Below are 115,343 nucleotides of genomic sequence, written 5' to 3'. Positions count from 1 at the left end.
TGATGCTCTTATCTTTTTTGTTCTAGCTTGTAAGTGATTAATCGCTCTAAGCTTCGACTCTATTCAGCCAATTCATCAAATCAGCTTCACTGGCGAAATCTAGTAATACTTCACCCAAATCCTCTAACTCAGCCAGGGACAACTCTTGCAACCGAGATTGTAACTGAGAATTAATTGAGCCAAGCCGACGAGTTAATAGACGCATCATTAGCCTCAGTTCTGATTGCCTTCCTTGTTCAATGCCTTGTTCAATGCCTTGTTCAATGCCTTGTTCTCTCCCTTCTTGAAGTCCTTCTTGGAGAATTTCTTGATAAATGGCAGATTCTCTCATATCTTCTCTCCTCAAAAACTGACGAATGAGTTCTGGCTCAAATACCAACCCTGCTAGTAGTTGGGTACATACCGAAATACTCTGCTTGGTGGCTGCTTCTTCAATCATACTCACCTGAACTGCTACCTGTTGAAGTAAGCTTTGAGGAGAATCTGTTCGCGCCAAAGTTGCTAGAGGTAATAAACCAGGAGATAACATTAACGGTTCTGGATCTTGTTCCCAGATTCGGATGACGCGGTAACGGTGGGTAGTATTGCGGGCAGTAAATTCATTTACAAATACACCTTCTGAAGTTGTCGGTTTAAGGAAAATCACTACCTGCTCGATATCGCAATTGTATTGTCGATATAGCCGCACCCAATAGTCCAACATCCGCAGTGGCAAGGGTGGAGTCGATGCTGGTAAGGTTTGAAACTCTAAATGCAGTATTTGATTGGCAGTTTGCAAAAAGGTTACTGAATCGGCACGAATTGGTTCTTGATTTAATTCTGTTTTGAGAATCTGGATATCTGTTGCATCAGATGCGAGTAAGTAGCGGATAAAATCTTCTGGATACTGCTCAACCAGATATTTCAGGGTATTGTCGTATGTCACTTTGATATCAGTTTGGACATAAGAAATTTAAGTTTATACGAATTTGAAAAAAGAATGTAACAGATACAAAAGAAGGAAACCCAGATTAAATCAGGCTTTCTTAATTTTGAATTGGTATTAGTTATTGTTTGTTGTTAGCGCTACTCTACGAAAAACTGCTGCTCGCTCATAGCGCTAACATTTAAATTTGGTGTCTTTTCAAAATTACATTGTCAAAGATTGAGGATTTGTCTCAATCAATTTCGCTAAATCTTGCAAGAACGCCGCAGCATTAGCACCATAAATAATCCGGTGGTCAGAAGTAATATTCACCTGCATTTGTTGCCGCACGCCAAATAAACCGTCGGGTGTTGCTACCACTTGCGGACGGGATGCCCCGATCGCTAAAATTGAACCTTGTCCAGGCGGCAAAATCGCATCAAATTTGTCTACACCAAACATCCCCAAATTGGACAGGGTAAAAGTACCACTGTTATATTCTTGGGGCTGTAATTGTTTTGCCCTCGCACGTTCTACCAAAGACTTCCAAGTACGCGATAGAGAATATATATCCACTGCGTCGGCATTTTGCAGTACAGGCGTAATCAATCCGCCATCATCCATCGCTACTGCTACGGAAATGTTGATATCAGAATGATAGACAATTCCCTGATCTGAGTAGCTAGCATTTAACAATGGGTGTTTTTGCAACGTCACCGCTACAGCTTTCGCCAGTAGCGCTGTCATTGTCACGCCTTTGGATTTAATTTGTTTATAAAGTTTGTCTAATCCATCGGTGGTAATTGTATAACCGACACGGAAGACGGGCACGGATATGGTAGCTACCATGTTCCGCACTACAGCATTTTGGAAGGTAGTTAAAGCCACGACTTGACCAGGAACAGCCGCTACTACGGTTGTGGGTGCTGGTGTTCGAGGTGCTGGGGGTGCAGGGGCGCTGGTTGATACGGGTGCTGCTGGGGCAACTGGGGCAGTTGTGGGTTGTTTGCCCTGATTCGATAATGCTTCTACATCTTCGGCGACAATGCGACCGTGGGGGCCACTACCTTCGAGTGTAGTTAAATCAACTTTGAGTTCTTTGGCTAATTTACGGGCGCGGGGTGAAGCTACAAGCCTTCCTTCTTTGTGGTTAGACCCGTTTTGAGACGCTAAGGCAGGTGTTGCAGATGAGGCTGTGCCGGCGGCGATTGGTTCAGGGGAAGAGGTAGCACTAGCAGCCACGCTGCCGGAATTGGCAAGAGATTTCGCCTGTTCAATTTCAGCTTCCGTTTCGGCAATAAAGGCGATCGCAGATCCTACCGGGGCAGTTTCACCAGCTTGCACTATGATATAGGCAAGAAATCCCTCATAAAAGGTTTCTACATCCATATCTGCCTTATCTGACTCTACAACCACCACTGTTTCGCCTTTTTCCACCTTGTCACCTGGCGATTTTACCCAGGAAACGATTTTGCCTTCCGTCATGGTAGAACTCAGCGCCGGCATAAATACTTCGTGAATGCTCATAGGGTGGTTTGGGAATCAATGGTTTATGGACTTTAACAGCTTTTATCAGATCGAATTGTATCTTGGTGGGAGAGTTTTGGACTGGAGATTTTATATTTTGGTTGGGGAGTAGGCAGTGGGGGAGATGTAGCTTTAGCTTTCCTACGGAACGCTACGCGAACCCGCAGGGTGGGAGATGGGGGAAAGTTCCTAACTCCTAACTCTACCGATTTTAGATTTCTCCTTCAATCCAAAATCCAAAATTCAAAATCTAAAATTGAATAACTCCTAACTTTAGGAACCTAAATATAACTTAGAGGTCTATAATACACAGCTATCCTCAATGATTACTCAATATCTCGTTTTAGTCGTTAACTTGCAAAAACCACCACGAGTTGCTCACAGATTAAATGAGATTGCTATTTATATTTTTCATAACCATTGCTTAATATACAGGAGCTTCTCACAGGTAGAGGATATGGGATACAGTTCAATCTAGAATTCAAAATTGGTAATAAACCTATTTGAAATTCCTGTTTACTTTTATGTCGGCCAACTTGAAATTCTTTTTGATTGTGATACTGAGTATCTTTGCCACTGCTGGCGCTGGAGTTTATATTATCCAGCGCCAGCCATCTGCACCGATTATTGAGACTAGTGATCGGCAAACCCAGCAGGTGGCAGCAATCCATCAGTCTCAACAGGTTGTGGGATACTTAGAGCATTCAGATTATAAAACTATACCTCTAGAAAAAATCAACTCATCTCTCCAAGGTAGTGATCCTGCTACCCTTGCCCTGAATGCCTTTGACGACATCGCATCAGTGGGAGGAACGCGAAAGGTAGAGGTAGCTTATCCGCAACGAAATCAGTCCTTTGTGACGATTACGGAAATCAAGCGGGGTGATGATTCAGTTGGTACAGTTAAATATCGAGTTGAGATGACCACCTTTGGGCGATCGCTTTTTATTAGCTCTCCTCCAGTATGGCAAATTGTTTGGGCTGGAGTGAGGAGTTAGGAGAGACGCGATTAATCGCGTCTGTACAAGAGTTAGGAGTAGAGACGTGATTAATCGCGTCTGTACAAGAGTTAGGAGTAGAGACGCGATTAATTGCGTCTACAGGAGTTAGGAATTTAAACTCATAACTCATAACTCCTAACTCCTAAATTTTTAAATGTCGCCGCGAATTTCTTCTACAACGCCATCGCGTAGAACGATTTCGACCTGCATTTTGCTAATTAGGTTATCACCGATTTCTACCCGGAAAAAGCCTTCCATTTGGAATTGGTTAACTTCCTGATCCTGTTGAAGAAACTGCACTTGCTGGAGGTTTTGCAACAACTGATTTTTCTGCTCTAGCAGTTCACTTTTCTTTTGATTGACTTGGAGTTGGATATTGTCAATTTGTTGGAGAGTTTGGGGTCCAGGTGGTTGCAGACTCTGCTTTTGAATTGCCGCGACTGCTCTTTGTCCTTCGACTTCTAGCTGTTGCAGTTGCTGGTCGATTTGATTGATTTGCGTTTGCAGCTGCTGTTGTACTTCCTCTTTCCACAGGGGAGTAACAATGACTTTGACGTTAACGACGCGTTTCAGAAGCAAATTAGATTTGGAGACATCCATAAATATTTCACGTTCACTCTTGTAGTTGGCAGGTGGAATCATCAGGCAAACATGCCGTCAATAATATCGCGATAGCGTTCGGTGACGACGTGTCGGCGAACTTTTAGTGTTTGTGTCATCAAGCCGTTTTCGATGGAAAACTGTTCCAGAATGAGTTTGAACGTCCCGATGCGGTCATCCGGTCGAAAGCCTGGACGATTTTGCACTTCCCGATTCAATTCTTGCCGAAATAAATCCTGGATCATTTTACTCTGTAAGTCAATTTTTTGACTAGGTGAGGGAGTAACCTGATCATTCTGCGTATCCACTATCAGATTCTGGCTTGCTGCCCATTTTTCTAGGGCTTCGAGATTGGGGACAATTAAGGCTCCCAGGCTACGCTGATCTTGGCCGACGAGCATAATTTGATCGATGTATGGCGATCGCAAACACGCATCTTCAATTGGCTGCGGCTCGATGTTCTCCCCGTTAGTCAATACAATCGTATCCTTCGCCCTGCCAGTCAGCACCAAGTCGTTTTGTGGTGTCAGCCAACCCAAATCGCCGCTATCAAACCAACCTTCAGCATCAATTGCTTTCGCTGTCGCTTCAGGATTTTGGTAATAGCCTTGCATTATTTGCGGTCCCTTCAACAATACTAAGCCTCGTTTCTCTATTGGTAAAGGCGCTTTTGTCTCAGGATCTACGATTTTAGCTTCTGTAGCCGGAAGTGGTTGTCCTGATGCACCAATCAAATTCCGCCAAGGACGCCGCACATGAGTAACAGGAGAAGTTTCTGTCAAGCCATAGCCTTGCAAAATCTGCACACCAATAATTTCAAAGAAGTTATCTATGTGTCTAGGAAGCGCACCCCCGCCGCTAATCATCTGCTTAACTTCTCCTCCTGTGGCTTCCCGCACCTTGGCATAAACCAGTCGTTCTCCCAAGGCATGGAGGGGTAATAAAGCTGATGCTTGTATCCTAGCTGCTAATCGTTCGACGGTTGAAGCATGAAGATTATTTAAACTCAACCCTTGAGCAACTCGCCGCGCTTTGATATATTTTTCGCTAATGCCCAATAAAAAGTTAATTAGGCGTTGCTTATTTGCTGGTTGTTCGCGGAACTGCTTTTGTACTCCTTCATAAATCGATTCCCACAGGCGGGGTACACCCACCATGTAGTTCGGTTTAAATTGTCTCAAATCTCCTTTGACGGAGCGCAAGTTGGTATAAACTTGCGTACAACCTTGAGATAGTAGGTAATATTCAACAGCTCGTTCGTAGCTGTGCCAGGAAGGTAAGATACTGAGAACCATATCGCCCACGTTTGGTTGCAATACTGTCCCCATAGTTATTATTTGATGCATCAAATTGTTATAAGACAGCATTACACCCTTGGGTTTGCCCGTGGTGCCAGAGGTGTAAATTAGGGTTGCTAGAGCGTCACGATTTTGCAAGACTTGCACAAAATTATGATTTACCCCAATTTCGATCAACTGTACAAAGTTCAGCACCTTGAGAGTTTCGTCTGTTGGTGCTGCTTCGTCCGAAAGTAAGATTATCAGTTGAATTGGTAAATCATTGAGGCGATCTTGCAGTTTTTTAAGTGTCTTCAAATCCTCAACTACTATTGCCGTACTGCCACTATTAGCGATGATAAACAGCAGTTCTTCTTTTTCCGCTTGGGAGCTACGCACGGCATCAACTCCCCCAGCCGTCATTATCCCTTGATCGGCAATAAACCAGCGAGGACTGTTGTCAGCAATTAGGGAAATGCGATCGCCTACCTTTATTCCCAACGCCTGCAACCCAGAAGCAAATAGTTGCATTTGCTCTGCTAGCTGGGTATAAGTAATCACTACCTCTGGTTTAGCGTGAGGGCTACGGAGGGCGATAACATCACCAAATTGTTGAGCTGCCAAAGGCCAAATTTCTGGCAGCGATTCTACATTTGTGTAATCTACCAACCGCTTTAAGTCCTGGCGTTCTCGCTCACTGATGTTAGATAAAAAAGAAGACGCGGTTTGGGTTTTTGACATAACACCTTACCTAAATATCGTAAACTGATCGTTTTCCAGTTTATTTTGTTATTACGCTACAATGACCATCCTTATTATCCACATTCCCTTCTGTATATGATAATTCCAGGAATTCCACGTTTATATTTACAAAAATTTATGTTAAAGTTAATTTACATAGAGTGCAAGCAATGATTGTGTTTGCATCTAAGAACAGCGATGTCTACGACGGTCTACGCCTACGTTTCACAGGAGATGATTACCTATGAATTTGATAGACACTATACTGCTAACGCTGCTCAATATTGCTGCTTGCGTGGCGTTCCCTAAACTTGTAGCTATCCTTCTGGCTGATAAAACCAAACTTACTGAAGCGTTGCCGAATGGTTCCAAATTACAAACTGCCAGAGTCAAACTTACCAGTTTTCCTTATTGTACAGCTTATGGATTGACAGGTAGCCAATTTTGTAAATTTAGTCCTGATTTCTGTGCAAAGTGTTCTCCAAATTGATGGATTGTTTGCAAGTAAATATTACTTGGTATTTGAAGAAGACTTCAGAGATAACTCTGAAGATAAAGCCCTGGCGATTAGAAATAGCGGCACTTTCACGAAGTCCGCCTAGTGTCCAAGCTAGTAATTACTATTACTAAGAATTCCTACAAGTACCCTGACTAATTCTTCTAAGCCTTCTGGAACGCGATAAAGTTTAGTATCTTCTATGATATGTTTTTCCCGTCTTTGCAATAGTCCAAATTTCCAATCATATCCATTTGTAACAGCTCCATATAATATAGGGCTAGGGAAATCTACCCACTGGTCTAGTGCTAGTAATTCTATCGCCAGTTGACTAAATCCTCTTTTTAAATCTGATTGTTTTGCCTCAAGAACTAAAAGTGAATTCTGCGAAACTAGATAATAATTAAATGTACCTTTAAGCTGTTCATTAACATTAACAGCGTACTCAATATAAAGAATAGATTGTGTTTGGTCACAAACTTCTACAAGAATCGGAGAAATTAGCATTTCTCTAATAGCTATTTCTGCAACTGAATCAAAAATGGATATATTACGTTTTAGATAGCGATTTAGAAAGTCTAAATATGTTATTTCCCTTAGATAAGTAGGTAGTTCTAGTTGCTTGTTTTCATAGCTACAATTAAAATCTACGAGAATATCTTTGGTTATATAAGGTAGCTCAAAATATTTGCTAAATGTATAGCTTTGCCCAGGTTGGATAATCCGCTTACTAGTCATGTTCTACTCCCTGGTTTCAGTTCTGATTTAAGTCTAGCCAAGATCCAGCAGATTCAAAATTAAAAAATAAATTTTATACAGGGAAAAACTGGTCTACAGTACAGCTAAAACCAGCTAATAAAGGAGAACTTATATTATCACTACTAAATAGGGTTTCTACCAACTTAAGTTGATTTTGTTCGCGTCGATAGACTTCTAGTTTACGCGATCGCCAATCAGCAATCCAATATTCTTTTACTCCTCTGGAAGAATAAAGTTTAAGTTTAGCTTCCTTATCCCGTCTTTCGTCTGATTTGCTTTCAGACAAAACTTCGACTACTAAATCTGGTGCGCCAGTTAAATGTCCCGCTTCATCCAATGTTAGGGTCAAGGTTTCTTTAGTAGCCCAAACTACATCAGGAATCACGTTATCTGATTCGGAAAACAAAACGCCGGGGTTGATTACAGCTTCCCCTAAACCAGTAGACTCTGACCAAACATCAAGTTGTCGGAAAATTTTCCCACAAGTTTGCTGATGTTTAAAATGAGGTGCCCTGGTCATAAATAATTCTCCATCAACTATCTCGTAGCGCGTCCCTTCATTTTCTGCGAGGAGTTCCACATCGTGAATTGTCCAATGTACTCCTGTATTAAGCATTTGACTCATCGGCTAACTCCTTTAATCTGGCTTTTGTGTATAGCGTTTCTCGTTTGTATGAAATACACTCTGACCTCACTTCCATTCCTCTCTCCTAAAAGGAGAGAGGCTTTGATGAATCTTACTCCCCTTCCCTACAAGGGAAGGGGTTGGGGGTTCGGTCTGTATTAGACTCAACCCAGAAGCGCTATATTTTAATCATAAGATTTAAGTTTAACTTCCTTATCTAGTTTTTCAAAAAATAAATATATGAGCAAATAGTAAGACTTAAACAAAATGCACCAAATAAAACACAAAACCAGCCGCCCAGCATCAGAAGATTAAAGTTGTCTTGAGTGAGTGTCAGAAATTTCTGTTGAGAATCGTTTAGAAAGGGATTAATTTTGTCAGCAACTTTTTGTGCTGATGGTTGCCAGTATGAGGGTTGAGAAATGCGATAGTCTTCCCCATTCTTAATAACAGGGTTGACATAATATCGGTTCTCTCCACCATCATGAATTGCCTTAACTTTTACGCCCATCCACAAATCTAATTCAGAATAGATTTTTACAGAGGACTCCCACCAATCTCGATTAGTCAACTGACAATTGATCTGTTTTGGTGTTCGCTCACACGAGAAAGTTGTAATCTTCTCTGGTGCAGATATTAACTTGACTCCAAATGCAATAAGCGAAACACAAAAAAGCAAATATATAAAGTTAAAGCAATGCATTGATTTTGGCATATTTGAGAGTTTTGATTTCTCTCTCACGTTCATTTTATTGTCATTCATAACGAACCAATGATTGTTTTGGTTTGTATTACTCGTCCTAAGCAAATCATCACTTGCGATTTTCGCGCCGCCACTTACACCGTACTAAGCGAATTTCATCAAAACTGTAGCTTTCACCTAGTTGTTCTTTGATCGGAGTCAGGGAAATGTCCCCGAGTACTTCTAAAATTTGCCAAATTTTTTGTTGATGTTCTAGAGGTATTAATTGATTTAAATCAACTGGCTGATTTTTCTCAATTAGTTTTTCTAGATGACTGCTAACTGTTGCCGGACTAAGGTTGCGTTTTTGGGCAATTTGAGCAATATTTAAACCTTGTTGATGCAATTGTAATGTCTGTAATTCGGTGTAAGAAGATGAGTTGGGAGAGGATACATAATTATTATTAACAGATTTATCTTGCAAACCTTTTTCTTGGCGGTAGGCGCAAATTTCTGTAATAAACCTTTCGCCATATTGAGCGAGTTTGTGACTACCTACACCAGAAAGTTTGGCAAATTCAACTAAGGTTTGGGGTTGTACCTGTACCATCACTTTTAAAGTGGAATCGTGGAAGATGACGTAAGGCGGTACAGATTGTTCATCAGCTAATTGTTTACGTAGCGATCGCAACTTCTGTAATAATACTTCTGCAACTTCTGCTTTTTCACTCCCCTGTTCCCAGGTAATCTTTTCTACTGTGGTTACAGCTAGTGAAACTGGGCGTTGTTTTCGCATTACTTGCCAACTTAAGGCATTTAGTTTTAAAACTGAGTAACCATCGCTAGTTTGTTCTATTAACCCTTGATGTAAAAGCGATCGCCCCAACATTCGCCATTCATCTAGAGTTCTATCTTTACCAATACCATAAGTAGAAAGTTTATCGTGTTCGTACTGGATAATTTTGTCTTTTTTTGCCCCCCGCAACACATCAATTATGTGTAGCATTCCAAACCTTTCTTTGCAACGCGCCACACAAGATAAAAACTTCATGGCTTCAATTGTCCAATCTTGCATGGGTTTGGGATGACGACAATTGTCACAGTTACCGCAATTCCCAGCAAACCTTTCTCCAAAATAACCCAGTTGAATCGTTCGCCGACAATCAGTGCCTTCAGCATAATCGATCATCTGCCGCAGTTGTTGTTTGGCAATCAACTGTTCTTGAGGGTTAGTTTTTTGATCAATGCTCCATTCAATTGTTTTAACATCACCAAAGCTGAAAAATATTGTACACCGAGATGGTTCTCCGTCTCTACCTGCCCGACCCGATTCTTGATAATAACTTTCTATATTTCTGGGCATATCAAAGTGAACTACCAACCGCACATCTGGTTTATTAATTCCCATCCCAAAGGCGACTGTTGCCACCATAACTCGGACATCATCTCGAATAAATCGCGTTTGATTACTACTACGTTCCTCATCACTTAATCCGGCATGATAAGGCAAAACAACAACCTGATCATTTTGCAGTTTAAAAGTGAGTTCATCAACTTTTTTCCGAGTTAAAGAATAAATAATTGTCGAACCTTCAGTTTCTCGAATTAGTTCTAACAATTCGGCGTAAGCATATTTAGTTTTAGGACGAACATCGTAATAAAGATTTTCACGGTTAAAACTGGCGAGATGGATGCTAGGTTGCTTCAGCCCCAATTGTTGAATGATATCACTACGAACGCGATCGGTTGCTGTGGCGGTGAGGGCGACGGTAGGAACATCAGGATAGCGTTTTCTCAGAGATTTTAACTGGCGATATTCTGGACGAAAATCGTGTCCCCATTCAGAAACGCAGTGCGCTTCATCAATAGCAAAGCTAGAAATACCGATTTTTTCTTTAACTAAATCCAGAAACGGTAGAAACCTTTCACTGAGGAGACGTTCCGGGGCGACGTATAGTAATTTTACTTTCCCGTTGAGGATGGCTTCTTCCCGCGATCGCACATTGTAAGCATTCAAACTGCTATTCAGAAATGTCGCATTAATATTATTATTTCGCAGTGCTTCTACTTGGTCTTGCATCAAAGCAATTAACGGCGACACCACTACCGTTAAACCATTTTTTAACAACGCTGGTAGCTGAAAACACAGAGATTTCCCCCCACCAGTCGGCATCACAACCATTAAATCTCGATTTTGCAGCGCCTCTTCGATAATTTGCCGTTGTCCAGGGCGGAATTGGTCGTAACCGAAGTGATATTTTAGCGCTTGTTCGAGATGGGGATACTGAAGCATAGCGATCGCTTTTTCGGGGGCTGTCTGCGTGAGTAGTTATGAAGATATCAGTATTTTAACTCACATCTTCGGCAGCTTTGGTCAGGCTTGCATTTCTTTAGGGCGATGTCTACGACGGGCTACGCCTACGCACGCTGATTAACCTTCATGCTAGGAGCGATCGCTTTTTCGGGGGCGTTCTGCGTGAGTACTTATGAAGATATCAGGATTTTAACTCACATCTTCGGCAGCTTTGGTTAGGACTACGTTTCTGTTGGCGATCGCAATTGTCTTAACAGAAGTTCTCTTACCCAAGTTTTCTAAGCGATGCTTTCACTTAGCTGGTACTGGCGGTAATCGTGAGAGAATGGAATAATAATCTTGGGCAGCTAATCATGAAGCGAGAATTTAATGTGATTATCGAGCGGGATACAGATGGCTACTTTGTCGCTTCGGTTCCTAATCTTGCTGGGTGTCATACGCAAGCTAAATCTTTAGATGAGTTAATGGAACGTATCCGAGAAGCTATCGAACTCTGTTTGGAATTTGAGGAAGAACAGGATTCATTGGATTTTGTGGGTGTCCAACGAGTTGCAGTTGAAGTATGAGCCAACTGCCAAGTTTGACAGGACGTGAAGTCATTGCAGCCCTTGGCAAAATAGGTTTTGAAGTTGCTAGGGTGCGCGGAAGTCATCATATTTTGATACATAATGATGGGCGTCGAACGGTGGTTCCAATACATTCTGGTGAAACAATTGGTCGGGGTTTGCTAGCACAAATACTGCGCGATTGCCAGATAAGCCGTGACGAGTTTAAGTCCCTGTTATGATATATAAGGTTGCCTATGCGGTAATTGGGCATAGAGAGCGAGAAGTAGTTGGTAGGATATTAGAATATCTATGGGATGCGTATCGCGCAGCTAACGTACCGAACAAGATTAGGCGATCGCACGCTGATCAACCATCATACATGAGCGATCGCTTTTATTGTTTGACTCTCGCTATCAGATAAGCGATCGCACTTGGAATATGAGGCGATCGCACGCTGATCAACCTTAACCTTATTGTGGATATTTTTTTTCTTGTTTTTCAATAAACTCGTCCATTTCTTGATGTTGTATACCTTCTTTATCTAATACGCCCTCTAAGCGTGTTCTATGAAGGTTGCCTAATCCGTAAAGTAAATAACCTTTAGCTTTGGCTTGTTTAATATGTTGGTACATAGAAAAATCTCTTGCATTCTCAGCTTGCATTTCTGGATCATTTTTATCTTGACTAAAGTCCGGCTTATTGACTTCCCAATTCTCATCAAAATTATTTCTATCTTCTTCCTTCGCCTTTTCTTTTTTCTGTTTTATTTTTTCTTCTGCATGCTTTTCAAAAGCAGTACGAAAACCAGTAAAAATCTTCCAATTAGTTACGTTTTCTTTGTTTTCTAACTGTTCTCTATTATTATTCATGAGAGAATCAAGGATTAGACGATTATTTTGGTAAATCTGGTACAAACCTGAGTTACGATCACAATTAATGGCAACTATTCTCGCTGATTTCATTAGATATAGTTCAGAATCTCCTGCGCGTAAAAGAGCGTCAATAGATTTGAACCCATATAAAATTCTTAATGCTTTTGGATAAAAATCCTCGGCTTTATGACTATTTCTATTATCATCTACCAAATTCATTTTCTTATTAAATGTTTTCTCCCGTTCAGTAATTATCTTTTCAATTTCGGAATTCTTTTCCGGTGGAAATTCAACATATGCTTCATACATAAATTTCTTTGTATGTACTGCGTTTACTATATCAGTTAATGTAGTTCTCCTATGATTTTCTCCTAGTACAATTAGTTGATTCTCAAGACGGATCCAGGCTTTTTCCTTTTCCACAAATCCTATCTTTTCTGTCTTATCTTTGGCAAATTTATATAGTTCATCTTTACTATCAAAGTATCTGACTGGATCATCGGTTAACATCTTCTCTATTTCCCGTCCTTTTACACCTTTAGCTAAAAAATTATATTTATTATATTTAGTCTTTTCTCTATATTCATTGCCTTCATTTGTTTCAGACAAATCATTTTTTATCATAACTTTTCTTTGTATTAGCTCACCCTTATCTTCCTTAGACTCAAGTTTTTCTACACTAGATGACAGAGGCTTCATCTTTGAATTAATGGTACTTGATTGCTGCTGAGATTGAATTGCGTTCATCCTTTGCTGCACAACGTGTGTAAGCTCATGGGCAATTAACTCTTGCCCCCCTCGGCTCCCCGGCTGATACGCCCCGTGTCGAAAGAAGACATCCTGCCCCGTCGTAAACGCCTTCGCCTGTATCGACCGATTCAACTGGTCAGCCCGAGTATCAGTGTGAACCTTCACCCTACTGAAATCAGCCCCAAATCCTAGCTCCATCGGTTTACGGATATTCTTTGCCAATGGCTGTCCCCCACCCTGTACCTGATTGATGGATGCTTCCAAATCTTGTGTTGCTGCCATACCACCGTTTGACACACGACGCTGCACCATCGGTTTCATTTGCAATTCTTCATCAGGCAAAGACTCACCCTGAAGTTTATCGCTCTGTGGCTGATGAATCCTTTGCACAACCTGACGCGCTGTTTCGTCAGCTTCTTGCTCATACTTATCTCCAGGCTCACCAATTGTCAGCTTTGCCTGAATTGGTGTTGCTGTATCTCGGCTTCTGATTGGAATATTGGCAAAGTTATGACTAAATCGAGTTGCTCTTTCCAGTGGAGAATTCAATAATCCATCCATCTTGGCTTGCAGCACAGTCAGCCGTTCTTGCCCCTCTGGCGTAATCTTGCCATATTTTGCTTGTAATTCCAGTCCAGTTGCCTCAAACTTCTGTTCTGCAAAGGCTTCATCCTCTATGTCAGTTTGTGTCACAGGTGCAACTGATGCTTTTTGTATTTGGCTACCAAACGGTCTATACGCCAATTTAGGGTTTTGTTCTGCTGCTTGGGAATTCGTATTGATGGATGAGGGAGTCTTTGACAATCTGTTATACATTGTTTTTACAAGTACTGTACTTGGCAGTCAAGCTGACATTAAGTTTTCGGTCTACTGACTTTGAGTAATATCTTTATCGAAATGAATACATATGTAGTAGTCTATAGAATTATTTGTTTACTGAAAAACCTATTCATCTCTCTTCAGATAGAGATTACTATTGCTATAATGTAAAATTTAATTAATTATGCACAAAGTAAAATCTAAAATTCGCCTCAGCATCCACCTAACTAAACCACTGAATGGAAGCAAGAGGCTTGTCTTGCAGAATTTTTTCTACTGTTTGCAGAATATCTTCCACGAATATTAAAGGTTAAACAGTTACTAGATGCATTTATTCACTTTGGACTAGTAATCATATACAACTGAATAAATACTTAAAAAAATAAAATTAAATTTATATGGGTACAATTTTTACATAGAAATTAATCTTCAAATAAATAAAATTCGGTTATTCCGCCACTTTTATGGTAAGTAAGTGGGTCAAATTAAATATAAAACCTCACCCTGCCTCCGGTTTCCCTCTCCGATACTTTGGAGAGGGATTGAGGGTGAGGTTTGATCTTATATTTAATTACGCCTACCTACTTAGAGCCACTAAGCTTATTATCAAATAATGTACATGGAAATCATGAAAGCCGTTGTGTGTCAGGTTTTAAACCTGTCAAGCAACAAGTTTCTAGTATTACGTTCCATAAAAGAGCCGATAGAGCCTAAAATTCTTAGTGTGAAACTTCCGAGTAGCATTACTTCTTTAGTGCCAGAGTCAAACCATCTGCGATCGCAATTAAACTCAGACTAACTCGCTGGTCTTGATGCAGCTTCTGATTAAAGGCACGAATCCTTTTAGTTCTATTATCTTGCACTTCGGGGTCGGCAACCTTCCCTGACCAGAGAACATTATCGATCGCAATCAGTCCCCCCGATCGCACTAATTGCAGCGATCGCTCATAATAAGCATCATAGTTGCTCTTATCTGCATCAATGAAGGCAAAATCAAAAGTTTCCGCTTCTCCCGTTGCCAGTAACCGATCCAAAGTCTCCAAAGCTGGGGCAATGTGCAGTTGAATTTTATCCGCCACTCCTGCTTGTTGCCAATAGCGCCGAGCGATCGTGGTAAATTCCTCACTAATATCACAGGCTACTAGCTTACCGTCCCTCGGTAACGCCAACGCCACCACCAGGGAACTATAACCTGTAAATACCCCAATTTCCAAAGTTTTCTTAGCTCCTAGCAACTCTACCAGTAACGCCAAAAATTGCCCCTGTTCGGGAGCAATCTGCATTCTCCCGATTGGATGCTGGGCTGTTTCCTGTCTCAGTTGGGTTAAAATTTCCGGTTCTCGGAGAGAGACTGATAATAAATAGTCATAGAGGTTTTGTTCGAGTCCTAGTGTTTGAGTTGTCATAATATGCGTTTTTCTTTTGCCTAAATCCTCTACACTAATTCTCTGGTTTTATCATAAATATGCAGAAAACCTCGAAATGCAATCTTCAAAATCCAAAAAGTTAGGACTTACGTAAAACTAGACGCGCTCAGGGGCAATTCATGAATTCTCCCTACCTGACAACTTCCCTCTCCTTGATAATGAGAGGGGCTGGGGGTGAGGTTTAAAAATGTACTTCATGTAAACGAGAACCGCTATATTGACAGTTTAAATAAATTCAACCTATCGTCTGGAATAACACTCGACTGTTGTGTAATAACTTCATAATTGAACTTTGATCACCCAGAGGTTTTTGTCATGCTTATCGATCTATTGAGCCGCAAAAAAACTCATTTTGTTTTGTGGCGTCCGAGTGTTTCAGAACTAGCTCCCACTCTCTACATTGGCAATACTGCTCCCGAAAGCCCAGACAGATTAGCTCAATTCAAAGAAATTCCGCTTCGTCAATCAACAGAATTTCCAGAATTGTGGGAAGTTTCGGCTCAAGAATCTGGTCTAACTGAAGGACAGGTGTACTTTTACTGGTTTAAAGTCCGCAACGCAGATCCTTACGACTCTGCTAATGCTAACCAAATTCTCTACTGCACAGATCCAACAGCAACGACTGTGGATCGACGCTTACTTGCACCAACGCCGTCAGAATCGGGAGGCGTTACTAGCTCCGATCCGGCAAGTGTCGTGCTTTATCAAAATGGGACGCTGATTCCCTGTGATCCCGAAGGGCAAACTGTAAACTGGGAAGGCGATGCTCCTTTAGAGACGCTGCCAACCAATAATCAACTGGTGATTTACGAATTACCAACCCGATGGACAAAGATTAACTCAAATGGATTGATTGAAGAAGGAACCGGCACATTTCGTGACATACTGGCACTGTTGATCCCAGAAGCGATCGCTCCGACTTTTCCCATAGTCAGCGCCTTGAATGACCGCGCTCATCTTGTGGAACTGGGAATCAACGCCCTAGAACTTCTGCCACCAGAAGATAGTGATGATAATCTCAATTGGGGCTATGGTACAGGAAATTATTTTGCAGCAGATTTTGATTTAGGACGCCCAGATAGCCAGTCAGCACCGACTGCTTCGACTGATTTAGCTAATCTGATCAAAGTTTGCCATCAGCAAGGGTTGCGCTTTTTTGTGGATCTGGTGATGGCATTCTCGCGGAATAATCCTTACCATAACGTTAATTTTTTGGAATTTTACATCAAATGGGCTAGTGGTGATCCAGAACAAGGGTCAAGAGATGGCTTTGGTGGCGATTTATTTAAGTACAACTATTGGGTAGAGGGCTATAACCCGATTACTGGGCAAAAGTCCTGGCTTGTCCCAGCCCGTGAATATTTAAAAGCCCATATTGCCCACTGGTTGGAATACTATCGGGTTGATGGTCTGCGGTTGGATAGCGTCAACAATATTGCCAACTATGACTTTTTGCAGGAATTCAAGGATTTTGCCCGCAGCCTTTGGGACAAAAGAGGCGGAAGTAGCGTTAGCGTTCGCGCAGCGTCTCGTAGAGAAGCGGTAGCGACGTTAGGAGCGTCTCGCTTCCTCGTAGTTGGCGAAGAGTTGAGTGTACCCCTATCTCTCATCCAACAAAATCGTCTGGATGGACTTTGGAATGAAAAGTTTAAGCAAATCATCCGACAGGTGATTTTAGGTAAGAATGCCTGGGATGAACCTAGTTTTGAATGGAGTATCCGCAAACTAATTGATTGCCGAAATTTAGGCTTTACAGATGGTTCTCAGGCGGTAAACTATATAACTTCCCATGATGTTGGCGGTTATGGTAACGAGCGTTTTTTCAGCTACCTTGTTAGTAATGGAATTGATCATACTGAACCGCGCATTAAGTTGGCATTTGTCTGCCTGCTTACTTCTGTGGGAATTCCCATGATCCTTGCCGGAGAAGAATTTGCCGATCAGCAGGATTTGCCACCAACGGATGAGCATAAGCAGATTGACCCAGTTAACTACAGCCGTGTGAATGATGATTGGCGGCAACGAATTTTCCAATACGTTGTTAGGTTGATTCGCTTGCGTAAAGCTTCAGATGCTTTAGCTGTAAATGATACTCAATTTATTCATGTTGACTTTAATGATGGTAAACGAGTTGTAGTCTGGCAGCGTGGTAGTAAAGCTGATGAATTAGTAGTCGTTGTGGCGAATTTCTCTGACTATGGCACTTCTGTTGGTTCTGAGTACAGAGTCCCGAATTGGCCTGCAACCCCAGTTGGCAAGCAGTGGAAGGAAATTACTCAAGAGCGGATAGTTCCATCTGAATGGGTAGGTAGAGAAGGTATTTTCCCGTGGGAAGCTAAAGTGTACGCTCTAGTTTAATTTCAATGCCGCTCAGTGAAAGAAATGTTAGGTCAGGTTTGGTACTTCAACCTGACTTAAAGCGATCGCAAGACTAATGATTGTGTCAAAAGCGATCGCCCAGGATATTTGTCCATAAAGTTACTAACTGTGTAGAGATATTGCATAGCAAGTCTTTGTTTGAGTTACTCGCCTAAACCCTTCTAGAATTAAAACTATCGTCGGAAATTTTATTAATAAACTTGCTTTGATTCTGGGAGGTATGATGAGTCGTCCAATAATTCTTGGTATTGTCGGCGACAGCGCTGCTGGGAAAACAACACTAACACGAGGAATTGCTCAGGTACTCGGCCCAGAAAATGTCACGATCATTTGTACAGATGATTATCACCGTTACGATCGCCAACAACGTGCAGAAATTGGGATCACTGCTCTCCACCCGGACTGCAACCACTTAGATATTATGCAGCAACACCTATCGCTGCTACGCACAGGACAGCCAATTCTGAAGCCAGTTTACAGCCATAAAACCGGCACATTCGAGGCACCACAGTACATCAAGCCGAATAAATTCGTGATTATTGAGGGATTACTCGGTTATTCTACTCGTGCTGCGCGTGACTCTTACGACGTGAAAGTTTACCTTGCACCCCCGGAAACACTACGCGCTAAGTGGAAAGTTAATCGGGATACCCAAAAGCGTGGCTACAGTGCTGAACAAGTGTTAGCGGAACTAGAAAAGCGCGAACCAGACTCAGCACAATTTATTCGTCCGCAACGGCAATGGTCTGATATCGTCATTAGTTTCTACCCGCCCACTGAGGACGATGGTGAAACTAATGGGCACCTAAATGTGCGTCTGGTACTACGTCCGACAATTCCCCACCCAGATTTTACCCAGATTATCAACTCTGGTTATGGTAATTCCTCTTCAGCGATCCGCTTGGGGCTAGACAGAGATATGAGTAAGCCCGTAGATGTCTTAGAAGTTGATGGTCATGCCACCTTAGAACAGGTGAATCAGCTAGAGCATATTATTTGTTCCGATATGCCTCATTTACGAAATATTTGCAATCGTGAAAGTAATCCAGAACTGGGTAAAATTGCTGGTACAACTGGGGAAACAATCCAAAGTTACCCTCTTGCTCTCACCCAGCTAATCATTACCTACCACATGCTCAAAGCGACGCAAATGTATCAATAATTGGGATAGAGAGTGGGGAGTAGGGTAAGTTTTTCAAAGCTGCAGCACTGCGAATTTCATAGTTTAGTGGGATGCTTGACCCTTCTGATTGATTCTGTAACCAGGGAATTACTAAAGTATTTGGTAGCCTATGCCCCATAGACGTAAAATATCACGACAACCATCATCAAAAGCGTCTTGAAAATTGATCATTTGAAAGCTCGATAACACCCAAGAAAGCTGCTCATAATCACAATGCTGATAGATAATTGGAACAATCTTATTTTCAAACCGATTCTGTTGGAGGGCGAATATTAACTCCCGCTTAACCCACATTGAATCTACAGAGTTTGGAGACAGTACGACAAGGAACCAATCACATCTTTTTAGTGCATTTCCAATCTCATCATGCCATTGCTGTGCGCCTAAAATGTTCGTTTTGCTATACCAAACTGGAATGCCATGATAACGCAGAACCTCTACCAATTTAGAAACAAATTCTTGATCTCGGCTTGAATGGGAAAGAAAAGCTTCACTTGGGATCATTTTTGGAAACTCCACTCCTGTTAAGCAGCAGCTTTTTTGAGAGCTTGGGTAATATTTCTCAAAGCTTCCTCATCGTTCTCAATATTTGATATGTAAATCACCCCAAATTTCTTCAGAATCCAGGGAATTTTCAGTTCTAATTCAGAAAGTTGTTCAGAAGGAGCAGCAAGGACAGGAATTACTCGGCCTTTATAGCCCTGTTCGCCTAGAGCATAGCCTACTTCGGCATTTATGTAGGGAGAATCAACCGAGTTAGGCGTCAGTAAAACAACCATTGCATCAGACTCTCGAAGCTCATTAGCAATAAGTTCTGCCCAGTTATCGCCCGGAAAGATTTGAGTATCGTTCCAAACTTGGAAATCTGCATTTCGCAGAGCATCAGCAATTTGCCTAACTAAATTTGTATCTTTAGAACTGTGGCTGATAAATACATTCATCTCATCTTCTATCTCAAATGTGTTCAACTAATAGACTAAATCCAATTTTATCTAAATTTTGTGGCAAGTATTTGGAAAGATGGTGTTATTAAAGGTGTCTCTACAGAGGAACTAGAGATAAAATTCCCCATAATTAAAGATTTTCTCAAATAAAGATGATTTTTAGAGCAAACAAGGGATAAATAAGGATAGTTACATCTTTAGTGACGATTTTCTTAGTTTTCTATGACCTATTGCCTCAGAATTGCCGACTTACCTACAAATGAGCGTCCGCGTGAGCGATTAATGACGCATGGTGCCAAAATTTTAGCCACAGCAGAGTTAATCGCAATTCTTCTAGGCACTGGACAAGGGCCAGGGAAACTCTCGGCTGTAGGTTTGGGACAATATATTTTGAGCGAATTAGCCAAACACCAACGTGATCCTTTGGCAGTTATGCGAGAAGTTACCCCTGCTGAATTGATGCAAATTTCTGGTGTTGGCCCGGCGAAGGCGACAAGTATCTTAGCAGCAATTGAATTGGGCAAACGCGCCTTTCAGTCTCGTCCCAATGATGGCACATTAATTGATAGCCCACTTGCTGCTGCTGCTACCCTCAGTCAAGATTTGATGTGGCAGATACAAGAACGTTTTGCAGTGGTGCTATTGGATGTTAAAAATCGCTTATTGGGTACGCAAGTAATTACCATTGGTACTGCAACCGAAACCTTAGCCTCTCCCCGTGATATCTTTCGAGAAGTTATTCGTCAAGGTGCAACGCGGGTAATAGTTGCCCACAACCATCCTTCTGGGAATCTTGAACCCAGCCAGGAAGATATAGAATTGACGCGTCAGTTATTAGCAGGGGCGCAGCTTTTGGGCATTCCGGTACTAGATCATCTGATTTTGGGAAATGGCAATCATCAAAGTTTACGGGAACTGACAACCTTGTGGGATGAGCATCCACAGGGGGATTAAATAATTCGTAATTCGTAATTAAGTTTTGCAACAAAGATTTAGATCCCGCCACAAAACTTGCTGCTTGTTAGAAGCTCAAGCAACTTAAACCCCCAGAATTTGTGAAAAGGGAGCATCTCAGTTTTGCTCCCTCTCCTTACTAAGGAGAGGGCTGGGGTGAGGTTTAGGCATTCTACGAAAGTGAGATGCCCCCGATTAAATTAACAGGACGCAAAGATCCAAAGAGCTATTTCATGAATTTTGAATTGTTAAGCTTCATCTACCCAATAAAGATAATATCGTTCACTATCCACCCAGGCTCTCTGAAAATCTTTGATCGGAACAATCTTTAAGTCATTGCGGTTGATATTCAGTTTTTTATTTAAAATTAGCAAAATTTTCTTTTGCTCATCTTGATTTTTGAGTAGAGAATTAATTTGGCTTAATATCTCCGTTTGTTCGACTTCTTGACGACCTTTTTTAAATAGGGTAAAGCTTCCCATTTTCTGAAGCTCAGGATAGTAAAACTTTCGATTGAGATAACCCGCTAAAGGAGCCATATTTGCATCTCGACTGGCAACAATAAACTCATTCTCTAACCTAGCTTTTTGAATATATTGGGCTGTTTCTCGACTTGCAGAAAATGGTACAACTAAATCTCTTGAAAAACTATAAATACCTCCTCCAAACTGGACATAAAGAATTAACATCAAAGCGATATGATGCCATTTGTTCACAAATTCAATTGAATTGGGACGAATAGAAAACTTGTTGAGTAAAACTGTAGACTCTTGATAATAACTTCCCAGCCATAAAGCCGCTATCAGAACTAAATAGAAATGCCCAAAATGCCGAGGCATACCGAGAAATCTGAAGTAGGTAAAGGCAAATATTACACAATTTCCTATAATGTAGAAAAATAGAGGAACTGGTTTTTTAGATAATTTAATCAAGTTTAAAATTACAATGAATAGAGCAATTGCCGCACAAACAATTAAATCTAGCCATCTTTTGTGTGCAGGAATAATTAATAAATAACTACCAAAGACTCTACCTATGCTTCTCAATAAATGACGGATATCTAGTTGCATTATCCAACCATTATTTAACCCACCATAAAGATAACTATCTATCGGAGGAGTAAGAATATAAATGGATAAAATAAAAGACAATGTGATAAGTACAATACTTAAAAATAAGTCATACTTTTGGCTTTGACTAAAATAATGCTGGCGATGTTCGCTATCAAAACAAAATTCAGCTAGTAAAGTCAATGATAAAGAAAATGATACCAATAAACCATAAGCACTACTATTTGCTAGTAAACCCAATAAAATTGCTAAATAAACATAAGTTATTTTTCTGGATGAAAAAACCGTACAGAATGCAAAAATGAACAACATACTAAAGGCATAATTTCGAGAAATTAAAAGATATTCATAAAAAGGAAAAAACCCAAAGGAAAATAGAAATTTTTGTTGAGAATTAAAAGGGCTATATAGGCAAAAAAGAGCAACTGAAACAACTGTAATTGCCCAATGAAAAATTTGCATAATCATCGGATTATCCACTATTTTTCTGAGAATTGCCAGAGAAAAATACCAGAGAACAGGATGACCTTCATAATGAATATTTGCAATTAAATCGCTTAAAGATTCACTATCTCTGACAATCAGCCAGGGATTTAGTTCATCTCGCCACATCGAATGGTTGAGAATACCTATTAAACCAAGAACAGAAAAAATAATGATAATAAACCAAGGAGAATGAAAAGGCAATCTCGAAGTATATTTGATAATTTTTGTGTTTAGCATTATTAGTTCAGAATGAAATTTATCAGGTCAACCTTCTGTTTGATTATTCGGCAAAATATTCTCAAGCATAGACGCTAATTCTTTATTTAAGCGACCAGATTTGACAAATTCTGCATAAGTATCTGCCTCAATTGCTAACAGTTCTCGTCGTAATTGTTCCGTTATAAAAGTCTGAAGATTAGGGTACTGATCTTGTAATTTGTCAATTTTCGTCCGTAAATCTGCAAGTTCACCTTTAATTAGTGTCTCATGATAACGGCGAAACTCTGGGTCGATACCGGGGCGTTGGTCTGCCTGGAGGTGTTGCAAAACACGTTCTAGAGCGACATGACGGGCAACTAATTCTAAATATTGCTCACGTAAGGGTGCATCACCTAGTAAATTGAGTTTTTCCAGCAAAGGTTTGATGGTCAATCCTTGAACAAGTAGAGTAAATAAAACTACTCCAAACACCGTAGCGATGATTTTTTCTCGCTCTGGCATTGTCGTTGGTACACTCAATGCCAGGGCAATGGAAACGGAACCGCGTAACCCACCCCACCATAGAATAGTTTGTTCTGGTAATAGAAATTTCGGATTTGGTGATGCTAACGCTTAATTTCCTGAGAATGTAAATAGCAATTGCTCGCATCACAATCATTGCTGCCACTGTCACCATAATGATTTGCAGGTTTTCGCCTAAACTAGCAAAGCGTATTTGGTCGCCAATCAGCAAGAAGACAATTGAGTTAACAAAGAATGCCAAAAATTCCCAAAATTCGGAGATAATAATCCGGGTGCGGGGATTCATGCCGATACGAGAGCCAAAGTTGCCCAGAATTAAACCTGTGGTGACAACTCCAATTACTCCAGAACCGCCTAAGTCTTCGGTAATCAGGTAAGTGCTGTAGGCGGAAACTAGGGTTAAGGATTGTTCCACCAAGGGCAAATCAAAGCGCTGGGTAAAGTAGGAAATGCTAAATCCGATAAAAGCTCCCACCGCTACACCGATACCAACAACTGAAAATAACTTCACTAAAATTGGCTGGAATTCCAATTCCACAGTTCCCAAAGATAACGCCACCAAAAAACCAAAGGCAACTACAGCCATGCCATCATTGAACAAGCTTTCGCCTTCCATTAAGGTGACAAGACGACTATCTATGCCCAGTTCACGAAACAAAGCGGTGACAGAAACAGGGTCAGTTGCAGCAAGGCTGGCTGCGATCAGTAAAGCTGTACTTAGGGAAATGCCAGCGAGTTGATTGAGAACGATCGCTACCCCGGCGATCGCAATTACCACCCCAAACACCGCATATAGGCAAATAGGTACTAAATCCCGCTTCAGTTCTGACCATTTTAAATTCCATGCGGCTTCAAACAATAGCGGTGGTAAAAAAATGAACAAAATTAATTCCGGGGAAAGGGTTACTAAACGGACATCCGCAAACGCTAACCCTAAGCCGACAATTACCAATAGTAAGGTGTAAGGTATATGGCGAAACCAGCTAAATATCTGCGGTAGTGTCGCCACACTTAGAGACACCGAAAGCACCAACAGAAACTGCTTAAGATTGTTTGTAATAATTTCCTGGGCGATCGCTGATTCAAGCACCATAGCGAAATTCCTGGTATGATTTTACATTTATTACCTCCTGTGCGTTAGCGAAGCTTCTCCAAATGAGGTTCGCTAGCTTTGGTTTATTGTCCAACACTGCGGCCTTAATTATTGATGCCATGATTATTGCACCTCTGATGTTGCCAAAGCGAAAAACTGAAAAATTGATTGCCGATTTAAAAGCAAATGGAGAAAATGAATGAAATTGGTTGAACGCCTGTTAGCAATATTAGAGAGGTGCTAGAACACCGATTCAGTATTCAGAGTCATGACGAAAAATTTGGGTTTATTTTAGAGGATGTTTGAAAAGTTCTTTGTGATGTATCAAAGACTTGTAGATCCTCCTAAATCCACGCCACATGCTATCCTGCGGGTTCTCCGAAGGAGTACAATTCGGGAAACCGCAAGGGCGCAGTGGCTTCCCGATAAATTGGGAGACTTTGATTCCGGTTCCCCCTTTTTTAAGGGGGGTTAGGGGGGATCTTTATACAACTTGATACTTTTCAAACAACCTCTTAGGTGCAAGCAGAAAGCTCTAAATAATAACAGTTATGAGAGATAAATAATATGAACATACTTCAAAAACTACTTATTCCAATTCTGGTTGTTATTCCTGGCATTTTTTTTATAGCCTACTGTTGGGTTGGCAATATTTTCCCCTTACTACTTGGCGAGAAAATCTGGTTTCATAAAAACCCTGATGTAATGGAAAAAGAAGTTCTACACACATTACCTGTCGGCAGCTCCGTTGATAAAGCTAAAGTAATAATGAAGCGAAATGGCTTTAAATGTGAAGATGTCCAAAACGGAGTCTATTACAGATATAGAGATATTAGAATAGATTACAGCGAAGGTACTGAACATAGCCACGTAAATTTTCTAGACTGTAGAATTAATAGACTTTCCCTAATTAACACGCAATACTGGTGGACACAAATTGAGTATAGAGATAAAAGTGTTACACATATTTCTGTGTCATATCGTAATGTAGGACTTGAATTTGTCTAATTAGTCGTGTCTGAAAAATAGAAAAATACTAGTGTACGTACATGACTGTTCCTGATATTTTTGGATTTAAACGCAAAGGAACGCATTCGCAAAGCGTCTCGCAGAGAAGGAAACACAAAGGAAAGGTACGCAGGGTCTAATACGCTTGGGTTAAGGCTTAACTCTTTGTCAAATTCAATTTTTTTTAACGTAGACGCGGAGCGGCTTGCCGCAGGCTACCACCTTCTCTGCGAGAGGCTTCCGCCAACGCGTAGCGTCTCGCAGAGAAGGACGCATTCGCGTAGCGTCTCGTAGAGAAGAACGCATTCGCGCAGCGTCTCGCAGAGAAGGAAGAAATGCTTAACTGAACTGTATTGACGCAGAGTCTTGCTAAGTTAACTCGCTACAAATTAATGAAATGCTGTACTTAGCACTAATGGAAATAACAAAATTATTCCAGCAGAGATTTTTTCAATTGTAATTTTTAACCTGGTATTTTTCGAGCAATTCTTTAACTTGAGCAGCCACCAAAGGATGTGGATCTTTTTCTAACTGGGGAAGGATTTGCAGGAGAACGCGATGTGAAACCATATTTAAGTATGCGATCGCAGCTTCTCTAACAAAGCCGGTTGGATGACGCAAACTCACTAAAATCTCAGAACTTGTCAGTGGGATGCGAGTCACTTTAGCCAAATGAAAACAGCAAGCTAGACACCAATCAGAAAGGAAGTTACTTAACATCAGCAATCTGTGGAGGCGATCGCTAATTACCATATTCTCATATTCTCCGATCTTCGCTTCTATAAGATGTTGCAATTTTTCTGACTGCGGTCGGTTATCTAAAATATTCAGCAATAAAGACTTTGAAGACAAAGTTATGGTATGCTCTAAGATTTCTAACCCCCGCGCTAAGTTTACCACTGAGAGCGATCGCAGATTGAACGCTGCTGCCTGCATCTTTTCTGGCGAGTAAAGCAGTTTTAGTAGCAGTAGTAGCCGCTCTTTGACATCCAATTCCAATTCTAAAAGGGCGCGTTCGAGTAATTCACAAACAATCACAATCCTCTGACTGGATTGATGATTTTCTTTTTGGTCTAATGTTTTAAAGTCAATGTATGCGGCGTAAATCTCACCTAAAAACTTTAATTCCTGCTTGATTAAATTTTCTACCCGACTTTCATAAAATCGATCAACTAAACCTGTAATTCCTGGTTGTTTATGTATTTTTACTAAGCTGCGAAGAATATGATCCCTAGTAATACCACAAGATGTTTCCAAATTTTCCCATAAAGTCTCCAATGCTTCTTGGGTGCCAATTTGAGCAATGGTGCGCCAAGCGTACATCCGCACTACTTCCGGTTTATAAATATTAGTAGCCAACCGCAACAGCATTTCTAAAGCTTCATTTTCCAGTCGCACTAGGGCTGACATTGCTGTACTGCGGGTTGATTTGTAATAAAGTGCTGCAATCAGTGCCGAATAGTACTCTTCTAAATGAGTCGCTGCAATCATTTCCAATACGGCACAGCGCACCCGTAAAGACTCATCTTGTAATAAATTCGGGATGTGAATCCGCAACGCCTGCAAATAAACTGCTTCTCTGAGCGCCCTGACTCCATTCACGCGTTCGCGTTCTAGCTTATGAGTCAACATCCGGCGCATGGTTTGGGTAGCTGCTACCTTTTGCATCGGCGTTCCCTGACGTAAGACTAAAGCGGCGGCGGTGGCGCGGATGAGTGAGTTTTGGCGGGGGTTCAGGTATTCTTCTAGGAGGCTTAAATTCGGATTTGGTTCAGCCAGCCAAATGTATCGCAGTGCTAAAGCAAAAACTTCGGGGTTAGTTTCTTGAGATTGTTCTAACAAAGGACGGATGGCGGCTAGATAAGTGGGATTTGCACCTGCCATCAGCATCACTTCCAAACTTTGGCGCTGCAAATCTGGGGTTAACTTAACTAGTAGAGGTGCTAAAACCTCCGCAGCTCCTGGGGAGTCTATTTGGGCTAAAAGTTCAATGCAAGAGCGTTTATCAGCCTCGCTGCCTTTTTCTGCTAAAGCTTTGACTACCCCCTGCTTGAAGAATCGTAAGCCCACATTGGTTGCACTCAATTGACCCCGGGCCACACTCAAGACTAACAGTTCAACATAGCGCGATCGCAATTCCCAAACTACTGTTAAACAGGTGCCAGCGATCAGCATTGTTTCTGCTACCAACACCCATTTTTGCATTGGTACAGGTACAAACCGCCCACAAAACAATAGAGTTACAAAAATTAGCGCTCCTGTCAAACCTGTAGCGATTGCTTCGGCAGTTCCACCAGATAAAGTCTGCATCCGGCTGCGAATTGCCTCTGGAATCGGTTGGTACAAGATGGGTCCGCTACTCATGACAAAGGTGTAGCGCAGAAGTTCATCGCAGAATTTGACAATTATCAGACCCCAGAAAAAGCTTTGCGATTGCATGGCTGGAATTAAATGCAGCAATACCAGCACTCCTGGTAGGGAAAAGCCGACGGTGATTGGTAAAAGCGTGGCTGTGAAAAATACTCCCATCCGTTCGATGATTCGGCTGGAAACAAACCACTGCAACGACAACTCACACAGTCCTAACATCCCCCCAAAAAGACCCAAGAAACTAGCGAGTTCTCGGTCACTCAAATTGGCTTGGAGTTCACGCAGATATTGAAAATCTACTAACAACCCAATGACTTGCAATAAACCCACAAAGGCAAACAACGAAAAGACATAGCGCTTCAGTGGACTTTTAATAAAACGCTGTCGTGAGCCTTGTTCTTCAGGAATTAGTCTTTGTGGGGTTTCAGGAAAAGCTGCTCGATAGTGATTAGTTAAATAAAATAGAATCCCCGATCCGAATAAAATCACTATACAGGCGATGAGGATAATCTTATTCAGCGAGGTGTATTGCACTAGCCAAGGTAAACTAAAACCACTGATTACATCTGCTACCAAAAGACCACTACTCACCAGTGGGTAAGTGCGCTTAATCTCCCGAATGTTAAATAGTTGGTTGGCGACGATGGAGGTGTTAAGGTCATTGACTACATAAAGTGCATCTACCCATAGCCGCAGCAGAAATACCGAAATCACTGCCAAGTAGGAAAAATGCGATCCCCAACGGACTAAAATTAATAAAACTAATGGTATCAACATGCAAGGTGCGATCGCTACAATCACCCGGCGTAACGGAAAAATCCTTTGCAGCCAAGAGTATAAAAAAACCAGTCCTGCACTCATTGCAGCACTGAAAATATACATCCACGGCAGTAGGTTAGTCCCATATTCATCTAAAAACAGCGCCACTGTACTGTCCTCTGCCCACCGCAATCCTACAGATACAGTTGTGTAAAAAAGAAACATCAACTGAGTTCGTTCGCTCTCCTCTGGTCGGAGATTCACCCACTGTAGTAGTCGTGGTAAAGCAACTTTATTTGCCGCCAACCAGTGATTTTTCAGTTCCATGCAATTTTATTTTCTGGTAGGATCACCGTGTAAGGGGAGCGTGGGAGCAGGGGAAGTAAATTCTCTCTCATCTCCCACCCTGTGAAAAGCTAAAGCTACATCTCCTGGAAATAGCAAAAGTCCTGAGCAACTGAGTATTATGTTTCCCATTCCGGCTTCAGGACTATCGATTTTAGATAAATTTAAATGGACTTAGAGGTAGAAGGACGCAGATGTGCATTGGTGTAAACTTAATTAGGGCGGGCAAGATGCCCACCCCACAAGAGTTCTGTTTAATTCGGTTATGCAAATTAGATGTTTTTCAGCTTATCTCATTACACAAGGAGTTAAAGGAATTATTAACTTGACCAAGGTTAATAGCTTTGAAAACGCATTTCACTAGGTCGGGAACAGCTATATATTTCAGTTCTAATAATTGAAGAAAATTGAACTTGCACTAACCGTCAATCCGTCAATCAAGTTTTTGGATGATAATAACTCGGCTAGAATCAGAAAAAGCTCCGGCGTAGCCCGTCGTAGACATCGCCTAATTCTCAAACAAACTAATATCAACGTGAAAAAAGTTGCCTAAGTCCTTAGCCATCTCCTGGGTAATTTCTTGTTTTCCACTCATAACTTGAGAAACAACCTCTCTTGAACCAAGAATTGCTACCAACTCAGCTTCATTAACACTCTGAGCATCAATCAGATGGAGAAACATTGAGTGTGCCGTTGATTCTCCCAACAGCTTTGTACCAGTTGTTAAACGCATCACAGGAATCAGCATAATTTTGGCAAAATTCGCGCAGCTTTTTACGACTAATGATGTGCATTATAGAAAATCTCGGTAAGCGTAAAACTCAGCGTCTTTAGACCTGAGATATAAGCGACATTTCGGCACTTCGACAAGCTCAGTGACCACAAGCTCAATGACCACTCGTGTGACTTCAGTCACCTAAGTTTTTCTTGATTCTCCCCTACTTTGTGATATATTAAAATAATAAACAGTTTCACCTAACAAGAAATATAAAACTTCAAAAAACAAGTTTTCTAAGCGGTTACACCCTCCTTAAATGTAGACAGCGTGAAGAAAAAGTAAGTTTGCGAAGTTTTCTAGAAAGGTGAGAAAGTTTCAAAAGTAAGGGGAAAGCTTAAGAAACTTAAGCTGACTCACTAGACGGTGTTTGACCACCTTAGCGAGAATTAGATTAAACTAATTCTGTCTGTAGAATCTCAGTGGCTAAAGCTACAGAGAGTGTCAAATCTAGCTCAACTGTGCCACAAGTTGATTTTCCAACAGCGTATCATTCGTTAACAAGTCCTCAACGGTGATTCGCAAAAAGCGTTGCTCATCAACTTGAAAAAGGATTTTTATCCGATCGCTTCCAGGATATCCGGCTGGTGTCAGTTGGGCAATTGTCCTCGCGCCTTCTTGATCGTTGAGGGGTTTAACGCTGGTTTCACTACCATCCAGACGGCGAGTAATCAAGCGATCGCCATCAAAATAAACTTCAGTGTTACCTGTATCTGCTCCCAATTCTCCCATAATTAACTCAATACTAGGCTGATTTTCCAAAGAAGCGCCTAAGACTAATTCCACTGGCTGACTCATTGGATATGCCTGTCCAGCTTTAATTAAAGAATGCCATTTGTGACGCTGATTGCGACGATCCCAGTAGCGGATACCATAACTATGATACAGAAAGTCTTTGATTTGCACACCTTGAGCTAGCTGTAATGCACCTTCAGCGATCGCTTCAAAGGGACGTTCGCAACGGATTTTTTCTGGCTCAAAATACTGTTTTATCCATGTCTGCACTGCTGGTAATTGCACTGTTCCACCAACTAACAAAACTGCATTAATATCTGGAAGTTCAATTCCTTGGCGTTTTGCTTGCTGCAACAGTGTCGTCATCGACTCATCCAGTAACTCAAAAAATGCGTGTTCTTTGAGGATATTTTCAAAAGTGTCGCGGTTTAGTTCCAGTTCATAGCTTTCAAATGTCTGATCGTCAAAATAAACTTCACTAGCTTGGTTTTGGGTTGATAGCTGAATTTTTACCCGTTCTGCCAATCGTGTTGTCAACGGACTTACCGCCAACTCTTGAGTTTTGGCAAAGTAATCTACTAACCAATTATCAATATCAGTACCGCCCAAATTTTGCCCAGCTTTCGCCAGGACACGGGCAGTTTTGACTTTTTGTTTTGAATCTTCAGCCAAGGACTTATTACCCCACTTGAGGATAAATCCTAGCGGCTTTGTGGTTGCTTGCACGCCTTGATCTAAGCGGACAAGAGACAAATCCAAAGTACCGCCACCAAAGTCAATCACCAAGAGAATTTCTTGATCTGCCAAGCCATAACCCAAGGCGGCGGCTGTGGGTTCATCCAGCATCCGCACCTGTTCGACGGGAAGGGCTTGACAAACTTTCCCCAACCAGTGACGATAAGCTTCAAAACTGTCTACGGGTACGGTTAAGATTAGAGAATCTAACCCACCTTGCAAGGGTGCTAGTTGCTCAATCACCTGAGTAAGAAACCATTGCCCTACTTGTTCAAAGGTGACAATTTGCCCATCTAGTTCGGGTAAGAAACCTTGGATATCTGCACCGATGCCTCGCTTAAAGCTGCGGAAAAATCGCGTTTCGCCTTTGAGGTCAAGACCGCGATCGCGCACTTGTTGCCCGACTAAGACTTTATTTTGGGTTGCGTCTTCAACATAAACCAAGCTGGGAATCAGTGGCGGATTGAGACTTTGTTTAATTGATAAACCTGGTAGATTCAGGGTTTCTGGCTGCTGGGTTACAGGGTTCCAACGAGCAATGACTGTGTTGCTAGTACCAAAATCGATTGCGATCGCCATATTTTATATTTATTATCTCGCACGAAGAGGCCAAAGCTGCTTTATTTTTGATTATTCTCTATAAGTCACCAAGAATGCAAATACGCCCAGACGCTTGCTTCTTTGTATCCTAACCTAGATATCAATTCAGTCCGTTCTGGTGCAGCTAGTCTTTATCTGTCCTCTGATGTCAAAACTAGTTCAGTCTGGCTTGTTTTGAAATCCGTCTAGTTATTTCAATTTCTTGCTTTGTTTTATCTGCTTCATCTTGATATTCCTCTGCTAGTTTTTCAAGATTATTTGCTATGGACAATACCTCTTGCGCTAACTGTTTCGTCTGTGCTGATTTTTGATGATATTTTTGAGAGGCTTCTGTAATTTCCGAAAAAATATCTTTATATTCTTCCGGTGGATTTTCTAACCAATCTTCAAACTCGCTTTGTGGTTTTTGAAGAATAGCAAAAGTTTTTTCCCAGGAGATTTTAAGACGCATATCCAACGTCTTAATCTCCTTGTTTTTCGCCTTGAGTTCTTTGGTATTGTTTACTCCAGCTAACTCGTAGACTTTAGCTTTTAGCTCTTGAAGTTTCATGATTACTATCGAGCATCCAAAATTTAGAGCATTTTATCGATTCACTTATTTTAATTTCTGATAAAGTCTTTCATTCTCTTCACGAAGACGCTGACTCTCTTGAACTAATGTAGCAATTTGCTGTTTATGCTGTTCAATTAAATCTCTTGCTTCATCTCTTTGCTGCTTATACCGTTTGGCATGGGCAACTCTTCCACCTAAACTCTTATTATTTTGAGCTAATTCCTGTCTTCGCTTCTCAACCTCATTGTATTTCTTTTTTAGCTGCTCCAGTTCTTTAACCAATTCCACTTGAGCTTTACTATTCTCAGCTTCAGATCGGAAGGCTTCATTTTCAGCTTTTAACGAGGCAATTCGTGCTTCTAATCTCTTAATTTCTTTGTCTTTGCCAAACAGTTTCTCTTGTAATGCTTTGATCAGACCCAGGAGCTTAGATTTTTGTTGATCTTGTTCATTACAAGCTGCTTCAAGCTCATTAGCGCGATCGCGGAGACGACCAGCCCGATTCTGTAGAACTTTAGCTGTACATTCGTATTTAATAATAGCAATAACCCTGCTACGGTCTGGTTCATCCAACTGTTGAACTTCAGGGCTACGCCAAAGATCATCGTAGTTGGTACAATCATGGCGTAGATCCTGGGTTTGGACGTGTCCAGGAGCCGCAATTAACTCAGAGTTTTTCAGCCGAACTCGGTCATGCCAGTAGTCAAACAATGCCTTGCTGTCGTCCATTAGTGTGCGATCGCTTGTAAAGTATCTATTTATCCTTAAAGATAGAGTAACTGAAAGCTGACACGGAGCCTTATTTACTCAGAACTACTTTAAGAAATCTTCACTTTATTGCATCATCTGCGATCTTTGCCATGATTTAGACGGTATTTGATAAATGCGTATCCTGCAATTGAACTAGGAATTCTATTTTTGGGGAACGAGCTTAGGCAATACCTGCTCAAGGATTCGTTTTTGACCATTTGGAGTGAGAGCAACTTCATTCTCACCAACAGGTCGAATATCCTTACTTTTGATTAGCCTAGATATAGCAACATTAACGTTTTGAGGGTTATGGCTGGTAGCATGTTCACGTAGTTCAGCCCGACTCAAGCGATTATTGGCGGCATGATACAGCAGCAACAGAACTTCATCCGTTGCATAAATATCCCTTGCCAGAATTAGAGGTTTTCCATCCAATTCATGAATTACTGAATGTTCTAGTTGAACAATTTGGGCAATGGTTTCTGCAACAACCTTTCGATCCCGATTCCAAACTAGGCGGAGAAATTCTGCAAAAATCCATTTGCTTGCATGAAGCACTAGCATTGAATCCATATAGTTTGCGGTGTACTCGGTTGATATGTGAACAGCACCGCGATCAGAGCGAAATCCATATACAACCTCAATCACTTTAGCCAAATGATAACGATCCTTCGAGCCAAGTTGATGAGGAATGTTTTTGTTCAATAAATCCTCACGAACCTTACCAGGCAATTTTCGATGATCAATCTTTCCGGTATCCATTTGAAGCAAGCAACGCGAAATCGCTTCACAAAACCGCCCACCGTCTAGTTCTGTTGGTTGCCAGTCGCCAGCTAGAAATCGTTGCTGCATTTCGACATAGCATTGTACCACTGCATGGGCAAAGTGAGAGTCAACAATTGTCGAAAGTTCCTGAATTAGTTGCTCAGATGTCCTTCTCATGGTTACACCTCACCAGAATTTTCAGAAGATTCATCGGTGGATGCGTTATTTTGTGTGGAGCCTATCAATCTCTCAACCTCAGCCAAGCCTGGAGGTAGTAGTTGGAAACCACCCTGCACTTTAATCAAGCTTCCTTGTCCTGAAGTTGCTTGTAAGCGCCGTCCTAAATGACGCTCATCTACCTCGATGCCAAGTCCGAAATATAGGAACTGCTTTAGCTTGTAGCTCGAAACCACTATCTCAGGGTTGCTTGTTGCCTTACCAATTGCCCACAGGCTAAACAAGCCCTTCTGAATGACTGTGCAATCTTTAATGGCTGCATGAAAATCAATATTCGAGGCAAATAATTTCCAACTAGCTACCCAAGGCTCCACTTCTTTGGAAAATCTATTATTCTTGTGCTTGCCATTCTTTGTAGAATTCTCTGAATCCTCCTCGCTTTTGGCATTTGACTTAGAGCTTCGTGAGGATGCACCTGAAGTTAAATTCCACTTGCTCTCTATCTTGTCATCAAGCAGTTCTGTAAGAACTTTTCGCGCTTGCTCTTGTCCCGACAGGCGTAGCCCAACCATCTCTTTTTCAACAATCAAGTCAGCACTCTTGCCAATCCATGTGGCAGTGTTGTTGTCATACAATTTAACTCTTTTGAGAATATCATTCAACTCAGTACGATGAATTTCCTCTCGTTCCTCTACATCTAATGAATACAGGAGTGCTAAGTAGGTTAACCGACGTGCAGCATCTAGCCTGTTTGCAGCTTTGAGCCGCGTTTCCATTAGCTGTAGTTGTTCACCGTTGTGCCGGAAAATCTGTTTTAACTTCTCAGCATCAATTCCATAAGCAGCAGGAAGTTGAACAACTGTATCAATCGTAGATTTGTTGTTCTCGTCGCTGGATTCGTTGTTGAATAAGGAAAATTGTTCAGGTTCGGCATTATTTAAATCACGAATCACAGGACGACCATTAGGTGGTTTTCCTGGTGTCATTTGTCCACCAACGATCGCGGCGATCGCAGCACCACCCCAGCTAATACCTACTTCGTTAGTCAAAGCAGCCTCAATCTCGCGTGAGTAACCCTTGCTGGTTTCAACGAATTTTAAAGTGTTGATTACCGGAGGTAGACTACCGCCATTACTTGATGCTGACCCGTTATGCCCTTCACCTATTGGGGTTTCCACACATTACACATCCTTTTGCGCCAGGAAGAAGCATTTCACGGCAGTTTTTACATCGAATCTGCTGAGGACAGTTTGAGCAGTAGAACCCAATGGTGGGTAAGGGATGTTGGCAACAGGGACAGGTCTGCATATTATTTAGTCTCCAAAACTCTATTTGAACTGCATCTTACAAGGAGGTTTAGATAGAGCGCGACTATTTGGCAGTATTGGAGGCTATAGAGTGAAATCTTTAGGAGCTATACTTAGCAAAAGTTTTAAACTTTTTATAAATTACAGGCTAATACTTTCTTATTATTGACATTTCTGAGTGAAATATAGTTTATGAAGCATTCTTATGCAGGTCTTCCTGCCTTCGAGCGACTTTTACTTTTAATTGCTACGTTTCTCAGATACCCAGGGGTTGGTTATATTGATTCCATGCAATCTGACTCTGAGAAATCTCATCATAAATTGCAATTAGTACAATTGTACCTCCAGAAAGTAGCAAGTGAATTGAATATAGAGCTACCCCTTTATTCGCGTCATACCATCCAAAGTGATTTGAAGACTCTTCGCCGCTATGGGCTTTTAGATCGGCGACCTTACCGATGGGGTTACTATGTTGGCACAGCAGCAATGAATTGGGAGGAATTACAAGTTGCCCTCAATGCCCTACACTCTCAGGCAAGGTATCAGGAAGACCCTCAAATTAACCAGATTTATAAAAAACTAACGCAACGATTACGGGGGTTAAACCTGAAAGATGAGATGTTTTATCCGGTGAGAACCCAATTAGACCGAGTTATTGTCTACACCGATCCACAAGAAATGATGGCCAAGGGCAAATATCAAAGCCGAGGCACACTATTTGAAAAACTAGATGCACTTGAAGCGGCAATTGTTAAAGGACAAGCAGTTGAGCTTTATCGCTGGCGTAATCCGTATAACCCTGGAAAAATCGGATATGAGCAAGTTTATCCCTTGCAACTGATTTATGCAGACATTGCCTGGTATTTGTTGCAGGAAGATTACAAAGACGGTCATCTTGTAGTATCACGTATTGCTCGCTTTAGCGAGCGCTTCAAGGGGGCAATGCTCAGTTCATCTATCCTCAACATCTAGCTGAACAACACCATAAATTTGCTCGTGCATTAATAGATCGGTATTCTTCCAAAGCCCATAAATCAGGATGATTGACCGCCCAACTTCAACAGAAATTCTTTCGTGCCCAGTTTTTGTAATACAACCCTGTTGCGAATTCGCCATAACCAAGATAGAAATACAGCGATAAATATTAGAGCAGAAGGTATCAGATGGCTATTGGGGGAAGGTGACGCTTGTTCGCCCTTCGCATCTCCCCTTGCGAGAAGACTCGCTCTAAGCGAAGCTATGCCGTTGGCGCGGCCTCTCGTAGAGAAGGCTTTACGCTGCGCTATCAGCCGTCTCTGCTGTAAGAGGGGAGGTAAGACTTCATGCTGGGCGAAAGTCTAAGTGGAGGCACTGCTCAATTAGTAAATAAATCTACCACTAACCCGGAGTATCGGGTTAGTAGTAGGTAGTTTAGGCTCAATCTTCATGCCGTAACTGCCATACTGCACCGAAAGCAGCACCAGCCCCAGCTAACAATCCGGTACTCATCCCTTCGATAGTTTTTTGGATTGGATTTTGAGTTAGACACTCACTTGTAACCTTACTGTCTTCCAAGCAAAGACTACTTTCTGCCCAACCGGCAGTACCTCCTAAAATTACACCAGTTATACTACAGCAAACAACTAGCAGTAAAAGACGTTTATTTTTTCTAACCATAGATAGATGTTTCAAAGATTGAATATAGTAAATGACTCTCACCTACTATACACATTCTTGCTAGCAAATGTCATCTGGTTTCAACAAAACTGGCTCCCCTGAAAAGCCCTCGATTTTTACAGACAAAAGTTTTATTACATAAAGATCGGAGCATTAGACTGTGATATCTTTCCTAGAATCCAACTAAATTCATAGCTAAAATAGACATAGGAGTGAAAAAGAATTGTTTTGACGTAGCAATGCTACGTCAAAACAGGAGTTCTGGGTAACGCATATTTAATTTCTAGAGATGTCTAATTTATATCAAACTTTGATTTGAGTAAGTTAAAAAATCTTTTTGGCACTATTTTTCACCTATCTCTGCTTAATCTCCCCTTCGGGTAAAGCCTTTTTTAACCGAGAGTTAACTAAAATTTATCAATAATATTTCTTGTTTATAAGTATGTTTCTAGTAGAGTTTCATAAATTATCTATAGTTGTACCATGAAAATTCGTAGAACTTTGATTGGATTGACAATTGGTGTGCTTTCTGCAATCAGCATTTCTGATATCTGGAACATTGACAAAGTAAACGCTGCATCTGTGAATGATACGAATTCACAACAGCCAGTTTGCACAAAGTTTGCTACTGGTACATATCTCACGACAATATCTGATTCAACAGGTAAGTTCGCATCTCGCTCACTTATCACGCTGACCACTGACGGTAATATCTTGGTTACAGACTCTAACCAAGGTGGCGTTTACCAAGGTAAAAATCAGTTCAATCCTTTCACTACCTCTCAGGGTTCTTGGAAGTGTAATAACAATGGGGACATTACCGCCACGATATTAAACTTCAATTTATCAGGTTCTCTACCTCTAGCAAGCAATCCTCTCAGCATTGGTGGGCAAAATTATAGAATGAGGCTCAATCAAAGTACTCAGACGCTGCAAGGAACAATCCAGCTTCGTTTCTTTGATTTAAAAGCAACTGTGCAAGAAGCTACTGGTTCCAAAGGGGTGCCGCTTACGTTTACATTTACCGGACAGCGCGTTACCACTAAGTAAACCAAAAACATTTTCCCAAATTGGGAATATTTCACCAAAAATTCCTCTTCCAGATGGTTGAGGGATTTTTCTTTTGGTGTCGCTTTTGCATCTCCCTGTTTTTGGGGTGTTTTTTGTCTAAGTCCCATTAACACACCCGACGTTAATTTATATAAAACTTACGCACAAGTCATGGAATAACGTAGACGCATTGGCGTTCGCGTTAGCGTCTCTGAAAGAGAAGCCTCTCGTTGGCGCAGCCTCTCGAAGAGAAGAGAAGAGAAGAGAAGCGGCTTGCCGCAGGCTACCGCAGAGGCGCAGAGAAGCCAGTGCGTTGCGTATTTTCCAAGAGTTGTAGCAACTGGCGCTACACAGAGAAATCAGAGTTTGAGAGATATTTTGCGTAAGTCCTGATTTGTTTACATACATTTAAATTTTTTTGCCGACTTACTTGAATCGCATAGATCATATTTTTACCTCTTTTGAGGTACTAATACAGGCAGTTGACGGGCGCCGGCTACGAATTTGGCGTGTTGTCCAACAGTCAAAACATTGAACTGACTCGATATAAGTTCTAAACTTTTGTTCACTATTGCCAGCTTTTTGTAGGTGGGGACACTCATACCAGGAAAGAATGATAGTTCTGGCACATCCTCTTGACTTAAAAAATCTGTAGGATGGAGTAGCAAAGAAGGCTGGACGTGTGTAAGTTTACACAGCCATAGGGCAATTCGCAGGTAGAGTAACGCCACTTCCGAAGAAAATGTACTCAGATACATTATGTAACTGAAGTGAATTGGCACCTTAAAAATTGGCATGGTGGTAACGGGAATCTCAATCAGTTTATCCTTACCCATGTGCCACTCGTAAGCTTTTAGAGGCTGCAAACCGTCTTTGAAACCCCCAAATAGGGCTTCCCGTTTCTTGCGTTCTTCCTTACTCAGTTTACAGGTCATTAAATAATAAGCTCGTGCTAAAGGCCCCAAAAATGTAGGGAAAGTCGAAGCATCATATTCATATCCCCGTCTTGCTAAGACTTTCAATACCGCAGGAGAAAAACTGTATCCAGGCCCTCGAAAACCGATAGGATGTTGACGAGTAACGCGCTTGATATGTTCTTCAGCCAAGGCCACCTCTTGTTCAATCTCATCCTCTGAATACAGATGTAGCCAAGGATCATGATAGAATGAATGATTGCCAATTTCGTGACCAGCGCTAGCGATCGCTTGTAATGCCTTAGTATTCTTTTGCAACGCTGCATCCTGACCCACAATAAACACTGTGATTGTCAAATCCCATTGCTGAAGAATATTTAAGAAACGAGGTACTGCGATATCCAGGTAAGATGGGAAAGTCTCCCAACCCGGAGCGCCCTGATTTTTTAGATAAGACCAAATATTATCCAAATCTAAAGAAAGACTGGCTATTGGTTTGTTGGCTGGTCGTTTGGTTGCCATATAAGTTTAAGTATTCGGACAATTTTAAGCGTAAATTATACTGTTATTTTTGGGCTTTATCGGTCAACTTTTGCACTTCAACTCAGGGCTTTTAAGCCCTCAAAACTAACTTGAGAAAGTACTCGTATACTGTAGCAGAAGTTTGCCTACCTTTAACAAGGAGTTTGAGTACGGGCAATTCATGTAGCTTTAGCTGACCGCAGGGTATTGCCCCTACTTGTCTGGTTAATTGAGATAATAGCTGGATTTTTGCCAAGCTGGATTAGATATTGATTTGCTGTCTCTGAGTCAAACACATTGCAATTCCCTTTTCGTAGTAAGCTGCCTCATTAATAAAAATCGGCCAAACGGTAGATGTTCCCTGATAAACAATTGTTTGATCATCAAAAGTTATAAAAATTGGATCTCCTGGATTCAAAGCTTGATAATCCTTGTCCTGAAGCTCTGGATGAATCATTCCAAAGATTGTCCCATCCTGTTTTTTTGGATAGTCCACATTAGATAAATGGTGATAGACAATCAACGTTTCTTTAGTTGATGGAATTTCACCCTGGTTAAATTGTTCCAGATAGTCCAGAACTGTGTGAACAAGTTCTTCTGTTTGTTGGAACAGCGTCGCTTTTAAGAGGCTTTGGGCAATGGGGCCAACCTCGAGCCCAAAGCCTAATTCGCACAGAGAATTTACAAATGGGTTTTCTTCAACTGATTTAAAAGAGCAGCGATAAACCCTCACCAAAGGATTAATTTGGCTTAGATAAGCAGCTAATTTCAAGTTTAAGGGATGACTGTTTACCAAAATAATTGTCAGACCCATATTAGCTGTAGTGCTGTGCAAGTCTAAGATGAAATCTGCTTGTTTATCCCCATTTGATATTAAGGTGTTCTGAATTGATTTAGCTTGCAATTCTTCGTAACTGTTCCGAGTCGCATCTTCTAAATCTTGTTTGAGAAAACAGCGATTTAAATCCTTCTCTACATATCGCCGACTTGCGGCAAAAGCGTTAGGATTTGCTAATAGACTGACTGTCTCAAAACTTGGTCTCCTAATTAGATGGGGAAACTGGGCAAATTTTTGGATCAGGTAAGCCCCTGTAAACTCATTGCCATGAGTTCCGCCGACAATTGCAACTCGATTAATCTGGTTCACGATTACACCAACTTCTCAATGTACCTTATAAAGGATTCACTTTACCGATGCGATCGCGCCCATGTGGTTGATCAAGATAAGACATATCAGGCCCATCGGGAATGATTCCGCCTGGATTGAGTGGGAATAGGTTCCCGTAGTAGTCCCGCTTCACACTCTCGACATCGCAGGTGTCAGCAACACCTGGAAGCTGATATAGATCACGCAGATAACCTCCGAGATTCTGATAGTCTTGAATTCGCCGCCGATTACACTTAAACAACCCGTAGTAGGCACTATCAAACCGAAATAACGTTGTGAATAAACGCACATCTGCGAGTGTGAGATTGTCTCCGCACAGATAGCGATTAGTCTGCAATGCAATCTCAATCTCATCAAGAGTTGCGAACAGTTCATTACAGGCTTGATTGTATGCTTCTTGAGTCTGAGCAAAGCCGCAGCGATACACACCGTTATTTACCGCCTGATAAATCTTCTCATTCCACCAGTCAATTTTCTCTTTGAGTGCTTCTGGGTAGAGATCGAGTCTGGGATTGTTGGCGAACTCGTTAAACTGAGAGTTCAGCATCACAATAATCTCTGAACTCTCATTATTGACGATAGTTTTTGTTTGGCTATCCCATAGTACTGGCACTGTAGAGCGTCCACTGTAACCAGGTTCTGCCAGTTGATAAAATTCAGCTAGTGTGCTGCAACCCTGTTCTTCCTGGTTAAATATCCAACCGCCTTCAATGGGAGAAGGAGAGACGATACATACTGATATTACCGCTTCGAGTTTTTTGAGCGATCGCACAACCAGGGTTCGGTGCGCCCAAGGACAGCCCAGCCCAACATAGAGTTTGTAGCGCCCCTCTGCTGGTGAGTACGGATTCCCTAACTCTGTGCCAATGAACTTCCGAAACTGGCTATTCGGACGAATATACGCTCCCGACTGATTGCTAGGAGCAAGCTTTGACATCATGATCTGCCAGATAGTCGTCCAGACATACTTTCCCAGCCAGATGATCAGCTTAGGAGGGAGTGTCCTGCCCTTTTTCTTTGGGAGATTTTTCTCCTCATCCATCCGAGTTGAGTTGCTCATGACGACAATCTGGCTTTGGGAGGGATTGATATTACCACTGTTTTAATTAAGTAGGTTTCCATGCTTACAACCCACTCCGAGTTTTACTACTTTACTACGCTTTGCCTGTATTTTGTATCATTATCTTCACAAAAAATGTCTTAGCTTTAAGCTAATCGTCATCCAAGTTGCATCTTTGGGTGTATGTAGTCTATGTAACATCACAGAATTGGTGAAAAGTTAAAGTGATCAACAATTTATTTGTCAATAAGTAGTAGTCTTTAAAACCTAGTCAAAAATCGACATCGTAAACACAATTTTTCAGCTAATGATAGCCAATGGCACAACTGCTACCATACTCCTACAACGAAGGAGGCTACGCGCAGCGTCTCCATTTGTGCAGCGTCACTAAGGGAAGGAGAAGTTCTGAGCAAAGAAAACCGACTCTCTGACTTCTCAGTGCGTTTATATGTCGTATTTAAAAGCATCGTTCATCCTTACCCTGAAAAACCAAATACAAGGCTTAATTGGCTACTGCATTATATAGTTTTTTCAGTGTAATTACTTATTTGTTAAACAGACTTTACATGATCTTGATAGAAATCACATGACATCTTAACACTAAGTAAACCGAAAAAATATAAATTTAGAAAGAAATTACTGAAAGAACAAAAACATAAAATTTACGTAGGAATAATTGTAGATAAAGTGACTGAACTTAATAACAAGACTAACCTTCTAGAGGAAACGGATTTAGGAACTTTAATAGCTCAGGGTGCTACTACAGACAAATGGCAAGTATTGCCGTACAGTGTTCCAATCCTACCCGTACATGCCGCCCTACTTCATACTGGTAAGGTATTCTTTTTCTGTGGCTCAGGTAATGATCCCAGTCGGGTAAATACTCCTTATGACAGTGTAGTTTGGGATGTAAACAAGGGAACCTTTTCCCGTCAAGCGCCTCCATTGGATAGTAATAATCAACCTATTGACCTTTTTTGCTGTGGTCACTCCTTCACTGCTGATGGGATGTTAATGGTTGTGGGTGGAACTCTGCGCTATGACCCATTTTATGGTTCACCCTCTGTTGTGATGTTTAATCCCATTACCGAGAAATGGGTCAAGAACGCATCAATGAATAATGGCCGCTGGTATGGTACTGCGTTAACACTAGGCAGCGGTCGTATCCTTGCAGTGGCTGGATTGGATAAAGATGGCAAACTCAACAGACAACCAGAAATTTATTCTTCTACATTTGCAAATGGTTGGAACGCTTTTCCAACAGGTAATTCCTACCCGCAATACGCACATCTATTTCTACTAAGTAACGGAAACATCTTTTATTCAGGTGCTTGCATGGGCGGCAATGCAATGACGCCAAGGATACTAACCCTGCCGGGGACATTTACACAATCCATCACAGAAAAACTGGTGCCAGGACTGCAAGACCCAAATTTCGGTAATCAAGCTGCCAGTGTGCTTTTACCACCTGCACAAGACCAAAGGGTGATGATTATGGGTGGGGGTAATGGTAATACGGCAACAGCCAGGGTGAATATTGTAAGTTTAAACCGGACTAATCCAACTTACGTAGGATCAAGGTTTTTAAAATATGCTCGGATGCATCTGAGCGCAGTTTTGTTGCCCGATCGCACAGTGTTTGTTTGCAATGGTAGCAAAATGAATGAGGACACAACAAAATCAATGCTGCCAGCAGAAATCTACAATCCAGCCACAAATAGCTGGACAGCAGTAGCTAAACAAAATGTCCCCCGCGTATATCACTCAATTGCCTTGCTCTTGCCAGATGGTAGGGTAATCACAGCTGGGGGCAACCCTCGACGGACAGTCAATGAACTGCGATTAGAAATCTATAGTCCTGCGTATATGTCGCGGTCACGACCAATTATTCAGAGAGCTCCTCAAAGATTGAGCTACGGGCTGCAATTTACGATTCAGACACCCCAGGCTAGAAATATTAGATGGGTTAGTCTGATTAGACCAATGGCGACCACCCATTCCTGCGATGCAGAACAAAGGTTAGTGGATGTACCAATTAATTCTCGGAACGCGACTTCTCTGAATGTCACACTAACAGACAATCGAAATATAGCACCACCAGGTTGGTACATGCTTTTTATTAGTGACAACAATGGGACACCCTCAGTAGCAACCTGGACACAATTATTTTAGCCTTACGCGTTTACGTTCAATAGACTGCACTTTACCTAATAAAAGTCATCAATTCTAGGAGTGGAAATATGAGTTACAAGCTATCACGTCGAAAATTTGGCCAGTTGGCACTTGCTGGAACTCTAGTATCTGGACTTAGTTATCAAACCAACAAAGCCTTCGCGCAAACCTCAAGTTTAAAAATTATCGGTATAGGTTCTAGCCCGATCATCAGCACTGACCAAACGGATAGTCCAGAGGTAAACACCACTGAATTAAACAGCATTACCCCAAACAATGTAGCCACAGATATTAAGCCTGTAGGACTTGTTTTGCAATCCTTAATCACAGGAAAGGCTGAGTTACTTACGAATAAAAGTACACCTTTAGTAGAGTCTAACGAGACATTGAGCGGCTTCACTTCTTTAAGCGATGGTACACTGGTTGTAGCCATTACTCCTGTTAGCACTAGTAGGAAACAGGCCACACCTACTCGGATTACATTTTTGAGTACACCTGTAAAAACTTTGATAGTTTCAGGGCTTGAACAGAATCAACAGCTTGGGAGCTTGCTAGGTACTAATGATGGGCGACTCATCGGTCTAGTAGGTAAGAATAACGGTACACCGCCGATCAGATTGGTAGATATTAACCTTCAAACAGGAGAGATCAGTTTCATTAATAAGGTTAAATTCCCGGACGATGAGCGGGTTAGCAATCTAGCTGAATGCCCAGATGGAAAACTCTATACCTCTTTAGTTGAATCCGATGGTGATACATTTCTGGTGCAGCTAGATTCAAATCAAAAAAAACCGATCAGACTGGGACAATTGCAAGTTAATGGTAAAGCATGGAATAATGGCTTACAAAGCTTAGTTTGCTCTGGAACAGGTCAACTCCTTGCCTTTGGAGCGATGAGGTATCAAACACCTAATACTGTGTATAGCGTAGATAAGAACAGTGGAAACATGACTCCGCTAGAAGAATTTGACGCTACTCACATTGCGCTGACTCGTGCTTAGAATAAATTGAGCCGATATCTAACAAAAAAGTGCCAAGCCCTCATCTTGTTTTGAGGGCTTTTTATTGGCATTGATTGGTACACCTTATTATTAAGAATATTTTAATTGATTCACAAAAGGCGCTTTATTCTAAAGTCTCAGAGATGCTAAGAAACCCATCAAATGTAAACCTATCTGGTAGCGAAGTTTGTGCGCCTGGTTTTGTTGTTGCCAAAGCACCTGCTGCTGCACCCCAAACAACTGCCTGATGTAAAGAAAGTCCTTCAAAAAGTGCCGCCGTTAAGCCGCCATTAAAAGCATCGCCAGCAGCTACTGTGTCAACTGCATGAACTGGAAACGCGGGTACAAAAAACTTTTCCTCAGCAGTGGCACAAAAAACACCTTTAGCACCCAGTTTAACGATCGCACATTTCACACCCCGTTGTAATAAAACTTCAGTTGCTTTGGCTGCTTGTTCCTCTCCATCCACCGGAAAACCCACTAACTGCGCTGCTTCAACTTCATTCGGGGTGATAATATCCACTAATGGGTAAAGTTCATTTGGGAAATCAGATTGTGCGGGTGCAGGGTCAAGAATTACCGTTATTTTAGTTTTCCTGGCGGCTTTAGCGGCTGCAACCACGGCAGTAATCGGAATTTCTAATTGTAAAAGTAGTGCTGTAGCTGATGGTAATAAATGGGACAATCGTTCGACATCTTCTTGATTGACACACCCATTTGCACCAGGAATTACAATAATTTGATTTTCACCAGCATGATTGACGGCGATGATGGCGACTCCAGAACTAACAGTTTCATCGACGAAAATATTGTCAATCTGCACACCAGATGCTTGCAAATTGTTGAGAAGTTCTCCACCAAAAGCGTCTGCACCAACACGCCCCACCATTTGCGTAGGAATTCCCAATCTTGCTAATGCTACAGCTTGATTAGCTCCTTTACCTCCCGAAACTTGAAAAAAGTCTTCTCCTAGCAACGTTTCTCCTGGGACTGGTAATCGGGGTGCTGTTGCTACCAAGTCTATATTGATGCTGCCGAAGACGATAATGCTCATGATGCTTATTGTTCTTGATCTTAAAGTTATTCAGTCTGATATTACAGGATGCGATCGCAACTGTTATTCCGCCAACTGAGGACATGATGAAAACAGCAAATCAAAGCATTAAACAAAGACTAGACAGGCTAATTGATTCTTATCCACACTGGCTAAGATGCCCGCAATCCCACCGTGCAATCTCCTAATCCTATAGATGATGCCGCTAAGATATGAATGATTTTTCTCTCTTGTCAGGTTGTGGGGGCGGGGTTGTAAGGTTATGAAAAACTTTTTATAAAGACAGACTTAGATATCTTAAGATTAGTAAACAGAGATCGTTATTTTTCGTCTTAAATTTGTAGCTGACTAAAAACGTGATGTTATGCCGGACTTGGGTAATTTATGACACGCCGTCAGTATTGTAATCCACCAATAGAAGAGGCGGTCTGTGAGTTTCGCTTTGCTCCTGGACAAGCATGGAATTTTACAGTGCCAGGCTTGTTCTATGAAAAAGTAAGAGATTTATACACAGGTGAGCCACAGCAGCAAAACTTAATAGCAACGGAATTTAAATTTGGGCAGATGTCGCCTGCAAAGCCTGAGATTAGAGTAACACAAGGGCTGCCCAAGCTTTTGTTCCCTTCTGCCGATGCCACAAAATTAGTAGGTGTGGGGCCTGATACACTGAGCATCCATAGCCTTCGCCCTTATCAAGGGTGGGATGAATTTAGTCACAGAATTGATCGGGCATTTCAATTTTATTTAGAAGTTGCTAAACCTGTTGGCATAACCCGTATTTCTCTTCGCTACATAAATCGAATAGTTATTTCAGATGATGAGGCAGTTGATCTTAGTGAGTATTTCAATATATATCCTCAGTTTCCGGATACCCTTCCAAGCGGTCTATCAGGATTTATGATGCGAACTGAATCAATTTATGAAGATATTCCAATTAGGCTAGTGATAACCTTATCGGATGCCGAACCACTATCTGAACAAGTTGTATTTATACTTGATTTGGACATTTCTCAAACCTGGATAGAAAAGCCTCTATCTCTTAAAGAAATGCTTCCTAATTTACATGAATTAAAGAGTAGAGAAGGACAAGTCTTTGAGAGTTTGATTACTGATCGTACAAGGGAGTTATTCGATGTCAAGTAAAGCCGCCTATTACATAAAGGACGAACGTCGTAATTCAGAGATAACAGCGCTATCTCAGATACACGGCAAATTAACCCAACTTCCGCTTTCTCAATCAGCAGAAAGCTTACAAAGTGCATCGGTTAGTCAAAATGCCGATCTTGTTATTCTTACGACAGACAGAACATCAACCGTGGGGAGTTGGAAATATCAGTCTAAGATAGTTGCTTCTTCAGTTCAAAGGGTCAAAGCTATCTTTGAGCAATCTGATAATTATGCAGTTTTAGAACTTTCAAGCTGGAGCTATTCACCAGTTCACAAAACTCACAGAAGAATTGCTGAACTAGGAGGCGACAATGAAACTTATAAATACGCCATAGAATGGTTGAAGCAACTACGCACGGTTGTTGCTGCTAACCAAATGTGGTGGGGTGAACCATTGGTAAATCTGAGCTTTGACTCAGAAATAGTTTTTGAGTGGTGGCACGAAACCAAAAAGTTAACTGTTTATATTCTGGGAAATACCGCAGAATACATCAAAGTTTGGGGGACTGACATTGACAATGAAATGGAAGACGGCACGTCTTCATCACCTGCTGAACTTACGACTCTCTGGAAATGGCTAGTTTCATAGAGGTTTGCAGTGAGCGATGTGGTTACAGATGATGAGCTATTGTATCGGTGCATTTTCCGTGGATTAGACAAATATTACCGCATTGGAGAGTTTGGATTAGAACTTACCTCGCAAGCATTTACAGATAGAAATCAAGCACCTTCTGTTGACAGAGCAAAGCTTTGTGATTATGACCCCCAATGCACACAGAAAAACCAAGGTGATGGTGTCGTGAGTCTAATTACTGGCGAAGTTCGGATGATAAATGTTTCTCAGAATGATCAAAAAGGAAAACCGCTTTTTGATTACAAGATTGATGTTTGCCCAAGGCCAACTGATGACAATCCATCTCACGCACAAATTGAGCCATCTCCTGATTACACGAACAGAAATGTTTTTAGGAAAGTTGCAGAAAAACTGGCGCGGCTTGCAACTGAGAGAATCAAGAAACAGGATTGGGAGATTAAGCCACAGGAATTATGAAGTTAGGCGCTGACATATAACCTCGGCTACCTAAATACGGTAATTAAAAACCGTATCACTTTCGGAAAAGCATAAAGGTATCTATTTTGCTCTTTTGATGGCAAAATATTGTCATTCATTTAACTCCATCAATTCTTTCGTTTTCAAATCAGCCGCTATCGGTAGAGAACATCCTTCAATCTCAGGAGAGATAGAGCAAATCGCATCTGTCGTTGTTTCAAAACAATTTGATAACCCAATTGTTTTTAACAATCCTGAACGTTCTAATAGTTGTTTGACTTCGGGTTGTAAACCTGTGAGAATTAAGCGGCAATTGTGCCGTTCCATGTCGTGATAAATATCCTCTAAGGCTACTAACCCAGTTGTGTCCATATTTGGCACAAACCGCAACCGCAGAATTAAATATTTTACTTCCGGTTCATGGCGGAGGAAAGTAGCAAACCGTTCCGCAGCACCAAAAAATACGGGGCCATCTACCCGATAAACGGCAATTTCCTTACCTAATTCCAGAGGAGTACCAGGAGGAAATACTTCGGTTTCAGGTATTTTAACTAGGCTTAAATCGCTCATCCGTTTGATGAACAAAGCTCCAGCTGCAATCAATCCCACTTCTACAGCCAGAACTAAGTCAAACAAGATTGTCACTAGCCAGGTGAGAATCATCACCGCAAAGTCGGAATAGGTAGCACGCATTAACAAACCAATACCTTTCCACTCAATCATTCGCCCGCTAACTACCATCAAAATCCCAGCAAGTGCCGCTAAAGGAATCTGGGCTGCTAGGGGTGCTAAAGTTAAAACAATAATCGCTAAAGCAACGCCGTGAATTACCCCAGATAGTCGAGTTTTGCCGCCAGAACGGACATTCACAACAGTCCGAGCGATCGCACCTGTTGCGGGAATGCCACCAAAAAATGGGACAATGATATTTGCTAATCCTTGACCAATTAATTCGCGATCGCTATTGTGTTTTTCGCTTACCGTCATCCCATCAGCCACCACCGCCGATAGCAACGATTCAATACTTCCCAGTGCTGCTAAAGCCAAAGCGGGATTAATCAGTTCCCGAATCAAGCCAAAATTATTCCAGTGGGGAATACCTTGGGGCATCGGTAAGGATTGCGGAATGCTGCCAATTGTCGGTACATCCAGATGGAAATAACTAGCGATCGCTGTTGCCAACACCAACCCCATTAAAGAACCCGGTATTGTAGAATTAATCTTGGGCCACAAAACCGTGGTTGCAATCACCACTATTGCCAACCCAACAGCAGCCCAGTTTAAAGCTTCTACATGACTTACACTTTGCCAAAGTCCCGGCAAAAAATGTTCACTACGCGGTAGTTGTAAACCAAAGAAATTATTTAATTGACCACAAAATATAATCACGGCAATACCATTGGTAAAGCCTGCTGTCACTGGATAGGGAATAAACTTTACTAGCTGTCCAAGTTTGGCAACCCCCAAGGCAATCTGGATAATCCCAGCCATCACCCCAGCAATCCAAACTTTCTCAATGCCGTACTTGGCGACAATTCCTACCAAAACCACAGCCATTGCACCTGTTGGCCCTGTAATCTGTACCGAGGAACCGCCAAAGATTGCCGCGACAATTCCCGCCACAATCGCCGTGTAAAGTCCAGCTTTTGGTTCTACTCCACTTGCCACCGCAAAGGCTAAAGCCAAAGGCAAGGCTACCACTGCTGCTGTCAATCCTCCCGTCAAATCGCCACGCAGTCCACTAAATAAGCGTCCCAGACGCTGTGGTTTTTTGAGGATATTTGAGATTGCCATATTCAGTTTCAACTCTCATACACAATTTGCTGATACATACATAGATGTGATATGATATCCGGGCAATTAAGCATAATACCCGGAACCCCAAACAGCCTGCGGGGAAAAGCCCCTTTATTATAGACATCGGGGAAAAAAGTCAAGATTATATTGTCATTAGATTGTTTTGGCGATCGCTCGAAGGGATTACAGTCGATAAAACTACAATTGCATTCGCGTAGCCTACCGTAGGTAATCGCTCATCTTCAAACTCAGGACTTTGTTCTGTGTTAATATCAACTGCACGAAACCGCAAAAAGCCGTGGCTACTGTATTAAAATCTCATCGGGCATCAAGAAGGCGTAAACATTCAACGCATCCTCTCCAGCGCTTGCTTGAGTATGGACACCAATATCGTAAACAAATTTGGCTGGCAACTACTTATTCTATCCTGAATAAATTTTTTGACTTGGCACCACCCGGCTTAATTGGCGTCGCGGTGGATGTGGTAGTCAAGCAGCAGAATTCCATAATTGCACAGTTAGGGGTACGCGATGTCTTTCAACAACTTTTGATTATTTCCTTCCTGACTGTGATCATTTGGATACTAGAATCTGTTTTTGAGTACGCCTACGCTCGACTTTGGCGGAATTTGGCTCAGAATATTCAGCATGACTTGCGTTTGGATGCATACAAACATTTGCAAGAGTTGGAATTGGCTTATTTTGAAGAACGCAGCACTGGCGGTTTAATGTCTATCCTCAGTGATGATATTAACCAATTAGAGCGATTTTTGGATGGAGGAGCGAATGATATTATCCAAGTTTCCGCAACTGTTGTAATTATTGGCGCTGCTTTCTTTATTTTGGCTCCTAGTGTAGCGTGGATGGCTTTATCACCGATGCCATTTATCCTCTGGGGTTCCTTTGCTTATCAACGATTACTTGCGCCTCGCTACGCCGAAGTACGAGAAAAGGTAGGTTTCCTAAATTCGCGTTTGTCAAACAATATCAGTGGAATCACTACTATTAAAAGTTTCACCGCCGAAACTTATGAAGCCTCTCGTTTGGAATTAGATAGTGATGCTTATCGCCGCAGTAACTCTAAAGCAATTACTCTTTCTGCTGCTTTTGTCCCGTTAATTCGGATGCTGATTTTAGTGGGTTTCACGGCATTACTGTTGTATGGCGGGATGGCAGTAGTTTCTAAACAAATGTCTGTAGGTACTTACAGCGTATTAGTGTTTTTAATCCAGCGCTTGCTGTGGCCTCTAACTAGATTAGGCGAAACATTTGACCAATATCAAAGGGCAATGGCTTCTACTAATCGAGTCATGAATTTGTTAGATACTCCTATCGCTATTCATACAGGTGATGTGGCATTACCTGTGAATGAAGTGCGCGGTGAAGTGCAATTTAAAAATGTTTATTTTGCCTATAAAGATAGATTTCCAGTTATTAAAAATCTGTCTTTGGATATTCCGGCGGGGAAAACGATCGCAATTGTCGGTTCTACTGGTTCTGGTAAAAGCACTTTAGTCAAACTTTTATTGCGGTTATACGAAGTGCAAACGGGAAGCATTACTCTCGATGGCATTGATTTACAAAGTTTGAATTTACAAGATTTACGCCGTTGCATTGGTTTGGTGAGTCAAGATGTCTTTCTATTTCATGGCACTGTAGCGGAGAATATTGCTTATGGTAGCTTTGAAAATACAGAGCAAGAAATTATCACGGCGGCGAAGGTAGCAGAGGCGCACGAATTTATTATTGAATTGCCCGAAGGTTATGAGACAATTGTGGGGGAAAGAGGACAAAAGTTATCTGGTGGACAAAGACAACGGATTGCGATCGCCCGTGCAGTTCTCAAAAATCCCCCCATTCTGATTTTAGATGAAGCGACCTCGGCAGTGGATAATGAGACAGAAGCGGCAATCCAGCGATCGCTCGAACGGATTACAGTCGATAGAACTACAATTGCGATCGCTCATCGTCTTTCTACCATCCGCAACGCCGATTGCATTTATGTCATGGAACATGGGAAATTAGTAGAGTCGGGAACCCATGAGCAATTGCTGGAGAAAGATGAGATTTATTCCAGCCTCTGGCGTGTACAGTCAGGTTTGAGATAACTTTCGCGTAAAGTTTTGTGTCTTAATTACGAATTATTTATGTTTTTTGGTAATAGTCAACCAGAATCAGGTGATCACAAGTGGCGTCGCCAGTTGGATAGGTTTGTCAAAGCAAATCAGCAAGAGTTGGCGGCACTATTTTGGGGATTGTGGTTAGCAAATGGCGACAGTCAAGGTACTGTTGGTATTGATTTGCAACCAATGCCGCATTTTGTTTATTGTCCGAAAGAGCAGATAGACAAGTTAAATGATCAAGTTGATAATCGGCTTCAGGAAATTTTGGGAATTGTTGAGAATCACAAGCCGGATGTGGAAGTTGTGATGATTGGGATTGGTAAGGGGGAAATTAAGTTAATTCAGTTTGTACCGGAACCAGCGCCACCAACTTGTTTTGAGGAAGTTGGGAAGGATGTGGATGGGTTGTTGGATGTGTTGGAAGAGAGGATGAGGGAGGAGATTGTTTTTTAACGCAAAGGGACGCGGAGGGAAGCGCAGAGGAACACGGAGGAAGAGGAAGAACTCTGCGCTTATTGTTTAGTTGATTGCTTTGGAGAAATCTGGGTAAGTTAGATTTTCGGCACAATGCCAGATAATGTTAAATGCGGCCTCGTAGCGATAAGAACTGTTTTTGTAACATGGTTCACTCAAATAGTCTTTTAAGGCTATGACAACTTCCAATAAATGTTCGCTTTGCAGGATTTTTGTCAAGGTTTCTGCGATATTTAAAAGATATTCATCCTCAGAGGCTTGATGCTGAGTAGTTTCAAGTATCTGGGATAACATTGTGATAGCAAGTTTATTACCTATAGCGATTCCAGTTTTATTTTCTGGATCCATTTTCAGTAAATACGTTACAACGCGATTTATAAGAGATGCACTTGCAGAAGTTTCGAGGATATAAGTTAGACTCTTGAGTGCAACTGCATTACCTGGATCAATTTGCCATAAAGCCTGAACTGCATCAAAGCAGATTGTATCACCCTGTTTAATCTGCAAAAATTTTATCAAAGAGGCGATCGCAGTTGGATTGCCTACAGCAATTTTTCCCAAATCTACGATTGCGAAGAAACAAATTTCTTCGCTTAGTATTGTCTCTATAGTTTGAACTAACGAGGCGATCGCACTTTCATCACCAACGGCTATTTCCCCAGGATTTTGACTTATTTGGCAGAATGTTTGTTTATTTTCAACAACTGGTGTTAGCAGCAATAAAGCTGCGATCGCACTTTTATTACCTGGATCAAGTTTTCCTAATTTCTCGGCTGCAAGTCTAAGAACTGTGCGACTTTCAGTAGTATGAACCAAATGGACAAAAGCCGCAATAACCCGTTTTCTATCAGTTAATTCCAGGATTTTTCTGGCTGTTTTCACTAGAGGCTGAGGAAGTATCTGCCAATCGCTTTGATCTTGCCGAAAATAAGCATAACTCCATTTCAGCAGTTGTTCTACAATTACATCACCCAAACTACATTCTGGAAACTGGGATAAAGCCTCAGCCGCCAAAAAATAGGCGCGATACCGATAAAAACCGCCGCATCCGTCATCAAAATCTATTAAAGCTTGGATAAAATCTTCTTTCTGCTGCTTATCCACATCCTTTTGGCTGAACCAGTGGAGAATCTCTGCCTTCCACTCCGGCTCAAAGATGCGGTAAGTGCCTAGATTTAAATTGCTGCGATCGTGATTAAAGAAATACTGCCAATCATGCATTGCCTCCTATCCACTTCGAGATGTGGGACGAAAGGGACTTAAACAAATCTTGCTACATCAGTTGGCTTCCTGTCAAGTCTACACGTAATAAGCATCTCTAAAGTTTTCCCTCTTATGACTCAAAAAAAGCAGCTGGCGAAATGTGAAAAAACTCCGCGAGTTTACGAATGTGATTAACTGTCAGCTTGCGCTGTCCACTCAAGACTTCAGACACAATAGACTCGGTTTTAAAGATAGGAATTAAGTCTTCGCCTCAGTTCTTCAAAAAGCTGTCCTTCACTCAAACCAAATACAACCCGTAGGATAACACGCAAGGTAATTTCTTGCATCGACTCACGGATATTAAAAGGCTGGCCAATTTGCCATTCATTACTCACCTGTCGGGTTATTTGACGGATATCCTGACCATAAGTCCGCATCCTTTCGCCATGAAAGGGAGGAGCTAATAGTTGCCGTTGGTGCTGGTGGCGATCGCCATCTGATAACATGAAGGAGCGATCGCCAAGCAAAAATCTTAGTCCTATTGCCCTGCCAACCTCAAAATGGCTGGAATCAGCAGTAAAAATCTGTTCCAGCGCTTGGGGTTGACTAAAGTACACAAGATGGTTATCAGACCGACTACTCCTGATCGTGAAGGTGTCACCATAAATTTTGGCAAAATCATCCACATATTTCACCGGCTGACTCATAAACTTGATTATCCTTAGCCAGCGCGGCATTTGAGGGCTATCAGGCAAATGGTAAGTTGGTGTCATAGAATTTTCTGGAATTGATCGCTTCTGAATTTTATTGTTACGAGTTTTCATGTTATTTAGGGTTACAAAAAGCGGTATATTCATAATTGGGGACTAGGGACTAGGAACACAACGACTTGCTCAGTGCATCGCTGGGGACTGGGGAGACAAGCTGGACAAGAAGGAGAATAATAACTCCTAACTCCTAACTCCTAACTTCTAACTCAGCACTCAAGAGGCAGGATCAAAAGCAAGCAGTGCCAAAAATCATCGCTATTCTCAACGGTAAAGGAGGAGTCGGTAAAACGACTACCGCAGTCAATCTGGCTGCAAACTTTGCGAAGAAAAACAAGGTGCTTTTGATTGACGCAGATATTCAAGGTTCTGCCACTTGGTGGTTTGGGCGGAGTCAGCAGGGAATGGGGTTTGATTTATCTCAAGAAACCGATCCCATACTTTTAGGTAATTTAGGAAAGATAACAGGTTACGATTTAGTAGTGGTGGATACGCCTCCCGCGCTGCGCTCTGAAGCATTAGTAGCGGTAGTTGCGATCGCAAATTATCTAGTTTTGCCTACACCCCCAGCCGCAATGGATTTAGCTATCCTCGTGGAAACAGTCAAGGAAGCCGTCATCCCCTTGGGAACCCCCCATCGGGTATTGCTCACCAAAGTCGATACGCGCAGTCTGGGGGAAGCACAAGAAGCAAAAAACACTCTGACTCGGTTAGGTATTCCTACTTGTAATACCTTTATTCGTGCCTATAAAGCTCATGAACGAGCAGCACTTGAGGGTGTAGCGATCACTCAATGGCGAGGAAGTAACGCGCGGGAGGCGGAATCAGATTATCGCCGCGCAGCTGATGAATTACAGCGTGATTGGAGAAAATAATAATGGCTAGGAAACAAAGTCTCTCTGACTTATTACAAGAAGAAGCGCAAAAATTTACACCCTCAGAAGGTGAATCTGCGATCGAAGTTACAGCAGAAAAAATTGTCGAAAAACAGGCTTCATCTGATGAGCAATCTTTGGCACAGACAGCTGAGTCAACTTCTATTAAGCGCACAAGTCCAACTAAGGCTGATTTAGAAGAAACTGTCATAGAGTTGACAAGTAATCTAGAAACAAGCCACAAAAAAGAAGCATCTCTTGGACAGGAAATTGCTGATTTGCAATCAAAATTATCTAAACAAAAAACATTAGTAACCGAACAACGATTAATAGCAGAAGAGCTAACAAAAGAACTTGACGAAACCAAAAAAACAGCACTGCAACTTGCAGAAGCAAATTCCCAGCTTATAGAAGAAATTAATGCTTTAAAACAAACAGCAGAAGATAAATCTAAACTAGTTGTCAAAGAAAGTAGTGCTATAAAACCAGTAAAGGAACAGTACAATCCACTTAACTACAAAAAATCACATCGCTCATCAGAAACACTAGCTCAAAATCAACCTCAAAATCAACCAAATGAGTATCCTGATAGTTCTAATGAGATGTGGTTACTTGACTAGAGTCAGTTAATCAGTCAAATTTGGAACCCCGACTTCTCTAAGAAGTCGGGGTTCTCGTTGTTCACCAATGATTTTAGGACTTACGCAAAACTACACGCGGTAGGGGCAATACCCTGCGGTCAGCTAAAGCTACATGAATTGCCCCTAAAAATCAGGATTTCAGCTATTGTTTGCCTAAGTCCTGGATTTAGGATTACTCCCCACTCCCTGAGAATTCCTAGCATCAAAGAAAGTTTTCCAAAATGTCAAAATTTGAACCAAAGCCACGTACAATTAAAGTCGCCTATCCCTTAATCCAGGAGCTAATGCCATGCCAATGGCCGTTGGCGTAATTGAAACTTTAGGTTTTCCTAGTGTCTTAGCAGCAGCAGATGCAATGGTCAAAGCTGCCGGAGTCACAATTGTCTATTATGGTCAAGCCGAAAGCGCTCGCTTGCTAGTCGCTGTCCGGGGACACGTTGCTGAGGTAAAAAGAGCAGTTGAAGCCGGAATCGCAGCTGGAGAGGAAGTCAAGGTTGGTACAGTAATTACCTACTACATCGTTCCTAATCCCCCGGAAAATGTAGAAACCATATTACCAATCCATTTCACTGAAGAATCAGAACCTTTCCGCATTTTCTAAGCAATTTTGCTATCAAAATCTGTAGCGAAGCTTCGGACAATTAACTTGTAGTCCCCATATCGTTTATTCATACAGGAGATTAATAATGTCATTACAGGCAGTTGGAGCACTTGAAACCAAAGGTTTTCCTGCGGTGCTAGCAGCAGCAGATGCGATGCTAAAAGCTGGTCGAGTCACCCTTGTTGGTTATATCAGAGTAGGTAGCGCCCGTTTTACAGTTAATATTCGTGGCGATGTTTCTGAAGTAAAAGCTGCTATGGCTGCTGGTATTGAAGCCGCAGAAAATGTTTATGGCGGTACCCTAGAATCTTGGGTGATTATTGCTCGTCCCCATGAAAACGTTGAAGCTGTTCTGCCAATTGGTTACACAGAACAAGTCCAAGAGTATCGAGAATCTGTAGAAAATCCCATTGTTAGATCATTGAACAGTAGATAGAGTCAACCCCCTGCGGGGGAATTGAACGCACCCCAACTAAATCAGAGATTATAGTTGGGGATTCTTACGCTTTGAAGTTTTAAGACTTCTCTGCGTTACCAGGGATACTGGCGTTCTCAGTGTGTCGTTGGAACTTTTGACGTGCGTTCACCCTAGTAAAAAGTATTATTAATATAATGACTTTTTACTTGTTATAAATAATTAGTGAAATTGGTCTATGTCTCCAGTTATAAAACTTTTACAGTACCGCAAAAACTAATTACTAAAATAATAACAAAGTTCGACTGCGCTCACTGTAAATGGAATAAGAAAATATTGTTGCTTCTCTTCTTAGGCTTCTCTTTCAGAGACGAAGAGAGCGAACGCCAACGCGTTTTTATATCGGTTTCGCTAACCCCACCTAAAATGTAGATGTTTTTATAGTATTTTTAGGTGGGGACTGCGCGAAACATTTTTTGTTCATAGGACTTACGCAAAATTCTCTCAAAAACCTGATTTGTCGTAGCGGTAATTCATGTAGCTTTAGCTTTCCTACGGAACGCTACGCGAACCCGCAGGGTATTACCGCTACTTCGGAACTTTTTTGCGTAAGTCCTGATTCAGACTTGATGTTAGGTTTCACTTCCCTACGGGACGCTGTTCGCGTTCGTTGTACCTAACCTACGAATGATTAAATTCCATACCCTTTTTGTGGTGTTCTGTACTAAGTATTTTACTACGTAAGGGGTTGTAAAAGGTTGAAACTTATACAGGTGAAATAACGTCTGAATATTAAGTTAAATTATATTCATTCCTCGGCTCGGTTACAATATGTCAGATTTCCCTGATCCATCTCGTGCAAAAGTGTATCCTCACCACTCTAGGCAAATTTCTGAGCTGAGTTAAATAACATAACTTTACAAAAAGTTTAAATTAACAGAATTGACCCAAAGGAGTCATAGGCAGGGGTTTGAGGCATTTGGAAATTGCAAGTAAAACATCAATCTAGCAATTTCTGCATAATTTTAGTGAATTAAGACGTAATAAAAGTGGAATCACTTAGATGTTTTCATGATTTTCATGAAATCCGGGGAAGTTGCCAGTTAAACAATTAGGTGGGACGAACGGGGGTTGTGATGCAAACTTCAAAATTGAGTTTCGAGGAACGCAATCTCACTATGACTAAGGATGTAGAACAACTGGCTCTAGATTGGCGAAAACGCTTGGCTGCGGAATGTCCAGACCAAAATGAAGCTGCGAGGCAAAGTATTATTTTCTGGCTATTTGGATCTGACTCAAAACGGTTTGATCTGTTTAACCCTAAGGAATTCGATATTGCCAAGCAAGCGATGGAATATCGCTGGAGAATTTTACGTCAACGCTACTTGGGGCTAGGGCGAGAACGTGCTTATCGCAACTTGATAACGCGATTGGGGAGTTTAGTAACATTACGGAATAAGATTCAGACTTGGGTTTCCCTTAGCCGCGATCGCCAGCGCAGTGTAATCGATGTGCTACAAGAAGTACTCCAAGAATTATTGCAAAGCGATAGCCACATGCAACAGCAAATGGCTGATATTGCCAAATATACAAGCGATCGAAGATTGGGGGATGCTCTGCTATTTGCCAGTGTAGAAGAATATTCTCTGCGGCCAGTACGCAATCAACCCCTATTAGCTTACCGATTTGTGAATTACTTGCGTCGCACTCAGCGCGGTGGCTTAACCCAAGTGCCGGGACATGACTTGATTAGACTGGTGTCGGAAGAAGTTCTTACAGACGACAGTGATAATCGAGTTAACTTAATGGATAGTCAGGCGATCGCAGCATATCAGCAAGCACAACAATTAGAGGAACAACAAGCGCTGCGTCAGTCAGTACAAGAAGAATTTGAAAATTATTTACAAGAAAATCTGGGAACAGACGCAGTGGAATGGCTACGACTATATCTGCAAGGTAAATCTCAGGAAGATATTGCCCAGAGATTAAATAAGCAGACCAAAGAAGTATACCGTTTGCGAGAAAAAATTAGTTACCACGCCGTGCGCGTCTTTGCGCTCAAAGGTAAACCAGAACTCATAGACAATTGGCTCTCAATTTCCTTACAAGAACATAATTTGGGATTAACACAACACCAATGGCAGCAACTTGATCAAAAATTGACTCCTCTGGGGCGGCAGATCCTAGATTTGCGGAGAGCGGGTAACTCAATAGAAGCAATAGCTCAACATTTAAAACTCAAAACTCATCAAGTGCTAGGCGAATGGACAAAAGTCTATCTTGTTGCTCAAGCTTTAAGAACCCAGGAGTAGGATGTGAGGCTTCTAGTTGATTTACTGAGGTCGTGGGGAAGAGTAGAAGATGGAGAAGATCGGGAGAAGAGTTTTCGCCAATGCCCTATGCCCCTCATCTATAACTCAGTATTATCACTAAGCTACAATCCAAAATTCATCATATATTTACGTCTACTTATGTTATGTGTAGATAATTTAATTATTAATAATTTAACAAAGGATCTTGATTAAATATTTACTAAATTAGAGGAAAGACGGTATACAAGCAAACGCCAAGCAAATCAAATCTATGTTGTCTTCAGAGGGCAAACAAACAGATACCGCAGTAAATAGAAAGCAAGTGCTAACTGGTACACCAAGTAAGTGGGAGCAGGTAGACATTCGTAAGCAAATATTCCAGCTGATTGATAGTTTTTTGTCTTTTGAAGCTTGCCTCTACCACCAAATTTTGCCTTTGGAATTAGAAGACAACAAGCTCTTGCTAGGTATGGTTCATCCACAAGAGGGCGAGGCACTAGATTACGTTAGTCGCATCTTGTCTTATATCAATTGCACAAGGGTGATTGAGGCGATCGCAGCCGACGCTCACCGCAGAATACTGTCTGCCTACCTCAATCATAAAAATACATCTCAGCTAGATGCAAAACTTCTGCATCAGCCAATAACAGAATTTCCCCCAACAAATAGCGCCGCTACCATTGCTGAGAAACCTACTCCCGCCGTAGATGCCAACTCGGAATCAAATCAGGAACCAATATTGATCGTGTTTCAGACACAAAAACCTCAACACTCTTGGCAGCACGTAGACTTGCCTCCGATCCCAGAGCTAGATAAATTATCTCAAATTACGACGTTCTTGACCCCGATTTCCAGAGGTCAAGAGAGAGAGACATCTGTTGCAGCAGCACCAAACAATTTACCTATTTTGTCTACACAACTTCCCGAACTATTTAGTCCGATTGAGCTGCTACCAACACTACCACCCAAAAAATTACTAGAAGAATTGCTAGGGCGAATTCTGGCTGGGGGAATTGGTCGGCTGTACTTAGAAAGACAACCTTATGAAAGCAGGATACTGTGGAGTGATAATGGAGTCTTGCAGTCTGTATTAGACAAACTCCCACTCTCGGTTTTCCAAGGAGTACTGAATGAATTAAAGCGCTTTGCTTCCCTACCTCTGGCCACGGTTACAGAACCAAAACAGGTAGAGAAAGAATACGTATATCAAAAAAACGGCTTGTTATTACGCTTGCGAGTCATGCCGGGAATCTACGGCGAAGAGGCAACACTCCAAGTCTTGCGGGGAGCAGCATTAAAATTCTATCAACAACAACAGTTAGCGCGTTTGAGCCGTGATGCCTTAGGAATTTCTCAGCAACTAAGCTTCAAGTTGCATGAACTACAAGAACGATTTTTACTGAATCCCAGCCTTGACTCTCAGCAATCAGAGGCAATCGTAGCCCTGAATCAATTAGTAAAAAATTTAGACCAACAGATCAAAATACTAGCACTGGAAAGCAATCCATAACAAACAGCAAATCATCGATCTGTCAGTGAAACCCCTGATTTCGATCGCATACATAATTGTTATGTTGTAATGGAACCTTAGACCGATCAACCTGATTAGGTTAATCTCAAAATAAATACAAATTTTGGGATCGCATTCTGAGTAAGATTACGGTTTAAACAAACTTATAGTAGCAAAATTAGTTTCCCGCTCTTAAATCCATTTCTTGCAAATATTTCATGCTAACTGAGGTTTTTAGTGAACTTTTCCCCTTAATGAGTACAGCCACTCCCCAGACTTTGGAATGGCTACTCAACGTTGCAATTGAACATGAATACCCATCTGGGCGAGCTGTTGTGATGGAAGATGCCTGGGGTAACGCCGTTTACTTCGTGGTTTCTGGTTGGGTCAAAGTCCGGCGAACCGTCGCGGAAGATTCAGTAGCTCTGGCAATTTTTGGTCGGGGCGATTTTTTTGGAGAAATGGCAATTTTGGATGAATCTCCACGTTCAACCGATGTCATTGCCCTTTCGCCTGTGAAGTTGATTAGTATCTCCAGAGAGCGTTTTATTCAAATCTTGTTTAAAGACCCGCAATTACATCACCGGATGTTGCAACTGATGGTGCGGCGATTGCGGCAAATTAACGTGCGCTTACAAATGCGGTCTTCACCACCAGCAGTCAAACTCGCCCATACCCTAGTGAGTTTAGGCGAAAGTTATGGTCAGGAATCCAATTTGGGCAAGGAAATTTATAACATTCCCTTCAAAGATTTAGCAGAAGTTACAGAAATCGGTGTTGAAGAAACCACCAAAATTATGGAAAAGCTGCATGAGAAAGGGTGGATCAAAATTGACAGCGCCAACAATATTATTTCTCTTGTGAACTTTAAACAGTTGCTGAACTTGGCTGGCAAAGTGTGATTGCTTTATTCATTCAGCGATCCAAATTTTAGTATTAAGTAAGTAAACCGACAATACGCCTCGATTAACTTGTTTATTAGAGGTGTAGGTAAGGTGTTGCGCCTTTAATTTGCACTTATATTTTTTCAATATGATTGTAAATACCCTGAATTCGATTTTTGATAAACGCTTAGTACCTATAACCCCGACTTCTGGTGAGAAGTCGGGGTTATAGGTACTATATTTGAGCATTCCAGGTTCTATCTGGAAGCTAGATTTTCAAAGTGTTTTAGCTTAAATTGACACCAATGTTGTTACAGTACTTGCAACAGTTGTTTAATTTTGCTGTCTTGGCGTTCCTTGAATTTTTCTGGAAAAATTAACTCGATCGCAATCTTGCCATTTGCCTGTTCTTCTATTGCATAAATTTCGGCAACAAATCGGTTAGATGAGAGATTCTCGGCATCCTGATTTAACAGTAAACCAACCAGTGGTTTAGCAGTTCGCATTGTATGCAAATCCTGTTGTCCGAGCATTTTGTGAGAAGACACGGCTTTTTTATCTTCTATTTCCAAGCGCAAACCCGTTGTCCCTAGTTCTGTGGCTACTCCAAAGAAGAAGTTACCATCCCAGTAGAGTTGACTATTGGTATTTACCTGCTTGCGTACCTTTGTAGGGTTAGTTTGGTTGAGCTCACGCAAAGCCCGAGTCAGACTCGTGGCTAGAAATCCCAGTGAAGCTAGGGGCTGGTCTACGTACTGGGCTTTCTGAGAATACCACTCCCGAACATCAGAATATAAAACTATAGTTAAAGCATCACTTTGGGTACTGTTGAGTTTCACAAAATCAACACCCAAAAGCGTTTGTGTGTCATTTATCGGAGAGACTCGGACAATTTGCGCCGTTAAAGAGGCGCTAGCAGTATAATCTCCCATCACCTCAATTTCCACTTCATCCAGTAAATTGGGCCAGGTTTCCAAAGAAATTAAGGCGCCAGTTTCGGAAATATTCACCGTTTTGCCCATGATTGTTTGACCGTCACTGGTAATTAAAATGGGGAGACGACGCTGTAAACGGTGGGCAGTACGTACTTGCGGTTGTTCAAAGCCAACCAGCAAAGCAGCTGAGAGCAAAACCAGATTAAAAATAGACCACATGGTGTTGACTAAGACCGCCTGCCAATCTTCAGGACGTAGCAGCAGCCAATAGGGAACAGCCAGTAAGGAAGAGATTACAAATGCTGTCACCACCAAAAGACCACGCATTGATTCCCAATCAAAGATGCGTTTGCTAATAGACGTCCCCTTGTCGGTAACGTTAAATGAACCCAGCTTAGGGTTAAACAACGCCAACATCGTCACCCACCCAGCCTGGAAAGCCATCGCAAATTCAAAAATTTCGTTCCAGAAGGAGAAGCGGACGTTTTTGTAAATGATGTAGTTAGTAAAAAGGGAGAGGAGAATATGGGGTAAGGCATAGGCTAGAGTTTCTAAACCCAAACCTTGAACAGAGTTAACGCCAAATAATAAAAATAGCGGTGGTGCGATCGCATATGTTAGTCGAGGATAACCATACAAAAAGTGCGAAGTCGCGCTAAAATAACAAATCCTCTGGGCAAATGTCAGGTTCAGCTTCCGATTAAAAACGGGATTTTCCAATCGCAGAATTTGCGCCATCCCCCTTGCCCAACGCACTTGTTGCCCCACATACGAAGAAAACGTTTCTGGTGCTAAACCAGCCACCATAATTTTGTCGTAGTAGACAGACTTGTAACCCAGCGAATGCAATCGCAAGGCAGTATGACAATCTTCTGTCACTGTTTCCACCGCAATTCCCCCAACTTCTAAAGCGTGGGATTTACGGATTAATGCTGCCGAACCGCAGAAAAAGGCGGCATTCCAAAAATCGTTACCTTTTTGCAACACCTTATAAAACAGTTCATTGCCTGCGGGGATTCTACCTTTTGTGACTAAATTACGCTCGAAGGGATCGGGGTTATAGAACCAGTGGGGAGTTTGGACAAAGGATACTTTGGGATCGAAGAAAAAACCCATTGTATGCAGGAGAATTTGCCGCGATGGGATGTGGTCACAGTCCAAAATCAACACTAAATCGCCGTCGGTTTTCTCAAAGGCGGTATTGATATTACCAGCTTTAGCGTGATCATTACTGTCCCGCGTCATGTGTATACAGCCGAGTTCTTCGCACATTTGCCGTAGCTTTTCCCGTCTGGCGCTAAACTGTTCTCGGCGGGGGTCGTTTTCTTTATACTTTTCTGGACGACCATCATCAAGAACATAAACGGTTTTTTTATCGGCAGCATAATCACAAGCTAAGGCTGCGACGGCAGTCTTACGCACAATCTCCACATCTTCGTTGTAAGTGGGGATGTAGATATCGACTTTGAACCATTCCTGTTCAGGAATGTTTGTGAGATTAACTGGTTGGCGTTCTTGAATTTTCAGAGTTTGAAAGTATGCCAATACTAAGGTGAGGATGGCATAGAGTTCGGCGAGGAACAACAACGTACAAGCGATGCTGTTGAGCCAACCATCAAAGTTGAGAGTATAACTGGTGCGGTAGAATAAATAACGCAGCGTTGTGATCATACTCAGCCAGACCAAAAACAAGTGGTAATACTGGCTGATTTCTGGAGAGTCCTCTTGAAACTCTGCGTGGATCACCAGTTGACCGAGTAGCACCAGAAATACTGCGACCAATCCTTGCTGCCAAACTTCTATGGGAGTAATAATCAGTGGCACTGATAGCACCAATAGCAGCAGGATTAACCACTTAAACTGTTTCACACCTACCTTTTGGAGAGTGCGGTCAAAAAATCGAGGAGTAATATCAATCAGCCAATTGCTCAATTTTAAGCGCTGGCGATCGCGTGATTTCCGGGGCAATGTGTCGGGGGAAGAAGACATTTTGGATCTCAATTTTGAAATTTAAATTTAAGATTGGCGATACCTGACGAAAAGTGTCTACTTTTTGTCAGCTGTTAAGCGCTTGAGATACAACTGAACAATCCCGTAAAGAATTAGGGAAACACTCAAAATACCTACAGGTAGCAATAGCCAATTTTCTTGTAAAAAACGTGATGCTTTACTGAGGGGAGTTGTATTTTCCCAGCGACGACTATTCGGGGCGCTTTGGAAAAACTGTAGTTGATAGGCATCAGCATCGTAGGAAACTGAGTCTTTTTGATCACTACTAATTAGCACCGTATCCTTTTTAAGTTGGAAGAACCACGGATCTTGATTAAGGACTTGTCGCACTCGCTCTAAACCAGTTTCGGTTTGAGATGTTAAAGCTAGAAGGACGCGATCGCTATTCCAAGGTGAGATAATTTGTTTAATCATCCCTTGTGTATCCTGCGGAGTCTGAACCACAGCATAGGCAGAGGAGCGAGAAAATGCTTGGTTCAAGTTAAAGCCACTGGAATTAAACACTTCCGGGAAAGGAAACTCTTCTCGCGTTCCAATTCCTACCAAATGGTCATTTTTACGGGCTTTTGTTGGCAAAGCATCCGGTGTATAAACATTTAGTTTGACGGTATCTGCTTGACTGAGCCTGCCTAAGCGTTCGCTAAAAGCTAACAAGGTCAAAATATCTGTCTTCGAGGGTATTTGGGGCAAGACAATCGCCGTCTGAGACAAATCCTGTGGTGCGGCAAAGGGAAAACCGAATTTCAGCAGGTTCAAGTCTGGTAGTTGTGTAGATATCTCCCGCTTCAGATCGAAGTTAGTATCAGAATGCACCGTACCTGTCAGTTGTTGATCTGGTGGCTGAAGACAATTCTGTTTATCAAACGCTTCTCTGGGAGTCATCCGAAAGAAAACTTGCAGTTTCGAGTTAGGTTTGATCAAGTTTTCCGGCAAATTGACTTTCAGGTTTTTGCGAGTTTCTCCCGACTCAGAATCAAGACGTGCCCCACCGATGAAAACTCCATCCAGTAACACTTCCAGCGCAGAAGTTCGGGGATTAAGCTGTGGGCCATAGCTGTAGATCAGATTCATCGAACTACCCCGGAGAAATCGATCATCCGGTAAAGCGCGGAAATCAACTTCAATTGGTGGTGCCCCCATCCCACGTACAGTGACATCATTAAACGGCTCACCATTTACCTGAGTTTTAATCTCGCCGAGTTTAAAAGAATTTTGCTCTGGCAAATAACGAGGCCACTGGCGCAGTCCTGGTGTGGAGCCTTCCTTGAGGGTATTCACAAAAACTACCTGACCAGTCCCCATTTTGCGTAAGTCTGGCTGTGATAAAAATTCGGTGGCCTTTTCCACAGCTTTTGTGCTGTTGCCAGTGGCAATTAAAACTGGAACCCCAGTCTTTTCAGTTTTAGTGATCATCAACACCCCAGTTTCATCGGGTACGGGGTTGTTATCACGATCCAGAATTTGATTGCTGACGACTTTCAGGGGCAAATTCTTCCAAGTATTTAGGGCTGGTTGTTCGGTGGGAGTGCCAATGATCACCAAGCGATCGCTTGCCTTCACATTTGCCACATTAGACACCAAACTCGTCTGAATCGGGCGAAAATCTGCGATTCTTCCTAATGCTGCTTGGAAGCGAGCTGCTGCTGTTAGCCAGGATTGAGCAACTTGACTCGGTTGCAAGTAAGCAATCTGGTTAGTTTCTAAGCCGAGTTCGTCAAACAAAGGATAAGGATAGCGGCTGAAATTCAGGGGAATCGACTGCTGTTCATAGTTCAAGATTAATTTGGAATCTGGCAGAATCTCTGTCCACAAGTCGGGACTACTGGGGTCGCTACATTCGAGGGTGTTATTCTGCTGTGCCACCAATACGAGTTCGTTGTAGTCTTGAAGCAGCTTTGGTGGGATATTGAACAGTACTTGACCTACTTGGGACTGTTTGTGATTGAGTGGTACACTACCAACACTGACGCCATTGACTAATACGGTCAGGTTGGAGCGATTGGCATACAGTGCTGGTGAGTGTTGAAAGCGGATTAAGGCTTGTATCTTACCCCGATCTAATTTCCACCCACGGGGACGGGTAAAAGCAAGACGACCTTCTGAGTAAACCCCGCGTAAGCGCATCCGGTTGCCCACAATCGGACTACGATTAAATTCTAGGATGTAAGTTGCCAGTTTTTTGGCGTTAGCAGTTTCTAAGTCTGCTTTACTATTACTTTCTGATGTCGTTGCTTGAGTTAATGAAGTTACTTTGGTTTGAGCTTGAGCGCTCAATAATGAACTAGGGAACAAAAAAAAGCAGGAAGTAACAATAATTGCTTTTTTACTAATTTGGGAAAGATGAAACAACTGCTTCATGGTAGAGCGTGATTTTAGTGTTAATTTACTCAAGTTTTTTACGTAAAAACCATAACTGATTTGTTGCTTTGAGAAGTTAAAAATCAATCTGGTTTAGTTAAGGCTTAACTCTTTGTCAAAATCAATTTTTTTAACGAACCGCAAAGGACGCAAAGGACGCAAAGGACGCAAAGGAAGAGAAGGAAGAGAAGGAAGAGAAGGAAGAGAAGGAAGAAATGTTTTACTGAACTGTATTGACTTAAAAATCATCCCCTCGTATTTTCTGAAGGAAATCAATCGGAGTCAGTCTGCTGGGAGTAAAAGGTAAATACTTAATCAGGAGTTTGGGAATCCTGTACTCTAACTCAGCGTCGGAGGATGTCATTTACCTATAAGCAGTCGTTGGGGTATTGTGTTTGGAGGTAGCAATCCTAACCAAGCCAAGTTCTGGGTGTAATAAGCCGATTCATCTCCCCAAACTCCCTGCTTGTATTGAGGTAGTATTTTTTTCACAAGCAGTTCTTGAGCTGTTGCTGGTTCTACCAATTGCATCGCGGCATACAACATAGCGTATTGGGATGTAGCTTCGTAATTCACTAATGCTTTCCCTTGGAGATCAATGCGTGCTGGTAAACTCGATTGTTTACTCCATAGTTTTCGCAGGTGCTGAGTCGATGTCACTAAATAGCGCTGCGCTTGGGGTGAATTAAACCAGGCAGCATCTAACGACAAACGCCACCAGACTCGATAGGCATCAAAGCTATACAAACTCTTCAGAGTGCTAGATGCTGGTAGAGTTTGGCATTGTCCTGTTTTGGTATTTAGAGCTACCCAGTCACTCGGTAAACCCACGCTAGAAAGCTTTGCGGAATTTTCTAGCACTTGATAGCTGCTGTCTACCAAACTCAACCAATCATGTTGGGGGTCAACTTGTGCAAAGATCCGAAAAGCATAGGGAGCAAAATAAGAGGGATTGAGGTAAAAGGTAGATGCATTGGGGACAAATGCAGCCACTGGCCCTGGTAACAGGTAGCGCTTACCTTGGGGTTCTGAGATGGTGGAGAGGTTCCACAAATCTTGCAGTTTAAGTTTTGCCAGTTCCAAGTATTCGGGTCGATTCCAGCGCCGTGATCCCAAAATCAGGGCGGTAATCGCATCTATATCTCCATCACTGGCAAAGTTGGTGTCGATGATACCCCAGTTACCATCTTGCTTTCGTCCCCATTTCCAAGCCCACAAACTATCTGTACGTTTACCCCCTGCTCGGTGCTGGAGGTTATTTTCTGACCAGTGTAAGGTGAGGGCAAAAGTTGCCGGATCATTAATCAGTACTGCTCTTAGCAAAGCATAAGCTTGACCTTCACTAGTTGAGCGATCGCTTGCTTGGTAATCAATCACCCGCCCATCTGACTGAATAAATCTTTGGCGGTAGCTATCCCAGCTTTGGGCTAGTAATTCCCGGTTAGGGGTAGATTCAGGAAGATCCGCTAAAAATCTAGTGAGATTTTGACTACTAGCTTCAGTGGGGAGGTTTGCTACCGGAGTTCGATTATCCGGTGTTTGGGGTTTTGCTGCCCAGTAACTAGAGTCACAGGCAGATAAACCAATCAGGCTGGCAAGAGCTGCCACTTTTGGGAAGTGCCACATCCTAAAAACAGTTTGATTTGTAAAACATTAGTTGATGGCGAGAGTGCCATCTCCTTGCCCCTATTGTTCCCTTGTAGTTGTTGAAAATTAACTTTCATGAAGAAATTTAAGCGATCGCTAATTCCTGCTACGACGTTGATAATCTTCCCAAGGGGGTTGAAATCCTCGTCGTAGCAGAAAGTCTGTTTGGATTTGCTGTATTTGCCGAGATGCATCACGATCAATTCCTCCTTCGTCGGCTGCTTCTAATTCCAATTGTTCTAGCTGCGCCAGCGCCGTCAAAGGCTGATCTAAAATCGCATTCAATCCAGCGAGGGCGCGGCGTGTGCCTTTGTCTTCTGGTTTTTGTGCCAACACTTGAGCATAAATCTCCTGTGCCGATTCAAAGCGGCGCTGTTCAAAGCGAATTCCGCCCAAAGCCGCGAGAGCATCGATGTTATCTGGTTGCTGCGCCAAAATATTCTCATAGCTACTGCTGGCCAAATTCAAGTTACCTACAGCCAGAGCTAACTCTGCCTGCAACTGGTATGAGTCAGAAGTCTTGGGAATGCGAGCAATCAACTGCTTCATCCGCGCTCGTGCTTGGGCTGGATTACGTTTTGCGATCACCTGTAATAGGCGCAGTTGTAATGGTATGGAACTAGGATCAGCTTCTAGGAGGTAACTATATAAAGCTTCTCTTTGCGGATCTGTAGGCAGCGCTCCTAGCAAACTGTATAGTTCTGGAGGAGTATTGGTTGCAGGTTGTGTAGCTAACCAATTGTTTAAAACTGCCTCTGCTTCTGGTTGAGAGATCCGCTTGGCTTGATAGGCGATACTAGCACGCCCCAGTTGAATCGATAAATTTTGAGGATTGCGAGCTATTAGCTGGTCATAAATTGTTACAGCCTGATCAAAACGCTTTTGTTGCAGTCGCACTCCCGCCAGTCCGCCCAAAGCAGCATCAATAATATCGCTACTATTTGGCTTACTAGCAAGCACAGCTTCGTAACGCTGGGCACTAGCTTCGATACTACCTTCACGACGCTCAATTTCTGCTGCTAGTAACTGGGGTGCGAGGTCTTTAGCACCTGCGGGGGTGGCTGTGTAAGCTGCCAACGCTTGCCTTGCACCATTCAAATCTTGACGCTGCACATACATTTGTGCCACCCGGAAATTCAAAAACGGTACGTTGACCCCTGTTTGCAAAATATTTTGATATACAGGTAAAAATTCTGGGTCGGGAGCATCAATGTTTACTAAGGCATTAGCTAGCTGTTGTAACTGGACGCGATCGCTCGGTAGTGATTGGATTGCAGTTCCCAAACGCTGTTTCAAGTCATTTTTACCGAGTAAACCTAGCTGATTTTCCAAAGCTAATTGCTGTACCTGCAAACTTTGATCGTTGGGAAATTCTAAGGACACTCGTCGATATAGTTCCAGTGCTGTTTGTCGTCCTTCGGGGAACCCACTAAAGACATCAGCGACTTCGCGCAGCAATTTGGGGGAAGGGTTGGGATCGGTTTGGAGGGCTTGACGATAGAGATTGAAGACTTGCTGGGTAAGGGTGGGGTTATTGGTGTACTTGCGAATTTCATTGAGCGATCGCGCTAAGGGCAAAATCGCATCTGGTCTTCCCTGTAATACATCTAAGACCGCCAATGCTTGGGCTGGTTGTTGATTTACAAGGTATGCCACAGCCAGCTCTTTACGAGTTTCAATCGCTATGTTGTCAAGGCTCTTGGAGCGTTGCAACTGCGCTTCTAACACCTCTACTGCCCCCGCCGGATTGCCTGTTTCTCGTAAGGTGTGACCGTAGGCTACTGCTGCATACCCTGTAATCGCTTTGCCATTAGAGCGGTAGCGGTTAAACAACTCCAATGCTTTCGGGAAATCCCCACTGTAACTATAAGTTTGAGCTGCCCTAAGGACTGCTTCTGGTGTGGGGTTGTTGTTCAGTGCGATTTGGTAGTCTGCCAAGGACTCGCTTAATCGTCCTTGGTAGGAGTAGAGTTGAGCACGGTAACTGTGAGCTTCTGAGTCATTGGGATTCAACTCTAATAAAGTTGTCAGCGCCTCAATTCCTTTTAAGTTCCACTCAGGACGATAAGTTGCCAATAGACCAACCGTTTTTAAAGCTAGTTGGTTGTTGGAGTCTACCGCCAGTACTTTTTGATAAGCATTCCAAGCTTCGGGAATACGTCCGGCTTTGCGATAAGCGATCGCTAATCCTAACCTAACTGGCGAAGATTCCGGTTGACTTTTCAGGGCTTGCTGGAAGGCTGCGATCGCATCATTAATCAAGCCCTTTTTTAACAATGCAAAACCTTTTTGTGCCGATGCCGATAAGTTCTGTGCTTGGGCAGGGGCAATGCTACCCAAAGGCGGCACAGTTACCAAGTAAGTAAAAACCAAAAATGAACAAGTAAAAAAAGAAGGATATTTAATTTTTTTAGCTTTTGCCTTTTGCCTTTTATCTATGTTGTTTTGACTCATTGACTACTTCTCCCTCTGGGAGTCAGATCAAATTCTGATTTCACCCTAATACCGAAGACTGTATCGGAGAAATTATCACGTTCTTGAACCGAGAAGCCTAGCCGCAGATTATCAAGAAATTTAAAATCATAAAAGGCTTCCAATACATCGGGACGGTCTCCACGACGCAGGCTATCGTTAGAAAGAGGGCGTCCATAAGCTACGCCTAGTCGGTCATCTGGGGTAAACGTATCTAATAAACTCGCTCCCAAGACGTAAGTATTTGCACCCTCTCCTAAAGTGCGATTTTCGTAGCGACCATAGCGCCCAAACAAACCTAATTTCAGATTGGGAATAAAGACTTCGGCGTTGAGTCCATAAGCTTCTTCGCGATCGTTTTTATCAGGGCCAAATTGATTGTTACCTCTGGGAATGCTGTAGCTTTCAAGGAAACTATCACCAACACCAGCGTCGCGATCGGTGGTATAAGTACCACGAATAATTGCATTGCCGTAACGGATGCCGATTTCTCCGGCAAATCCATCTAAAGAAAAGTCACCGATTTTGTTGGCTGATGAAAAGACAGCTGCTTTGGCTTCAATATTGTCGGTGACACTCCAATCGACTAACAAACTAGTGCGTGAACTAATCCCCGTTGCTGCCAGTGCTGGGTTGGTTTGAAACACCGGATTAAAGAATTGACTAGCCCCATCTTTAGCAAAGCTGTTGCGATCGAAATAAGACGTTAAATCTAATTGACCGATCACAAACCGTAGATTAGGCACTCCTGCTAGAGAAGTCGCCAAATAAAGCTCGTTAATGTTCAAACCGTCGTTTCGAGAGTCATCCAAGCTGCTGCCTTGGCTGGTTAAATCCAGGGTTGCCCCAACCACAGCTTGGGAAGAAAGTGGGTAGATTCCCGTGACTCTCGCTCGTGCTGTAGTGTCACTGCCTTGGGTGATATAAACTCCTTGGAATTGTAAAGAGGGTTGCCTTAAACTACTGCTATTAAGCTGACGGCGTTGTTGAGTAGTTATTGATTGCGTAACTGGTAGTACTGTGTTGGGAGTAGGAGTGGTACTAGGGACTGATGGTTTTGCCTCTGGATTGAATAATTGTTGATTAAAAGTTGGTGCTGCTGGTGAAGTGAATTCTTGCGTTCCAGGCAAGTTGGGAAGTGGCGGCAGGGGAGCTGCTTGAGAACTGAGTAGTTGATTAAAAGTTGGTGCTGCTGGTGCAGTTGATTCTGGCGTTGCAGACGAGTTGTCCGGTGGAGCTACTACTGAGCTAATTGGTGGCTCCAAGCCGTTCATCTGTCCCTGCAATCCTAAATTTAGGTCAGAAGTGTCCCCACCTGCTGCCACTCTTGGTAGAGCAGAATTACGTGGTGCTGCTGGGGCTTTTCCAGTCACCTGCTGCTGGATAAAAACACTCTCCAGTTGTTGGAGATTGTTGGCTGGTTTCTGCTGTACAAATTTGGGCACTGGTAGCGTTTTTACTAAACCCAATTGGTAGTCGCTAGCTTCTAGCTGAGATGGGTTGACTTGAGCTGAAGACTTTTCGCTCACTGCCAGTACCCAGCAAATCGAAACGGCGACAGTGCAAAGCAGTGCATAAACCTTGTGGTACTGGCTTGGAAAAGTAAGTTTGTAGCAATCGAGTACTGTTTGCCTCATCAGCCTAGTTGGGTAACAACTACATATTTATGTTAGTTAACGTCGCAACTTTAGCAAATTTAATGAGTATTAACCACTAGATCGCATAAACTTTGCAATTCTCAATTAATTTAATGAAAAGTCATAAAACTTGTTATTTATAAAAAAAATTGGGCATAATAGGTAAAAATATGAGTTATTTGGAAGAAATCAAAAAAATGCTCCCTTTTATCATCAAAAATATTGATTTAAAGACTATTCTTCCCAAATTTAAAGGTTTATCTCCTGCTAATTTCCAGGTAGGCATTTGCCTAATGCTTTTAGCTGCCAGTTATGGCTGTGTTCAAAAAGCACAAGAAAAGGTGGAGATGCAAATTCTAAATGTCCAACCTATATCAAGTAAAGGCGTATACAACGTAGTCGGTAGTAGCAATCTGCCTGAGTCTAGCAAGATTACAGTGGCCGCTGTGCGCTATTTGCGTCCAGTATCAGGACAAGCAGAAGCTTTGCCCAGCTCAGACATGAATACTAACCGTTCAATTCTGGCTCGTCAAATTGTGGAAGTGAAACAGGGACAATGGGAGGCTGCGCTGAATCTGTGGCAAGTTTCACCCAATGGCAGTTTCCAGGAAGTCTGGCAAGTAAATCCAGCACAAATACGACTGTTTCCAGAAGGTGATGTTAAATTTGTAGCTATTTTCGATCCTGCGAGTCAGTGGGAACAGTCAGATAATCAAAACTCTCAAAAGTTAAAGTCAGAAAATCAACAGCTTGAAAAGCTTGAAAGCAAGTTGATTCGCTTTACTAACGAAGGTGAAAAGTATTTACAAGTTAGCCAAACCTTAACAATACCCCTACCTACAGGGAAAACAATACCACCTCGTCTCCAACCGGAAGACTTGAATGGTGGCTGGGGAAACCGATATCAAATTCCGCCACAATCCATAGTTTCTAAAACTACCTTACTTCCACCGGCTAAAAATAGGCAGACGAATGCCTCTGTGACTCCTCCAGAGTTTCTCAGGTGAGAATATTGAGCATGGGGTACTACTGTAGCCCTCCATTCCTCTATGTTTGATAGATAAACAGGACTTACGCAAAACTACCGCCTGTAGTTTTGCGTAAGTCCTAATAAAAACTGGAATACCAGCCTCAATATGAGCGCTGGCATCAAGATATTAATTACCCAACAACCACCAATTTAGTGGGCATTGTCTGTAGAGAAAAGTCCTTGTCCTGATTAAGAGAGTTGTGGCAATTTGGCAAGCTTCACGAAAGAAGCCCAGAGGAAATTCATACCTAAAGATACTTACTCTGTACTCCTATGCTGTGGAGTGCTTTAAACCTTCTCCTCCTATCTAAATCATGGACATCCGTAGACATTCAATCTTTAGTTGAGGTTTCAACGGGTGAAGTCGTCAGCTTTTGCTGTTTGATAAACAGATTTGAGGAGATTTCAAAGAACAGTATTATAGTATATCTGAAATTTAGGTGTGGATTCTACCTCAGCAGTTGTTGCTTGGGGCGTTACTTGCAAATTCTTCTGCATTGCCTGCATCTGTAACATCATCTCTTTAATTTGTTTTTGCAACTCTTCAAATTCTGATGGCATAATTGGTGTTTGATTCACTTCATCAGTAGCAGCAATTCCTTTGATGTTGTTCGGATTTTCTTGAGCATAGCCAAGGAAAACTTGAGCGGATGCAAAGGCAGAAGTACCAGCAACATTTCCCATTGTCGTAGTGGTATTTTTTTGAGTTGCAACCTTTGCTACAGGATTTACTGGCTGTGCGTACATCGGTGTCAAGGTTTGCGCTTCAATAGGTTGAGATACAGTTATTGCAGAGCTTTTTGAAGTGAAAGCTTGCTCAAAAGGCATCTCGTCATCTAAAAAAGCGCTCAATCCAGAAATTTGCAGCCGAGGCTCAGAAACTTGCCATTCTTTTAGTAATGCTTCTTTTTGTTGTAGGTGTTGTTCTAGATTAGATAATTCCTGCTGAATTTTCGCTGATTTAGAGGAAGAATTTCGCCAACCACACAAAGCAAGTGCTAAAATTCCAGACCCTATACTAAGTGCAGTTGCAAAAATTACGTAAGGAACAGCAATATCTCTAAGTTTGCCATAAAAAATAGGTTCTTCCTGGAATTTGATCGCAATTTGTTTATCGCCTAATGTCGCAAGAGGGAATGACATTAAAGAAAATACACTTAGAGAAGCGATCGCAGGTGGTAGTAAGAATTTTTGCAGTACAGAAAGTGTCATAATCGGAAAGTTTTTGTTAAATAAAAGACAATGGGTAGTTGGCAGCAGATATAATTATCGCTTCTAACATCTAGCTGATATAGAGTTTTCACGGTCAGTCAGTATGTGTACTGCCTTAGTATCCAAATTATCCTCTATCCAAGATTATTTCAATAGATAATTGATGAAGACCTCAGTAAATTACGTAAATTTTATGTAAATTAACCAACTATCATAGATTAGATCCAGGGAAGGGCAAAATATAGATATAAATTTATATCTATTTACCTGTCAAAGATTTTAGCGCTTTTGACTTCGACTATCTAATTTTTGCGGATACAGAAACAATAGTAGCTAAATATTGCTCTAAGATTACTAGGATGGTTAAATGTACGGAATATTAATTTAGTAACTAAAAAGCTATCAAATAAATGCCTTGGAATCAGAATCAGAAAATTTATGCTTGATGAAGTAGTCAAATATATAAAAACAATTTTTCAGTGAAGATACTGATAAAGTATTTTATATGTAAAAATTATTACATTATATTTATGGTAGTTTAGCTTAGGTATCAATCCTCAAACAAGGTAATAAAATTATGCGAGTGATTTCTAAAGGTAAACCAAGAACATTCCGGTTACACAACCAATTTCTGATATTTTCCTTAAGCTTAGTGGTATTTTTAGTAATAACTTTGACTAAGAGTTTTGCTAGTATCCAGCTAGATGCTTCTAGAGCTGCGACGCCCATAGATATGCCGCTTTCAACGATTGGTAAAACAATTGTGGATGCCAAAGGCAAGGTTGTATTGCCCAGAGGTGTTAACTGGTTCGGTATGGAAACAGATACACACGCGCCTCACGGTTTATGGAAACGAGATTATAAAGAAATGCTGGCGCAGATTAAAAGCTTGGGATATAACGTGATCCGTTTACCTTATTCTGTGGCAGGATTGCGATCGCCTAATGTAAGTGGCATTGACTTTGGAATTGGCAGCAACATAGAACTCCAAGGTAAAACCCCCTTAGAGGTAATGGATTTAGTTATTCAAGAAGCAGGACGCCAAGGATTACTAATCCTACTCGACAGCCATCGCCTCAACGACCAGCAAATTCCAGAATTATGGTATGGAGATGGGTTTACCGAAGCAGACTGGATCGATACCTGGAAAATGTTAGCCATCAGATACAAAAATCAAGCTAACGTCATCGGCGCAGACTTAAAAAACGAACCTCACGGGAAAGCTAGCTGGGGTGATAACAACATCAATACCGACTGGCGACTAGCAGCAGAACGCGCAGGTAATGCCATTCTCAGTGTCAATCCTAATTGGCTGATTGTCGTTGAAGGAGTAGAAAAGAATGTCCCCGGTCAAAAACTGCTAGAGCATTGGCATGGGGGGAATTTAGAAGGTGTAAAGCGTTACCCAGTACGTTTATCTCGTTCTCACAAACTAGTCTATTCTCCTCATGAGTACGGCGCTGGGGTGTACAATCAAAGCTACTTTTCTGCTTCTAACTTTCCTAAAAATCTAATTGAACGCTGGCAAATAGGATTTAACTATATCGCTAGTGATAATATTGCTCCCATCTTAATTGGGGAGTTTGGGGGACGAAAAGTAGACTTAAATTCCAAAGAAGGAATTTGGCAAAATGAATTGGTGAAATACATTCAAAAAAATAACTTGAGTTTTACTTACTGGAGTTGGAATCCTGATAGTAGTGATACGGGCGGAATTTTACTAGATGATTGGCAAACTGTTGATCTACCCAAGCAGCAATTACTGTCCCAGCTGCTCTCACCTGTACAATTTCAACCGCCAAATCAACCGAGTAATCCTCCTGTTTCCCCAACTCCGACTCCTTCTGTATCGCCATCTCCTACTAGTACTGTCCAACTAAAAGTGACTACTGACATTAATTCCAACTGGAAAACTGGATTTTGTGTCAGTTTTAAAATTACAAATCAGGGTAATACCAAGGTTAGTAATTGGCAGCTGGTATTTAATATGAACCAAGCTACGATTAATAATTCTTGGAACGCAGATTTTAAGCAGCAAGGAGCGATACAGTATGTAGTGACTCCTTTGGTCTGGGGAAAAATAATTGAACCAAATCAAGTACGCGATATCGGCTTTTGTGCCAATAAACTTGGTTCTGACTACCAACCGCAGCAAATAAAAGTCAAAAGTTAAAAGGCGAATTTGTCATGATGGAAAAAATCACCTATCGACTATTAACTCAGCACACAAGATGACTGAAGCAACAGCAACCCGTCCCAATATCTATGTCCAGGAAACCGGTCCAACGATTCATTATCTGGTGGCAATGCCCCAACCAGAAACCCATCTGTTTGAGGTAACTTTACGCCTTGCCAATTATTCTTCGCCGATTCTCGATTTAAAATTGCCGGTGTGGACACCCGGTTCCTACTTAGTCCGGGAATATGCCAAGAATTTACAAAATTTTGCGGCTTTTGCAGAGGATAAGCCTTTACCTTGGCGGAAGATCAGCAAAAATCACTGGCAGGTAGACAAAATAGGTGTTTCAGAATTAACTGTACGTTATCGCGTTTTTGCCAATGAGCTTTCGGTACGGACAAATCACTTAGATACCACGCACGGTTATTTTAACGGTGCGGCACTATTTTTTAGAATACCAGGCTGGGAGAACCAACCGATTCGCGTCACTATCGTACCACCACACCCGGAATGGCAGGTAACTACTGCCCTACCAACCGTTGCTGAGGAAACGAATACTTTCTTGGCTAGCGATTTTGATACTCTGGTAGATACTCCCTTTGAGATTGGTAGCCACCAATTGTATAAATTTGAGGTTTTGGGAAAACCCCACGAACTGGCAATCTGGGGACAGGGTAATTTCCAAGCCCAGCAGATGATTGCTGATATCCAAAAAATTGTCCAGGTAGAAGCGCAGATGTTCGGGGGTTTGCCCTATGAAAGATACGTGTTTCTGCTACACTTATTTAGCCAAGCTTTTGGCGGTTTGGAGCATAAAAATTGTTGCTCCTTAATTTACCAGCGTTTTGGGTTTCGCGCTCAGGAAAAGTACGATCGCTTTATCCAATTGGTAGCACACGAGTTCTTTCACTTGTGGAATGTCAAACGAATTCGCCCAAAAGCATTAGAGGTTTTTGATTACGACCAGGAAAACTACACACCATCATTGTGGTTTTGTGAAGGCACTACTAGTTACTATGACTTGTTAATTCCTTTGCGGGCGGGAATTTATGATGTTAAATCGTATTTGAGTAACTTGGGCAAAGAAATTACCAGATATGAAATGACACCGGGGCGCAAGGTACAACCCGTTTCCGAGTCGAGTTTTGATGCCTGGATAAAACTCTATCGCCCAGATGCCAATAGCGGTAATTCCCAAATTTCTTACTATTTAAAAGGAGAAATGGTATCGTTGTTGCTGGATTTACTGATTCGCTCTACTCACAACAATCAGCGATCGCTCGATGACGTAATGCAGAAAATGTGGCAGCAATTTGGGCAAGCTGAAATTGGCTATACTCCAGAACAGCTGCAGGAAGTTATAGAATCTGTTGCCGGAATCGATTTGACTGATTTCTTTAAACGCTACATTGATGGCATTGACGATTTGCCCTTGAATCAGTACTTAGAACCCTTTGGCTTGCAGTTGGTAGCAGATCAGCAAGAAGAACCTTATTTGGGTGTGAGAATAAATACAGAGAATGGGCGGGAGATGATTAAGTTTGTGGAGACTGGTTCACCTGCACAAGTAGGGGGAATTGATGCAGGTGATGAGTTGTTAGCAATTGATGGGATTAAGGTAACGGGGAATAGTTTAAGCGATCGCCTGAAAGATTACCAAGCAAACGATACAATCGAAGTCACAGTTTTCCACCAAGACGAACTGCTTACCTATTCCATTACCCTCGCGTCACCACATCCCACTGGATATAAAGTAAAACCAGTTGAGCATCCTGACTCCACACAGGAGCAAAACTTTGCTGGATGGCTTGGGGTTGCGATCGTAACTTTTCGATAAAGGGCATTGGGCATTGGGCATGGGGCATTGGGCAAAACAGTTCCGAGTTTTGAGTTCCGAGTTTTGAGTAAAGAAGTGAGATTCCCCACTCCCCACTCCTTTACAGACGCGATTAATCGCGTCTCTCCTAAATCTGCTGTCGGGCTGGATTAGTTATTTTACGGACTGATTACCGTGATTCACTAACCAACGAATCGCACCCCTAGTCCTAATGCGTTCTCACCGCTCCAGAGTAAATCAAACCCCTTTGCAGATCCAGCGTTATAATCGCCCCATCCCGAATCGCCTGCGTTGCCTGCTTTACGCCAACAATCACTGGCACACCGAGACGTAAACCAATCACTGCTGCGTGACTTGTGAGACTTTCCTCTTCCGTAATAATCCCGGCAGCTTTGCGAATTGCCTCCACAAAATCTGCACTAGTTCGAGGTGCAACCAATATGTCTCCGTGATTAAAGTTACTAACATCCATGCCAGTATTAGCCACCCTTGCGCGACCACTAACTGAACCTTGTCCTAGTCCAATTCCGTGACCTAATATTGCCGTCACCACCTCAACCTTAATCAAATCTGTGGAGCCGGAAATTCCCTGGAGTGTGCCAGCAGTCATCACTACTAAATCACCCTCAGACAGTAACTTAAGTTCCTGAGCCACGTTGATCGCAGCTTGAAATGTCTGACCAGTGGAAGGTAATCCTAGTACTAACAGAGGTTTTACTCCCCACACCATTTGTAGCTGTCGCGCCACATTCACATGGGGTGTCACTGCCAAAATCGGTGTCTGGGGACGGAATTTAGAGACATTGCGAGCTGTTGCCCCAGTTTGCGTTAGGGTCATGATTGCTGCTGCCCCTAGTTGTTCGGCGATTTGACCTACAGCTTGACTAATCGCATTGGGAATAGAGCGGCGGGCATCTCTGGCAGAACGTAAGTTTAAGTGTTGGACTTCTTCCTGCTCCATGCGCTCGGCAATCCGTGCCATCGTCGCTACTGCTTCTACAGGGAAGCTACCCACTGCGGTTTCATTGGAGAGCATCACCGCATCCGTGCCATCTAAAATCGCATTTGCCACATCCGACACTTCAGCGCGAGTGGGACGGGGATTGCTCACCATGCTGTCTAACATTTGAGTGGCGGTGATGATCGGAATCCCCAAGCGATTTGCTGTGGCAATTAGCCGCTTTTGGAGTACGGGAACATCTTCTGCTGGCAATTCCACCCCTAAGTCGCCTCTGGCAACCATTACGCCATCACACAAAGCCAGAATCGCCTCCATTTGTTCGATGGCTTCGTGCTTTTCAATTTTGGCAATCACTGGCACTTGCTTGCCTGTACTGGAAATTAGCTCTTTAATTTCGATCATGTCCTGCGGATTGCGGACAAAGGAAAGCGCCACCCAATCTACACCCTGATCGAGACCAAACATCAGATCCTCTCGGTCTTTGTCGGTCATTGCCTTAACTGACAGGTAAACGCCGGGAAAGTTTACACCTTTGTTGTTAGAAAGTTTACCAGGCACGGTAATGCGACAATGCAAATCACCTTTGTCGCGGTTAATCTCCTCCACGACCATTTCTACTCGTCCATCATCAAGGAGGATTTTTGCGCCAACCGGGACTTCTTCGGCTAAATAATCGTAGGTAACGCAGCTAATTTCCTGCATACCGACCACTGGACGATTTGTCAAGGTGAAGCGATCGCCTTTTGCCAAAACTATAGACCCGTTGTCAAACTTCCCCAAGCGAATTTTTGGGCCCTGCAAGTCTTGGAGAATAGCCACTGGCTGATTTAATTCAAAGGCGGTTTGCCGAATTAAGCGAATACTACGCTGATGGTCGGCATGAGTTCCGTGGGAGAAGTTTAGCCGCAGCGTCGTGGCTCCCGCTTCAATAATCGCCTTCAGGATTTCAGGACTGCTAGTGGCGGGGCCAATAGTAGCGACAATTTTTGTCCGGCGCAGAGAATCTCTTAATTGCATAGGGGCTGAAATTAGGGAGCTATCTGGGAAGTCATCGTAACTTAAGTGGCATCTCCTTTTCAGTCACTGCTATATCAATAAATATAAGCAGTTAGAGAGGGTTTATGGGAGAGTAGGGGCTGTGGGTTAGACTAGATATAGTACATCAATCTTGTCTCCATCCTCCTCACGAAGGAGTTTATCCGATCAACTTATTGGCGATTGTCATACCCCACTTGTGAGTAAAGACTTGGCCTCGTCTGGAATCATAGCGTTATTCATCTAGTGATATGCAAAGCTGTAGATAAATATTGGTATACAAAACTTTGCAAAAGTTTATTATTCCCTCATTTTTTATCGTATATTCGTAATGTTTGGTAAAGAAGGAGTCAATGTCAGAAATGATCACATCGGAGGCACAAAAGCCACTGATAATCCCACCCAAGGAATTTTTAGCGCCTCCTGGTGATTTCAATCGCACGCTACTGCTGTTTTTCGTAGCTGTGGCAATGCTGGTGTTATCTAGCTTTGGTTACTGGCTTTGGGAATGGCCGCACTGGCTGTGCTTTAGCGTCAATACTATTGCCTTGCATTGTGCTGGGACGGTAATTCACGATGCCTGTCACCAATCTGCCCATCGCAATCGGGTGATCAATGCAATGTTAGGGCATGGCAGTGCGTTGATGCTAGCTTTTGCTTTTCCAGTATTTACGCGGGTGCATTTGCAGCATCATGCCCATGTTAATCATCCCGAAAACGATCCAGATCATTATGTCTCTACTGGTGGCCCGCTATGGTTGATTGCAGTGCGGTTTTTATACCACGAGGTATTTTTCTTTCAACGGCAACTATGGCGTAAATATGAGCTATTAGAATGGTTCATCAGCCGCTTAATTGTCGGTGTAATTGTTTATATATCAGTGCAATACCACTTTTTAGGTTACATTCTGAATTTTTGGTTTATACCAGCTTTTGTGGTGGGGATAGCACTGGGATTATTTTTTGACTATTTGCCTCATCGTCCTTTTGCGGAGCGCGATCGCTGGAAAAATGCTCGCGTTTATCCTAACCCAGTTCTCAATATCCTGATTATGGGACAAAATTACCATTTAGTTCATCATTTGTGGCCTTCTATTCCTTGGTATAATTACCAGCCTGCATATTATCTCATGAAGCCACTTTTAGATGAAAAAGGATGTTATCAAACTTCAGGATTGTTACAGAAAAAGGACTTTTTTGAGTTTGTTTATGACATCTTTTTAGGAATTCGGTTTCATCATCACAAAGAATAGAGTTGATAAAGCGATCGCTTGCTCACGGCTGACACTAGGAAAGTGATCTAAAAACTCATCTAGTGAGTCACCCGCTTCTGATCAAGAGTAAAAATTCGCTTCTGATTTAAGGTTTCAGCAGTGGCTATCAATGAAGCATCTGCCAAATCCATTGGGATATCTCGATATTGCTCCATTAGCGATCGCATTCTTTCTTGTTCTTCTACATTATTGTGGTGCAACAAAAGAATCTGATCAACAACATAGCCCCATAGCTCCTGCTGTGCAGACCATCCACCATGCGACCTAACAAATACATGGCTTCTGTAAAATAAGACCAAGTTGTTAGTAAAGGGGCTAGTAGCCGAGGTAATATATCAACACAACGTTGGTGATTGGCATCGCTTTGGAAGTATTGGATTTGATTGATGAACCTGAAACTTCCTAAAGTCTGCTGCACCCATTCAACGATTTGATTTAGAAGCTCAGTCACTCTAGGCATGATTGATAAGGCTCAAATTTGAGATTTGTTCAGTTGAGGAACTAAACCCAACATTTTTTGTGGTTAGTTGGGTTGAACGAAGTGAAACCCAACCTACAACTATCCTTAACTGAACCCTATTGCTTTATAATAGGCGCGATCGCCTCAAGATAGCCTCAAAGTACATCAGACTCTGAATCTCAAGCAACCATCTCAATCGCATCGGCATTCAACGAGATTGTTAGATTGTCGCATTGGGTTTAACTGCAATTGTCCAATACTGAAATGTTTCACCTCCAATCTTATCGCTATCCTCACGGTAGATTTTTCGCAAACATTCATAAAACGCTTGGGCTTCATTATCCAATCTAAATGTCATTAAGTACTTTAATATACGAGTGATGCGTAGATAATTGTGGTCAAATATACAGACCCATTCGCGTTTGCGATTCGGATAGTCTTCTGACTGGCTGACAACTATTTTTCCGTCATTACCCTGGTGGCGTTGCAACCCATAAAACTGAAGCATAACTGTCAAGGAGCGCAGCAAATTTTGACGTAAGTGTGGGTTGCTTTGAAATGCTTGAATTATTTCTTTATCAACAATGGGTGCATCACGGTTGAATGCACTTCGCTCAGGCAAAGGGAACAACCACTGAATGTAATCGTGGGTACACTCTAATTCTTCAAAATTCCAAATCCACATCTGTTGAATCGTGCGACCTTCTGAATCTCTTTGCTCCCCTAAGTAGAACGGAACAAGCATTGCAGTAAGTTGTTTTTGATGATTCATTGCAAACTCCCTTCACAAATCAACATCAGTAGCTAATTTTGTAGTTTTTTTACATTAATTTTCTTAAATCACTTACACTTTTGACTTAACTGCTGGCTGTGATGTTTGTATCTGGGGCAAACTCCAGTCGGGACGCAAACTAGCGGCGTTGCGTAAATAGATATGATGAATTGAGGCGGAGGCTGGCAGATAGGCGTGGATTAAGAACCGAATGCAGCGCTGTAAGCTGCCTTCGACGTGCATTTGCTGCACATCCAACATGGCCACATTATCCCAACCAGGACGCGCTCTGGCGATCGCCGCTGGAAAAATAGCATCCAAATCGCGTGTCACTGAGAAAGTCACACTAATCATGTCCCTCGGCTGGAATTGATTCCGGTTTTCTAGTTCATCTAGTAGTTCTGTCACCACCTCTCGCATTGCCTCAACGGTATTTTCTGAAACGGTTGTTGCTCCGCGAATAGCCCGCATTTGCCACTCCACGCCAAAATCCTCCTTAAAACAAAAAAGTGAGGAATTAGGACTTAAGAACGAGAAGTTAAGATTTTTAACTCATAACTTCTCACTCATAACTCCTAACTCATATCAGGGTCGATATAACCACAACGGTAAACCACTGGTAGACATTTCAAATTCCAGCCAGTCAATACCAGCTCCAATTCCTGATGAAAACTGACGACTCCCTGGAAGAAAGCGACTCAATAAGGGTTTACGTTCTTCTAGGGTATAACAGAGAGTTTTTTCCGGATCAAGTCCGACTAGTTCTGCTGTCCAGCGACGGGCATCTTCTTCTGTACCCAGGCGGTCTACAACACCCAACTCTAGGGCTTGCTGTCCAGTAAAAATCCGACCATCGGCGAAAGTTTTCACAGTTTCTACTGCTAAAGAACGGCCATCAGCTACCGTTTGGACAAACTGCTGATAACTTGTGTCAATCAATTCTTGCAGGATGTTTGCTTCTGGTTGAGTCAGTTCCCGGTCGAAAGCTAAAATGTCTTTGTAAGGGCCAGACTTAATTACCATGAAGGAAACACCGATTTTTTCTAGCAAGCGTTCCAAGTTATTACCACGCAGAATCACACCAATACTACCCGTAATTGTACCTGGATTGGCGACGATGTGTTCGGCTCCCATGCCGATGTAGACTCCTCCAGAAGCCGAAATATTGCCAAAGCTAGCGACGATTTTGATTTTTTCGCGCAAACGCTTCAGGGCGCTGTAGATTTCTTGGGAATCTCCGACTGTACCGCCAGGACTATCGATACGTAGCAATAATGCCGGAAACTTTTTTTCTTCTACAGTTTTCAGGGCTTCTAGGACGCGTTTGCGAGTAGCACCGGCGATCGCACCGGTAATTTCAATCCGCGCAATTTGTTTTCTAAACTTGGGCTTAAACGGCCAAACCATGAGCTGTCAACATACCTCGTAATAAATTCAATATAAGATGCCCAACGGTCAGACGCCCTGCTTTACTCTGTTAAGAAACATTAGCAGTCATTCTGCTCATCAGGATTTTAAGGAAAATTTTATATTTTACAGGGAGTTTTATTTGATATTCTCAATGAATACTAATTCAGTCCTAAAAGATTGCACCTAACACAAAATGCCAAACTCTAGTCTAGCGTTTAACGTGATGATTTAGCAGGGATTCTTTTAACTGTTTTGCGGAACTGAAAATTATAAAACCCTTGGTATTCTGACTTTTTGAGGATTGGTTTACTACGATCGCGCACCTCCACTAGTTGTCAGTAATTAATAACTAATAACTAATGAATAATAAGTATTTAATCAATAACCTCGGCACTGAATTTAATTAAGAAAAATTCATTCAGCAACATTAATCCCTATCTAAGTTAAGGCCAGTAGTACTTTCACCTTTGGAAATATGACTTTTTCCTCGCTTCTACAGCCCATGAGCAACTGACGAAGGTATTTCAATTACTCATGAACCTACTCGTAAAATTTGACACCGATAATAAACGTACATATCAAACAGTGCGCCAACGAAAGTACAGGTCAAGCTAATCACAAATAATCCGCGTAGGGGAGTTCCACTGCCAAAGGTAGCGAGAAAATGCCTAATCTGAATAGCGATCGCCTCAGTTAACTCTTGTAAACCAGGGAAGTGACTGCTCAGGGATAGAAGGAGTAATCCGCCGCCAACTAGGAGCATGGGAGCGACAAAACTAAAAATGATCGTCAGTAGTAAAGAGCGGAGAAAGTTAGTGAAAATAGTCATTTAGGACAAACTCCGTGAGTAGAAATGACAATAGCCCGATAGCGGTTTCTCATTTTCTACAATACGGGCGATCGCTTCCCAACAGACAATCTGTCAAAAATCTTAAGTTTTAATTAAAATAAACAACTATCAGTTACAGCATATGCTGGGGTTATCACAAATGACTTCAATCTCCAAAACCCTTGCAGAATCAATATTAGAGCCAACGCTAGCAGCTATTTATTGTTTTGCAGCACCTTTAATAGCAACTTCACTTTCTGAGAGCCTCTTTAATCTAAGTTAATGTTTAGTTTTCTTAAGGGAGTGGGCTTGCCGTGAGCGTAGCCGAATGGGAGTAGGGGAAGAAGAAGCAGAGGGGAAAGAGGTAATTTTCATTCTCCCCATTCCCCATTCCCCATTCCCCATTCCCATGACTTCCGCTATTCTTAAAGCAGTTACCGAGTTAGCTACAGAACATTGAATCAGACTACATCCGAATCCAGTTTAGGAAAATGGAGTCAGCGGCTGCTGTCAGCGATTTTTCTGGGTGGGCAAGTACTAGTTCACCTATTAAAGGGCAAAATCCATCGGCGCAACACCTTACAACAAATGGCAGCAGTTGGGCCAGATTCCCTATTTATTGCCCTCGTGACGGCTATTTTCGTTGGCGCGGTGTTTACCATTCAGGTGGCGCGGGAATTTATCAACTTTGGGGCAGGAAACGTTATCGGCGGAGTGCTTTCTATAGCCTTGACACGAGAACTCGCTCCCGTCTTAACAGCAGTGGTTTTGGCCGGACGAGTCGGTTCTGCCTTTGCCGCAGAAATCGGTACAATGCGAGTCTCAGAACAAATCGATGCCATGTTGATGTTAAGAACAGATCCAATCGATTACCTAGTTATCCCGCGCGTCCTTGCTTGCTGTTTAATGCTACCAATTTTAACTCTCCTGTCTTTGGTAACAGGGATGTTTGGGGGATTAATAATTGCGACAAATATCTACAACCTGTCTGATACGGTATTTCTAGACTCAGCCCGTAACTTTCTTGGGATCTGGGATATTTTTAGCGCCATGATTAAGGCGTGTTGCTTTGGCATTTTAATCGCTGTAATTGGTTGCAGTTGGGGGTTAACGACAACAGGAGGAGCCAAAGGTGTAGGACAATCAACCACAACTGCTGTTGTCACTGCCTTGCTAGTTATATTTGTTAGCAACTTTTTTCTTTCTTGGTTAATGTTTCAGGGGACTGGCAGTGCATTTATACAAAGCCCATAAAAATTAAGAGTTATGAGTTAAGAGTGAGGAATTTTAAATCATAACTTTTAACTCCTGTACAGACGCGATTAATCGCGTCTCTAACTCCTAACTCCTGACTCCTAAAATAGGAGAGATGCCTACTAAATAAAGCAGGATTTAAAACTGTGACCAGTTCATTCGCTCCTAACTCTACATCAACTGTGGAACTCAAGCCTAGTTACAATATACCTATAGTGTTGGTGGTTGCCGCTATTCCACTACTGTTGGTACAACCGTGGGTAGGCTCCATTTTCACACTGTATGGTTTGTTTCTCATGTTTCAGGCGTTAACGCTGCGTTTGCAATTTACCGCCACCGACTTAGATATTTACAGAGGCGAAAAATTGATTCGGCGCTTTCCCTACCAGGAATGGCAAAACTGGCGGATATTCTGGAATGGAATCCCCATCCTATTTTACTTTAAAGAAATTAAAAGTATTCACTTTTTGCCGATTTTATTTGACCCCAACACCTTGAAAACTTGCTTGGAACAACGTTGTCCACGTATTTAGTGTTGAGTGCTATCTGTGCTGAGTTGTTTTGCTTTAAACTCATAACTCAGCACTCAGGACTTTTATGGCAGGTCAATTGTAATATTTCTGAAAGCTATTTATTCGCGTCATCGGAATTACACTATTGTTTATGAACTCAGAGGCATCTCAAACCCCAGAGCCAATTGATGAGCGGTTGGCAGAAAAACCAGAACAGAACAATGCATTTGTTCATCCAGTAAATCCATCTGTTGAGTCAGTGGTAAAAACAGAAGCCATTAGCTCATCAGAAGGCTACTCAACTTCTGAGCCACTCATCTCCAATGCAGAAGTGGTAGATTCTCCAGTAGAGCTAACAGAAAATTCAAATGGCGAGTTTGTAGGGCAGTTAGAAGCGGAAAATGTCCCACTGGGGTTAGAAATAGGATCAGAAAATAATTCATTATATGCAGAAGCAGAGCAGCGAGTGGCAGAGTTGCAGAGCGCCGAGGCAGCTCTCAAGTCAGAAATAGCCAAGCTGCAAGCTTCTTACAAAAACCTTCAGTCCCAAGTGAGTGAAACTCAAACCTCGCTGGGACGACTTGTGCAAGAGTCGCTGGTGCAGTTGGAACAACGCAAACAAACCCTACAAATTTCTGTAGAACAGCTAGAACGCCGTCAAGAACGTATCCGCAACGAGATGCGAACCACTTTTGCGGGTACATCCCAAGACTTGGCAATTCGGGTGCAGGGTTTTAAAGATTATCTCACGGGTAGCTTACAGGATTTGGCCTCTGCTGCTGAACAGTTGCAACTGACGCCAAGTGTGGTAGAACGAGAAAAACCATCTATAAAAGAGGCTAAACCAGTTGAATCCCAACCTGGAATACCCCAATTTGCCCAACAGCAGTTTCAAGATACTACAAAGCAAATTCGCCGCCTAATTGACCAATACCGCAATAAACCAGATTACTATGGGCCAGCGTGGCAACTACGCCGCACTTTTGAACCAATTCACGCTGAACGAGTCTCCAACTGGTTTTTTACCCAAGGGGGACGGGGTGGTTTGCGGACAATGGGTAGCCGCTTACAGAATATTCTGATTGCCTCAGCCACAATTTCGATATTACATAAGCTGTATGGCGATCGCGTCCGTACTTTAGTCTTAGCTAACACACCGGAGCGATTAGGTGAATGGCGGCGCGGCTTGCAAGACTGCCTGGGAATCGGTCGCCCAGATTTCGGGCCAGACAGAGGTGTGGTATTATTTGAAGCATCTGATGCTGTGGCTCAAAAAGCAGACCGATTGACGAAAGCCAATCAACTGCCCTTAATTATCATTGACGATTCAGAAGAGCAAATCAGTTTGTCACTGCTGCAATTTCCTCTGTGGTTAGCCTTTGCCCCTGACCCCAAAGCAGTGAGAAACTATGATGATGACTTTTAATTAGTCATTGGTCATTGGTCAAGAGTAATACCTCTTGACTTTTTTAAATTTTGAATGCGTGAATTGGATTATGGCTATTTGGTTAACTCTGTGCGCAGCAATTGTCGTCATAGCTTACCTGCTGGGTTCTTTTCCCACTGGCTACATCGCTGTGAAGCAGTTAAAAGGTATTGATATTCGGGAAGTTGGTTCAGGTTCTACTGGCGCAACTAATGTATTAAGAACCTTGGGGAAAGGTCCAGGAGCATTGGTTTTAGTACTTGATTCCTTAAAGGGAGTATTAGCGATCGCTCTAGTTTACTGGTTGTTCAATTTTGAGCCAATTCAAAATTATATCCCCCCAACGGTAGATGCAGAACTGTGGCAACCGTGGATGGTAACTTTAGCTGGGTTAGCTGCTATCCTGGGACATAGTAAATCGATTTTTTTGGGCTTTAGCGGTGGTAAATCTGTTGCTATTAGCTTGGGGATTTTGTTGGCAATGAGTTGGCAGATAGGTTTAGCAACAGCAGGTGTGTTTGCCGTCGTCGTAGCGATATCGCGGATTGTCTCTTTGAGTTCAATTGCAGGTGCGATCGCAGGTTCCATTTTCATGGTACTTTTGCATCAACCGTTACCCTATGTTCTGTTTGGGATTGCCGGGGGATTATATGTGATTTTGCGCCACCGCACTAATATTGAACGACTGCTTGCGGGAACGGAGCCAAAAATTGGGCAAAATGTAGCCACAGAACCAGAACAAACTGCATAATTGATCAACCGCAAATAGATATATTTTTTGCCTCCATGCTTCAGCCAGGGCTAGGCTTACGAACGAACGTTTCCTTTAATCAAACGATGGAAAAGGCGGCAAGGCCACAAAAAAGCTCCACAGATACTTACTGAGCCGATCGCGGCCACAACTCTCCAACTCGAACTATTCCCAGTCGCAGACTCTGAAGGATCAGCTTGTGTACTTTTAGGTAGTTCTGGCACTAAATGAGATAGCTGACTGGCTGTACTCACCCCTTCAATCGCTGCTCCAATTAGATAAGCTACCAGGGCAATTACTAGCCAGTGATTCATAATAATTCAATTGTTTGAACTCTGAGCGTATACTTGGCAATGAGCAATCATTTGATTTCTCGTGCTAATAATTGCCGCCTTGCCCGAAGGATAATCGACCTTCAGCTGTATCACGAATCAGGGGCAATTTAGATTTGATATAAGTATTGAGGGTGCTATCTGCCTGAGCATCAATCCCCTGCTTAACTTTTAGCTGCTGGAGGAGCAATTGTACTAAAGCAGCATCGTCAAACTGGAGCAGGGTGCTGACCTGGGTAGACTCGATTACAGCCCAGAGCTGTTGCATCATTTTGGCACTGACCATGAGTCTGTAACCTCTTAAGCTTTTCTTTATATTTGCACGAATTGAAAATTTCTGGTTAGGTTTTGTCTGAAGATTTATAAAGATGTCGGTTTACAGCTATTTTTAGGTAAATAGACTTACAGGCGTAGGGGCAATTCATGAATCATGCGTGTCAACTTAAGCTAAAACACGCAATTTCCCGTAGTTTTAGATCCCCCAACCTCCTTAAAAAGGGGGCAAAAGATTCTAGTTCCCCCTTTTTTAAAGGGGGTTAGAGGGGATCGAAAATCTAGGCAGTACATCGAAAAACCTCAAATGATTATCAAACAAGGCTTCATTGAGTACTTTTGCTAGAAGTTTATTGTCCAACTCTTGCACATGATCCTTCCTGACCAGAATCGGGAAAAATTGCTAAAGTGTGATATTCCGGGTTATCTGTTCCATATAGCACTCGAAAAGTATACAACTTTTTTTTACCTTGCCCTTCGGTAACAACTGTTAAAAGTGTATTGCTAGTAGGAGGAAGTCCAGGAATGTCCAGTTTCGCAATCCGTCTGAGTTGAATTACATTCGCTGCGGAGTTTTTACAATCTCCTGAACTAGCATTAGCTTGTTGACCAAACTGCATACATACCGGGCCATCAAAATCTATAGTTACCTGTGATGGATCGTTTAACCAAACTTTTTTAATTACTTCTCCAGCCGGAATAAAGCTTAAGTTTGTTCCTTCTTGATACCAAATCGTGATCGTAGGTATTAGTCCGCCTAAGCCCTGTGCTTGGCAGGAAAAGATAGAACGCAGAACGGCATTATTAGCTACAGCACGCCCTACTAACAAGAACATAGCAACCGAGAAAATTAAGGAAGCTATAGGTAGGAAATAAAAATTATGTGGGGTATTTCCTGACAATTTAGGATTATTTTTCATGGTTGCAAATGTGGAGATCCCAAAGATGGAAAGAAAACTAATTACCAATTATCATTACCCAATCCAAAATCTAAAATTAGTATAAATCCTAACTCCTAAAGCTCCGTTGCTTGATTAACGTATATTTCAACATTTGTGCCTGCTGGCAAAAACCAAACACCATTTTGTTGTGACATTTGGGCGATGGCTTGTTGATTACGTTGGGCAATTTGGGGTACTACAGAATTCAAACCACCTTCCAGAACCCCAGCTGCAAGGTTGCGTCTAGGCTCAGTGACAGTAGTATAAGAAGTATAAGCTTGTGCTTGTGAAGCTTGTTGGTTGGGAGAGGCGTCGCCGTTAGTGTTAGTGGGAACTATAGGACTAGAAATTGCTTGGAGATGAGTATCAGGGAGATTTACTAACTCGGCTGCTTTACTAATACCTCCCAAAACGAATAGTCCTGCATCCATCGATGCTATGGATGAACCTTGACTGGGAAATTTATTTCCGATTAAAGGTTTTCCTTGAGTACCGCGAATAATAATTGCATTGTTAGGTAAGCTTCGTTCTGTAAGGTTGCCATTATTTTTTGAGATGACTTTAACTACGTTCATCTGCAAAAGACCTTGTTCGGAAAGAGAACCAACTTCAGCTAGAAATTCGGTGTTTGCAGGTAGAGCGATCGCACCATCTGTAGATTTTAACGGTTCTTGCAATCGGATCACAAATACATTTTTCTGTTCGCCTCCTTCATTACCACCGCTTGACTTAGTAGTTTCCCCAAATATCGCTGTCGCCAACACAGCTTTAGCACTAGTCCCGACTGGTACGGTTTTCTGTCCCTGCGGTTGCGCTTGGCTCACCGCAGGAGTGGTTTGGTCAGGATTGGGGTTTGGTTTCTGTTCTGGCGCCGGCGTATTGTTTGTAAGTTCTGGAGCAGCTGCGATCGCTTGATTGGTAGCATTTACTTGACCATAGCTACCTAACTTTGCTAACCTTGTCCACTCTTCAAGCGGGCTTGGTGGAGATGGTGGAGTTATATTGACTACCAGTTCGGCGTTTGGCTTGACAACTGGTAGCTGGGGTGATGACGAAGGTTGAGAAGCAGGTACTTTAACGATGCGCTCAACTGTTACGGGACGAGGTACGTAAACTGTTGGTGCAGGTGTTGGTATCACTTTCTGTATATCTCTGGAAGAAACTGACGGTTGTTGTAAGGCTACTATCGGCGTTGATTTGGCAATTCTGAGCTGTTGTTGGGCGGCTTTTACCAACTGTGCTTGTTCAGTCAGGGCTAATTTGGTTTTCAGACTATCTACTTCAGATCCTAGCTGTTGAGAGCTAGATTCATTAATGGGCTGCGATCGCGCTTCTGGAGAAACAATATTTTTTGGTTTTTGACTGCTGGTACTCATCAACTTGGACAAAAACACACCACCGACCAAAACTATCACTAAGGTAGCAGCCCCTACCAAAGCTAACTTTGCAAAGGGATTAGATGAGAAGGCTTGTTTAGTCTGAACTTGTTGCGGTTGAGAAAGAAACTCTTGCGCCGTTACAGAGTCTTCTGATCCGGGGATATCAGTAGAAGATTCTTCTTCAAAGCCGACCAACCTTGACATCTGTGATTCCCAATCTAAAGATTCTACTTTTGGTTGGCCATCGTCGGTGGTTAGAGTAAATCCATTTTGGGGAGGCGTTTCCGTAGGAATTGAGTATCTAGTCATGGTAGAGCTTTGGTTGGATTTACAGAACAATTTTGATCTTGGATTTCACATACATTATAAATTTCTAGTCTGGCTTCACCAAGGCGGTAAGCTGCGAAGTGCAACGGTAGTGCTGCATTCGGTAGTGAAGGTGCTGGTTGATCTATGGCTCTAACTAAAATTTGTTTATTAAAGGAAACTGATTTTCCCAACTTATCATAACTGCTAAAAATTAATTGATTGGCAACTATATCCACTTTCCACTTTCCATTGTCTATTTCTGTAGGTTGAGAAATTTTTTGGATTACTAATACATTCTCCGCTCCTCTATTAACATTTTCAAATTGGCTATCTGGATTTAAGTTAGTAAGTTCTGACTTAAGTTTTTGTTTAAAATCATCAGCTACCAGTTGGGAGGTAATTTCCCAGACTTGTGTTGGCGGCTGTTCTTGTGACCAGGTAAGCATTAAGGTCATTGTTTCACCCACAAAGCGACGAATAGCCTCTGGTTGCCGCTCTAAATTTGGTTGAGGGTCTACGGTTATAGTGTGACCATCAACAAGTTGCACTAAACTTTGAGGTGTGAGTTGCCTACTTAACTGTTGTAACATAGACCCGTTAAATATTAGTAAAAGCAAGGTAAATAGATGTAAACCAAATGTTCCTACTACCAACACTGGTAAAGGGCTATTTGTCCTATTTTCTGGTTTGAGTAATTGCATTAATAATTAATTAAATAAATTGAACTATCAGCCAGTGAAGTAGAAATCGATTATCTGATAAAGCTATCAGATGTTTGTCCAGAACCGCATTGCCTTAATTTATCTTCGTTCAGGTTGTTGTAGCCATCTAGCAAACATAAGTTACGAATTTCATAAATTTCTAGTCTATCAGCGCGGACACTATAAATTGCTTTTTGCAGGTTTGTGCCATTGTCGGCTTGCGGATTAGCGAAATAATCTGCTGCACGTACAAGGAAATCTTTGTTAAAAGGAGTTATGAGTTTTGCACCGCCAACTCGGTTTTTTTGAATTAAGTCGGCTACCATACCCACTCGCCACTTACCGGGTGCAATTTGTTTTGGCGGATAAACCCGCTTAATAACTAATTGTGATGTCATCGCTTGGTTGGGATTTTCAGAGAAAACTTCTGGCGGTGTCATTTCTGCGACTGTGCTTAAGAAACCTTTACGAAAATCTTCTGATAAAGCAAAACTAGCTATCCAACTGGTGGTGCTAATTTTTTGGCTACTCCCTTGAGGTGTTTGAATAAGAATTCCTAAATCTGATTTTGGGCTTGCAAGTTCTTCGATAGTTTGTGGTGGTAAGGTTCCAGACCAGCTAAACATTGATATCATCGTTTTGCTGATGAATTGGCGAATTGCTTCTGGTTGTCTGGCTAAATCATCAATATTAGCTACTGGTTTACCATCTATTAATTGCACAAAGTTGGGAGATTTTCTCAGACTGAGTTGGCGAATATTTATCCCTTGGAATAAGAATAAAAGTAAAACTAATATATGTAAACTGAAGCTTGCGATCGCAAAAATTGTCAAAACACTTGCCGTTCTTTGTCTTTTTTCCAGTAAACGCACCATTTACTCACCTCCTTTTGCAAAAAACTTCAGTTATTGTATCTAATCAGCAGTCATGACACTTGCCAAAATTGAGTTTATTCATTTGGAATTTATTATGTCCTCTCCTTTACTAAAGAAGCCGTATTGCTGATCGCACTGAAGACTGCAAAACCGCCAGCAGCAGCCACAAGTAAAGATACAATTGGTGCTAAAATTCCCAGAAAAATTATGAACCACATTAAGTCTGGATCAACATTAGCATTTTGACCTGGCCCATTCACAATAACTGCGGCAGTCAGCACAGCAATAATATTAAATGAAATCTTGGCGATTCCAATAGATAAAAATCCAGTCAGCCATGCAAAGATTGGTTTACCAGCTACAGGTAGTAAAGAACCACCTACAGCTAATGGACCTAAAGCCGCTATCAGCAACATCGTAACTTCTATCAAATTCTGGAAGGCATATTGTAAGGAAACTAAAAAGTTTTTGATACTTGTTTGGACTGTAGAACCTAACAAAGAATTAAATGAGGTTTCTGATACAATGCCAGTGCCGTATCTGATATTATCTACCTTAGTTTGTAGTCTATTTATCCAGCTTTTATTTCCGTATATATCTCTATATTTCTGCCAGAGAACGTTGACTTTTTCGGCAGCTTTGATAAAGCATTGACTTTGTTGTTCGCCAGTAAGCGACTGGCAAGGACGCAGAAAAGAGCCAGCTACTTCTTCGGCAACACTCATATTCAGTGCTTGCTGGTATGTTTTATTCGCATCTGCTGTTACCAATACTTGCTGATTCACAGTGTTTAGAAAATTCCGCACTCCTAGAGTCAGATTAGAAAGGATACTTCCATTGCCTGAATTACTTAAAAGAAGCACCACAATAAAAGGCCAAATTAAGGCTGATATGGGACGGGTATATTCGTAGGATATTAAGTCTTTGAGGAATTGTATCATAAAAAATAACAGGGTTCCTACTGCAAAAAAAATACCCAGATTTGTTAGCGCTCCATACAAGTTATTACTGGTATTATTTTGTAATAAATCCAGCCATTGTTTGTCCCAACCTTGGGCAATACTTTGGGAAGTTGCCGCACCATTATCGATAATCTGATCAATGCCTACTTGGCCAAAAATTAGTTGAATAGCAAGTTGCATTTTGAGTTAATGGGCTGTTTTTTAGATTTCGTAGGGCGCGTTACGTTCCTAACGCACCATCCTGGATGCTTTCGGTGCGTTATGCTCTCGCTAACGCACCCGACAAAACTATTCTTTAGACTTCTTGTTGGTTTGGAAAAAGTTTAGAGGATGTTTTAAAAGTCCTCTTGTCGGTAGCAAAACGTTCTAGATCCCCTAAATACCCCAATAAATTGGCGGACTTTGATTCCGGTTCCCCACTTTTTAAGGCTACGGTGTACACACAAGTCTGAAATAGCTGATTAACCAAGGTTTTACCCCACCCTAACCCTCCCCTTATAAAGGGGAGGGAACTAGATTTGTTGTTTCCCCCCTTTATAAGGGGGGATTAAGGGGGGTAATTCGACTTGTATGTACACTGTAGCCTTTTCAAGGGGGGCTAGGGGGGGATTAATTAAGTCCCTCAAATCACAGGCAACCACTTTTCAAACAACCTCTTAAGGATTTGAAAAATTGTCTGGAAAATTAGAGTTTTTTCTCCTAAAATCCTACTTATTAACTTTTCTCCCAAACAAATCCAGTTGAGAAGTAACTCGTAAAAGTCGCGCCGCTTCTGTAGATGTATCTACTCTCCGAGCGCGATTCGCCTCTTCTGCCTGCTGAGAAATATTTGCTAAATTTAAATTAGAATATTGTAAAGACTGATTCGTTTGTATTGTCTGAGCAAAGGTTTCACCTAAAATTACTGATTGTGCACGTTGAATCTTAATAGTTTGCAAGTTATTCTCACCTAGCATTTGTGCTAAATTTGATAAACCAGAAATAGTACTCATACCGATTTGAACTTGAGTTGAATTGTTTGCTAGACCTGTAGTTAATTGACTAAATCTACTACTAAATAGGTCGTTCTTTGCCCCTGCCGTCTCGTTAATTGCGTCAATATCTTTTAGTGTGTTTTCAGTATTTTCTAACTTTACTTGTGTCCGATTTTGCCCATCTTTACCAAGAATAGCTTCCGCTGCTCCACGAGTAATAAAACGATTGAGTTCATTACTAACTCCATTTGCCCGTACTGCTGCATTATTTTCAAAGCGGCTTGCTTTAGATTCTGAACGATAAGATTCGTTGATTATGTTATCACGAACCTTTTGTCCCGCATCTACAGGGTTAGGTATCTTCAATTCTGTATTTCCCTTGGAACTCTCAAGAGCATTTTGACTGTATGTTTCTATAGGCTTTAAGTTCTCGCTCAGATTATTTTGAAAGTATTTTCCCATATCTGTGGAATATGATTTAAAATTAGTCCAAACCTCGCCTAAACCAGATCCCAGTTGAACTTGTGCCATTGCTGGTAGGATTGCCAGGGATAGTAACATCAGAGTAAAAATGGTAGTTTTTTGCATACATTTGTGCTTGAAAAAGGTAGATGAAATTAAGCTTTTTAACTATGATTTATAAGTTTTTGCATCACTGTTAACTGCTTACATAATCCGATTAACTACTACGTAAATTAGCCACTAACTGACGTGCAAATGCAGAAATTGCTTCATATTTATTGCTGTGAAGTTGCATCATTTTGCTACGTGCAGTTTGTTCAGAGGGGTTATTCGCAACTGCTGCCAATTGTTCGTAACCTGGATAGTAACGGCAGAATGTATAAATCCCGTTATCATCTAGTAGCCATTGGCTATAAACGCCTTCTTTACGGGGAAAAAAGCTTTCTGAGGCATTACGAGAAATAACTTGGCGGGGATATTTTAATATCTCTGCAAAACTATCCACTGCAACAGGCTGAATGCGTCCAATCAATCGTGTTGTTAGGTTTTGCAAAATTTTAGATGCAGCTTTAGATTTGGCAATAGTATCAGGATCTTGTCCTGATAAGATGACTCTAATCCCGGCTTTTGCGCCGTTGGCACAAATTCTACCAACTAAGTCAGAAATTTGCTCAAATTCAAATAGAATTGGTGCTTCGTCGATAAAGAATATGGAAGCTGGGCTGCTGAGTGCGCGTCGTAGTGCGGCTGAATAGGCACTCAAAGATAGTACGGCTGCATCTTCACTATCTGATAGGTTTCTAAGCGCAAAAACTAAAAGTTGTGCATCGGTAGGAAAGCTGGATGGTGCAGAAATCGCTTGTCCCACACGACTAGAAAGCCAAAACCGCAAGCGCAGTTGAATTTGACTGAGGGCATCTTCTACTCTGCCACTTAAAGAATCTAGCTGCAAGTGATCTGGTGAGCAGAAAAAGAGAAAATCTTTTAAGGTAGGGGTTTTCTGCCAAGCAAGAGTGCCAAATCCTCCCGCCATCGCCTGTCGATATCGCTCTTTGATGCCCTCATCTGCAAAAAAGGCTTCTAATGCTAAGTTGAGCAGCGATCGCACGGTTTGCGATAAAATTTGACTTTCAGTGGATGATCCTAAAACCATTGTCATTAAAGCTGATTCTAGGAAACCTGTATAATCGTTAAAGCGATCGCGCTGTTGTTCTGGTTCTAGCGATCGTAAGTCTGGCTGTTCAAATAAGTTATTCGATTGTTTGGAGATATCAAAATACGCTCCATTCCCCTCCATAAACTCTGTGTAGTCAGTGAAAGTAGATGTCCCGTCAGGTTTGGGAAAATCTAACGCTACTACAGGAATGCCATGCGCCAAAGCCTGAGTTAAAATTCCTGATACCAATACGGATTTACCAGCACGAGTTGTCGCAAACAAAGCTAAATTTTTGTGTTGATTAAATAAATCTAAATGTACGGGTGTTCCACCTTCTTCAGCAATCAACTCAAAGCCTTGTTTATCGCCTCTTTTAGTTAAAACTAAAGGCATTAATCCCGGAACTTCACTTGTTAAATATAGCTGGCGACGATTGAAGGGTGTTGCTAACAAACCTTCCCAAACTATCGGTAGAGTTTGCAGCCAAATTTTCCAGGCGTACTCAGTTTCTCTAATTAATTTTGCTGGACGTTGAAAACAGTTTTCAATATATCTTGTTGCCTCATCTAATCCTTCTACAGTTGGACGATGTACCAAAATGACGACACTCGTATAAATCGGGACTGCACCTTCAAATAATTGTTCTTGGGCTGCTACCGATTTCTTTAACTTTAATTGAGCATTGACATCAATGGTTTTACTTTTTTCTTGAGCCATGATTGTCGTCATGTTTGACTGCTTCAGCACTCGTTGCAAAGTAGTTTTCACCATTGCTGGATTTGCCGCAGTCAGCTCACAAAAAATCTCTGTATCTACTACTCTTTCTCTCGCCAAAAGTTCCCATAAATAGCGCAGTTGGGTAGATTTATTTGACCAACCTCCGGGTTTTTCGAGAAATGACAGTGCGCCAATATAATTATTGTTAACATTAACCCAGCGCCGATCGGCACAAGGTATGCTAGACTCCATCAGCAAAGTTGTGCCGTGGATATTGTCTATAAGCAATTTTGTACTAGCCAAATCTGAATTAACTTGCTCGTGTAGTCCTTGTTCATCTAAAGTCATTAACTGGGGAATATCTATTGGATCTGTATCATTAAACCTTTTCCAGATTTCCTCCCAGAGTTCCTCAGCTTTCAAAGGTTTGACATCCAATCCCATTTGGTTAGATAAAATTTGTTCCCAACGCAGAAAACCCTGTTTGTAAGCATTTGTGATCAGGGTTTCAATGCGCTGGTTTTCTATTTCTGAGAGTTCCCCTTTGAATTTCAACCACCATGATTCAGCTCTAACCAAAAGCTTCTCTATCCAATCATCTCCATTTTTGGAGTTGGATTCAATCGTGTAAGTGACATAAATCCGCAAAAATTTTGGCTTACGAATACCAGAAATCGTTAGTTCTTTGAGTCTAGCTCTTTCCGCCATCAACAGATATTTGATATCTCGTGATGGCGTATTTTTTATTAATGATGCTAATTCTTTTTGGCGCTCTTTGTCTGAACTAAAAGATCCCAAATGCAGTGTCATTCTTTCACCGCTAGGGATGTCTTTCAATCCAGCTTCAATGTTATTAAAAAGTGTATCGATTTGTTCAGGTCTTAAGGTGGTATGAATTCCCTTACAGTCAAAACCAAAAACAAAGCAGAATCGATCTTTTTGAGTGCCTTTTGTCAGAAGGTAAGCCCCAATATCACGTCCATTGATTGCCACACGTAGCATTGTCGCCAAGTGTAAGGCATCTTCAAATGGTGTTAATCTACTTTCATTTCCGGCGACGGCGACGCTTTGTTTTCCGATTTTTTGCTTCATGGTTAACTTCTAGTAAGCTTTGATAACGAGCAAAGCCTCTTGTCCAAGCGGGAACGCCAATAAATTTACTTAAAAAGCTCCAACTCCTACCACCAGTTAAAATCCACCAAGTTCCGATTCCCCAACCAGTAATTAGTACTGTCCACAACCATTTTTGAAACTCTTCTTGGAAAATCCCACCAAAAATCCCATTGATAATAAAGTATGAGGCTAAGGCGATTACCGTCCAAGGAAGAATTTGATCGGCAGGAATTGGTCCTAATGAAGGTTGGCTTCCCAGAACTTGATTGACTGGACGAAATTCTTGTTCCCGCTCTTGAGACATTTGAAATATCTGAATTATTTATTAGGGCTAGCGCCAATTACATAGCCTGTAAGTACATCAGCAACGGTAACAGCAACAACGACTAATAGGGGAGTTCTGGCAATGCTTTGCCAATCCTCATCTTTACGCACTGCGTTAATCACACCAACTAAGGAAATTGCAATATAGAGTAAGTAAATCGCGCGTAACACATTAAATATCAAACTTATTGGTGTGTTGCTATCACCACCATTGGTTGCTGAACCACGGAAGCTGTTTTTGAAAAAGTCTTCAGCTTTACCAAAAAATTGAGCTTGTGCAGGGGCTGCAAACCAGTCTAACCAATATAAACTCAAAATTACGGCTGCTACTAAAATTTGTAATAATACTAGCGATCGCCTTGGTAAATTCACCTGCTCCCCAATTTGCTGGGTGATCACTACAATTAAACTACCAACTAGTAAACAAAAGAGCAGGATAGGACTTTTTAGGCTGATAACGCTTATGAGTACAGCACAAGCAATCAAAAAAGGTACAGATTCAACCAGAATCATCAGGGCAGATTTAAGTCCCAGTCTGAAGTTATGAGATCCTTTGACGGCACTACCAGTTAAAGCTTTGAAAAAGTTTCTCTCGTGAGAACTTTGTCTAGACATTTGCTAATTTTCCTATGGTGTACTATGAGTGTTCGTTGTCTAAAATTTTACAGCCATTTTCAATTTAACATGATTGAATATTCATTTTTAATGAAATTATGAAGTTTGCAGTAAAGTCTTCGATTATATATAAATTTTTATTAATGAAAGTTAATAAAATATTAAGTTTTGTTTAAAAAGTAAATATGCGTAGTTTTAGAAACTAGGTTTCGAGCTTTAAACCAGAACTGCCAGAGTCCTCCTAAACTTTTTCTATCCCAGCGATTTTGCCTCAATTAGAGGTTGGGAAATCTGGTAGAAACGGCAGACAATGCTTGGGAGCATAGTTACAATTTCTCTAGAAAAGATTTTATCCCTCCAAACAACTGTTTTGTAAGGTGTTATCTTTACCTAATGTACTACAAATTAGTACATGAATTGCTACAAATTTGGGCAAGTTTGCAACGCAATGGCTAGAGTATCCCATCTGCAAAGGCTTTTGGGAATACTTTTGGAGATTATATCAGCACTACAATTCATATCCGCGTTAATCAGTCTACTGTCGATAGCATGAAATATACCACGCTAATCTAGATTTCTGTTATTCTAGCTAGATTTTTCAGCTATTTTTTGGCGATGTCTTGCTTGGGTTGCGCCTACGCAACCAATAAAATGCTGAAACAACCTATTTGCGTTGATACACACAGTGGTTAATTTGTAAACCGCGTAAACTTTATTAAATACTTATTAAAACCTCTACAAAAAGCTTAATAAGTAAAACTGAAAGGTTTAGATTTTCCTCTGGCGAATTAATAAAAAAGCGCTAGAAAAACCACTTTTTAAACGCCTCTAAATTCCAGAAATATATATCAGTTATTTAATCATTCCATAATCTAATCATGACTTCAGCTTTACCTTAACCTTATATTGTTTATTTGGTTGGCAAACTTTAACAGCTATTAGTTATAGCAGTCCTAAAAGATTTGTGAAATCCTGACTTTCTTTACTTCGCACATTAGCGGTAGCTTCTAGCAAACTGCTGCGCGTTTACATGAAAGAAAGTGGTTTTCATAATTGAGAGAAAATTGCCATCCCAAGTAAGTGGGTAAAATTAAACATGGCTTTTAAAAACGCAATAAGAGACTGAAAATGGGAATTGAGGCATGATTCATAGTACCTACTAACCACTCCCTTATACTAAAGCCACTGAATGTTTATTTAGACTAACTTACTTTGGAATGTAGAGTTTTTAACTAGCAAATAATCATGTAATAGTGTGGATTAGCAATAGCTTAATACACTCTATATTTTTAATTTGCTCTACATTCTTCAGCGTTTTGTGCAAACTTTTGATTTACTAATAACCTTTATAAAGCCAATTTCTGGTGCTTAGAGGTTATTTATAATAATCGCCAGTTTGACACTTGATTTAGATTTATTAGGGTGTTAAACCCTAAAATTAACTTGAAGGAGCTTGATATGGTTTTCTATCGCGATCGTCAATCGAATAATTTGGTAAGTTCAATTTCTGTATTTGCCATCACAATTGGTTTAGTAGCAGGTCAATCTGCTACTCAGAAATCTCTAGCTGAGACCGCTTTAGGTAATGGTGCAGGTGCAAGCACTGTAACTGCTTTCTTTACAGGTCTAAAAACAGTCGCTCCTAAGTTCAGCTTCACATATGCTCCAGTTGGTAGTGGCGCAGGGTTAACAGCTTTATTCACTCAAAAGCAACTAGCAGGTACTACTCCCAAAATCACTTTCCCAGTCAATTTTGCAGCTAGTGACGACCCCGTAGTAGCAACCGAAAACCGTACTAAGCGTGGTTACATCCAAGTGCCTGTGATCGGTGTCGGAATCACATTAGCTTATAACGCTACTGGTCTTACTCCACCTGCTGGTGGAATTAAGCTTTCACGAGCTAGTTACTGTGGTATTTTGAACGGTAGTATCACAAATTGGAACGCTCCCAGCATTAGTGCAGATAACGGTCGCCAATTACCAAATGTACCCATCAAAGTTGTACATCGTACTGACTCAAGTGGTAGCACTTTTGTTTTAACCAGTCATCTGAATACAGCATGTAAGGCTGCTGCGACTCCAGGTCTTCCAGCATCTGGTGTTTGGAATAAAGGAGCGGGTACAACTGTTGCTTGGCCAGGCAGTTTCATTGGTGCTACTGGTGGTGGTGGTGTAGCCACTGCGATCGCAAGTACTAAAGGTGCAATTGGTTATCTTGATAATGCTACACGTACAGCTAAAGCTCTACCTGCCGCAGTCTTACGTAACAAGGCAGGTAATTACACTGCTGCCTCAACAACTTCAATTACAGACGCTCTTCTAGGTGGGACTGTTGTAAAATACAGTACTAATACTGCTAGCAAGCTGATTAAAATTGATAATTTGAGCGATCCAACCCGTCCAAATGCTTATCCTATTTCCACAGCAAGTTATTTGGTGTTTTACTCAGGTAGTGCAGATTTTAAAACTTTCCTCAACTCGGCTTTCGGATCAGCTGGGGATGCCTTAGCTAAATCTCTGGGATATGCTCCTCTTCCCACTACCATTAAAACTGCGGCTAAAGGTCTGTTTTAAGACTTGCCTAAATACTCCTTTCGGTGCTTCTGGTTGCAATTAGGTTTATAAATTAACCTAGCAGCCTGTTGGAGAATAGCTGTTAATTCTGTTTGCAGAGTTTAACAGATATCAGTGGCGTTGCTAAATTTAAGTATGAAATTACCATGTTCTTGCCCATTTGCGCGAAACGAAATTCATCCTCTTAATCAGCAACGCCATATTTCACAGTTTGCTAAAAGATGTTGACAAGGATATGAAAATTCTGCCTCAGGATTATATTTACAATCCTGGGGTTTTATTTATAGCAATCCCAATAATAATCCAGCAGTTTACTTCCCAATTTATCATCTCTCTATAATTACGCTCAGTAAAAATTAGAACTAGTTAAGAGCTATAAAATTTAGTTATCTAAATGTCACAATTGAATACAACCCTACTGTTGTTGGTGACGGAATATCTATCGGTCGGAATAGTTGAAAAAAGTTCAACCGTCAACTATGTTATAGTTAGCTAGTTGAGAAATATTTTCGGTCATGTAACTGACTATATAGACGCCTCTCCGAATCTAAATCTCCACACTCTTTGATTCTGGAGGTGTTTTATGTCACTTTATATGCTGTTAAGAGATATTCAAGCGATAGGTCATAGTCTCAAAGTTAATAAACCTGAGACCTTCAGGGATATGAGTCTTCAGCATTCCAAAACTTGAAATTTTTAGTGAGTAGAACTGTATTGCAATACCTCGCGTGAAACTGATACATCTCACTGTCAAAAAATGTGCTAAGAAGAATGGACAGTAAAATCTGTCACAAATCCCGACAACATACGGATAGTAGTTGAACTTATGCCAACGGATATAATTACCCGTCCTGAATCCCTCACAGAAGATTGTTTCTTTACTTACGCTCTTGGGACTGATTTGCATGATACTAATTCGACAGCCAAATATTTACGCCGTATTAGGAAAGAAGATAAACCATATATCGACATAGCTGTTTCTCCCAGACCGGGCTATCGGTTTGAGGTTTGCCTAATCCCTGTTGAAGGCTTTGCTCAAGAAACAATATTGACAAAAGATGGGTTCGCTAAAGCTTTAGCGATTATTTGTGCTGTATCTAACAAAGCTAGGAAGCGTTTCCCTTCAGGAAATGGACAAGATATAGTCCGGTGTCAATTTAGTAACTTAGCTGATGCAGTGGCTGTAGCTAACAGATTGTCTGCGTTGCCCTCTAATATGTATGAAACTCTCGCCAAGCTACCAACTGCCTTGTAAGATCACATCCGCTTGAAGATTTATTATTAGAACTGACGCGAAGACATTTTAATGGTAAGTAGAGGGAGTTGAGATGAAAAACTCTATGGCTCACATTTTATCTGTTGAGAAAAGAGTTGTTAGACAAGACTTTTAACGCTAGTATACAATTTTACTGTTTCTGCACGCTGACCCATAATTCAAAGTGAGTTTTTTATGCCTATAAGTCCTTTGCGTGAAGAACCTCGTAACCAGCGAGCGCCTGTAATTCGTACAAGTAATGAGTTTATTCTCTTGGAATGGTTAAAGTCAACTGGTCGTCTAATCGAACGTGAACATCAAGAATCTGAGTATCTAAATGAAGTAGAAGAAATTTCAGAAATGATCGACCTTGACGATATCCCTTATGATCATGATGATGACGATGCGGAGATGGATTTAGAAGCCTAGTAGGGTAATTCGTAATTCGTATAGCGGTTCTCGTCCTTTGTGAAATACAAGAACCCCACCCCCAACCCCCTCCCCGCAAGCGAGGAGGGGGCTATGATGTACCTCATCTGATTAATAAACGCTATAATTACTTATCTTAAGCCTTTCATTGATTTGGAATGTGTAGTTTATTTACCCCGAAAGGCTAAGATTCCCGAATTTTTAGAGAAGTCGGGAATCTGAGTAGTGAACTACTCAGACTTGCCTACGGCTGAAGTCTGAGCTTCCCAATTCATCGGGAATAGCCTCTAAAACTCCGTAGTTTTTTTGGTCTGACATTCCCTCCAAGGGCAGGAGTCCTGGTTCCGAAGACCCAAATTTTTTACCCTGAGCGAAGCCGTACCACTTCGTGGAAGCAAGCTACGCGCAGCGTCTCGTAGAGAAGGGTTTCTCTTGCGACATATACCTATTAGCTTGGTTTTCGCTTGCGGCATTGATGGTCAAGACACTATATATCTTACCAGAAAATTTTGGGCATTCGTCATACATCCAGAATTTGTTTTTACTGTGTAAAAAATCAATTCCAGATGTAATTTTTATGCCCCGTGGTCACTGAGCGTGGTCGTTGTGCTCACAATACCTACCATTAGAGTACATTGTTCGCGTAGCGTCTCGCAGAGAAGGTGGGGACTTCCGCGACTCGTTAAAATGCGAGTGTGTTTAATTCTGGGACTTGAGTAATAGATAAAATAATTGTCCATTGCTGACTGTAACACCAGCGCGATCGCCTGCTAATTTCCCAGTACCTAAAAAATAATCTACCCTACCGGCACCTTTAATTGCACCTCCGGTATCTTGGTCAAGAACATAGCGACTAACGATGCGCTCCTCCATTTTTCCGGTAGGATTAACAAAGGGAATAGAAGTGCGAATTAAGGCTAAAGCACCCGGAGGCATGAGGGATTTATCTGTAGCAATAGAACGCTCTGCTGTTAGTGGTACGTTGATAGAACCTTGGGCTGGCTGACCGTGATTTTCTTGAAAAAAAACAAAGCTGCGATCGCGCGGAATATAAATATTTAATTCTTGGGGATGCTTTTGGAAATAGTCGAGAATAATTGGCAAAGTTATACCTTGTAGTGGTAATTTGCCATCATTCGCTAATTCTCTCCCAATGCTTTTGTAATTATAAGCGTTATTACCAGCATAACCGATTGTTGTCTGAGTCCCATCGGGAAGCTGAAGTCTCGCCGAACCTTCAATTTGAGCTAAATATGGTTCGAGGCGATCGCTAAACCAAAACAATTCTAATCCTCGCAATTTTCCTTTTGCAGCTTGTAAACCATCTGCTCCTTCTAATTCCAGACGTGTAGGATGAGGCTTAGTCCAGGAGTTAAAATCAGGAGGTAATCGATAGACAGGATAACGATATTCGGCTGTCGGGACGCGACTGGCTGCATAAAGTGGCTCATAATAGGCGGTGAATAAAACGGAACCTTTGGTATCTTGGCCGACTGACTGGTAAAGAACAAATTCCCGCTCAATGGCTTGATGTAATTCTATTGGAGAATTAGTTTTTAATAGGAGTTCGCAGAATCTTTTCAAGCTTTGAAACACGCGTTCGCGTTTAATCCCAGCCACCTGATACTTTTGATAAGCAGCCGCAGCATTAGCTGTTTGCAGGTATTGGAGACTGCGCGCGATCGCACTCATTAGTGCCTTTTTTTCTGCTATTTGTCCATAAAGAACTTCATCCAAACAAGAGTTATCACCTTGACAACAAGTAACTGCTAGTCTCTGGATTAATGGTGCTTTTTGCTTTTGTGTAAAGGCATCTTGATTTTCAGCAGTCAAGGAAACTGGTATATTCCACTTTTGCAAACGACATTCTGGCGGACTAAGTTCCCGGTATGTTAAAGATTGCATCCGCACCAGCAAAATCGATAAAACCACAGGTAAGCTGATAGCGATAACGATAATTTTGTTGAACTTTCCTAACCCAGCAAGTATCTTTTTCATTGAAAACTTTTGAGATTATCCCACCTCGCTCAAATTCAAAAATCGAAAATAATTTAATTGTTTGACAATACAAAAATTGTTCACCAATGCCCAATGCCCCATGCCCTATTCATTCATATTACGGTAAGTGGCAACTGCTGAAGGCGATATCCGGTTTAAAAATCGGAATATCCAATATTTGAAAATAGTATCTAAAATCACTGGAAATGTCGCAATAAATAAGAAGATAAAATCTCTATTTGCTGGTAATCCCCAATGGCGCGATACACCTTCTAGTAGTACTTCCCAGCCATGAGGAGAGTGAAATCCTACAAATATATCAGTAAACAAAATGATGATAAATGCCTTGGCACTATCACTAAGTCCATAGACAATATTATCAACGAAATCTTTTAGCACAGCAATAGAAGACTTGCTGACTAACAAAAGGGAGATAAAAGCACCCACTGAGAAAATATCGGCAAAAACATTTTTGATAGCATTAGAGCTTTCGTGGCGAAATTCTTTAGCAAGATCAATAGCCTTATTACTCATTTCAATTTCCATCCGCTCAGGCAATAGTGGAGGAGCTTTTGTAATGAGATTTTCAAACTTGAGCTTTTCTTCAAATCTTTCTAATTCTGCAAGGGCTTCCTCTTCCATTTCGGAATTTATAAATATCTGCATTTGCTCACTACCTCTAAACCGCTCAAAAAGTGGGCCGACGACGAAAGCTTTTGCTATCTGATGCGTCAAAAGTGGTACGATAATTAATAGTAAAATAAACCTGATAGATATTATTGTTCTTCTTTGAGTCTGACGGAAACTCTGAATTACCTCTTGTTCAGAATTAGGGTCTAATTCAACTTGCAAACGAGTGATAGTACTTAAAATAGAGCGGGGTAAAACGCCTGTTGCATCAACTTTACGGTTTGGATTTTGTTTATTATCTGACTCTTTAGTTGATAATTTTGGTGGTAACGGTGGAGTGTTGACAAGCAGCGACTTGTCATCCGATATAACCGAGTTAACTGGTAGATTTGGAGGTTTGACTATTAAAGCTTTAGAAGTTATTTGATCAGAAATCGTTGTGTATTTGGATATCACTTGATCGATGAAGTTTAGCTTTTCCAAAACCAAAGAAAGACTGAGATGTTCAATACCTACTTTCTCAGCAGCTTTTTGATTTTCTTCATTTAAAAACCAACGGCTGGCTTTCAACTCTGTAAGCCGCATTCTCGCAGTTTTTAATAGCTTTTTTAGGTCTGACTCAAAATAATCTATGACGCTGTTACTGTACATGGCTGAATCAATGTCTATTTTATTACCATTGAAATGCTTATTTTCTATTTCCTGAATCTTTAATGCTGCATTATAAGCCTCATCTAAAGAACGTTCGGGAGTCTGTAAGTACCATCGATAAGCAGCAAGTAAGAAAGAATAGATTTTTTGGCTAAAAACAGAGTTTTTCATTGCAGACAATCATCCAGCACTATTTGGTGATTATTAACCTTAAGTTAACGCACGAGGTATACTAGCAAATCTATAAGGAGAAAGTTTGTGGTTTCTCATTCGGTTTGGATTGTTGGCACTAGCCGCAGTGGTAAGACGGCTCGCTTGGTAGAGCAATTTTGTAATTGGGTAAAATCTGACAAGCAATATACTGAATCATTTTATACTAAAAAACCAGGACGTAAAAAAAGTGGTTATGTAGGCGAATTTTTAGATATTAAACAAACAGAGCTGGGAGTTTTAGTCTTAGCTGCCAATGATGATAATCGTCGAGAGTTAGGAGATATAATTGTTACATCTACGTTGGGAAAATATCCGGTTCGTGCTAAGACGCCACTAGGTTTTTTTCAGGATGAAGTTATTTTATTTTGGCCGTTGCTAATTAACTCGTTGAACCTGAAGGCACAGTTTCCGGTAAGATTGCGACCAGAAACGGAGCAAGAATTAGCAACCAAACTCTGGCGTCCCCAATTAGACGAAGAAATTTTACGTCTTGCGGGAGTGAATGAGTCTCGCTTAGTGCGTCGCATCCTAGACTTATTGCAATTAGCAGCTTACAGTGGTGTACCTTGCGAAGATATTGCCCAGATTTTGGCTAGGGGTTTGAAGGAAAATAATACAACTTTAGAGCCGGAATTTTTGGCATCTTTGCTCCTAGATTGGCGTAACTGGTGTTTAGAGAGAGGGTTATTAACTTATGGCATTATTACTGAACTTTATAGTCAATATTTATTGAGCGATCGCAATTACCAGCAGCATCTAACTAAACGTTATCAGGCGGTACTGGCGGATGATGTTGATGACTATCCTAGCGTAGCGCGTCTTTTGTTTGAGTTGCTATTAGATCAAGGTGCAGTCGGGGCGTTTAGCTACAATCCCGATGGTGCAGTGCGATTGGGATTGGGAGCAGATCCCAACTATTTAGAAGGGTTAGCAGAGCGTTGTCGGGTAGAAATCTTGACAGGGCCGCCTGCTGAGTCCCTTGGTGAGCAACTCACTAAACAGATGGTGGAATTAGTTATAGAACCGATGGTACTGTTGAGTTTACCAGAGATTGTACACTCAATTCAAACTACCTCCCGCGCCCAATTATTGCGACAAACAGCAGAGGTAATTGCTGATGCGATCCAATCAAAGCAAGTAGAAGCAGAACAAGTGGCGATTATTGCACCAGGTTTAGATGCGATCGCTCGTTATACTCTAGTAGAAATCCTCGTTAAGCAAAACATCCAGGTACAATCGCTTAATGACCAACGTCCCTTAGTTAGTTCACCGATCATTCGCGCATTGCTTACCATGCTGGCACTAGTTTATCCCGGCTTGGGACGCCTCGTAGATCGGGATGCGGTGGCAGAAATGCTGGTTGTATTGAGTAGGAAACAACAACTACCAGAAAACTCCTTGCTTTTAACAGACGCGATTAATCGCGTCTCTACTGATATTGATCCGGTACGTGCTGGTTTGATTGCAGATTACTGCTTTTTACCCCATCCCGATCGCCCCAACTTGCTACCAATATCAGCCTTTGAGCGCTGGGATAGAATTGGCTATGCAGCGACCACAGCCTATAATCAGATATTACAGTGGTTAGAAGAGCAGCGATCGCAACAAGAATTGCGTTTAATTCCCAGCCCCATTTCCCTCTTAGACAGAGCAATTCAGCGCTTTTTGTGGAATGGTAGCAATCTCCCCTACGAACAACTAGCAGCACTGCGAGAATTATTAGAAACCGCCCAACATTATTGGGAAATTGACACCAGATTACGACAAATTGCCCCAGTTGAAACAACGCCTCACACAACTATTATTGAATTTATTCAATTACTGCGACGTGGTACGATTACCGCCAATCCTTACCCTGTGCGCCCTATTGGTGGAGTCAGAAAGGCTGTCACATTAGCAACCATATTTCAATATCGATCTAGTAGGCGATCGCACCGTTGGCATTTTTGGCTGGATGCTGGTTCACCCCTATGGGCGAAAGGTGGTGCAGCGACTTTGTTTGGTGCGCCGTTTTTCCTGCGAGACAGGTTAGGCGAACCTTGGACAGCAGAAGATGAGAAATTAGCAGAAGAACAAAGATTGCGAAGGATTTTGGCAGATTTACTCTCTCGTGTATCCGAGAGAGTTTATTTGTGTCACAGCGATTTAGCCGTAAATGGACAAGAGCAATTAGGGCCGCTATTACCTTTAGTAAATGCCTGTGTGACGCATTCGGTTATATAGAGGTTATTGTTTGGATGCAATAACTTTGACCTCTCTCCAAACCTCTCTCCTAAAAGGAGAGAGGCTTTGAATCTTACTCCCCTTCCCTACAAGGGAAGGGGCTGGGGGTTAGGTCTGTATTGTACTCAACAGAGAAGTGCTATATAAAACTTATGCAAAGTTCCCTAAACTAGATTTTTCTATAGATTTAGTTGTAGTAGCAAAACTACGTAAATCGTCATAACAGGACAAATAAATTGTTATCCGATACGAAATCAACCTAGCACTTATTGAAATATCAGAGTAAATTAAAAATGATATTACTGAAATAGTAAAAGAGAGTTGTTAAGTTAATGTCACTTGACTCGCTTAAGCAAGAAGCAACCAATCATCACACTTCACCACAAAGATTACGAGAATTAGCTGCAATTAATGATGAGCTAAAGAGATTAGTTGCTGCAAATCCTCTCGCCGATAGTAGTTTATTAAGAGAACTTGCGATCCAAGCCAGAACTAACAAAGATGCGGAAATGCAAAGAGCGATCGCAAGTAATCCTAATACACCAACACAATGGTTAATCGGACTAGCGCATCTATTTCCTGAAGATTTATTTAGCAATCCGGCTTATGATTTATCAATTGTGCAAAATATCAAAAGCAATACGGCTTATGATTTATCAACTCTGCAAAAAGTCAACTTTAACTTACTATTAAAGTCTCACTTACTATTAAAGCTTGTTTGTGCATCTAATGTACCAACATCTTTTATAGAATTTGCTGCTGGCATTTGTGAGACTAATATTAAGCGTATTCGCAATGATAAATATTTTGGACATTTTTCCCTAGAACAGCAATATGGCATTAAGTATCTTCGGATGGAGATAGGGTATATAAGTACATTCTGTTTTGAAGATTTTTGGAGATGTAGAGAAATTTTAATTGTTATAGCTAGTCATCAGAATACTTCTAGAAAAAAACTATTGGAGTTATCAACATCTGGCGAAGATATTGTTGTAGAAGTTGCTCAGTTACGTCTTGATTGTCCCAATGATGACATGAATTTCTGGGATCAGGTTGCTTTCAATAAGAAACCAAATCTCATTTTTTTTATTCCCCGTAGGCTGATGTTTAAACTGGCTCAATTGCCAGAAATATCCACAAATTTTCTAAAAGCGGCATCCCAGCTTGAAACATTTCCAGGAATTCTCAATATTCTTGCTAATCATCCGAAAACACCCAAAGAATTACTCGATAATCTAGCGAAGAATAGCCTTCCTTTTATTGCTGAAGGAGCAAAGCTACATATTAATTATGCTGGAGAATTGGAAACTGGGTGGCGCGAACTGGCGGAAAGCAAAATTGATAGAGCGCAACTATCTATTTCAACTGATAAGGAAGAAGAAATTGAACTGCGATTGTGGTACGCAGGAGCAATTGATCAAAGCACTTTAACTTATTTAAATCAGAAATCAGTACACGAATATATAAGTATAAGTACTTTGTTAAATATTATTTGTTCTGCTGACACACCTCGATCGATTTTAGATAATCTTGAAAACCACTCCAGAGTTTCTAAATTAATTACTAAATGTATTACCTTCTTAAAACAACGAGAAACAATAGTTTTTGATTTACTTCCGCAGATGCTGCCAATAGATAATACTGAATTACCGGATCATTATGCCAATAAAAGAAACCCTGTAGTTACCGATTTAGATACTCTATTTACGAAGTTGAAAGATAGATATTGGTGGAAAGAAGTAAGATGTATATTCATGAAGGAAGCGGAAAAGACTGAATACGTAGTTAATTCTAGATATAATACAATGGGAGCGAGGCGTAGAAGATACTACCTAGAACAGATGCTTATGGATTTTGAAAAAGGTAGATATAAACACGATAATGGGATATTTATTACATTTTCTAATTTAGAATACTATGGCGTAATTATAGCAAGTGACCCAAGAACTTCACCGCAAATCCTATCAAAATTAGTAGAGCATCCAATTCAGGGTGTTAGAGTTTTGGTAGCTAGTCATCACAATATTACTCAAAACTCTTTAGCTAAGTTAATTGACGATCGCAATCCAGAAGTTAAAGCAGCTGCTTTGGCGAATCCCAAACTTGATTCGATGGTTAGAGAACAATTAGCAAGCTTGGAAAATCCAAATTTATCTGGACTAGATTTACTAGAACTAGCAAATAGCGAGCATACTGCTGTCAGAGCTAAAGTTGCTAGACATCCTAACGTTGATGGTTCAATTCTGGCAAAACTAGCTGACGATAAGTTAATTGTCAAATTGGCTGTAGCTAAACATCCGAAAACCCCAGCCGAGATTCTAACTAGATTTACTGAGCATCCAGATCGAAGATTACCTCTAGCAGTTGCTCAAAACCCTGGTGCGCCGAAAGATTTACTAATTCAGTTAGCGACTCAACCCGCAGTCCGTGAGGGATTTTACTTTAATCAACTTAATTTAGCTGCTGTTAAAAGTTTACTGACTCAAGAACCAGAAACTGCGATTCCTTTTTTGGATCGATGTCTAAAATTTCCCGATCGACCATCCTTTTCTCGCTTTTTGGTTCTGATGAATCCTCATATACCTAGTTCATTTCTGGCAAGATACTATAAATCTTGGTTTTGGGCAGAAAGATATGCGATCGCTCAAAACCCTAATACTCACCGCGACATTTGCCAACAACTAACGCAAGACCCTAATAGCATTGTTCGTGCTGCTGCACGGGATAATTTAAAGTAGTATTCGGTCTGAGAAGTTGCATTATAGCAGAAGGAAGTTAACCTATTACGAATAACCCTTTACTTAAAATAGCGTATTCTCGCTTAGTCTTTTTAAAAAATCAAATCGGATTCCTATAAGACTTATTAAGTATTATTTAATAATGAGCTATTTAAAAAACAAAAATATTTGTTTGTATTTAGTAGTAATTGTCCATTTTTTAACATTGAGATTTGGGGTTGAGCTTTGCAAATTTCGGGACTGTGGTTGATTTGGAACAGAATAACGAGAAGGCACTTGATCACGCCTTAAGAGCAAAGGAATACTGAAAAGTCCCAAAATAATTACTACTCCGGTCATTATCCAAACCATTAACCGATTTGCTCTATAATCCCCTCGTTCAATTTGCCAGAAAACTTCGTTGTATCGCCACGCAGCTAACGCAATAGTCGAAATTCCAAAAATTACCAAAGCAACACCCAAGTTTTCCGAGTTGGATAATTGATGTACCGGAGGTTGTTGTTGAGTAATAGCAATATTCAACTGGCGCAGAAATATACCAAATCGCGCGATCGCAAAACCAAAGCCAATCAATGCAATAGAGGTGCGTAGCCAAGCCAGAAAAGTACGCTCATTCGCTTGATGCTCTCTTTGCCGGTCAATTTTGGGTATTTTATCCATGAGTATTTTTTGATGCCAAGTTCCTTTTGATGAATAGCATTAATTAGTGAAACAAACACTGAGACGTATCTGTAATAGTCAGCATAGTCCAGCGAGGATTCTGAGAAAACCCCAAGCGATCGCTAGAATCTTTACAATAGTAAATAAGGTAAAGATGTATATCAGAGTCAAAATCAATGGCACTATTTGGATTTGGCAAAAAGGAAGTTATACCCACTGCTGACGAAGCTTTGTCAGGAAGGGCACAATCTATGTCAGTACCCGCTACTCATTATGTCAACAAGAATCCCCTGAAGCCTCCTTATCCCGATGGATTAGAGAAGGTCATTTTTGGTTTGGGCTGTTTTTGGGGTGCAGAACGCAAATTCTGGGAACTTAAAGGAGTTTACACCACCGCAGTCGGTTATGCTGCTGGGTTCACACCCAATCCCACTTATGAAGAAGTATGTAGTGGACGAACCGGCCACAATGAAGTGGTGTTAGTTGTGTTTGATCCCAAAGTGATTAGTTATGCCGAACTACTTAAAGTCTTCTGGGAAAGCCACAATCCCACGCAAGGGATGCGCCAAGGCAATGATGCTGGCACTCAATACCGTTCGGGAATTTATGTATATTCCGAAAGTCAAAAGCAGCTAGCAGAAGCATCGCGGGAAGCTTATCAGCAAGCTCTCAACGGTGCAGGTTATGGCAAGATTACCACAGAAATCTTGGATGCACCTGAGTTCTATTATGCTGAAGCTTACCATCAGCAATACTTGGCTAAAAATCCCAACGGGTATTGTGGTTTAGGAGGGACAAATGTTTCTTGTCCCGTGGGTGTAGTTGAATCGCAAGTTAGTTGATAAAAATGGAGTTGGTAGGGTAGTCAACTTAACGTGAGTTCGACGAACCTCTCCCTGCCTTAAACTAAAGTTCAAGTCTGTCCCTCTCCGACTCGGAGAGGGACAGGTTTTGTGTAGTTAAGAATATTTGTAGGTTGGGTTGAACAAGGTGAAACCCAACAAACCCGGCAAAATTGTCTAGATACATTACCTCATATAAATGCGATCTGCAAGACAAATCAGTGCATCGAGGATAGTTTTAGCAGCGATGACAGCTTGTGCAACTGGAATTTACAGCAAATGCTCAAGATTTGTTAGTCATGTTAAAGCATTTACAGCTTTTGCTTAAGCAATTGTTGTAAACGCTCAAGTAAAAGTTAATAACGTTAAAGCATTTACAGCTTTGACTTAAGCAATTGTTGTAAATGCTCAAGCAAAAGTTAATAACGTTAAAGCATTTACAGCTTTGACTTAAGCAATTGTTGTAAATGCTCAAGCAAAAGTTAATAACGTTAAAGCATTTACAGCTT

At 41.6% G+C, this 115,343-nt stretch carries 92 protein-coding genes and 5 pseudogenes; 42 read left to right on the top strand and 55 right to left on the bottom strand.

Features of this window, described 5'->3' with window-relative positions; genetic code table 11:
• Positions 1-46: 46 nt before the first annotated feature.
• Positions 47-925 carry an Rpn family recombination-promoting nuclease/putative transposase gene (locus V7K15_RS21775; protein ID WP_334908661.1) on the bottom strand — a complete coding sequence of 293 codons (879 nt, stop codon included), beginning with the start codon at positions 923-925 and terminating at the stop codon, positions 47-49.
• Positions 926-1,129: 204 nt separating this feature from the next.
• The gene (locus V7K15_RS21770; protein WP_334908659.1) at positions 1,130-2,431 is read right to left on the bottom strand and encodes a dihydrolipoamide acetyltransferase family protein; all 1,302 of its coding nucleotides are present in this window, start codon (positions 2,429-2,431) and stop codon (positions 1,130-1,132) included.
• 524 nt (positions 2,432-2,955) lie between these two features.
• Here V7K15_RS21770 and V7K15_RS21765 point away from each other — a divergent pair.
• Complete coding sequence (locus tag V7K15_RS21765; RefSeq protein ID WP_442949707.1) at positions 2,956-3,429, top strand: hypothetical protein; 474 nt, start codon at positions 2,956-2,958, stop codon at positions 3,427-3,429.
• 153 nt (positions 3,430-3,582) lie between these two features.
• Here the strand turns inward: V7K15_RS21765 and V7K15_RS21760 are convergent, their stop codons facing one another.
• Both V7K15_RS21760 and V7K15_RS21755 read right to left on the bottom strand, forming a co-directional pair.
• Complete coding sequence (locus tag V7K15_RS21760) at positions 3,583-4,032, bottom strand: YlqD family protein (protein WP_334832538.1); 450 nt, start codon at positions 4,030-4,032, stop codon at positions 3,583-3,585.
• 41 nt (positions 4,033-4,073) lie between these two features.
• Entirely contained in the window at positions 4,074-6,050 is a 1,977-nt protein-coding gene (locus V7K15_RS21755; RefSeq protein WP_334908657.1) for an AMP-dependent synthetase/ligase, read from the bottom strand.
• 244 nt (positions 6,051-6,294) lie between these two features.
• On the opposite strand from V7K15_RS21755, the gene V7K15_RS21750 reads away from it, so the two are divergent.
• Complete coding sequence (locus V7K15_RS21750) at positions 6,295-6,540, top strand: hypothetical protein (protein WP_334908655.1); 246 nt, start codon at positions 6,295-6,297, stop codon at positions 6,538-6,540.
• Positions 6,541-6,660: 120 nt separating this feature from the next.
• Here the strand turns inward: V7K15_RS21750 and V7K15_RS21745 are convergent, their stop codons facing one another.
• The 4 genes from V7K15_RS21745 to recQ all read right to left on the bottom strand — a co-directional run bounded on the left by V7K15_RS21745 (position 6,661) and on the right by recQ (position 10,905).
• A complete protein-coding gene (locus V7K15_RS21745; protein WP_334908653.1) occupies positions 6,661-7,284 on the bottom strand; it encodes a hypothetical protein in 624 nt (207 codons plus the stop codon).
• A 73-nt stretch (positions 7,285-7,357) separates the two neighbouring features.
• The gene (locus V7K15_RS21740; RefSeq protein ID WP_334908651.1) at positions 7,358-7,930 is read right to left on the bottom strand and encodes a Uma2 family endonuclease; all 573 of its coding nucleotides are present in this window, start codon (positions 7,928-7,930) and stop codon (positions 7,358-7,360) included.
• A gap of 217 nt (positions 7,931-8,147) precedes the next feature.
• Complete coding sequence (locus V7K15_RS21735; RefSeq protein WP_334908649.1) at positions 8,148-8,693, bottom strand: hypothetical protein; 546 nt, start codon at positions 8,691-8,693, stop codon at positions 8,148-8,150.
• A gap of 49 nt (positions 8,694-8,742) precedes the next feature.
• Positions 8,743-10,905, bottom strand: a complete 2,163-nt coding sequence (recQ, locus tag V7K15_RS21730) for a DNA helicase RecQ (protein WP_334908647.1) — start codon at positions 10,903-10,905, stop codon at positions 8,743-8,745.
• Positions 10,906-11,279: 374 nt separating this feature from the next.
• Here recQ and V7K15_RS21725 point away from each other — a divergent pair, with 374 nt between their 5' ends.
• Genes V7K15_RS21725 through V7K15_RS21715 form a run of 3 tightly spaced genes read left to right on the top strand, consistent with a single transcriptional unit; the run spans position 11,280 to position 11,895 of the window.
• Positions 11,280-11,492, top strand: coding sequence for a type II toxin-antitoxin system HicB family antitoxin (locus tag V7K15_RS21725; RefSeq protein WP_334908645.1), 213 nt, complete (start codon positions 11,280-11,282; stop codon positions 11,490-11,492).
• The gene (locus V7K15_RS21720; protein ID WP_334908643.1) at positions 11,489-11,713 is read left to right on the top strand and encodes a type II toxin-antitoxin system HicA family toxin; all 225 of its coding nucleotides are present in this window, start codon (positions 11,489-11,491) and stop codon (positions 11,711-11,713) included. The genes V7K15_RS21725 and V7K15_RS21720 overlap by 4 nt, the downstream gene beginning before the upstream one ends.
• Complete coding sequence (locus tag V7K15_RS21715) at positions 11,710-11,895, top strand: hypothetical protein (RefSeq protein ID WP_334908641.1); 186 nt, start codon at positions 11,710-11,712, stop codon at positions 11,893-11,895. The genes V7K15_RS21720 and V7K15_RS21715 overlap by 4 nt, the downstream gene beginning before the upstream one ends.
• 49 nt (positions 11,896-11,944) lie before the next feature.
• Here the strand turns inward: V7K15_RS21715 and V7K15_RS21710 are convergent, their stop codons facing one another.
• Both V7K15_RS21710 and V7K15_RS21705 read right to left on the bottom strand, forming a co-directional pair.
• Positions 11,945-13,900, bottom strand: coding sequence for an eCIS core domain-containing protein (locus V7K15_RS21710; protein WP_334908639.1), 1,956 nt, complete (start codon positions 13,898-13,900; stop codon positions 11,945-11,947).
• 758 nt (positions 13,901-14,658) lie between these two features.
• Entirely contained in the window at positions 14,659-15,321 is a 663-nt protein-coding gene (locus V7K15_RS21705; RefSeq protein WP_334908637.1) for a class I SAM-dependent methyltransferase, read from the bottom strand.
• A gap of 336 nt (positions 15,322-15,657) precedes the next feature.
• Between V7K15_RS21705 and V7K15_RS21700 the strand changes: the two genes are divergently transcribed.
• The gene (locus tag V7K15_RS21700) at positions 15,658-17,700 is read left to right on the top strand and encodes an alpha-amylase family glycosyl hydrolase (RefSeq protein ID WP_334908635.1); all 2,043 of its coding nucleotides are present in this window, start codon (positions 15,658-15,660) and stop codon (positions 17,698-17,700) included.
• A gap of 244 nt (positions 17,701-17,944) precedes the next feature.
• The gene (locus V7K15_RS21695) at positions 17,945-18,883 is read left to right on the top strand and encodes a phosphoribulokinase (protein ID WP_334908694.1); all 939 of its coding nucleotides are present in this window, start codon (positions 17,945-17,947) and stop codon (positions 18,881-18,883) included.
• A 111-nt stretch (positions 18,884-18,994) separates the two neighbouring features.
• Here the strand turns inward: V7K15_RS21695 and V7K15_RS21690 are convergent, their stop codons facing one another.
• Complete coding sequence (locus V7K15_RS21690; protein WP_334908633.1) at positions 18,995-19,408, bottom strand: toll/interleukin-1 receptor domain-containing protein; 414 nt, start codon at positions 19,406-19,408, stop codon at positions 18,995-18,997.
• A gap of 20 nt (positions 19,409-19,428) precedes the next feature.
• Complete coding sequence (locus V7K15_RS21685; protein ID WP_334908631.1) at positions 19,429-19,845, bottom strand: toll/interleukin-1 receptor domain-containing protein; 417 nt, start codon at positions 19,843-19,845, stop codon at positions 19,429-19,431.
• Positions 19,846-20,070: 225 nt separating this feature from the next.
• Here V7K15_RS21685 and radC point away from each other — a divergent pair, with 225 nt between their 5' ends.
• Complete coding sequence (radC, locus tag V7K15_RS21680; protein ID WP_334908628.1) at positions 20,071-20,802, top strand: RadC family protein; 732 nt, start codon at positions 20,071-20,073, stop codon at positions 20,800-20,802.
• Positions 20,803-21,050: 248 nt separating this feature from the next.
• Here radC and V7K15_RS21675 read toward each other — a convergent pair whose 3' ends face one another.
• Together V7K15_RS21675 and V7K15_RS21670 are read right to left on the bottom strand one after the other, a co-directional pair.
• Entirely contained in the window at positions 21,051-22,595 is a 1,545-nt protein-coding gene (locus tag V7K15_RS21675; RefSeq protein WP_334908626.1) for a hypothetical protein, read from the bottom strand.
• A gap of 27 nt (positions 22,596-22,622) precedes the next feature.
• Positions 22,623-24,192, bottom strand: a pseudogene (locus V7K15_RS21670) (cation:proton antiporter).
• Between the two features lie 62 nt (positions 24,193-24,254).
• On the opposite strand from V7K15_RS21670, the gene V7K15_RS21665 reads away from it, so the two are divergent.
• The 3 genes from V7K15_RS21665 to V7K15_RS21655 all read left to right on the top strand — a co-directional run bounded on the left by V7K15_RS21665 (position 24,255) and on the right by V7K15_RS21655 (position 25,543).
• On the top strand, positions 24,255-24,395 hold the full coding sequence (locus V7K15_RS21665; protein ID WP_334908624.1) for a hypothetical protein: 141 nt from the start codon (positions 24,255-24,257) through the stop codon (positions 24,393-24,395).
• A 364-nt stretch (positions 24,396-24,759) separates the two neighbouring features.
• Positions 24,760-25,200 carry a hypothetical protein gene (locus V7K15_RS21660; RefSeq protein WP_334908622.1) on the top strand — a complete coding sequence of 147 codons (441 nt, stop codon included), beginning with the start codon at positions 24,760-24,762 and terminating at the stop codon, positions 25,198-25,200.
• A 205-nt stretch (positions 25,201-25,405) separates the two neighbouring features.
• On the top strand, positions 25,406-25,543 hold the full coding sequence (locus V7K15_RS21655; protein ID WP_334908620.1) for a hypothetical protein: 138 nt from the start codon (positions 25,406-25,408) through the stop codon (positions 25,541-25,543).
• Positions 25,544-25,650: 107 nt separating this feature from the next.
• On the opposite strand, the gene V7K15_RS21650 is transcribed toward V7K15_RS21655, so the two are convergent.
• The 7 genes from V7K15_RS21650 to V7K15_RS21620 all read right to left on the bottom strand — a co-directional run bounded on the left by V7K15_RS21650 (position 25,651) and on the right by V7K15_RS21620 (position 34,942).
• On the bottom strand, positions 25,651-28,656 hold the full coding sequence (locus V7K15_RS21650; protein WP_334908618.1) for an MFS transporter: 3,006 nt from the start codon (positions 28,654-28,656) through the stop codon (positions 25,651-25,653).
• A gap of 526 nt (positions 28,657-29,182) precedes the next feature.
• Entirely contained in the window at positions 29,183-29,422 is a 240-nt protein-coding gene (locus V7K15_RS21645) for a hypothetical protein (RefSeq protein ID WP_334908616.1), read from the bottom strand.
• A gap of 477 nt (positions 29,423-29,899) precedes the next feature.
• Positions 29,900-31,498 (bottom strand): Hsp70 family protein, encoded by a 1,599-nt coding sequence (locus V7K15_RS21640; protein WP_334908614.1) that lies wholly within the window; start codon positions 31,496-31,498, stop codon positions 29,900-29,902.
• Between the two features lie 175 nt (positions 31,499-31,673).
• Positions 31,674-32,069, bottom strand: coding sequence for a hypothetical protein (locus V7K15_RS21635; protein ID WP_334908612.1), 396 nt, complete (start codon positions 32,067-32,069; stop codon positions 31,674-31,676).
• A 45-nt stretch (positions 32,070-32,114) separates the two neighbouring features.
• Entirely contained in the window at positions 32,115-32,801 is a 687-nt protein-coding gene (locus V7K15_RS21630) for a hypothetical protein (protein WP_334908610.1), read from the bottom strand.
• Positions 32,802-32,984: 183 nt separating this feature from the next.
• Positions 32,985-33,764 (bottom strand): hypothetical protein, encoded by a 780-nt coding sequence (locus V7K15_RS21625; protein WP_334908608.1) that lies wholly within the window; start codon positions 33,762-33,764, stop codon positions 32,985-32,987.
• A 2-nt stretch (positions 33,765-33,766) separates the two neighbouring features.
• Complete coding sequence (locus V7K15_RS21620) at positions 33,767-34,942, bottom strand: hypothetical protein (RefSeq protein ID WP_334908607.1); 1,176 nt, start codon at positions 34,940-34,942, stop codon at positions 33,767-33,769.
• 321 nt (positions 34,943-35,263) lie between these two features.
• Here V7K15_RS21620 and V7K15_RS21615 point away from each other — a divergent pair, with 321 nt between their 5' ends.
• A complete protein-coding gene (locus tag V7K15_RS21615; protein ID WP_334908606.1) occupies positions 35,264-36,043 on the top strand; it encodes a hypothetical protein in 780 nt (259 codons plus the stop codon).
• Between the two features lie 444 nt (positions 36,044-36,487).
• On the opposite strand, the gene V7K15_RS21610 is transcribed toward V7K15_RS21615, so the two are convergent.
• Positions 36,488-36,727 carry a hypothetical protein gene (locus V7K15_RS21610; protein WP_334908605.1) on the bottom strand — a complete coding sequence of 80 codons (240 nt, stop codon included), beginning with the start codon at positions 36,725-36,727 and terminating at the stop codon, positions 36,488-36,490.
• A gap of 483 nt (positions 36,728-37,210) precedes the next feature.
• Between V7K15_RS21610 and V7K15_RS21605 the strand changes: the two genes are divergently transcribed.
• The gene (locus V7K15_RS21605) at positions 37,211-37,777 is read left to right on the top strand and encodes a hypothetical protein (protein ID WP_334908603.1); all 567 of its coding nucleotides are present in this window, start codon (positions 37,211-37,213) and stop codon (positions 37,775-37,777) included.
• Between the two features lie 452 nt (positions 37,778-38,229).
• On the opposite strand, the gene V7K15_RS21600 is transcribed toward V7K15_RS21605, so the two are convergent.
• From V7K15_RS21600 to V7K15_RS21590, 3 genes are all read right to left on the bottom strand, one after another.
• Positions 38,230-39,213 (bottom strand): polysaccharide deacetylase family protein, encoded by a 984-nt coding sequence (locus tag V7K15_RS21600; RefSeq protein WP_334908601.1) that lies wholly within the window; start codon positions 39,211-39,213, stop codon positions 38,230-38,232.
• Between the two features lie 262 nt (positions 39,214-39,475).
• Positions 39,476-40,360 carry an aspartoacylase gene (locus V7K15_RS21595; protein WP_334908599.1) on the bottom strand — a complete coding sequence of 295 codons (885 nt, stop codon included), beginning with the start codon at positions 40,358-40,360 and terminating at the stop codon, positions 39,476-39,478.
• A gap of 25 nt (positions 40,361-40,385) precedes the next feature.
• Positions 40,386-41,441 carry a glutathione S-transferase family protein gene (locus tag V7K15_RS21590; protein WP_334908597.1) on the bottom strand — a complete coding sequence of 352 codons (1,056 nt, stop codon included), beginning with the start codon at positions 41,439-41,441 and terminating at the stop codon, positions 40,386-40,388.
• A 687-nt stretch (positions 41,442-42,128) separates the two neighbouring features.
• Here V7K15_RS21590 and V7K15_RS21585 point away from each other — a divergent pair.
• Together V7K15_RS21585 and V7K15_RS21580 are read left to right on the top strand one after the other, a co-directional pair.
• Positions 42,129-43,613 carry a galactose oxidase-like domain-containing protein gene (locus tag V7K15_RS21585; RefSeq protein WP_334908594.1) on the top strand — a complete coding sequence of 495 codons (1,485 nt, stop codon included), beginning with the start codon at positions 42,129-42,131 and terminating at the stop codon, positions 43,611-43,613.
• Positions 43,614-43,681: 68 nt separating this feature from the next.
• Positions 43,682-44,614 carry a hypothetical protein gene (locus tag V7K15_RS21580; RefSeq protein WP_334908592.1) on the top strand — a complete coding sequence of 311 codons (933 nt, stop codon included), beginning with the start codon at positions 43,682-43,684 and terminating at the stop codon, positions 44,612-44,614.
• 124 nt (positions 44,615-44,738) lie between these two features.
• Here V7K15_RS21580 and rbsK read toward each other — a convergent pair whose 3' ends face one another.
• Positions 44,739-45,668: a ribokinase gene (rbsK, locus tag V7K15_RS21575; RefSeq protein ID WP_334908589.1), complete on the bottom strand. Its 930-nt coding sequence runs from the start codon at positions 45,666-45,668 to the stop codon at positions 44,739-44,741.
• Between the two features lie 384 nt (positions 45,669-46,052).
• Here rbsK and V7K15_RS21570 point away from each other — a divergent pair, with 384 nt between their 5' ends.
• The 3 genes from V7K15_RS21570 to V7K15_RS21560 are packed head-to-tail and all read left to right on the top strand — an operon-like array spanning position 46,053 to position 47,886.
• Positions 46,053-46,811: a TIGR04255 family protein gene (locus V7K15_RS21570; protein ID WP_334908587.1), complete on the top strand. Its 759-nt coding sequence runs from the start codon at positions 46,053-46,055 to the stop codon at positions 46,809-46,811.
• On the top strand, positions 46,801-47,424 hold the full coding sequence (locus tag V7K15_RS21565; protein WP_334908585.1) for a hypothetical protein: 624 nt from the start codon (positions 46,801-46,803) through the stop codon (positions 47,422-47,424). The genes V7K15_RS21570 and V7K15_RS21565 overlap by 11 nt, the downstream gene beginning before the upstream one ends.
• 9 nt (positions 47,425-47,433) lie before the next feature.
• Positions 47,434-47,886: a hypothetical protein gene (locus V7K15_RS21560; RefSeq protein ID WP_334908583.1), complete on the top strand. Its 453-nt coding sequence runs from the start codon at positions 47,434-47,436 to the stop codon at positions 47,884-47,886.
• 111 nt (positions 47,887-47,997) lie between these two features.
• Here V7K15_RS21560 and V7K15_RS21555 read toward each other — a convergent pair whose 3' ends face one another.
• The gene (locus V7K15_RS21555; protein WP_334908581.1) at positions 47,998-49,680 is read right to left on the bottom strand and encodes a SulP family inorganic anion transporter; all 1,683 of its coding nucleotides are present in this window, start codon (positions 49,678-49,680) and stop codon (positions 47,998-48,000) included.
• Between the two features lie 301 nt (positions 49,681-49,981).
• Here V7K15_RS21555 and V7K15_RS21550 point away from each other — a divergent pair, with 301 nt between their 5' ends.
• Both V7K15_RS21550 and ccmS read left to right on the top strand, forming a co-directional pair.
• A complete protein-coding gene (locus V7K15_RS21550; protein ID WP_334908578.1) occupies positions 49,982-51,790 on the top strand; it encodes an ABC transporter ATP-binding protein in 1,809 nt (602 codons plus the stop codon).
• A 39-nt stretch (positions 51,791-51,829) separates the two neighbouring features.
• Positions 51,830-52,258 carry a beta-carboxysome assembly chaperone CcmS gene (gene ccmS / locus V7K15_RS21545; protein WP_334908576.1) on the top strand — a complete coding sequence of 143 codons (429 nt, stop codon included), beginning with the start codon at positions 51,830-51,832 and terminating at the stop codon, positions 52,256-52,258.
• A 66-nt stretch (positions 52,259-52,324) separates the two neighbouring features.
• On the opposite strand, the gene V7K15_RS21540 is transcribed toward ccmS, so the two are convergent.
• Positions 52,325-53,500 (bottom strand): hypothetical protein, encoded by a 1,176-nt coding sequence (locus tag V7K15_RS21540; RefSeq protein WP_334908574.1) that lies wholly within the window; start codon positions 53,498-53,500, stop codon positions 52,325-52,327.
• A gap of 230 nt (positions 53,501-53,730) precedes the next feature.
• Positions 53,731-54,255, bottom strand: a pseudogene (locus V7K15_RS21535) (cytochrome P450); the annotation flags it as partial.
• 236 nt (positions 54,256-54,491) lie between these two features.
• On the opposite strand from V7K15_RS21535, the gene V7K15_RS21530 reads away from it, so the two are divergent.
• The 8 genes and pseudogenes from V7K15_RS21530 (at position 54,492) to V7K15_RS21500 (ending at position 61,505) form a co-directional block, all read left to right on the top strand.
• On the top strand, positions 54,492-55,124 hold the full coding sequence (locus V7K15_RS21530; RefSeq protein WP_334908572.1) for a ParA family protein: 633 nt from the start codon (positions 54,492-54,494) through the stop codon (positions 55,122-55,124).
• Positions 55,125-55,126: 2 nt separating this feature from the next.
• Positions 55,127-55,744: a hypothetical protein gene (locus tag V7K15_RS21525; RefSeq protein WP_334908570.1), complete on the top strand. Its 618-nt coding sequence runs from the start codon at positions 55,127-55,129 to the stop codon at positions 55,742-55,744.
• 310 nt (positions 55,745-56,054) lie between these two features.
• On the top strand, positions 56,055-56,366 hold the full coding sequence (locus tag V7K15_RS21520) for a BMC domain-containing protein (protein WP_292801208.1): 312 nt from the start codon (positions 56,055-56,057) through the stop codon (positions 56,364-56,366).
• 85 nt (positions 56,367-56,451) lie between these two features.
• The gene (locus tag V7K15_RS21515; protein ID WP_334908567.1) at positions 56,452-56,802 is read left to right on the top strand and encodes a carbon dioxide-concentrating mechanism protein CcmK; all 351 of its coding nucleotides are present in this window, start codon (positions 56,452-56,454) and stop codon (positions 56,800-56,802) included.
• A 1,115-nt stretch (positions 56,803-57,917) separates the two neighbouring features.
• On the top strand, positions 57,918-59,093 hold the full coding sequence (locus V7K15_RS21510; RefSeq protein ID WP_334908565.1) for a HetZ-related protein 2: 1,176 nt from the start codon (positions 57,918-57,920) through the stop codon (positions 59,091-59,093).
• A 271-nt stretch (positions 59,094-59,364) separates the two neighbouring features.
• Positions 59,365-59,571, top strand: a pseudogene (locus V7K15_RS30065) (pilus assembly protein PilB); the annotation flags it as partial.
• 501 nt (positions 59,572-60,072) lie between these two features.
• Positions 60,073-60,603 (top strand): annotated as a pseudogene (locus V7K15_RS30060) (pilus assembly protein PilB); the annotation flags it as partial.
• Between the two features lie 218 nt (positions 60,604-60,821).
• On the top strand, positions 60,822-61,505 hold the full coding sequence (locus V7K15_RS21500; protein WP_334908561.1) for a Crp/Fnr family transcriptional regulator: 684 nt from the start codon (positions 60,822-60,824) through the stop codon (positions 61,503-61,505).
• 293 nt (positions 61,506-61,798) lie between these two features.
• Here the strand turns inward: V7K15_RS21500 and bcsA are convergent, their stop codons facing one another.
• From bcsA to V7K15_RS21475, 5 genes are all read right to left on the bottom strand, one after another.
• Entirely contained in the window at positions 61,799-64,411 is a 2,613-nt protein-coding gene (gene bcsA, locus V7K15_RS21495; protein WP_442949706.1) for a UDP-forming cellulose synthase catalytic subunit, read from the bottom strand.
• Between the two features lie 57 nt (positions 64,412-64,468).
• Positions 64,469-66,790 (bottom strand): cellulose biosynthesis cyclic di-GMP-binding regulatory protein BcsB, encoded by a 2,322-nt coding sequence (locus V7K15_RS21490; protein ID WP_334908559.1) that lies wholly within the window; start codon positions 66,788-66,790, stop codon positions 64,469-64,471.
• Between the two features lie 360 nt (positions 66,791-67,150).
• A complete protein-coding gene (locus V7K15_RS21485) occupies positions 67,151-68,416 on the bottom strand; it encodes a glycosyl hydrolase family 8 (RefSeq protein WP_334908557.1) in 1,266 nt (421 codons plus the stop codon).
• A gap of 117 nt (positions 68,417-68,533) precedes the next feature.
• Positions 68,534-70,891, bottom strand: a complete 2,358-nt coding sequence (locus V7K15_RS21480) for a tetratricopeptide repeat protein (protein ID WP_334908555.1) — start codon at positions 70,889-70,891, stop codon at positions 68,534-68,536.
• Complete coding sequence (locus V7K15_RS21475; RefSeq protein WP_334908553.1) at positions 70,888-72,546, bottom strand: porin; 1,659 nt, start codon at positions 72,544-72,546, stop codon at positions 70,888-70,890. Before V7K15_RS21475 ends, V7K15_RS21480 begins: the two co-directional genes overlap by 4 nt.
• A gap of 197 nt (positions 72,547-72,743) precedes the next feature.
• Here V7K15_RS21475 and V7K15_RS21470 point away from each other — a divergent pair, with 197 nt between their 5' ends.
• On the top strand, positions 72,744-73,553 hold the full coding sequence (locus tag V7K15_RS21470; RefSeq protein WP_334908551.1) for a hypothetical protein: 810 nt from the start codon (positions 72,744-72,746) through the stop codon (positions 73,551-73,553).
• Between the two features lie 428 nt (positions 73,554-73,981).
• Here the strand turns inward: V7K15_RS21470 and V7K15_RS21465 are convergent, their stop codons facing one another.
• A complete protein-coding gene (locus tag V7K15_RS21465) occupies positions 73,982-74,788 on the bottom strand; it encodes a hypothetical protein (RefSeq protein WP_334908549.1) in 807 nt (268 codons plus the stop codon).
• 577 nt (positions 74,789-75,365) lie between these two features.
• On the opposite strand from V7K15_RS21465, the gene V7K15_RS21460 reads away from it, so the two are divergent.
• The gene (locus V7K15_RS21460; RefSeq protein WP_334908547.1) at positions 75,366-76,961 is read left to right on the top strand and encodes a cellulase family glycosylhydrolase; all 1,596 of its coding nucleotides are present in this window, start codon (positions 75,366-75,368) and stop codon (positions 76,959-76,961) included.
• A 58-nt stretch (positions 76,962-77,019) separates the two neighbouring features.
• The gene (locus V7K15_RS21455; RefSeq protein ID WP_334908545.1) at positions 77,020-78,804 is read left to right on the top strand and encodes a M61 family metallopeptidase; all 1,785 of its coding nucleotides are present in this window, start codon (positions 77,020-77,022) and stop codon (positions 78,802-78,804) included.
• A gap of 208 nt (positions 78,805-79,012) precedes the next feature.
• Here the strand turns inward: V7K15_RS21455 and pyk are convergent, their stop codons facing one another.
• Complete coding sequence (gene pyk / locus V7K15_RS21450) at positions 79,013-80,782, bottom strand: pyruvate kinase (RefSeq protein WP_334908543.1); 1,770 nt, start codon at positions 80,780-80,782, stop codon at positions 79,013-79,015.
• 380 nt (positions 80,783-81,162) lie between these two features.
• Here pyk and crtR point away from each other — a divergent pair, with 380 nt between their 5' ends.
• Positions 81,163-82,053, top strand: coding sequence for a beta-carotene hydroxylase (gene crtR, locus V7K15_RS21445; protein ID WP_334908692.1), 891 nt, complete (start codon positions 81,163-81,165; stop codon positions 82,051-82,053).
• Positions 82,054-82,112: 59 nt separating this feature from the next.
• Here the strand turns inward: crtR and V7K15_RS21440 are convergent, their stop codons facing one another.
• The 5 genes from V7K15_RS21440 to V7K15_RS21420 all read right to left on the bottom strand — a co-directional run bounded on the left by V7K15_RS21440 (position 82,113) and on the right by V7K15_RS21420 (position 85,545).
• Positions 82,113-82,277, bottom strand: a complete 165-nt coding sequence (locus tag V7K15_RS21440; protein WP_334908541.1) for a hypothetical protein — start codon at positions 82,275-82,277, stop codon at positions 82,113-82,115.
• Positions 82,278-82,754: 477 nt separating this feature from the next.
• Entirely contained in the window at positions 82,755-83,306 is a 552-nt protein-coding gene (locus tag V7K15_RS21435) for an opioid growth factor receptor-related protein (RefSeq protein ID WP_334908539.1), read from the bottom strand.
• Positions 83,307-83,378: 72 nt separating this feature from the next.
• Complete coding sequence (gene aroH / locus V7K15_RS21430; RefSeq protein WP_334908537.1) at positions 83,379-83,777, bottom strand: chorismate mutase; 399 nt, start codon at positions 83,775-83,777, stop codon at positions 83,379-83,381.
• A gap of 114 nt (positions 83,778-83,891) precedes the next feature.
• A complete protein-coding gene (gene sppA / locus V7K15_RS21425) occupies positions 83,892-84,713 on the bottom strand; it encodes a signal peptide peptidase SppA (RefSeq protein ID WP_334908535.1) in 822 nt (273 codons plus the stop codon).
• Between the two features lie 535 nt (positions 84,714-85,248).
• Positions 85,249-85,545: a hypothetical protein gene (locus V7K15_RS21420; RefSeq protein WP_334908534.1), complete on the bottom strand. Its 297-nt coding sequence runs from the start codon at positions 85,543-85,545 to the stop codon at positions 85,249-85,251.
• 456 nt (positions 85,546-86,001) lie between these two features.
• Here V7K15_RS21420 and V7K15_RS21415 point away from each other — a divergent pair, with 456 nt between their 5' ends.
• The 4 genes from V7K15_RS21415 (at position 86,002) to plsY (ending at position 89,488) form a co-directional block, all read left to right on the top strand.
• Positions 86,002-86,799 carry an MlaE family lipid ABC transporter permease subunit gene (locus tag V7K15_RS21415; protein ID WP_334789244.1) on the top strand — a complete coding sequence of 266 codons (798 nt, stop codon included), beginning with the start codon at positions 86,002-86,004 and terminating at the stop codon, positions 86,797-86,799.
• A gap of 146 nt (positions 86,800-86,945) precedes the next feature.
• A complete protein-coding gene (locus V7K15_RS21410) occupies positions 86,946-87,332 on the top strand; it encodes a DUF3119 family protein (protein WP_334908532.1) in 387 nt (128 codons plus the stop codon).
• A 130-nt stretch (positions 87,333-87,462) separates the two neighbouring features.
• Positions 87,463-88,737, top strand: a complete 1,275-nt coding sequence (locus tag V7K15_RS21405) for a DUF3086 domain-containing protein (RefSeq protein WP_334908529.1) — start codon at positions 87,463-87,465, stop codon at positions 88,735-88,737.
• Between the two features lie 70 nt (positions 88,738-88,807).
• Positions 88,808-89,488 (top strand): glycerol-3-phosphate 1-O-acyltransferase PlsY, encoded by a 681-nt coding sequence (gene plsY / locus V7K15_RS21400; protein ID WP_334908527.1) that lies wholly within the window; start codon positions 88,808-88,810, stop codon positions 89,486-89,488.
• A 56-nt stretch (positions 89,489-89,544) separates the two neighbouring features.
• On the opposite strand, the gene V7K15_RS21395 is transcribed toward plsY, so the two are convergent.
• The 11 genes from V7K15_RS21395 to V7K15_RS21345 all read right to left on the bottom strand — a co-directional run bounded on the left by V7K15_RS21395 (position 89,545) and on the right by V7K15_RS21345 (position 100,621).
• On the bottom strand, positions 89,545-89,802 hold the full coding sequence (locus V7K15_RS21395; RefSeq protein WP_334908525.1) for a hypothetical protein: 258 nt from the start codon (positions 89,800-89,802) through the stop codon (positions 89,545-89,547).
• Between the two features lie 64 nt (positions 89,803-89,866).
• Positions 89,867-90,106, bottom strand: a complete 240-nt coding sequence (locus V7K15_RS21390; protein WP_334908523.1) for a hypothetical protein — start codon at positions 90,104-90,106, stop codon at positions 89,867-89,869.
• A gap of 337 nt (positions 90,107-90,443) precedes the next feature.
• A complete protein-coding gene (locus V7K15_RS21385; RefSeq protein ID WP_334908690.1) occupies positions 90,444-91,013 on the bottom strand; it encodes a hypothetical protein in 570 nt (189 codons plus the stop codon).
• Between the two features lie 95 nt (positions 91,014-91,108).
• A complete protein-coding gene (locus V7K15_RS21380) occupies positions 91,109-92,722 on the bottom strand; it encodes a hypothetical protein (RefSeq protein WP_334908521.1) in 1,614 nt (537 codons plus the stop codon).
• Positions 92,719-93,423, bottom strand: a complete 705-nt coding sequence (locus V7K15_RS21375) for a hypothetical protein (protein WP_334908519.1) — start codon at positions 93,421-93,423, stop codon at positions 92,719-92,721. The genes V7K15_RS21380 and V7K15_RS21375 overlap by 4 nt, the downstream gene beginning before the upstream one ends.
• A 50-nt stretch (positions 93,424-93,473) precedes the next feature.
• Positions 93,474-94,298 carry a hypothetical protein gene (locus tag V7K15_RS21370; RefSeq protein ID WP_334908517.1) on the bottom strand — a complete coding sequence of 275 codons (825 nt, stop codon included), beginning with the start codon at positions 94,296-94,298 and terminating at the stop codon, positions 93,474-93,476.
• 92 nt (positions 94,299-94,390) lie between these two features.
• Positions 94,391-95,440 carry a hypothetical protein gene (locus V7K15_RS21365; RefSeq protein ID WP_334908515.1) on the bottom strand — a complete coding sequence of 350 codons (1,050 nt, stop codon included), beginning with the start codon at positions 95,438-95,440 and terminating at the stop codon, positions 94,391-94,393.
• Between the two features lie 527 nt (positions 95,441-95,967).
• Positions 95,968-96,822, bottom strand: coding sequence for a hypothetical protein (locus V7K15_RS21360; RefSeq protein ID WP_334908513.1), 855 nt, complete (start codon positions 96,820-96,822; stop codon positions 95,968-95,970).
• A 91-nt stretch (positions 96,823-96,913) separates the two neighbouring features.
• Positions 96,914-99,661, bottom strand: coding sequence for a hypothetical protein (locus tag V7K15_RS21355; protein ID WP_334908511.1), 2,748 nt, complete (start codon positions 99,659-99,661; stop codon positions 96,914-96,916).
• Positions 99,615-99,986, bottom strand: a complete 372-nt coding sequence (locus V7K15_RS21350; RefSeq protein WP_292831379.1) for a hypothetical protein — start codon at positions 99,984-99,986, stop codon at positions 99,615-99,617. Before V7K15_RS21350 ends, V7K15_RS21355 begins: the two co-directional genes overlap by 47 nt.
• 14 nt (positions 99,987-100,000) lie before the next feature.
• Positions 100,001-100,621, bottom strand: a complete 621-nt coding sequence (locus V7K15_RS21345; protein ID WP_334908509.1) for a hypothetical protein — start codon at positions 100,619-100,621, stop codon at positions 100,001-100,003.
• 1,458 nt (positions 100,622-102,079) lie between these two features.
• On the opposite strand from V7K15_RS21345, the gene V7K15_RS21340 reads away from it, so the two are divergent.
• The 3 genes from V7K15_RS21340 (at position 102,080) to V7K15_RS21330 (ending at position 104,879) form a co-directional block, all read left to right on the top strand.
• Positions 102,080-103,195, top strand: coding sequence for a PstS family phosphate ABC transporter substrate-binding protein (locus tag V7K15_RS21340; protein WP_334908506.1), 1,116 nt, complete (start codon positions 102,080-102,082; stop codon positions 103,193-103,195).
• A gap of 826 nt (positions 103,196-104,021) precedes the next feature.
• A complete protein-coding gene (locus V7K15_RS21335) occupies positions 104,022-104,450 on the top strand; it encodes a hypothetical protein (RefSeq protein ID WP_334908504.1) in 429 nt (142 codons plus the stop codon).
• Between the two features lie 195 nt (positions 104,451-104,645).
• A complete protein-coding gene (locus V7K15_RS21330) occupies positions 104,646-104,879 on the top strand; it encodes a DUF3134 domain-containing protein (protein WP_196514950.1) in 234 nt (77 codons plus the stop codon).
• A 699-nt stretch (positions 104,880-105,578) separates the two neighbouring features.
• Here V7K15_RS21330 and mltA read toward each other — a convergent pair.
• Both mltA and V7K15_RS21320 read right to left on the bottom strand, forming a co-directional pair.
• Entirely contained in the window at positions 105,579-106,877 is a 1,299-nt protein-coding gene (gene mltA, locus V7K15_RS21325) for a murein transglycosylase A (protein WP_334908502.1), read from the bottom strand.
• A gap of 105 nt (positions 106,878-106,982) precedes the next feature.
• On the bottom strand, positions 106,983-108,338 hold the full coding sequence (locus V7K15_RS21320; RefSeq protein ID WP_334908500.1) for a proton extrusion protein PcxA: 1,356 nt from the start codon (positions 108,336-108,338) through the stop codon (positions 106,983-106,985).
• A 78-nt stretch (positions 108,339-108,416) separates the two neighbouring features.
• Between V7K15_RS21320 and V7K15_RS21315 the strand changes: the two genes are divergently transcribed.
• The gene (locus V7K15_RS21315) at positions 108,417-110,594 is read left to right on the top strand and encodes a recombinase family protein (RefSeq protein WP_334908498.1); all 2,178 of its coding nucleotides are present in this window, start codon (positions 108,417-108,419) and stop codon (positions 110,592-110,594) included.
• Positions 110,595-110,926: 332 nt separating this feature from the next.
• Complete coding sequence (locus V7K15_RS21310; protein ID WP_334908496.1) at positions 110,927-113,332, top strand: hypothetical protein; 2,406 nt, start codon at positions 110,927-110,929, stop codon at positions 113,330-113,332.
• Between the two features lie 225 nt (positions 113,333-113,557).
• Here the strand turns inward: V7K15_RS21310 and V7K15_RS21305 are convergent.
• Positions 113,558-113,992 (bottom strand): annotated as a pseudogene (locus V7K15_RS21305) (YidH family protein); the annotation flags it as partial.
• 176 nt (positions 113,993-114,168) lie between these two features.
• Here V7K15_RS21305 and msrA point away from each other — a divergent pair.
• A complete protein-coding gene (gene msrA, locus V7K15_RS21300) occupies positions 114,169-114,834 on the top strand; it encodes a peptide-methionine (S)-S-oxide reductase MsrA (protein WP_334908494.1) in 666 nt (221 codons plus the stop codon).
• The last annotated feature ends 509 nt before the right edge of the window (positions 114,835-115,343 follow it).

The sequence above is a fragment of the Nostoc sp. genome (genome assembly GCF_036919815.1).
Classification (GTDB): domain Bacteria; phylum Cyanobacteriota; class Cyanobacteriia; order Cyanobacteriales; family Nostocaceae; genus Nostoc.
This window is presented reverse-complemented; position numbering and strand designations above follow the sequence as displayed.

Excerpts from the sequence above, each read along its gene's own strand:
- V7K15_RS21515 (WP_334908567.1), top strand. The coding sequence starts at position 56,452 with ATGTCATTACAGGCAGTTGGAGCACTTGAAACCAAAGGTTTTCCTGCG.
- V7K15_RS21615 (WP_334908606.1), top strand. The coding sequence starts at position 35,264 with ATGAAGCATTCTTATGCAGGTCTTCCTGCCTTCGAGCGACTTTTACTT.
- V7K15_RS21500 (WP_334908561.1), top strand. The coding sequence starts at position 60,822 with ATGCTAACTGAGGTTTTTAGTGAACTTTTCCCCTTAATGAGTACAGCC.
- V7K15_RS21610 (WP_334908605.1), bottom strand. The coding sequence starts at position 36,727 with ATGGTTAGAAAAAATAAACGTCTTTTACTGCTAGTTGTTTGCTGTAGT.
- V7K15_RS21475 (WP_334908553.1), bottom strand. The coding sequence starts at position 72,546 with ATGAGGCAAACAGTACTCGATTGCTACAAACTTACTTTTCCAAGCCAG.
- V7K15_RS21380 (WP_334908521.1), bottom strand. The coding sequence starts at position 92,722 with ATGACTAGATACTCAATTCCTACGGAAACGCCTCCCCAAAATGGATTT.
- rbsK (WP_334908589.1), bottom strand. The coding sequence starts at position 45,668 with ATGAGCATTATCGTCTTCGGCAGCATCAATATAGACTTGGTAGCAACA.
- V7K15_RS21605 (WP_334908603.1), top strand. The coding sequence starts at position 37,211 with ATGAAAATTCGTAGAACTTTGATTGGATTGACAATTGGTGTGCTTTCT.
- V7K15_RS21525 (WP_334908570.1), top strand. The coding sequence starts at position 55,127 with ATGGCTAGGAAACAAAGTCTCTCTGACTTATTACAAGAAGAAGCGCAA.
- V7K15_RS21490 (WP_334908559.1), bottom strand. The coding sequence starts at position 66,790 with ATGAAGCAGTTGTTTCATCTTTCCCAAATTAGTAAAAAAGCAATTATT.
- mltA (WP_334908502.1), bottom strand. The coding sequence starts at position 106,877 with ATGAAAAAGATACTTGCTGGGTTAGGAAAGTTCAACAAAATTATCGTT.
- V7K15_RS21665 (WP_334908624.1), top strand. The coding sequence starts at position 24,255 with ATGAGGTTCGCTAGCTTTGGTTTATTGTCCAACACTGCGGCCTTAATT.
- V7K15_RS21725 (WP_334908645.1), top strand. The coding sequence starts at position 11,280 with ATGAAGCGAGAATTTAATGTGATTATCGAGCGGGATACAGATGGCTAC.
- V7K15_RS21570 (WP_334908587.1), top strand. The coding sequence starts at position 46,053 with ATGACACGCCGTCAGTATTGTAATCCACCAATAGAAGAGGCGGTCTGT.
- V7K15_RS21420 (WP_334908534.1), bottom strand. The coding sequence starts at position 85,545 with ATGACTATTTTCACTAACTTTCTCCGCTCTTTACTACTGACGATCATT.
- V7K15_RS21565 (WP_334908585.1), top strand. The coding sequence starts at position 46,801 with ATGTCAAGTAAAGCCGCCTATTACATAAAGGACGAACGTCGTAATTCA.
- V7K15_RS21310 (WP_334908496.1), top strand. The coding sequence starts at position 110,927 with ATGTCACTTGACTCGCTTAAGCAAGAAGCAACCAATCATCACACTTCA.
- V7K15_RS21755 (WP_334908657.1), bottom strand. The coding sequence starts at position 6,050 with ATGTCAAAAACCCAAACCGCGTCTTCTTTTTTATCTAACATCAGTGAG.
- V7K15_RS21735 (WP_334908649.1), bottom strand. The coding sequence starts at position 8,693 with ATGAATGACAATAAAATGAACGTGAGAGAGAAATCAAAACTCTCAAAT.
- V7K15_RS21580 (WP_334908592.1), top strand. The coding sequence starts at position 43,682 with ATGAGTTACAAGCTATCACGTCGAAAATTTGGCCAGTTGGCACTTGCT.
- V7K15_RS21750 (WP_334908655.1), top strand. The coding sequence starts at position 6,295 with ATGAATTTGATAGACACTATACTGCTAACGCTGCTCAATATTGCTGCT.
- ccmS (WP_334908576.1), top strand. The coding sequence starts at position 51,830 with ATGTTTTTTGGTAATAGTCAACCAGAATCAGGTGATCACAAGTGGCGT.
- aroH (WP_334908537.1), bottom strand. The coding sequence starts at position 83,777 with ATGCGGGCTATTCGCGGAGCAACAACCGTTTCAGAAAATACCGTTGAG.
- V7K15_RS21700 (WP_334908635.1), top strand. The coding sequence starts at position 15,658 with ATGCTTATCGATCTATTGAGCCGCAAAAAAACTCATTTTGTTTTGTGG.
- V7K15_RS21650 (WP_334908618.1), bottom strand. The coding sequence starts at position 28,656 with ATGGAACTGAAAAATCACTGGTTGGCGGCAAATAAAGTTGCTTTACCA.
- V7K15_RS21715 (WP_334908641.1), top strand. The coding sequence starts at position 11,710 with ATGATATATAAGGTTGCCTATGCGGTAATTGGGCATAGAGAGCGAGAA.
- V7K15_RS21470 (WP_334908551.1), top strand. The coding sequence starts at position 72,744 with ATGCTCCCTTTTATCATCAAAAATATTGATTTAAAGACTATTCTTCCC.
- V7K15_RS21630 (WP_334908610.1), bottom strand. The coding sequence starts at position 32,801 with ATGGACGACAGCAAGGCATTGTTTGACTACTGGCATGACCGAGTTCGG.
- V7K15_RS21485 (WP_334908557.1), bottom strand. The coding sequence starts at position 68,416 with ATGTGGCACTTCCCAAAAGTGGCAGCTCTTGCCAGCCTGATTGGTTTA.
- recQ (WP_334908647.1), bottom strand. The coding sequence starts at position 10,905 with ATGCTTCAGTATCCCCATCTCGAACAAGCGCTAAAATATCACTTCGGT.
- pyk (WP_334908543.1), bottom strand. The coding sequence starts at position 80,782 with ATGCAATTAAGAGATTCTCTGCGCCGGACAAAAATTGTCGCTACTATT.
- V7K15_RS21745 (WP_334908653.1), bottom strand. The coding sequence starts at position 7,284 with ATGACTAGTAAGCGGATTATCCAACCTGGGCAAAGCTATACATTTAGC.
- V7K15_RS21405 (WP_334908529.1), top strand. The coding sequence starts at position 87,463 with ATGAACTCAGAGGCATCTCAAACCCCAGAGCCAATTGATGAGCGGTTG.
- sppA (WP_334908535.1), bottom strand. The coding sequence starts at position 84,713 with ATGGTTTGGCCGTTTAAGCCCAAGTTTAGAAAACAAATTGCGCGGATT.
- V7K15_RS21705 (WP_334908637.1), bottom strand. The coding sequence starts at position 15,321 with ATGACAACTCAAACACTAGGACTCGAACAAAACCTCTATGACTATTTA.
- V7K15_RS21590 (WP_334908597.1), bottom strand. The coding sequence starts at position 41,441 with ATGAGCAACTCAACTCGGATGGATGAGGAGAAAAATCTCCCAAAGAAA.
- V7K15_RS21395 (WP_334908525.1), bottom strand. The coding sequence starts at position 89,802 with ATGAATCACTGGCTAGTAATTGCCCTGGTAGCTTATCTAATTGGAGCA.
- V7K15_RS21350 (WP_292831379.1), bottom strand. The coding sequence starts at position 99,986 with ATGTCTCAAGAGCGGGAACAAGAATTTCGTCCAGTCAATCAAGTTCTG.
- V7K15_RS21720 (WP_334908643.1), top strand. The coding sequence starts at position 11,489 with ATGAGCCAACTGCCAAGTTTGACAGGACGTGAAGTCATTGCAGCCCTT.
- V7K15_RS21330 (WP_196514950.1), top strand. The coding sequence starts at position 104,646 with ATGCCTATAAGTCCTTTGCGTGAAGAACCTCGTAACCAGCGAGCGCCT.
- V7K15_RS21695 (WP_334908694.1), top strand. The coding sequence starts at position 17,945 with ATGAGTCGTCCAATAATTCTTGGTATTGTCGGCGACAGCGCTGCTGGG.
- radC (WP_334908628.1), top strand. The coding sequence starts at position 20,071 with ATGACCTATTGCCTCAGAATTGCCGACTTACCTACAAATGAGCGTCCG.
- V7K15_RS21340 (WP_334908506.1), top strand. The coding sequence starts at position 102,080 with ATGGTTTTCTATCGCGATCGTCAATCGAATAATTTGGTAAGTTCAATT.
- V7K15_RS21760 (WP_334832538.1), bottom strand. The coding sequence starts at position 4,032 with ATGGATGTCTCCAAATCTAATTTGCTTCTGAAACGCGTCGTTAACGTC.
- V7K15_RS21600 (WP_334908601.1), bottom strand. The coding sequence starts at position 39,213 with ATGGCAACCAAACGACCAGCCAACAAACCAATAGCCAGTCTTTCTTTA.
- V7K15_RS21370 (WP_334908517.1), bottom strand. The coding sequence starts at position 94,298 with ATGGTGCGTTTACTGGAAAAAAGACAAAGAACGGCAAGTGTTTTGACA.
- V7K15_RS21375 (WP_334908519.1), bottom strand. The coding sequence starts at position 93,423 with ATGCAATTACTCAAACCAGAAAATAGGACAAATAGCCCTTTACCAGTG.
- V7K15_RS21625 (WP_334908608.1), bottom strand. The coding sequence starts at position 33,764 with ATGAGAAGGACATCTGAGCAACTAATTCAGGAACTTTCGACAATTGTT.
- V7K15_RS21675 (WP_334908626.1), bottom strand. The coding sequence starts at position 22,595 with ATGCTAAACACAAAAATTATCAAATATACTTCGAGATTGCCTTTTCAT.
- V7K15_RS21460 (WP_334908547.1), top strand. The coding sequence starts at position 75,366 with ATGCGAGTGATTTCTAAAGGTAAACCAAGAACATTCCGGTTACACAAC.
- V7K15_RS21645 (WP_334908616.1), bottom strand. The coding sequence starts at position 29,422 with ATGCTGATTCCTGTGATGCGTTTAACAACTGGTACAAAGCTGTTGGGA.
- V7K15_RS21540 (WP_334908574.1), bottom strand. The coding sequence starts at position 53,500 with ATGCATGATTGGCAGTATTTCTTTAATCACGATCGCAGCAATTTAAAT.
- V7K15_RS21685 (WP_334908631.1), bottom strand. The coding sequence starts at position 19,845 with ATGAATGTATTTATCAGCCACAGTTCTAAAGATACAAATTTAGTTAGG.
- V7K15_RS21770 (WP_334908659.1), bottom strand. The coding sequence starts at position 2,431 with ATGAGCATTCACGAAGTATTTATGCCGGCGCTGAGTTCTACCATGACG.
- bcsA (WP_442949706.1), bottom strand. The coding sequence starts at position 64,411 with ATGTCTTCTTCCCCCGACACATTGCCCCGGAAATCACGCGATCGCCAG.
- msrA (WP_334908494.1), top strand. The coding sequence starts at position 114,169 with ATGGCACTATTTGGATTTGGCAAAAAGGAAGTTATACCCACTGCTGAC.
- V7K15_RS21390 (WP_334908523.1), bottom strand. The coding sequence starts at position 90,106 with ATGGTCAGTGCCAAAATGATGCAACAGCTCTGGGCTGTAATCGAGTCT.
- V7K15_RS21355 (WP_334908511.1), bottom strand. The coding sequence starts at position 99,661 with ATGAAGCAAAAAATCGGAAAACAAAGCGTCGCCGTCGCCGGAAATGAA.
- V7K15_RS21640 (WP_334908614.1), bottom strand. The coding sequence starts at position 31,498 with ATGGCGATCGCAATCGATTTTGGTACTAGCAACACAGTCATTGCTCGT.
- V7K15_RS21435 (WP_334908539.1), bottom strand. The coding sequence starts at position 83,306 with ATGAATCATCAAAAACAACTTACTGCAATGCTTGTTCCGTTCTACTTA.
- V7K15_RS21365 (WP_334908515.1), bottom strand. The coding sequence starts at position 95,440 with ATGCAACTTGCTATTCAACTAATTTTTGGCCAAGTAGGCATTGATCAG.
- V7K15_RS21660 (WP_334908622.1), top strand. The coding sequence starts at position 24,760 with ATGAACATACTTCAAAAACTACTTATTCCAATTCTGGTTGTTATTCCT.
- V7K15_RS21345 (WP_334908509.1), bottom strand. The coding sequence starts at position 100,621 with ATGTCTAGACAAAGTTCTCACGAGAGAAACTTTTTCAAAGCTTTAACT.
- plsY (WP_334908527.1), top strand. The coding sequence starts at position 88,808 with ATGGCTATTTGGTTAACTCTGTGCGCAGCAATTGTCGTCATAGCTTAC.
- V7K15_RS21360 (WP_334908513.1), bottom strand. The coding sequence starts at position 96,822 with ATGCAAAAAACTACCATTTTTACTCTGATGTTACTATCCCTGGCAATC.
- V7K15_RS21635 (WP_334908612.1), bottom strand. The coding sequence starts at position 32,069 with ATGAAACTTCAAGAGCTAAAAGCTAAAGTCTACGAGTTAGCTGGAGTA.
- V7K15_RS21520 (WP_292801208.1), top strand. The coding sequence starts at position 56,055 with ATGCCAATGGCCGTTGGCGTAATTGAAACTTTAGGTTTTCCTAGTGTC.
- V7K15_RS21765 (WP_442949707.1), top strand. The coding sequence starts at position 2,956 with ATGTCGGCCAACTTGAAATTCTTTTTGATTGTGATACTGAGTATCTTT.
- V7K15_RS21465 (WP_334908549.1), bottom strand. The coding sequence starts at position 74,788 with ATGACACTTTCTGTACTGCAAAAATTCTTACTACCACCTGCGATCGCT.
- V7K15_RS21385 (WP_334908690.1), bottom strand. The coding sequence starts at position 91,013 with ATGAAAAATAATCCTAAATTGTCAGGAAATACCCCACATAATTTTTAT.
- V7K15_RS21740 (WP_334908651.1), bottom strand. The coding sequence starts at position 7,930 with ATGAGTCAAATGCTTAATACAGGAGTACATTGGACAATTCACGATGTG.
- V7K15_RS21480 (WP_334908555.1), bottom strand. The coding sequence starts at position 70,891 with ATGAGTCAAAACAACATAGATAAAAGGCAAAAGGCAAAAGCTAAAAAA.
- V7K15_RS21335 (WP_334908504.1), top strand. The coding sequence starts at position 104,022 with ATGCCAACGGATATAATTACCCGTCCTGAATCCCTCACAGAAGATTGT.
- V7K15_RS21455 (WP_334908545.1), top strand. The coding sequence starts at position 77,020 with ATGACTGAAGCAACAGCAACCCGTCCCAATATCTATGTCCAGGAAACC.
- V7K15_RS21555 (WP_334908581.1), bottom strand. The coding sequence starts at position 49,680 with ATGGCAATCTCAAATATCCTCAAAAAACCACAGCGTCTGGGACGCTTA.
- V7K15_RS21690 (WP_334908633.1), bottom strand. The coding sequence starts at position 19,408 with ATGATCCCAAGTGAAGCTTTTCTTTCCCATTCAAGCCGAGATCAAGAA.
- V7K15_RS21510 (WP_334908565.1), top strand. The coding sequence starts at position 57,918 with ATGCAAACTTCAAAATTGAGTTTCGAGGAACGCAATCTCACTATGACT.
- crtR (WP_334908692.1), top strand. The coding sequence starts at position 81,163 with ATGATCACATCGGAGGCACAAAAGCCACTGATAATCCCACCCAAGGAA.